Raw genomic sequence first — 115,343 nt, 5'->3', positions numbered from 1 at the left:
TAAAATATCTTACAATTTCAAATTCTCCTTTGAGGTTGTAAACTTGAACAACACCAGTGAAGTTTTCGGATGTCAATTCCATATATTTTTTATGTAAGGCATCTCCATATGAATCCATTTGTACTATCCAATAATTAGGTGATTTATCATCGTCCAGAGTGGCAACCAATGAATAGGCAACGCTAGAGATTCTATCATGTACGATTTCTACTCCTTTTTGCCGAATAGTAAACTCGTACCATGATTTATCATCAACTTCATATTCTTGAAAATCGGACCAACTAACTTCTAGACTTTCTTTAATTATATTACTCGCTGGATTAAAATTTTTCAAAGTGAATTCATTCTCTAGAATATCTAAAGTGGTTGGTTCAGAATTCAAGTTCTCATACTCGATGGTTTCTATACGATTTGATTCGCATTGTACGAGAAAAGCGATTGTTAATAACGAAAATAAAAAAGTGGAAAATTTCATTTTATCAAATTTGTAAGTAAATATATGCAATTAAAAAATATTCACTTACAAACTATAATAGTCATTTTAATAATACCGAGAATAGAATCTAATAGACGCTATCAAAGGAGGGATAGCGTTAACCAGTTATAAAAATAGGTTGGTGCCACGCATTAAACACAATCAAAATACCTGAGGGCTTGAAGCTGCCATTGGATTCAAATATTACCAATTTCATAGCTTCAACCATTAACCTGCATGATGAGGTTTCTGTCATCGAAAAAGGGCAAAAGATAGCTTCTTGGGAAATCTCTGCCCGAAAACGAAAGCTTCGGTTTTAATTTTCAACAGGTCCATGAAGAACTTTTCCAAGATCATGGAAAAAAAAGTTCTTCTGATCGTTCATGGCAACAAAAAGTCCATTGGAAAAAGTTTCATTCAATGGAACGGTCACAACCTCACAGCCATCAGTTTCCAAAGTGGTCAGGTTCACTGCTTTTATAAATGAATTGTCCTTTCTGGAAAAAATATTGAACTGTCCTTTTTGCTGATCTGAAACAATGATAAATCCTTCTCCGTTGGGAAAGTTGGCGATAGCGATTCCCTCGATATCCTCCAAAAAGTGCTCTCCCCCAAAACAGGAAATCTCCTTATCCCCCTTTTCGGGTTCCGCATGGTATTTTCTAATACAAACCCCTTCATCCGAGTAATAAATCAATCCCTTTTCATCATCCACTGCAATGGCCTCGATTTCTTTTTGCCCGCTAAATGCTCCAAATTTTCGAACCAGCTGGGAACTTACCCCAGTGCTATCCGATTTCAACTTATACTGGTACAAATAGCTCCCATCTGGACCTGTTTTTCTGCCAACTACGGCATACACCGATGAATCTTTAGGAGATTTGTATAGACTTATTCCCATCGGCAGCTTTTGTTCCATGTTGGTTTCATCTTCAAAAACCGGAAAACCTCCGCCATCCAGTGGTTTCATATTGGGAACGGAGAATACTCGAATCTGCTGTTTCTCCCGCTCGGTAAAAACCAAAATATCGACAGACAAAGAATCATTCAATTGAAATCCGTATTCCACATCGACATTATTTGGTCTTTTAATGTTTAGAATGGATTTATCCTTGATAATTTTCCCTTCTAAATCAAAGGCGTAGATACCTCCGTTGGTTTCCTTGTCCGTTCCAAAAACAATACTTTTTGATACATCGTTAGGGTTAACCCAAATGGCGGGGTCGTCCGTATCATTTATTGTGGTTTCCGTTACAACGTCGGGTTGTATAGGAGGCAAGGTACTTCTACCATTACAAGAGATGAATCCAATAGCGGATAAAAGCAATATGGTTTTGGTATTTATCATTCTATATCGTTTTACGACAAAAGCTGCCCGAAGGCAGCTTTAAAGACTGTAGGTTAATGGTTCTTATTTTTTGAACAAATCGTATTTCAATCCAAAAGTCAACCTTTTTTCATAAAACTCAACCTGTTGTGTGCGATTTGAAACCCCTTGGTAGTAGCGCAGAGGTTGATTGGTGATATTGTTCAAATCTGCATAAAGACGTAGGTTTTTGTTGATAGTGAAAGAGGCATTCAAATCCACAAAAAACTGTTTGTCATAATATCTGTCCTCAAAGGCATTGCCGCCCAATTCATCAATATAAGCATCGGAGAAATTGGTCGACAATCTCAAACTGAATTTTTTATCGGCATAGCCCAAGGAACCATTGAACATATTTGGAGCTGTTCCAGGTAAATCTACATCTTCCCTGGTTTCGTCACCATTGCGAATACCATCCGTTGAAGACGTAAGCAAAGTATAATTCAGGTAAATGCTGAAGTTTTTCGCAAAACCGGGCAAGAAATCCAGTTGTCTTTGGAACGCCACTTCTGCTCCAAAAATAGAGGCATTATCACCGTTTAGAGGTTGGAATAAATCAAATCCTGTTGTTGCGTCTTCAGACAATGAAGTATAGATAAAGTCTTGGATGTCTTTGTAAAAGATTCCTCCTGAAATAATCCCAACGGATTCAAAATAATGCTCGGCAACAAAATCAAAATTCATGGAAGTTGTAGGGTCGAGCTCGGCATTCCCTGTTTCCACTTCTTCATCCTCATTGATCACATTTCTGAAAGGAACCAAATCCACATAGTTCGGTCTTGCGATGGTATTTGTCCAAGCAAAACGTATAACCGTATTGTTTGAAGGATCGTATTTAAAATGAATGCCAGGTAACACATTGGTATAAGAGCTTTCGTCACGAATCTGGTTGAAACTTGCAAAATCTCCATCATCATCAAAGATGACCTCATTTCCAAGACTGTTGATCTTTGTGTTTTCGACTCTTATCCCTGCGAGCACGGACAATTTTTCAGATAATTTTTGATTGGCCATAACATAGCCTGCATAGACTTTTTCGTCCACGTCAAAGTTCCCTGCCAAAAACTCATCTTCAACGGCACTTGTGTCAAAACTTGCAGCATTTGAGAAGTCAAGTGTTCCCAAAAAAGCAGGATCTACAAATTGACCCGCTGCATATTGACTTCCCGCCAAGAAATCGCTTTTCGTATAATCCCTGGTCTGTATATCTGCCAATGTCTCAAAGCCAGTAATAGGTTCTGATTCAAAAAAGTTGTTGTCCCTAACCTTGTTCTTTGATTTTAATCTACCTCCAAATTTTATGGTTCCTTCTCCCGCGCCAAAAATATCAGCGGGTAATTGGAAGTTCATAAACGCATTGAAATCTTCTTCTTCTGTAAACTGATTTTCTTCCGTAAACTCCTTGAATTCAAAATTGGACAATGTCGCATCAGAGGCATTGGTTGGTCTAAATGAAGGATAACGTGGATTTCCCAAATCTGCACTTATTCCAATGGCATCACCAATTTCATATTCGGCATAGCGCTCGTTTGGTCGCTCTTCGGAGGCTTTGGCATAAGAAGCCATCCAATCCACTTTAAGATTTCCGAATAAATGATTTCCACCCAAAGTATAGTTTTGCATACGCTGGTCCTCCAGTCTCGTATTTTTTATACGGCCTCCGGGAATCCCTCCTTTGGTCTGTCTGCGAATTTCCCCCTCGTAACCAACAACGCTCTCCGTGCCATTGGCAAATACAGGCTCAATGCTTCTGAACCTTAAGCGAAATCTGTTCTCACGATCATCTCTCCAATTGTACATGGTTTTTAGGAAGACGGTATTATTTGCATCAAATGAATAATCAATATTGGCAGAAAAGCTTCTTCGGATTCGTTGAACCAGATACGTTCTAATGTCAGATTCCTCAACAAAAGGATTTACCTCGATATCCTCGTCGGTCAATGGACTTTCCGCTTCGTTGACCCATTCGGCCTCCACATTATCTGATCCAAAATCCACATTATTGTAAGAGGCTGCCAACATCCAGCCAAATTTGCCATCCTTGGTTCGATCTCCCAATAAAAATCCAAAGTTGTAAATAGGCTCGTCATTGATAAAACTCACTCCCGAACCCAAGGTGGTGGAGAGACGAAAACTTTGTGGTGATGACCGAGTGATAAGATTTACAGATCCACCAAGCGCATCTCCATCCATATCAGGTGTAATGGCCTTGTTCACCTCTATGGTCTGAATCATGTCGGAAGGAATCAAATCCATCTGAATGTTTCTATTGTCTCCCTCGGCTGATGGAATTCGACTGCCATTCAATGTAACAGAATTCAATTGTGGGGCAAGACCACGCACAATTACGTTTCTAGCTTCTCCCTGATCCACCTGCATGGTAATACCAGGAATCCGTTTTACCGCATCTCCAATATTCGCATCAGGAAATTTCCCAATCTGGTCCGTGGAAACAACATTGGTAATGTTTTGATTTGTTTTTTGGGTGTTAAGGGCTTTTGCCTGACCACTGAGTCCATAAGCGGAAACCTGTACTTCCTGTAGTTCTACATTGGTCGGATTCATAGTCAGATTGACCACTGAAGTCCCATTGGTAGTAACCTCGACACTTTGTTCAATTGTGGCATACCCTAGATAGGATATCTTAAGTGTATGACTTCCTTCAGGAATGTTAAGTAGTGTAAATTTTCCATCGAAATCTGTAATTGCTCCTTTGGACAATTCAGAAATCATAACATTCGCTCCAGGAACATAGATTCCATTTTCATCGGATATGGTTCCTTGAACATTCCCGGTCTGCGCAAAAAAGGATAATGGCGCAATAAATAAGATTAAAAGCTGTAAATATTTTTTCATTTCTTAAGTGGTTGTTATTGTACCACAAAGAAATTATTACGGCCATGAAAATGGGTTAGCTCATTTTTAAGATAAAATCATATTAAGCGTAATTTTCAAAGCAATTAAAAATAGCTTAACGCTGAGCTAACAAAAAACCCCCACTTTTCAGTGAGGGTTCTTATATTGAAGAAATATTTTTTTCTTAAGCTTGAAAAGGCTCAATGGAAACAAATGATTTTCCTCCTGCTTTCTTTTCAAACTTTACAATACCATCAACTTTGGCATGCAATGTATGGTCTTTTCCTGCGTAAACGTTTTCTCCAGGATTGTGCTTTGTGCCACGCTGTCTAACAATGATGTTTCCAGCAACAGCAGCTTGTCCACCAAAAATCTTAACGCCAAGGCGTTTCGATTCTGATTCTCTACCGTTTTTTGAACTACCTACACCTTTCTTATGTGCCATGATATCTAAATTTTAGTTCGTTTTATTTTTGTAAAGCTTCAATAAGCTCAGCTTTCTTCATTGAAGAAATCCCTGAGATTCCTTTAGCTTTTGCCATTTCTTTCAATTCAGCTACAGTCTTTCCGCTCAAATCTTCAGCTGCTGCCTTTTTTGGAGCCGCTTTCTTTGGAGCTTCTTTTTTCGCTGGCGCTGCCTTTTTAGCTTCAGTTGCTGGTTTCTCAGCTTTGGCTTTTGGTTTTGCAGGAGCTGCTTTTTTGGCTCCTTTGGCTACAATACCTTCAACAACGATCTCAGTCAAATGTTGTCTATGACCATTTTTAACCCTGTAACCTTTACGTCTTTTCTTTTTGAAGACGATTACCTTATCTCCTTTAAGGTGTTTTACAACTTTGGCTTCAACAGCCGCACCTTCTATGACTGGGGCGCCAACAGTTACGTTACCACCGTCATCCAAAAGAAGAACCTTGTCAAAAGTGACTTTTTTACCTTCTTCCGTCTGCAAACGATGAACGTACACCTTCTGGTCTTTCGCAACTTTAAATTGCTGCCCTGCCATCTCTACAATTGCGTACATAATGCGTTAATTAGATTTAATATATTTCGCTTTATCAAAATTAGCGGGTGCAAATATACTGCTAATTCCTTAATGTACAAGCACAATCAACGCATTTAAAGGTATTATTTTTTTAGATTGTTCGAGGTCTTGAAGAGTTGCATAAAAGACAGTGTCAAAACCAAGGTTGTGGCAAACCCCATAATGGCAACTGTAAAGAAGACGATCCCCTGAAAATTACTGTAGTTCTTGGCCCAAACCTCCGAAAGTTCATCCAAGAAGCCCGAATCGAGTTCCGTGGAATAAAAAGCGAAGAATATGGTAAATAAAAGGGTGGCCACAAATCCTGTGGTAATGCCTGCCATGAACCCTTTACCATAATCAAATTCCTTTCCCATCCGCAACTTGGTGTATTTAATGGTCTCATAAATTCCAAAACCGGTAATGACACCATTGAACAAACTATAAAAAACATTGGTATGCTTTCCCATCAGTGCAAGAATCAAAAAATAAGCCATAAGAATAGCACTGGTAACAATACCAAAACGGATAGGTAGAGACAAGTTTTTCATTTCGCTAAAATTTTGGATGATTGTTTAATTTACTGAATGTTGACGAATTATGCTACAAATTCTTGTTAAAGACTTACCGTATGATGTGCAGATCTTCTAAATTTTCACGTATATTTCGTGTAACATCATTCAAAAAATGTATACTAATCCTATTTATTAAATCATTACAAAACATATGATCATGAAAAGATTTCTACTATCAGTGCTTTTCATAATGGCAACAGGCTGTTTTATCCATGCCCAAGAAGTTGCCTTTGAAGAGTACAAACTGGACAACGGTCTCCATGTTATTTTGCATCAGGACAATGGTGCCCCTGTTGTTACCACTGCCGTGATGTACCATGTGGGTTCAAAGGACGAAGACCCACAAAAGACAGGTTTTGCCCACTTTTTTGAACATCTTTTGTTCGAGGGCACCAAAAATATTGAGCGCGGTGAATGGGATAAAATTGTGGCCTCCAATGGTGGTAGCGGAAACGCAAATACTTTTTTGGACAGAACGTATTACTATGAAACATTCCCATCGAACAGTTTGGAGGTCGGACTTTGGTTGGAATCGGAGCGATTGCTACATCCCATCATTGGTCAAGTCGGGGTCAACACCCAAAAGGAAGTCGTTCAAGAAGAACGAAGACTTCGGGTGGATAATTCTCCATACGGTGCTTTCTTTGAGGTGCTTTTGAAAAATCTTTATAAAAAACATCCATATAGATGGGGTGTTATTGGCTCTTTGGACCATTTGGCGAGTGCCACGCTTGACGATTTTAAGCACTTCAACAAAACCTATTACGTTCCAAACAATGCAGTTTTGGTTGTTGCCGGGGATATTGATGTCCCTAAAACAAAAAAGATGATCTCAGATTATTTTGGACCAATTCATCGTGGGGCCGAAATACAAAGAAACCAAGTGGTCGAGGATCCGATTGTTAACACGGTACAAGCCAAATATTACGATCCCAATATCCAAATTCCCGCCATTTTATTGGCCTATCGAACGCCAGGGCAAGCTGAAAGAGATGCGTATGTAATCGATATGATCTCTACATACCTCAGTGACGGAGAAAGTTCCAAATTGTACAAAAAACTGGTCGACGAGAAAAAAATAGCGCTTCAGATATTTTCAGTACCGATCAGTGCGGAAGATTATAGTTCCTACGTTGTTGGAGGCCTTCCTGTTGGAGAAAATTCAATTCAGGATATTAAAAATGAAATCGATGCTGAAATTTTGAAAATACAGACCGATCTCATCTCCGAAAAGGATTACCAAAAGCTTCAAAACAAGTTTGAGAACAACTATGTGAATGCCAATAGCAGTATTGCAGGAATCGCAAATTCCCTTGCTGACAATTATATGTTACGGGGTGATACCAACCTCATCAATACCCAAATCGACATATATCGCTCTATAACGCGAGAGGAGATAAGGGAAGTGGCCAAAAAATACTTGAAGGTGAACCAAAGAGTGGAGTTAGAATATTTACCAGAACAAAAAGAAGCTAATTAAGATGAAAAAGTATATTGTTTTTTCCGTACTGTCGCTTTTTATGGCAGTCTCGCAAGCACAAATAGATAGAAGCAAACAACCCAAATCGGGTCCAGCCCCAGAAATCAATCTTCAAGAGCCTCAACGATTTGAGCTAAACAATGGACTCAAGGTTATGGTAGTTGAGAACCATAAATTGCCTAGGGTTTCCATGACACTCACCATTGATAATCCGCCAATTTTGCAGGGCGATAAAGCCGGGGTTTCAGACTTGACATCAACCTTATTGGGTAAGGGGTCAAAATCCATTTCGAAAGATGACTTTAACGAAGAGGTCGATTTTTTGGGAGCAAACATTAGTTTTTCCGACCAAAGTGCTTCAGCCAGTTGTCTTTCCAAATATTTCCCTAGAATTCTGGAGTTAATGGCAGATGCTGCCCTAAATCCAAATTTTACCCAAGAAGAATTTGATAAGGAAAAGGATCGAATAATCACTGGTATCAAATCACAGGAAAAAGATGTTTCTGCCATAGCAACCCGTGTTCAATTGGCCTTGGCTTACGGAAAAAATCACCCTTTTGGAGAAATTACTTCCGAAGAAACTGTAAATAATGTAACCCTTGCGGATGTTGAGAAACATTACCGGGATTACTTTGTACCGGCGAATGCTTATTTGGTGATTATTGGTGATGTGGATTTCGAAAGTGCCCAGGAATTGGTGACGACACATTTCACTCCTTGGTCCAAAGCGGTTCCTCCTTCTTTTAGTTATTCCCAACCAACCGATGCGCAGTATGCGCAAATCAACTTTGTTGATGTTCCCAATGCGGTGCAATCGGAAGTGGTAGTTCAGAACATCACCCATCTTAAAATGAAAGATGAAGATTATTTGGACGCACTTTTGGCCAATCGAATATTGGGCGGTGGTTCACAGGCTCGCTTGTTCAAAAACTTGAGGGAAGACAAAGGTTACACCTATGGGGCTTATTCAGGAATTCGCGACAACAAATACAGCCCTATGCGCTTCAGTGCCTCGGCTCAAGTCCGAAACATGGTTACTGACAGTTCTGTGGTTGAAATTTTGAGTGAGATAGACAAAATGATTTCTGAACCAGTGACGGAGGAAGAGTTGACCAATGCTAAGGCCAAATACGCTGGAAACTTTGTTATGGCCCTTGAAAATCCGTCGACTATAGCCAATTATGCGCTTAATATTGAAACCGAAGGACTTTCTAAGGACTTCTATAAAACGTACTTGGAACGCATTGAAGCGGTAACCGCAGAAGATGTCCAAAAGGCGGCACAAAAATACTTTTCCACCAAAAATGCCAGAATTGTGGTAACAGGAAAAGGAAGTGAAGTATTGGAAAATCTGGAAAAAGTCAATTTTAATGATAAAAAAGTTCCTGTGCTGTTTTATGACAAGCATGCCGGCAAAACAGAAAAGCCAAATTATGATGCTGCAATACCGGATGGAATAACAGTAGCATCCATTCTGCAGAAATATATCGCAGCAGTTGGGGGTCAAGAAAAATTGGAAGGAGTAGAATCCTATGCCATGACCGCTGAGGCTGAAATGCAGGGAATGAAGCTTGAACTTGAGTTGAAAAAAACCACCAAGGATCAATTTATGCAAGATGTAAAGGTGATGGGGAATTCCATGCAAAAGCAGGTTTTGGATGGCGACAAAGGTTATATGATTGCCCAAGGACAGCGCAAAGACCTTTCTGAAGAGGAAATTGAGCGCATTAAGGAGGAATCTGCCGCTTTCCCAGAACTTAATTATCTAGCCGCCGGAAACATCACTTTGGAAGGTGTTGAAGCAGTTGGGGATAAAAAGGCTTATAAGCTAAAAATTACCGATAAGAAGTCTGCATTTTATGATACTGAAACTGGATTAAAGCTTCAGGAAGTAAGTGTTGAGGAGGTGCAGGGCCAGCAAATGAACAATACTGTTGCCCTCGATGACTATCAAGAAGTATCGGGCATCAAATTTCCGTTTAAACTCACCCAGACCATGGGACCGCAGAGCTTTGAATTTTTGGTCAAGGAAATCAAGGTCAACGAAGGAGTGGGTCCTGCAGATTTTGAATAAAATATTATCAAAATAAACTTATGTAAAGGCTTTTCGTAAGGAAAGCCTTTTTATTTTTGCAGTCGAAATCAGGAGTTTTTTGAAACGATTTGCTGCATACGGTTTTGTCTTCCTCTACCTTCTGGCCATGGTTAGGCCCGTTATACCTCTTGCAGAATACATCATATATGAGGATTATATTGCAGAATTTCTCTGTATCAACAAAGAAAATATAGAACTGCAGTGTAAAGGAAAATGCTATTTAATGCAGCGTCTTTCCGAACAAAATGAACAAAAAAAACAAAACCTTCCCAAAATTGCTTTGGAAGAATATCCCATAGGTTTTGTTGAATTGATGGATAACTTCACAGAGGAACAATCGCAAATTGAATCCAACCATGATTTCAATTATTGCAACTCCTATTCCTTTCTATTTTTCACTTCCAGCTTTCATCCACCGAATACCCTTATTTAATCTCCGCACACCTATTTTTTTGAGGTGACCTTCGCAATTGAAAGGTTACCCTAACCTTTAAATAATTAAACCCGATGAAAATATATATATCGGCCATTCTTTGTTTGGCCACTCTTGCACTATGTGCACAAGAAACCAATGACAATACATCAAAATGGTCTGCTGGAAGACCTGATGGACACGCTCCAATTTCCGTAATGGGCGATCATATGCATGGTAAGGGCGAATGGATGTTCTCTTACAGGTACATGTATATGAATATGGAAGATTTAAAACAAGGAAACGATGACGCTGCTTTTGAGGATGCCTTGGCAAATTATATGGTCACTCCCACTTCCATGCCCATGAATATGCATATGTTGGGAGCTATGTTCGCGCCGAGCGACAAGGTTACCCTTATGGTAATGTTCAATTATCTTTCCATGGAAATGGACCATCTTACGCGAATGGGAGGAAATTTCACCACGGAATCAAGCGGGCTGGGAGATATTAAATTATCTATGCTGTACAGATTCTTTAATAAAAATCAACAAAGTCTTCATGGACAAATCGGATTTTCCATTCCCACAGGAAGTGTAACCGAAAGTGATGTAACACCGGCCTCCGCTCCCAATGAAACCGAACTACCCTATCCGATGCAGGTCGGAAGTGGCTCTTTTGATCCCATTTTGGCACTTACCTACCTAGGGCAAAGTGAGTCCGTTTCCTGGGGAAGTCAAATTCGAGGGGTTTTTCGTTTTGGAGAAAACGATAGAGACTTTCGGTACGGAAATCGGTATAGTCTGAACAATTGGTTTGCCATAAAGGCTGCAGATTGGATCAGTTTTTCAGCAAGGCTTGAAGGACTTGTTGTTGGAGAACTTGAAGGGGCCGACCCCAACCTTAATCCGATGATGGTCATTACCGCTGACACGAATAATTCAGGAGGCACTTTTCTCAATGGAGGTGTTGGATTCAATATCTATGCCTCAAAAGGAGCTTTGAAAAACTTAAGATTTGGATTTGAGTTTGCTTCGCCTTTACTGCAGGATCTGAATGGAATTCAGCTAAAGAGCAAGGAAACCATTACATTAGGAACACAGTATTCATTTTAATCATAATCCCGGGCGACTACTTTGTTGCCCGGGATAAAATCAGCTTGTTATGACCAAAAGACAATGGATCCAACGCAATCGAAAATGGCATCGTTATTTGGGTGTCCTCTTAGGTATCCAATTTTTATTATGGACAGTTGGAGGGCTCTACTTTAGCTGGACCAATATTGATGAAATTCGAGGTGATCATTTAAAAAATGTAAAATCGATTCCTATGCCGTCACAAGATTTGGTGTCTCCATCCTCATTTATAAAATCCGAGGCCATTTCGAAAGATAGCATTGTTTCGATAGAGCTGATAAACGTATTAAATCAACCTACCTATCGTATAATCCATACATCAAAAACTGGTAATAATTCCTTATTATTTGATGCTATAACTGGCTTAAAAAGACCACCCTTATCCGAAAAAGAAGCCATGCTGGTCGCAATGGATGGATTGAACGTTACCGCCGTGATTACTGAGGTGGAATATCTTCAAAAAGCAGGCAATCATCATGAATATCGAGGTCGTCCGCTACCTGCCTACGCTATTACTTTTGCCCAACCTGCAAATACAACCATTTATGTTTCTGAAAATTATGGCAACATCCAAACTTTCAGAAGTAACCAATGGCGCGCTTTTGATTTTCTTTGGATGCTGCACACCATGGATTATGAGGGCAGGGACAACTTCAATAACCTATTACTAAGGGCTTTTGCACTTTTTGGGTTGTTTACCATTCTTTCAGGTTTTAGTTTGTATATTTTTACATCAAGAATTTTCAGCAAAAAACTATCAAAATGAAAAAAATACTATCAATAATAGTCACTCTTGTTTTATTTCTTTCTTACTCCTGCAAGGAAAAAAAGAAGATAGAAGAAGGTCCTTCTCAAATGGAACAAGTTATGGCCATCCATGACGAGGTAATGCCCAAAATGGGAAAACTAGGAAGGCTTGTGGGCGAATTGAAGCCTAAAGTGGACACCACCGAGGTGGGCCAAAAGTATTCCAGTGCCATGAAAGATCTTCAAGATGCCAATAACGCTATGATGGATTGGATGAAAAACTTTGGTGATCGCTTTGATCCCGAAGAGATATTGGATGGAAAAGCATTAACGGAGCAAAAGCAATTATGGTTGGACGAGGAAGAGGTCAAAGTCAAAGAGCTTCAACAACAGATCAACTCAAGCATTGCAAAAGCAGAAGCGCTTTTAGGTAAGGAGTAGCAGAGTTATTTCCAACGCAAGGTTTCCATAATCCTACGGATGTCATTTTGAAGATAGGCCGCCGCAGGTAATATGGAATCAAAATTTGGTTTGGCGTAAAAGTACAGCGAACCGGTCACAAAGTGGTTCGTGCTATCCGTAACGTAAAACTGGGATTGTGAAGCTGCATTTCCACTGACTTCGTAGAACATTCCGTAGACATTTTCATCCGTATTGATATATTCTTTGGGCGAAATTCCGTCTGCCTTAACAACATGCTCATAGGTCAATTTTTGTGCGTCTATTAGCAGTTCCCGGATATTGCCATCCACTTTTTTATAAGTGATAAAAACGGAGCCCTTCATCATTGGATAGTCCAAAACCAAGGAGCAATCCTTGTTTTCCTTTACTTTCGACAGTGTATTGATTTGAAACGAATAGGCACAATCCTCATTGATTTCCGAGTACTTGGCCTCAGGATAATCAAGCCTCAACATGGCGTTGGGCTTTGGCAATACTTCATCTTTACAGCCTGTAAGAAGAAGGGGGAAGATCAAGAATACAGCAAACTTATGCTTCATGGGGTAAAGTGACTTTTATGCGTTTTAGCCTTTTCTTATCAAGGCTTTCCACTACAAATTGATAGTTTTTGAACAATATTTTTTCACCACGTTTGGGAAAACTCCCCGAAATCTCCAGTACAAAACCGGCAATGGTCTCGGACTCGCCTTTTTGGTTTTCAAATTCTTCCTCATCCTCAATCTTTACCACCCTATAAAAATCCTTCAACGTGGTTTTTCCATCAAAAACATAATTATAGTCGTCCAATTTGGAAAAAATAAGGTCTTCATCATCAAATTCATCACTGATATCACCCACTATCTCCTCAATGATATCCTCCAAGGTCACAATTCCTGAAGTTCCTCCATATTCATCCACAACTACCGCCAAATGGTTCTTTTTGTCCTGAAACTCCAAAAGCAGGTCATCCAATTTTTTGTTCTCCGGAACAAAGTACGGTTCCCGAATCAGAGACATCCAATTAAAACTCTTTCGGTCGATATAGGGAAGCAAATCCTTTACATATAAAACGCCCAGTACATTGTCCATATTCTCAGAAAAAACCGGAATACGGGAGTACCCATTTTTCTTAATATCCTCCAATACCTCAGGAAACTTCATTTCTTCGTCTAGCGCAAAGATGTCGATACGCGGACGCATAACTTGTTTGGTGTCCGTATTACCGAACGAGACAATTCCCTCTAAGATCTTTTGTTCCTCTTTGGTGGTATCGCCTTCAGAGGCCAGTTCCAATGCCTGAGATAGGTGATCTACGCTCAAATTGGATTTTTGCCTTCCCAATTTCTCTTGAAGGTATCCAGTTGCTTTGCTCATGGGCGAACTAAAAGGAGTGAACACAAAGCTCAACAACTTTAGCGGAATGGACATGAAATGAGAGAATTGAACCTTGTTTCGATTGGCATAAATCTTTGGAAGGATTTCCCCGAACATTAGAATTAGGAAGGTAGCCACAATTACTTCCAAAAGAAACCTGACGGAAACAACTCCGAACAAGGTTTGGTCAACCTCATAAAAAATAGTGTTACCAATGGAACTGAACAATAAAACTATTCCAATATTGATGGCATTGTTGGCAATAAGTATGGTCGCCAGCAGTTTTTTAGGCTTGTTGAGCAATTGAACGATCAGCCTTCCCCTGGGGGAGTCTTTTTCCTCGATTTCGTTCAAATCGGTTTGGGAAAGTCCAAACAAGGCTACCTCAGCTCCGGAAATTAACGCGGAACAAACCAAAAGAAGTAAAAGTACAATCACTTTTATCGTGAATATACCGCTGAAAGTGGTCAGGAAAAATGCCAAACAATAGGGCTCGGGATCCAAATTCGTATGGTTTAAACTTACTTTTTAGAACGGAAGGTCATCATCCTGTTCCACTTCTTCAACCGATTCGGGACCGGAAGGTTGTGCAGGTTCTGTCTGAGGTCTTGCTTCGGGAACTTGTTGCGTATTGGCCATGCTTTCCGCCTTAGTGGATAGGAAGGTAAAATCCTGGACGTGCACCTCCGTTGTATAGCGGGTATTTCCATCTTCACCTTGCCACTGTCTGTTCTTCAAACGACCCTCCACATAGACTTTATCGCCTTTGCTCAAATATTTTTCACAGATTTCAGCGGCTTTATTCCGTACCACAATATTGTGCCAATCCGTATTCGTGACTTTCTCTCCGGTTTGCCTATTGGTATAGGTTTCGTTGGTGGCCAAAGGAAAACGCCCTACGCACCCTCCTCCTTCAAAATAGTGCACCTTTACCTCATCCCCTAAATGCCCGATAAGCATTACTTTATTTAATGTTCCGCTCATAATTCTTTAATTAATCAAAAGTACTAAATTTTCAACGTCTTGATGAAGTCCGCGATCAAAACTGGGACCGGAAACGATTCGATATTTTTCCAAGGAATACCATTTTCAATGGGCTGTTCTGTGTTCAACACCCAGAATTTGGTATAAAGGTGTTGATGCGACAGTTTATGCACTATCGGGTCTTGGTTATGAAGTTTGATGGTTGTAGAGGTTGGGTATCCATTTATTCCTTTTAAAGCATCTTTTAAAGCTTTCCCATCAAGTATTTTTTCTGATTCCATCAAAGGAAATTGGTATAGGTTTTGCCAAATGCCCTTCCCGGTTCTTTGCTCAAGTAAGGTTTTCCCATCCCCATCCATATAAATCAAATAATTAAAGTATCTATTTTTGATTTTGGTCTTGTTGATTTTTATGGGAAGATCGGCCACTTTATTTTCTTTGAGCGCAACACAACTTTCATTTAAGGGACAATGCAGACAATACGGCTTTTTAGGGGAGCATTGGATAGCCCCAAACTCCATGATTCCCTGGTTGTAATCACGAATGTTCTTCGTATTCATAACCTCCCGGGCCAGTGCCTTAAAATATTTGATGCCTTCAGTACTATTTATCGGTAAGCCGACACCGAAATATCGGGCCAATACCCGATAGACATTTCCATCCACCACCGGTTCCGGCAAATCGAAGCAAATGGAAGCGATGGCACTTGCGGTGTAATCCCCTACTCCTTTGAGGTTCCGAAGTTCCTTGTAAGAGTCAGGAAATTTTCCATTGTACTGCTCAACAACCATTTTTGCCGTAGCATGCAGATTTCTTGCTCTTGAGTAGTATCCCAAACCCTGCCATAACTTTAACACTTGCTCTTCCGAAGCATTTGCCAACCCATAAACCGTGGGGAATGCGTCTAGAAATTTATGGTAGTAAGGCATTCCCTGGGCCACTCTGGTCTGTTGCAGCATAATTTCGGAAAGCCATATTTTATAAGGGTCTTTGGTTGCTCTCCATGGCAACTCACGCTTGTTTTGGCCATACCATTTTAGAATATGCTGGGAAAAAGTCATGCAGGAAAATACTAAGGGCCAAATGTATCAGTTTATATACTTAAAATTAAAGGCTTTAAACAAAAGATTAATTTAAATTTTTATATTTGCAAGCCTAAAAAAATAAGAAAATAATAATACGAAATGACGAAAGCAGATATTGTAACTAGAATCTCAGAAAAACTAGGGATAGAAAAAGGAGACGTACAAGCGACAGTAGAATCTTTTATGGAGGAGGTAAAATCGTCCTTGGAGAATGGAGATAATGTTTATTTAAGAGGTTTTGGAAGCTTTATCATAAAGACCAGAGCGGAAAAAACAGGTAGAAACATTTCAAAAAATACTACCATCAAAATTCCAGCCCACAATATTCCTGCCTTCAAACCTGCGAAGGTTTTTGTTGAAGGTGTAAAAAGCAACGTTCAAGTAAAATAAAATATAACTAACACTAAAGGAAGAGCCATATGCCGAGTGGTAAAAAAAGAAAAAGACATAAGGTAGCTACCCACAAGCGTAAAAAACGCAGGAGAGCTAACCGACACAAGAAAAAGTAGTTGTTACAACTACTTTTTCATTTTAAGCACATACGTTCTTTGACATATAGAGATTCAGGTAAAGAATTTCAATCGGTTTTACAAAAACCGATTCTACATATTGTTTAATCATTTATCCCACACATTTTAATGGGATAAATTAAAATCGATTCAGGTGAATAGAGAATTAATCGTTAGATCTAGCACTGACGCAGTCGATTTTGCCTTACTAAAGGATGGAAAACTCATTGAATTGCACAAAGATGAGGACGACAACAACTTTTCCGTCGGTGACATATTCTTGGCTAAGATTAGAAAGCCTGTCACTGGCCTAAATGCGGCATTCGTTAATGTAGGTTATGAAAAAGATGCATTCCTGCACTACCATGACCTAGGCCCACAATTGTCCTCCATGTTGAAATTCATCAAGAAAGTAAGAACGGGAAAGCTAAAAGACTATTCCCTTAAAGATTTTCCATTTGAAAAAGATATAGACAAAAATGGCAGTATTAACGACGTTATTAAGGCCAATCAGTCATTATTGGTACAAATTGTAAAAGAACCCATCTCCACCAAAGGGCCGAGAATCAGCTCCGAGCTTTCCATAGCCGGACGTTATTTGGTCATGGTTCCATTCTCTGACCGCGTTTCCGTATCACAAAAAATAGGAAGCAAGGAAGAAAAGGATAGGCTAATACGACTTGTAAAGAGTATTAAGCCCAAAGGATTTGGCGTAATTATACGTACCGTTGCAGAAGGCAAAAAAGTTGCAGAACTTGACAAAGATCTTCAGAATTTGCACTCCAAATGGATTGCAATGTGCAAGAAATTGCAAAGAGCACCTCATCCATCCAAAGTATTGATAGAGCTCAATAGGGCTTCATCTATCTTACGTGATGTTTTCAACGATTCCTTCACGGGAATACATGTTGATGATGAGACGCTTTACAATCAAATCAAGGATTATTTGCATGAAATCGCACCCCAGAAAGAATCCATCGTAAAACACTATGGAGGTGCTGCCCCAATTTTTGAAAAATTCGGAATTGAGCGTCAGATCAAAACCTCATTTGGCCGTACTGCTTCCATGAGCAAAGGTGCTTACCTTGTTATCGAGCATACCGAAGCGCTTCACGTAATCGACGTGAACAGTGGTAACCGTTCGAACAAGGCAAAGAACCAGGAAGATACCGCTCTGGAAGTAAATCTTTTGGCCGCTACCGAAATCGCGCGACAATTGCGGTTACGTGATATGGGTGGAATCATAGTTATAGATTTTATCGACATGACCAAAGGTGATCACAGAAGAAAATTATATGATCATCTTAGGGAAGAAATGAAGGACGATCGTGCCAAACACAAAATTTTACCCCCAAGTAAATTCGGGTTGGTACAAATTACACGGCAAAGGGTACGTCCCGAGATGAATATCAAAACCAGTGAGGAAGACCCGAACGGCAACGGTGCCGAAGTAGAGGCCCCCATAGTTTTGATCGATAAAATCAACGTGGATTTGGAGCGAATAATGAAGAGCAATATAAAGGACAAGGATATTATTTTGAATATACATCCTTTTATTGCGGCATACCTTACACAAGGATTTCCTTCGCCACGCTTCAAGTGGTTCTTGGAGTACAAGAAATGGATAAAAATCCAACCTAGGGATGCCTACACATACCTTGAATATCGTTTTAAAAATAAAGACGGTAGAACAATTAGGTAACAAAAAGCGACTTCAGCGATGGGGTCGCTTTTTTGTTTTATGGATTTCGGAACAATATGGTATTTTTGATTAACACCATCCATCTTGTGATCATGAAAGCCATTTATTCTTTTCTTTCCGTCCTTTTACTGTTTAGCTGCTCCACAAAAACGCAAAACTCCATTGCTGAATTATTGGTTGATTCACCTTCGATTTCAGGGAAATCCGATTATTTGGAGTCTCCATTTGTAACCGCTGGCAACCGGGTGTATATGGTGGGCCATCAAGATGGTAGTTTCCCAGATCTAGGGTGGCACATAAAGGGTGAAATGGGTGGTATCTGGAACCATCCCATAAAGCTGATGGATGGGTTTGATACCCATTTGATCATTGATGGGGATACATTGCAACTGAATAAGGGCTCAGAATTCGTGAACTTTCCCATGGCCAATAAGCACAGCTTTTCATGGTCTTCCCAAAACATTACGGTTGAAAGATGGCAGTTTGTCCCTGATGACAAACAGGGTATCCTAATTCAATTTATTATCAATAACGATACTGAAGGTGATAAAGACATGGCTTTCAAATTTACTGGACACACTGATCTGAGGCCCACATGGCTTGGCGAACGCACCGAAATGTTCGATGGACCGGATTCAGGATCTTATGAAAATGGTAAATGGATCGTAAAAGATAACTCCAACTCCTGGTACAATATCTTCGGATCTGACCAAAAGCCCGCATCGCATGAATCCCTTCAAAAGGAAAAGGACAAGAATAGCCAATCAAATACTTTGGAATATGCTATAACCGTTCCGTCAAAGTCAAAGGAGGTTTTAAGTTTTGTTATTGCGGGGTCGTATACCTCACAAGAAGATGCCCTAAGTACCTATGACGCCATTCAGCATAATTATCTGGCAATGGCCCAACAAAAAAAGGAACGGTATGAGATGCTCGCAAAGCAGTCCAAGTTGACCATTCCTGACAAAGACCTAGAACAGGCGTTTGAATGGCTAAAATACAATTGCGATTGGTTGGTACGAACAGTTCCAGAAATCGGAACAGGAATAGGCGCAGGTATTCCCGATTACCCATGGTGGTTTGGTGTTGACAGTGAGTATGCCCTAAAAGGATATATGGCCATTGGTCAAAAGGCTATCGTAAATCAGACCATACAGCTGTTGGACAGTGTTTCTATGGCCGTAAATGGAAACGGTAAGATTCTCCATGAAATGTCAACAAACGGCAGCGTTTTTAATGAAGGAAATATTAATGAGACACCTCAATTTGCTTCGTTGATATGGGAAATCTACAAATGGAACGGGGACAAAGAGTTCTTGGAAAAGTATTTCCCAACTGTGGAAAAGGGTCTGACATGGTTGCTGGAGGAGAACGATGGCAACAAAAATCTTTTCCCCGATGGATTTGGCATGATGGAAATCCATGGACTGGACAGTGAAATGATAGATGTCGCGGCTTATACACAAAGAGCCTTTGAAGACGCTGGCAAGATGGCCATGGAGCTCGAAAAACCGGATTTGGCCAATCAATATGAAGCCTTGGCGGGTTTTCTAAAGGAAAAAATAAATACAGAATTGTGGTCGGAAGAATTCAATTCGTATGCCGACTTTTTGGGCACCGATGAACAAGCCATACATCTCATTGAAGATGCCGTTGTCCGAGCAGATACATTGAACAAACCCTGGGCCATCGAAGAGCTTGAAGCCACCAAACAGCAAATCTTGAAAAATCCATCAGAAGTACTAAGACCTTTTGTCCTGCATCACAACTGGGTAGTCAACACTCCTATGGAGATGGGTATTGCAGATTCTTCCAACGCCATATCAGCATTGAATACCGCCAAAAAATTTACAAACCCGTTTGGGGTGTTTGTCACCGGAATAGACCGGGATGATTCCGCTGGCAAGGATTTTGGTTCTTTTAAGGGCAGTAAGGTCTTTTCATATACCGGAGCTGTAATGACGCTGCCCACAGGTGTTCAAGCCATTGCTGAAAACAATTATGGCAGACCTGACGAGGCTTTGGATTATCTACAGCGTATGACACGTACTTTCAGCTATGCTTTTCCTGGGAGCATCTATGAAGTTTCGCCGGATTATGGGATGATGACACAGGCTTGGAATATTTACAGCTATGCCGTTCCTATTGTTCAGCAATTTTTCGGAATACAGCCCATGGCCCAGCAAAAAACAGTGATCATTAAACCACAAATGCCAAGCAGTTGGGAAGAGGGGGCCTCGTTGGAAAACGTAAAAATAGCTGACAATACAATCTCTATCATTTATAACAAGGAACAAATTGCGGTTGAGCAAACAAATTCCGATTGGACCATCCAACTTGAACTTCCCGAAGGTGCTTATGAAGCAATCGAAGGTGAGGTCGAAACCACTTCCAAAGGAGCCAAATCAATTTTTGTAACAACTGACGCAAAAATTGTCGTCAAGAAAAAATAATTGGATAATCTGAATGCAAAGGCAGTCTTCACCCCACAATTACACCTCGGTTCAAGAGGCCCGACAAAAAATGGAGCGCTATTGCGCCTATCAGGACAGATGCCATAAAGAAGTATTGGGAAAATTAAAGGAGATGCGCATGATTCCTGAGGCTATTGACCAAATCATTGCCCATCTTATCCAGGAAAACTATTTAAATGAAGAGCGCTTTGCCAAAAGTTTTGCAAGAGGTAAGTTTTCGATAAAAAAATGGGGGAAAACCCGAATTGTGAACGAGTTGAAGCAACGTCAAATCTCATCATTCAATATAAAGAGTGCGTTAAAGGAGATTGAAGAAGAGGATTATCTGCAAACCCTAAATGAGCTTGCCATTAAACGATTGGCCCAAATCAAGGAATCCAACGTTCAAAAGAGAAAGAAAAAACTGGCTGATTATCTACTCTACCGCGGGTGGGAGAGTCATTTGGTCTATGAAAAACTGAAGGAATTGATTTAAGCGATTACTGTTTCCCAAACAACAAACGATTGGTTCGGGCGATAGCTCTTTCATTTTTCCAATCGATCCATTTTTGGCCTTTCAATTTGCGCATGAGATTATCAAAATGACGCATAAAGAAGATATTGTAGACCGCCATTCCAAAGTTTTTAGGTTTACGAGGAATTGCCCTTAAACTCATCGAAAATCCTGGAGTAACATACTTCATATGATGCCAATAGCCTTCAGGGATATAAAGTACATTTCCGTGTTCCAATTGCGCAACATGTCCCTGGGCATGTTTCAAAGCTGGCCATTTTTGCAAATCCGGGTCAGCGAAATCTATATCCTCCCTGGTAATCAAGGAATGAGGAATTTTGTACAGGAACTTGGTTTCGGATTGGGAAAAAAGGATGCATTGTTTCTTTCCTTCAAAATGAAAATGAAAGATGTTGGCCAAATCAATATCATAGTGCATAAATGTATGGGAATCACTCCCCCCAAAAAAGAGCATGGGCAATCCTTTCATCAAACGAAGTCCGAAATCGGGATATTTAAAATCCTTTTGGAGCTTGGGCACTTCTTTTAAAACGTTCCAGAGAAAAATGCGATACTTGGTAGGTTCTTTTTTCAGTAAATCGATATAGTCCCTCATCTTCATTTTCGCATGGGGCTCATTGAATCCCTCATCATGCTTAACGGGCCTGTCATCATACAGCGGAACCGTTTTATCTCCAGCAATTTCCTTAATATAATCAAGATTCCATTTGGAGTATGCTGGCCAATCCTCAATATAGTGTTCAATGACCACTGGTTTTTGAGGTTTGAAGTATTTGCGAATGAACTCTTTCTTTGAAAGTGTCTTTTCCCTTGGGATTTGTTCAAGATTCAGCTGCAAAATCTCAATGATTTGAACCAACTAAATTAATAAAAGGTTTTTAAACAGGATTTGTAGGCCTATTCTTTAGATACCAGTTTTGATTTTTGTTTGGCTGCTTCGTTTCTCTCAATTTTATGTTCTGGGCGGGACCATTTTGGCTTTTCACCCAAAGATTGAAACTCTGAGTCGTTGGCTTCCACGGTTTTAGGTTGGGAGATTTTTGTAAATGGTTTTTGAGGGTTCAGGCCAAGAAGCTTGAACATCTCCATATCCTCGTTGACATCCGGATTTGGTGTTGTCAACAATTTATCTCCTGCAAAAATGGAATTGGCGCCTGCAAAAAAGCACATGGCTTGACCTTCACGACTCATTTCGGTTCGTCCAGCGGATAACCTCACCTGCGTTTCAGGCATTACAATTCGTGTGGTTGCTACCATCCTAATCATTTCCCAGATGGAAACAGGTTCCATATCTTCCATCGGAGTACCTTCCACAGCCACAAGAGCATTGATAGGTACCGATTCTGGTTGTGGATTAAGCGATGCGAGTGCTACCAACATTCCAGCACGATCTTCCAAAGCCTCTCCCATACCAATGATTCCACCACTGCAAACGGTAACATTGCTCTTACGAACATTGTCAATGGTCTCCAAGCGATCTTCAAAAGCGCGGGTGGAGATTACATCCTTGTAATAATCCTCAGAAGTGTCCAAATTATGGTTATAGGCATAAAGACCCGCTTCTGCCAGCCTTTTGGCCTGGTTTTCTGTCAACATTCCCAAGGTACAGCAGACTTCCATATCCAACTTATTGATGGTGCGCACCATCTCCAATACCTGGTCAAACTCCGGTCCATCCTTTACATTTCGCCATGCAGCTCCCATACACACTCTTGAGCTTCCAGAGGCTTTGGCACGCAATGCCTGGGCTTTTACTTGTTGTACGGTCATTAAATCGTTCCCATCAATTTCGGTATGATATCTGGCTGCCTGTGGACAGTATCCGCAGTCTTCGGGGCAACCTCCTGTTTTAATGGAGAGCAGTGTTGAGACCTGTACCGTATTCGGGTCGTGATGTTGTCTGTGTATTGTGGCTGCATCATACAACAACTCCATCAAGGGTTTGTTATAGATCTCCAATATCTCCTCTTTGGTCCAGTTGTGTCGTACTGTAATCATGAGTCAAATGTAAATCAAATTCAAAAATAGACCTAATTCCTATAACACTGCAATTATATGTGGTTAAAAAGAACAAGGCCATGATATTTGTCATGGCCTTGCACAAGGAATTCAAGCGGGTTATTCAGCTTTTTTGTCTCCTTTTGAATCGGTACTCCCCCTTTTGTCCTTTGATGGGGGCGTTATTTCCTTTCCTTTCAGGTATTCTGGTAATTGCATTCCTGCCATATTAAACATTTCTTGCAATGGAGGAACTGACTTGTACATTCCAGAGATGAAGTTGGCTGTGGAATTTTTACCGTCTTCTGACTTTGCACCGGAATCCCAAACAGTGACCTTATCAATCTTGATATTTTTAATAGCCTCGGCTTGTTTTTCAACCAATTCTGGAAGTTTGTCAGCAATCAATAATAAAACGGCATCCTTAGGATTGTTGCCCGCAGCTTTTACAATCTGATCAAGACCTTCGGCCTGTTTTGTGAGTACCTCAAAGATCCCTTTTGCCTCAGCTTCTGCCTTGAACAAAATTGCATCCGCCTCACCTTTGGCTTTTCTACGAATCATTTCCGCTTCGGCCTCGGCATCTATTTCTACTTTTTGCTTATCAATCTCAGCGGGTACTACAATATCCGCGAGTTGAGAGCTTCTTTCTCTTTCAGCCCTAGCAATTTCAGCATCTTTTTCCGCTGCGTATGATTCCTCCAAAGCCTTTGCGGCCTGCACTTTCTCTGAAGCTATCGCCGTACGTTCTGCTTCTGCTTCTCTTTGTCTTCTCAAGGAATCTGAATTGGCAATGTCGATTTTGGCCACGTTCTCCCCATCTACTGCCTTAGCGTTTGCGGCGGCTACCTGGGTTCGCTCATCTTGCAAAGCATTCGCCTCACCAATGGAACCATCCCTATTCTTCTCTGCTACAGATTTTCGGGCGGCATTTATAGCATGTGCAGCAGCCTCTTTACCCAAAGCTTCAATATAACCGGATTCGTCAACAATATCCGTGATGTTCACGTTGATCAATTTTAGTCCGACTTTCTTCAGTTCGGATTCAACGCTCTGCGAAATATTGGACAGAAACTTGTCCCTATCTGAGTTAATTTCCTCAATATCCATGGAAGCAACCACCAAACGCAACTGACCGAAAATAATTTCCTTGGCCAAATCCTGAACTTCTTGCATCCCCAATCCCAAAAGACGTTCAGCAGCATTTTGCATGACACCCGGTTCCGTTGAGATACCTATGGTAAATCTTGAGGGAACATTGACCCTAATGTTTTGTCTACTTAAGGCATTGGTCAGGTCCACCTCTATCGAGATCGGTGTCAAATCTAAAAACTCATAATCTTGGATCACGGGCCAGATAAAAGCTGCCCCGCCATGAATACATTTGGCCGAGTTTCCAGAGCCTACTTTTCCATATACCACCAATATCCGGTCAGAGGGACATCGTTTGTATCTCCGGATAAAGGAAATGATGATAATGAAAAAGAACAGTATGGCAAAGCCAATCGTCAAGAGCGAAGCTCCTCCGCCCAGTTGTAAGGGAAATAAAAGCATATGGTTATTTATTTAGGAGTTTAACAATCAATATTCCGTTGTCGGTTACTTCATTGACCTTTACCACGTTGCCTTGTTTAAGGTCAACATCCTCATCCGTCAATGCTTCCAACTCTCGAAGTGTCCCCTGCACATTGATACTCACCTTTCCGATACTAGATCTGTTCGCACCAATGGTGAGGTAAACCTCTCCGATTTGATTTAAGGCATTTTTTAATTCCAAGGTTCCACTACTCTGCATCTTGCTCAGATAATAGAATAGTGAGGCCATGGCAAACATCATAAGCAAACCACACACTACGGACACCAAAATGGTTACCCCAGTAGAAAGTCCATTATCTATACATGAAATCCCTGACCATCCGAAAATGGTAAAAAAGCCCATGAGGTTTTTAAACGAGAGAAATTGAAATCCTATTCCACCATCCCCATCAATATCGGCATCTACGTCCCCACTAACATCTTCGACATCTCCCCCAACGAATGTTAGAACAACCAGAATCAAAAGCACGATGGAACCTGCTATAGCAGTAATCCAGTAAACTTTTTCGAACAATGTAAGCGCAGTGAACCATTCTTCCATAATCAACAGTTTTTAGGTTATTATTTAGATGAAAAAGGTAAGACTTTATATGAAATATATGTCTTATTTGGAAAGTAAAATTGAGACCGCGTTACCGCCAAAACCTACAGCGTTGACCATTATCTTCCGAATTGAAGCTGTTTCAACATTTTGTTTCAAAAATGGAGTTTGAACGTAGGTTTGATGTTGTAACATAAGCAGTGCCATTTCTACGCTAAGGATTCCTGATGCTCCGAAGGTGTGACCTACTTTCCATTTATTCGTTGTTAAAAATGGAGATTTGTTACAAAATATTTTTTCTATGGCCGAAACTTCCGATAAATCTCCCTTGACCGTACCTGGTGAATGCAAGACAATAACATCCACTTCATCAGGGCTCATGGTCCCTAAAGCCATTTTCATGGAATCCTGGAAACATTGGGCATCTGAAGAGATTGAAATGTTATGTTCCAAGGGTTCCGTAGCATAACCGATTCCTTGAATCAATCCCAAAGCATTAGGTCTTTCGCCTTTTTCCAGACATGCCATACCAGCTCCTTCGCCAAGGACCATGGTGTTTTGTTTCTTCTTTAGATCGAGTGCCTTACATGGGTATTCCCCTGACTGTTTAGAATAAATTTTTAACGCTTGCATCTGTGCAATGGTAAAGGGCGTTAAGGGTGATTCACTACCTCCAACCAAAAATTTGTTGGTCATTCCACCTTGAATCCAAGCTACTCCATTGAGCATCGCGTGCAGCGCGGTAGAACATGTTATGGAGTGCGATATTTCAGGACCCTTGGTTTTCAAATCATGGGCCACCCATGAAGAGATATTTCCCAAAGTAGTGGTCGGAGACGACAATGTCGAAGATTTTCCACTCTTCAAGTATGCTGCATGATATCGTTCAAAGAGCGATGTAGCTCCTCTTGATGAACCGATGTTAACCCCAAAATTATCAGAACCATCCCAACCCGCTTCTTCAATTGCCTTTCGAGCTGAGTGTATTGCATAGAGCACAGTCTCGTCCAAATCTTTGTACTTGGAATCTGATTTTCTTAGTTTTTGCAAAGAGGATTTAATGTCATCAGACAACTGAGAGCCCCATACTTGCTGTCCACCAATATCGATTTTGGAAAAGGCATGATCAACATCCATATAAGAGTCCCATACTTCTTTGGAGGTACTCCCCAATGCCGAAATAGTGGATAAGGCCGTTATGGAAATGGGTTCTTTGAGCATTTTTAACTAAACAATTTCAATTGCCCCTTCAATGGTTTTATAAATCTGTTGTAGCTGCTCATCTTCAATCACATAGGGAGGGATGGTATAAATTGTATTGCCCAGGGGGCGAAGGTTTACCCCGTTGTCCATAAAATGCTTATAAAGACGGTCTCGCAATTTGCCATAACGGTCCATTTTGGTTTCTATATCCACCGCCAGTATAACTCCCATGGAACGTGCATCCTTTACTTTGGGGTTATTCTTGATTTTTAAGACAAATTCTTTATGTTTTTTGGCAATGTACTCCCTCCTGTCCAAAATGCTGTCTGAAGACAACAATTCAAGCCCTGCCAGTACGGCCGCGCATCCTAAAGGATGGGCGCTAAATGTATGGGCATGAAAAAAGCCTTTAGCCAATTCCTCACTATAAAAAGCATCAAAAACCTCTTGGGAACAACTGGTAATGCTTAACGGGAACATTCCTGCTGTGAGCGCCTTGCTTAAGCACATAATATCAGGTTGTTTCTCCAGTTGATCCGAGGCAAAATTACCGCCAGTTTTACCAAACCCGGTCATAATCTCATCGGCGATACAAAGTATGCCAACCTCCTGACACTTTTTAATAATGCTATCGAGCCCTTTTGCCGAATGGAATTTCATTCCGGCTGCTCCTTGGACTAATGGCTCAAAAATAAATGCCGCACATTTGTTATTCGTCAAAATTGTATCCAACTGGGCCAATACCTGTTCAATATTTTGTTCGTTGGGCGGTGGGATTCGTTCTACTTTCATTAAAAAATCTTCAAAAGGCCCATTGTAGACCGAAAGCCCAGAAGCACTCATCGCCCCAAACGTATCACCATGGAAACCTTCATCAAAAGCTATAATCGTATCCCTTTTATCACCTTTATTAAAGTGATATTGAAGCGTCATTTTTATAGCAGCCTCAACCGCAGTGGAGCCATTATCATTGAAAAATATTTTAGCCTGATTGTCGGGTAAAATTTTCATTAACTCCTCGGAAACCCTTACTGCCGGTTCATGGGTGAATCCACTGAACATGACAAAATCCAATTGCTTCATCTGTTCAGTCATTGCAGCAACAATATCTTCATTGCAATGTCCGTACATGGCCGTATACCATGATGCAATGCCATCGATATAGGTGTTACCTTCCTCATCCAAAAGCAAAGCTCCCTTGGCCCTCACAATGCCCTTGGGCAGATCTGCGGTTTTGTGCTGGGTTAATGGGTGCCAAAGATGCTTTTTATCCCTGTGCGATAATTTTTCCAATGCAACTGGATTAGTCAAACGCTTCAATTTATCTATCTTGCAAAGATGCTAATAAAACACAAAAAACCACTTCCCAACCGTGCTTAAAAAAGCAATTCAATATTTAACGCCAAATTATGCCACCTTAAACTGGAAAACGGTTTTTTTAGTCCTGTTTTTGATAGCTTTCTTCATACGGTTCCCATTCTTTTTTCGGGATTATGTGGACCGCGATGAAAGTACCTTCATCATCATGGCGCAATCCTGGGTTGATGGCCATTTGCCCTACACCCAACTTTGGGACTTGAAACCCCCAATTACCTTTTTGTTCTTTGCGCTGATTATTAAGGCATTTGGTAAAAGTTTTATAGCCATCAGATTGTTTGGTGTTGTTTTGGTGGCCTTAACCGCTTTGTTCACTTATGGTATTGGAAGAAGCATTACCACCAAAAAAGTAAGTTTTTGGTGCGCAGTTTTCTGTGTCTTCCTATTGAGTTTATTTGGAAGCCTACAAGGTGTTATGTCAGAGCATATCTGTACACTGTTCTTTGCCGTTGGGATATACCTTTTGCTACGCAAAGAAAGTTGGGGTTGGTATTTTGTCATTGGGGTTCTCTTTGGGTTATCAGTAATGTCTAAACTAAACATGGCCTATCCCTTATTGGCCTTGGTGATTTTTTTGGTTTGGAACAAATTGGCAAAAAAACAGTTTTGGCACAACTTTCAACGGCTAATGGTAATGGGAACTGGATTTACAACTCTTGTTCTTTTGACCGCAGTTCCCTATTACCTGCAAGGAGAGCTCCTTACCTGGTGGGAGTCCATTTTTGAAGCTCCTCTTGCTTATGCCGGGTCAAAGCAGCATTCACTTCTTAAAACACTTCCCTTTGTTGTCATTGTTGCTGGATTGCTGTATGCAGGATTCAGGTCAAAAGTTGTGGATTTCAAGTCAAGGCCCATTCAACTGCTTACGGCCGTCATTATTGGTATTTTACTTTCGTTCATGCAAACTGGAAAGGTAAATGGACATTATCTGATACAGTTATATCCTTTTATCTTAATTCCCATTGGAATTGCAACCAGCAAACTTCCGCCTATTCAAAAAAAGTATTCAGTTATTATTCCATTCCTTCTCGTTCTTCTTCCTATGGAAACCTATTTGGAATATGCCAATGTAATCTCAAACAAAATGAACAAAGGTTCCTTATTTAATGGAGAGGGCATCGATGTTCCCAATTACATTATTGAAAATAATCTTGAAACGAGGGATATCTTTTTTACCGAGTATCATATCGGATATTGGGTTCTGGGAGAACACCCTCCCACCAAAGCAGCTACCCATCCCAGTAGCATTACCCGAGAGGAGCTTTTTCCCTTCATGAAAAACCCACGGGAAACTGGAATGCAAGAGTTAAGGTATATTATGGAAATAGTTCGACCAAAAACCGTTGTGGCCCGAAAGGGGAAAAGAATATTTGACAAGAAGTTGACCGATTTCAATGATTATATCGATTCCTATCTAATCAACCACTACACCTTGGTCAAAACCATTGACCGGGGCTTGATTTATCAACGGTTAGAATGATTCAAGTGCAGCTTTGAATCGAGTCGCATATTTTTTAATGACTGTTTTGTCAAAGCTCTCTTCCTCATCAATTCTGCCTAAAAAAGTAATTCCTGTTTTTTTGAGTATGATGCTCTCTGTTGTTGGATGCTCATCTCCACTGAAGATAATTCCAATCTGTAGATTTCTTTCTTGAAGTTTTTCGATGGTCAGCAAGGAATGGTTAATACTCCCCAAATAGTGTCTGGACACTACAATGACTTTATCATCGGGTTGAATTATATCAAAAATAGTGTCTTTGTCGTTTAGCGGCACCAACAACCCGCCTGCACCTTCAACAACCAAGTGGTTTTCGGTCTGGGGAGGAATAATTTTATCCAATTCGATGGTTATTCCATCAATCTCCGCCGCCGCATGGGGACTCATGGGAGTGTTCAGTGCATAGCTGTTCTTATGGATAACGGTCTTCCCATTCGAAATCAAATTTTGGATTTTATGGCTATCAGAATTATCCAAATCACCTGCCTGGACCGGTTTCCAATAATCTGCATCGAGCGCTTCCACAACAATGGCGGATGCGACCGTTTTACCAACCTCTGTGGATATTCCTGTGACAAATATTTTCATTGGTGTGGCCTTGTAATAAAATTACATTGCGTACAACGGTACTTTTTAGGTTCAAAAAAGGGGAAAAGTTTATAGAATATGGTATTTCTTAAATAATGTGTTTCAGATTTGCGTTGTCCGCAGTTAGGACACTTAATAAGCACCCCATTTTCATCCACTGCATAATTGCGTACCTCATTGAAAATAGTCTGCGCTCTTTCCCTGTCAGAACTGTACACCTGCAATTTTATACCTCCCAACGCATTGCTGGCAAAAGGTTCTACGCTAACCGTATTTGCATCCTTTAAAACAACTTCTATGCCTTCAGCTTCCAGCCTTCCTTTAATGATCTGAACATCCGCCAAAAATTCAAAACTCCCCAAGGTCACCAAATCTTTACTCATTGTAATCACTTAACATTTGAAGTACGTTCCTAATTTCTTCTTTTGTATTGTACGAATGTAAACAAAATCGCAATCGTTCTTCCCCTTCTTTTACCGTTGGAGATAGTATGGGCCTGACATCAAAACCTTTTCCCTTGAGTTGTTTGGATAATGCTTTTACTTTTTGATTTCCCGGCACTACCAAACAATGGATTGCTGAATCACTATCAATAAAATTTTCCTCAAGTCCCAATGATTGAATCTGTTCTTTAAAGTATTCGATATTGTTCAGGAGTTTTGTGTGTTCCGCTTTTCCGTGATCTTGCAAATATCGATATGCAGTCAAAATTGATGCTATGCTATGGGGTGAAAGTGCAGTGGAGTAAATCAAGCTTCTGGCAAAATTGATAAGGTAAGTTTTTACCTCCCCACTGCATAAAACAGCTGCTCCGTGATTGCCGATTGCCTTACCAAAAGTGATGATTCGGGCAAATACTTTGTTTTCAAGTCCCAATTCACAAATCAAATCTTTTCTATCACCATAAATTCCCGTAGCATGCGCTTCATCAACAATCAGATGACAGTCGTTTTCGGCACAAAGGTTGGCCAATGCTTCCAAATTGGGAGAATCCCCGTCCATAGAAAAAACGGATTCGGTGATGATGTAGATTTCCGACTCGTCACTAAGGTCTTTTTGGCTCCGCTCAATAACTTTCGATAAATCATTTAAATCATTGTGGGCGAACTTATAGCTTTTGGCATTGCTCATTTGAATACCATCACGAATACTGGCATGAACCAATTCATCATAAAATATTATATCCCCACGTCGGGGCACTGAGGAGAAAAAACCAATATTGGCATCGTAACCTGAGTTGAAGACAAGGGCAGCTTCTGCATTATGGTAGTCCGATAGAAAATCCTCCAGTTCTTTATACAACACATGGTTTCCGGTAAGCAATCTTGATCCCGACGATCCATAGGGATTCAAGCTGTGCGCGTCCAAAAGTTTTGCAATGGCATCTGCCAAACTCGGATTTTTGGTCAACCCCAAATAATCGTTGGAAGAAAAATCTACAAGGGATTGCAGTTCGGTAAGTGCCCTCAAGGCATCGTCCTGTCTCCTTTTTTCCAGTTTTCGCTCGAGCTTCTTGGGAAGTTTGGCCATACGACAAATTTAGTATTTACTATCCTTAAACATTATATTCGTCCTTAATAAACCATTGAAAAATGAAAACCCCATTTACTTTTTTTACCCTGATTTTCACCTGGGTAGTTTTAGGTCAAACCAACACGTACAGGATTTCGTTTGAAAATGCCGTACATCACGAAGCTGTCATAGAAGCTAACTTTCCCAATTTGAGCATGGACACCATAGCTTTCCGAATGAGCAGAACATCACCTGGAAGATATGCCCTGCACGAATTTGCAAAAAATGTATACGGATTTAAAGCCACGGATAGCCAAGGAAAGGGCTTAAAAGTGTATAGGCCAAATCCATACGAATGGGAAGTATCAGGCCATGATGGCATGGTCAAAATAAGCTATATTCTTTTTGCCAATCGCGGAGATGGAACCTACTCCCAGATTGATGAGACCCACGCCCATTTGAATATTCCCGCTACATTCATGTATGTACCAGAGTTGGGGAATCGTAAAATTGAGGTTGATTTTGATGTCCGGGAAGATTTGAATTGGAAAGTGGCTACCCAATTACCGCTGGTATCCGGAACCACACATACAGCACCAAACCTGTATTATTTTATGGACAGTCCAACAGAAATTAGCAATTTTACTCTGAAATCTTTTGAGTTGGATGGGCAAACCATACAACTGGCCCTACACCATAACGGGACGGAAGAAGAAGCAGATGAATATTTTGAAAGGGTGAAAAAGACTGTTTTGGAGCAAAAAGAAGTTTATGGAGAACTTCCTAAGTTTGATTATGGCACCTACACCTTTTTGGCATGTTATATTCCGAATGCTTCTGGCGATGGTATGGAACATCGCAATTCTACAATTTTAACAACAACTCGAAGTTTGGCAGATGGAGGAATGACACGCAACATTGGAACCGTTTCCCACGAGTTTTTCCATGCTTGGAATGTTGAACGCATCCGACCAAAAAGTTTGGAGCCCTTCGATTTTGAAGCTGCCGACATGAGTGGTGCCCTATGGTTTGCCGAGGGGTTTACCAGCTACTACACCAACTTAATTCTATGTCGAGCAGGACTTATTTCTCCAAAAGAATATATTGAAGGACTTACAGGCACCTTCAACTACGTTTGGACTTCTCCAGCTCGTAGATTCTTTAATCCTATTGAAATGAGTTATCAAGCTCCCTTTGTGGATGCCGCAACAACCGTGGATCCCGTAAACCGAGAAAATACGTTCATCTCGTATTATTCCTATGGCAGTGTTTTGGGGTTGGCGTTAGATCTCTCGCTAAGACAAAAAGGACTCAATCTTGATGATTACATGAAATTGGTCTGGCAGCGTCAAGGAAAAAAGGAAATCCCATATACCATTGAAAATTTACATATGCTACTGAACGAATATGCCGGTAAATCCTTCGGAGATAATTTTTTCAATGCATTCATTTACCAAAGTGGCATGCCTGATTACGCTTCGCTTTTCGAATCTGTTGGAGTACAGTTAGCTCAAAATGGTGCTAATCCATATTTCGGTGCTTACGTGTCTCCTAATGAGGACAATACTTCAGTAATCATAGGTGCAAATCCAAAAATAGGAAGTCCCGCCTATAAAGCTGGATTAACAAAAGGGGACGCTATTGCAACTGTTAATGACATTCCATTAGTCGGTGGACAGACATTTACAGATTACTTAAAGCAATTTACATTGGGTGACTCCCTGAAGGTTAACTTTTCCCGATTTGGAAGTCCAAAGACAACCGACATGATTTTAGAGCCCAGTCCGAATTATGCCATAATTCTGATGGAAGATACGACGCTACAACCTTCGGTTGACATGTTAAAAAAGCGGAACAAGTGGCTCAAGAGCGAATAGATGATACATTTTACGCAGGCTACAACCATTGATCATCTTGAGCAGATTCTTGAGCTGCAGCAACAAAATCTTCCCAAGAATCTTACCGCGAAGGAAAAGGAACGGGAGGGTTTTTTAACTGTGGAACATTCCCTGTCGATTCTAAAGGAAATGAATGATGAATGCGGGCACATCATCGCGTTGGACGAAGAAAAAGTAGTCGCCTATGCCCTTTGCATGCATCCCAAATTTGCGGAAAGCATTGAGGTGCTGAAGCCCATGTTCCATGAAATCAACAAAGTTGTCAAGAATAATGGCAATTACATGGTTATGGGACAGATTTGCGTGGCTAAAACGCACCGGGGCAAAGGTCTGTTCCGAAGGCTTTACAAAACCATGAAGGAAAAGTTACCCCGTGGTTTTGATTCCATCATAACTGAGGTTGATGCCAAAAACCAAAGGTCAGTCAATGCCCATAAAGCTGTTGGGTTCTCTGAATTAAAAAAGTACAGTTCGGATGGGAAGGATTGGCTTCTAATTACCCTAAAATAAAAAAGCCGGTCACTTCGACTACGCTCAGTGACCGGCTTTGTAAATCATTATTGGCTTTTCTAATCTGCCAATACAATAACTTTATTATCCTTCATTTCAATGGTGCCGCTCGAAATGGACAAAACTGTTTCTCCATTTGGTCCTTTGGAGAATTTGTTTTGAAAATCCTCCTCAATGGTGATATCACCCTGCACTTTTACATCCCCTTCTTGTAGCAAAGAAACTATAGGTGCGTGGTTCTGCAACATTTGAAATTCGCCATTAATGCCAGGAACGGTAACCGAGGTTACTTCTCCTGCAAACAAAGTGGCTTCTGGTGATACAATTTCTAAATACATATTTTTAAAAATTTCAATCTTCAAATTCCAACTTACCTTTTTTGGTTTTTGGTGCTTGAAATTTGTAGTTTATCGAGTAACGCTCGATTACGCCTCAGCCAACATTTTCTCTCCAGCCTCAATAGCATCTTGAATGCTTCCCTTAAGGTTGAAGGCTGATTCTGGCAGGTGATCTAGTTCACCGTCCATGATCATGTTGAATCCTTTGATGGTATCCTTAATATCAACCAATACCCCAGGGATACCGGTAAACTGCTCAGCAACATGGAAAGGTTGCGACAAGAAACGCTGAACCCTTCTTGCTCTACCTACAGCCAATTTATCCTCTTCTGAAAGTTCTTCCATACCAAGGATGGCAATAATATCTTGAAGTTCTTTATAGCGTTGCAACAACTCTTTTACCCGTTGTGCACATTCGTAATGATCTTTTCCTAAGATTTCAGGAGTCAAAATCCTTGAAGTAGAATCCAAAGGATCCACAGCAGGATAAATACCCAACTCAGCAATCTTACGTGAAAGTACCGTTGTTGCATCCAAGTGGGCAAATGTTGTAGCAGGGGCAGGATCCGTTAAGTCATCCGCAGGAACGTAAACCGCCTGCACCGATGTAATGGAACCTCTCTTTGTAGATGTAATTCTTTCCTGCATCGCACCCATCTCCGTTGCCAAAGTAGGTTGGTAACCTACCGCTGAAGGCATACGTCCAAGAAGTGCGGATACCTCAGAACCAGCTTGTGTAAAACGGAAGATGTTATCCACGAAGAAAAGTACATCCTTTCCTTGCCCGTCTCCAGCTCCATCACGGAAATATTCTGCAATGGTCAATCCAGAAAGGGCCACCCTTGCACGAGCACCAGGAGGTTCGTTCATCTGTCCGAAAACGAAAGTCGCTTTCGATTCTTTCATTGCTTTTTTATCTACTTTGGACAAATCCCATCCACCTTCTTCCATAGAGTGCAAGAAATCGTCTCCGTATTTGATAATACCGGACTCCAACATCTCACGAAGCAAATCGTTTCCTTCACGCGTTCTTTCACCAACACCAGCAAATACAGAAAGACCACCGTGTCCTTTTGCAATGTTGTTGATCAATTCCTGAATCAATACGGTTTTACCAACACCTGCACCTCCAAACAATCCAATTTTACCACCTTTTGCGTATGGTTCGATCAAATCGATAACCTTGATTCCAGTAAACAATACTTCAGTAGAAGTTGAAAGGTCTTCAAATTTTGGGGCCTCTCTATGGATTGGCAATCCATTATCTCCAGTTTTTGGCAAATCTTCCAAACCATCGATAGCGTCTCCAATTACGTTGAAAAGTCGTCCGTAAACATCTTCCCCGATTGGCATTTGAATTGCATTTCCTGTGGCAATGGCCTCAACTCCCCTACTCAAACCATCGGTTGAATCCATTGAAATGGTTCTTACCGTATTCTCTCCAATATGTGATTGAACTTCCAAAACCAATTTGGATCCATCGGCTTTGTTGATTTCAAGGGAATCATAAATTTTTGGGATTTCAGTTCCCGACTCAAATTCAACATCGATGACCGGGCCAATAATCTGTGCAACCTTACCTGTAACTTTAGACATTACTGTGTTTATTTTTAATTGTATACGTGAGGAAAAAACTGCTTTTTTTCCGGCTGCAAAGATATACTATTCCATTTGTAATAAGAAACTTAAAATTTGTTTTTTTAGCAACAAAAAAAGCACCGAAAATTTCGGCGCTTTTTGAATATCTGATTACTTCCTTTTTATGGATTAATTGTCCAAGAAACATAATAAATGGACCCAATATTACCGGTACCAACAGCAGTAAAGTACTCATCACCCAAAATATTGGAACCACCAGCCTTGAACACTGACTTTATACTTGGAACGGTATAATTGATTTGTGCGTCCAAAACGGTATAGGCAGGCACATCGCCATCGGCAAATGAAGCTTCCCAGAAATAACTATCGCTCCATCTGTAGTTTACATTGAAGCCAAAGTTTTTGAAAAGCTCGGTGTTTCCAAAAGAAGCCTTCACCTTATGCTTTGGCGTATTGAAGTTTGTTCTAAAGTCAGGGAACCTTGCTTCGTCAAAATCCAACTCTGCATAGGTATAGTTAACACCCAAATCGAAATCACCAATTTTGGTGTCCACACCAATGGTACCTCCGTAAGAATTAATGTCCGTTGTTGAATTGGTATAGGTTTGATAGGGCTGTCTATCCCCGTTTTGAAGTGCAAGTAATGAAAGTCCTCCATCTCCTGCGGTTCCATAAAATGGCACCAATACGGTTACGTTCGCTATGAAATCTTTGTAGCTATTGTAGTATCCACTTAAATCAATAGTGAATTTCCCAATCTGACCTCTATACCCAGCTTCCAAGGCCGTGATTTCTTCAGGTTTGATTATTGAGGTATTGACAGCTTCAGGAGCTCCACTAAGAACTGAGCTCAAGGAATAAGCATTTTCATAAGCAGCTCTACCAACTATTTCCACTGTAGATTGACCAATTACTCCCTGGCCACTTTGACTGACATTAAAGGTTCTAACATCCCTATCCAAATTGGCAGGAGCAGAACCAACCAAAATAGCGGAACCTGCATTCAATCCAATAAATAAATCTTGGGTAGTTGGATTTCTAAAACCTTGCTGAGCAGATATCCTTAAATTATGATTTCTGTTTTCCCCGGCTGTGTACCCGAATGAAACCCTTGGGGAAACAAAACCATCAAAGAACTCGTTTTTATCATAACGGGCGGAACCCGTGAACTTTAATCGATCATCCAAAAACTTCTTTTGAAGCTGGACATAAGCGCCGTATTCATCGTACTTGATTGGGCCATCAAGATCTGTAAAGATTGTTCCCCCCGAATTCAACTCGTATTGTCTGTACGATCCTCCAATCTGTAAATCAGCCCAATCATCAATCAAATGTGCCAAATTGTAATTTCCATTAATATGACGGAATTTGGTATTGTCAATAAACTTTGAGCCAGTAGTTAGGTCACCATCATTGGTCACCGTATTGAATGCGCTTTGGAAAGCTGGAGTTCCGGGAATCAATCGTCCTGTATCAGCTGCTTGTCTTGCCGCTGCATGGGCTGCAACAGAAGCTTGCTCTCTTGTTAATCCTCCTTGCTGAATACCCCCTAAGAATGTAGGAATATAGGTTGCAGCATAATCAGTAAACCACGGTACATCATCTTTCCACGCTCTATTTATGTTAATGGCGGTAAATCGAGTATCGTAAGAATCCCCGGCATTCTCAGTGGTAATATAACCTCTTAGGAAAAAGTTCTTATTTCTAAACTCAATTTTGTGTTGTTGAAGGATGAAATTCTTTACCGAATACCTGTTTGCTCCTTGATAAATGGTATTTCCTCGTCCTACCCTTCCATTATATATGATTTCGAAGTCATCAGCGAAAGGTCTGTAAAAAATTGAAAAATCTGTCTTTACACTTTCTGCATCGTAATCCAACAAATCACTTTCCGCATAGCCCGTTCTTGAAACCTGGGCACTTCCTACAGTACCGGCAGGAAGTCCAGCGGCGGCATCAAAATTCAGCAAAGTCGAAACCTCGTCACCATATATGTTCAACCCATTATAGTTAGGGTCTGTTCTATCGGCTCCAAGATTGGAAAAGTCCGTGGTATTTACCGCATGCCAATCCTCACCTTTTAAATAGGACAGATTTGCCTTTATTGCAAGTTTATCACTAAAGGCGTGGGCAACCCTAATTCCTAAGTCGTAATAATTGTTATCTCCAGCTGCGTCTTGGGAAGTTATCCCAGTTTTTCCATAGGCACTGATACCCTGAAAGTCAAAGGGGCTTTTACTGTTCATAAACAAAATCCCGTTGAAAGCGCCCGCACCATATAATGCCGATGAAGCTCCAGGTAGAATCTCAATACTTTGAACTTCCAATTCTGACATACCCACCAAGTTTCCTAAAACGAAGTTCAGACCGGGTGCGGAGTTGTCCATTCCATCAACCAATTGCAAAAATCTATTGTTCGCAAAGGTGGCAAAACCCCTAGTGTTGATTGACTGAAAGGTCAAACTATTTGTATTGATATCAACTCCTTTAAGGTTTTGTAGTCCGCCATAGAATGATTCAGCGGTTGTATTTTTTATTTCCCTTAACCCGAATCTCTCAACAGAAACGGGAGATTCAAAGATCCGTTCTGGTGTTCTAGAAGCTGAGATAACTATTTCATCCAACAGTGTTGATGCTTCAGAAAGGGTTATGGAAAGCGTTTGATTATTGGAAGTCACATTGGTCAGGAAATCGGAAAATCCTATAGCCGTAACTCGTAGTTGAAAGGGTGGTTGTTCAGAAGTATTAAAGGTAAAGTTTCCATCAAAATCAGTAGTGGTTCCTTCTGCCTTTCCTACCAAGACCACATTGGCCCCTGGTATTGGTTCGTTATTTTCGTCAACTACTTTTCCCTGTACTGTGGTCTGTGCATAAGAGATAACACCAAACAGCATGAGGGAAATTATCATTAATCTTCTCATCAGTTTTGAATTTGAGTTAATTAGTTTAAAGATCTGCTAAGTATTGGAGTCGGAAGATACATTTTTTTTCATTTGGTTACCACAAAATTGAAAAAAATTATGCATGCATAGTAATTTTTTGGTAAAAAAACCATCGTTTCGCTATGGTTTTAACAAAAAAAGCATCGAAATCGATGCTTTTTCCATATTTTATTGATTATACCAAGTCACTCCACGGTAACCGATTTTGCCAGGTTACGAGGTTGATCAACATTACAACCACGCATCACTGCGATGTGATATGACAACAATTGTAAAGGGATTGTCGTCAATAATGGAGATAGACTTTCTGATGTTTCAGGAACTTCGATAACATGATCTGCAAGCTCTTTTACGGTAACATCCCCTTCGGTAACAATTGCTATGATTTTACCACTCCTAGATTTTATCTCTTGGATATTGCTCACGACCTTTTCATAATGTCCCTTTTTGGTAGCAATAACAATCACAGGCATTTGTTCATCAATCAGGGCAATCGGTCCATGTTTCATTTCGGCAGCTGGGTAACCTTCCGCATGAATGTAACTGATTTCCTTAAGTTTCAATGCACCCTCCAGGGCAACCGGAAAATTATATCCCCGACCTAAATAAAGACAATTTGAAGAATCCTTATAGATATTTGAAATATCTTCTACAACCTGATTGGACTCCAACATTTTTTCAACTTTGGAAGGAACACTTTCCAGCTCTGTCAAATACTCATGATATTTAGACTCCGAGAGCATTCCTTTTTCATGGGCCAATTTCAAGGCAATAAGCGTCAGGACAGTAATCTGTGTTGTAAATGCCTTTGTTGAGGCTACTCCAATCTCGGGCCCAGCGTGTGTATAGGCCCCGGCATGAGTTTCTCTTGCAATGGAAGATCCGACCACATTGCACACTCCAAACACAAAAGCTCCTTTTTCTTTGGCCAATTTAATAGCCGCCAAAGTATCCGCTGTTTCACCAGACTGTGATATGGCTATCAAAACATCATTTTCGGTGATAACCGGATTTCGATATCTGAATTCGGAAGCATACTCCACTTCCACTGGTATCCGCGCCAAATCCTCAAAAATGTACTCTGCAACGAGGCCGGCGTGCCAAGAAGTACCACAAGCCACGATAATGATTCTGTTCGCATTCAGGAATTTCTCCAAGTTTTGGTCAATTCCAGCCATCTTGATAATTCCCTGATCTGCCAACAATCGACCTCGGTAGGTATCTAAAATTGCCCTTGGTTGTTCGTAAATTTCCTTGAGCATGAAGTGATCATACCCTCCTTTTTCAATTTCCTCAAGGTTCAATTGAAGCTCAAGAATATTGGGATATGCTATGGCGTCGTCCTTAATCTTGCGAAGTTTGATTTCCTTACCAATGCGCACTATGGCCATTTCCTCATCTTCAAGATACACCGCATTATTGGTGAACTCGATAAATGGTGAGGCATCTGACGCTATAAAATACTCATTTTCTCCGATTCCAATAGCTAAGGGACTACCCAATTTGGCAACAACAATCTCATCGGGCTTGTTCTTGTCAAAAACAGCAATCGCATAAGCTCCCACAACTTGGTTCAGAGCTATTTGAACAGCTTGCCCCAGTTTTACACCTTCCTTCTTTTTTACTTCTTCAATAAGATTCACCAGGACCTCTGTATCAGTATCTGATTCGAAGGTATATCCCCGTTCTATAAGCGCCTTTTTTATGGCCTCATAGTTTTCGATGATTCCATTATGGATAATCACCAAATCTCCTGAGTTGGAGTAATGCGGATGGGAATTGGTATCGTTTGGAACTCCATGGGTGGCCCAACGGGTATGACCAAGTCCTAATTTCCCTTTGATGTCAATTGTGGCTTCCGATTTCTTCTTTAAATCCTCTACCTTGCCCTTGGTCTTGGAAAGATGGGTCTGCTCACCGTCGAACAATACAATACCTGCACTGTCGTAGCCCCGGTATTCAAGACGTTGTAATCCTTTTATAATGATCGGATAAGCATCCCTGTGACCAATATATCCAACGATTCCACACATAAGAATAGTTTTAAGTAGTTATAATAGTTTGAGTTATGTGCAAATTTAGTATTACAATTGGGATATTTAGTATCACAATCGGTTCTAAAGCAAAAAAACTCTATAAATGGGGGTTAAAAAGGGGTTTATCAGTTCGCTTGGGTATAGTAAATTTCCAATTTCAACTTTTTATCCTCATTCCCTGAGATAACGTTGCTTCCAAAAAGTACTGTTCCCAAGGGATTTATGTTCGCCATAACCGGAACATCCAAAACAGGTTCCTGTGATCCCACGGCCTCTGTTACAGTACCCAGACCGATATTGGATGTCAAAGTAAGGGCCAATTTTGCATTGGTCGAATCCCTAACAATGATATTATTGATATGTTCAGTAATTCTGATGGTATACTTGACACCTTGGTTGTTTTCTTTTTCCAGAATGCCATCATAATCCAAAAACAGCCCTAAGGGTTCATTGGTCACGCTATTCTCGTTTGCTGGATTGAATATGAGTTGATTGGTCTCACCATTGTAAAGGTATAGTCGAGGTGGCTCAACCACCGTTCCTCCATTCAATGTTAGTTCTTCTTGATCTACATAAAAAACCAAATTGGCCTCATTAATTATCCAATTGTTGGATCGTATCTCATCTATAATATCTGCTCCACCGTTCTCAGCCTCATCAAACAATCTTACTTCTGCAATGGTTCCTGCTCCCCCCTTCATGTATATTCTAGAAGCATTTTCGCCATTATCCAGCGCATTGACAACGATATCTGGAAACGGTTCGTCTACAAAAGTGTTCACAGCATTACCCGTGATAAATCCATTTGTGTTTACCAAAAGGTTAAGCACAAAATCCCGCTCTACAGTCTCAACTGCCTCATCCGTGACATTATAATCCTGGAATTCATATGTAATTGTTATGTTCGCCTGGGTCAGATCCAATAGAAACATCAATTCTTCTATATCAGATTGGCCTGAAATCCGTATCCCCCTTAGAAAGTCCTGAAAATTTGCTTGGCTCAATAACTCCGACTGTCCTTCTTTGTCAAGAATATTTGTTTGAAAGAAATCGTTGTCCAGAGCAACACGTATGCCAGGATTTAGCCGGGTTCTAACTGTTGTAGATTCGTCAACATCATCGGTATCAGGGTCATCCTCGTTAAAGAACAACATTTCCTCATCACTTACGGTAATAGGTCCTTCAAAAAGCACCTCTCCTTCAAAGGGAGCAAAATCGTGGTTCGAGAAATACTCTTGTGCTTCCTGAAAATTAGTGTTGGGATCCAAATTCCTTAAGAAAAAGTTATTTCTGGTAACTCTAAGATTAAAATCTTCACCTCTATCCCCATAAATACTGTCCAAATCAAATCTTTTTGGAAAAGTATTCGCCACAAAGTTATCCCCTGTACCATCTTCATTGGGATCAAATGGGTTAGATCCTACGATTCGCTCACTATTGTCAGAAACGCCATCACCATCTGTGTCCGAATTAGGATCTTCGGGGTCAGCGTCAAAAATATCCTCAACGCCATCCCCATCAGTGTCTCGCAAAGAAGTAGGCGGTAGTTGAAACGGTATATAGAGATAAACTTCTTTGACCGTTTCATTTTCTGGAATAGTGGAGTCCAAATCATCGTTGTCGGCATTATCCTCCGTCTCCTGTGAAGAATCACCAAAATTAGGATCTGTTGTTGATAATGAAACTTGCGAAACTATACTTGCATTCCTTGTTCCATAAAACGGATCATTAAAAGTTCCCAATTGGTAAAGCGGCAACCGATTTGTCTGCACGGCCTCTATACCTTTGTTAAAGGCAAATACATCATACGATTGCTTTCCAGTGGTAAAAGGTTCGCCACCTATAACTCCTTCCCCAATAGTGTCCAGTTCCTCCTCACAAGAAGTAACGATCAGAAATAAAGTTCCAACTAAAGCTGAAACTTTTAAAATCCTAGAAAATTTCATGCAATTTATTTTAAAACTTCTGTTGTATAGAAATTTGTGTACGCTTCTTCTGCCTCCTGAAGAGAGACATAAGGCAATACTGGTTTGGAAAGATTCGCAATATGATTTTTTAAGTCCTCCGACACCTCTTCCGAGGCTAAAATAATGGCATCGGAATAATCGGCGGCAACTTTTAACAAATTATTATAGTCAGGTGTTGAAAGGGAAGAAATACTTTCCTTATCAATGCCATCAAAAGCAATTTTATCTATCATGTCCCCATCCAACTCTCCAGCATAACCTTTGTCATATATAGAAGTAACTATTTTACTATCTGCAAACAGTGGCTCATCGGCATAATATTTGCGCAAATACAGTGGTAGCAATGAAGCCATCCATCCATGGACGTGTATGATATCTGGTGACCAGTTTAGCTTCTTTACTGTTTCAACCACTCCCTTGGCAAAAAATATCGCTCTCTCGTCATTATCCGCAAACAGGTTCCCATCAGCATCTTCGAAAGTAGCCTTCCTTTTAAAGTATTCCTCGTTGTCGATAAAATAAACCTGAATACGCTCCCTTGGAATTGATGCTACTTTAATGATCAACGGCATATCCATGTCATTGATGACCAAGTTCATCCCAGATAAACGAATTACCTCATGCAATTGATGCCTTCTTTCATTAATATTGCCATAACGAGGCATAAAAATTCGAATTTGGCCACCATTGCTATTGACCATTCTCGGCGCTTCGTATGACATTAAGGAAACTTGATTCTCTGGTAGATAGGGCACTAATTCTGAAGATACAAACAATATCTTTTTACCATTCATAAACACTTTCTTTTGCTTATCTGAAAAACGTAGCTGCAAAAGTACAAAAATTATGCCGATTAGCAGTATTTATAGTATTTTTGCACGCTTTTGAACTACTCTATGCAAGTATTTGATCAAAAAAGAAAGTTAAATCCATTCTTGACTGCCCACAGGGCTGAAAACCGGACCATTGGGCTTGTCCCGACCATGGGTGCCTTACATCAAGGACACTTGTCCTTGGTCAGAACAGCGCTTTCCCAAGATGAAGTGGTGGTCGTGAGCATATTTGTCAATCCTACCCAGTTCGACAAAAAGGATGATTTGGAAAAGTATCCTCGAAGCCTTGATAAGGATTTGGCACTCTTACAGCAAGTTTCTGAGCGCATTGTGGTGTTCGCCCCTTCGGCCGATGAAATCTATGACGGAAAAGTAAAATCCGAATCCTATGAATTTGACGGATTGGACGAGGTAATGGAGGGCAAATACAGAGAAGGACATTTTGATGGTGTAGGAACAATCGTGGAGCTTTTGCTCTCTGCTGTTTCCCCTGACAGAGCATACTTTGGTGAGAAAGATTTTCAACAGCTTCAAATCATTAAGAAAATGGTGCAGACAAAGGGTTTACCCTATGAAATTGTTCCCTGTCCCATTGAACGCGAACCTCATGGTTTGGCCATGAGTTCACGTAATGAACGCCTGTCAAAAACGACAAGAAATGAAGCTGGTTTTATAAATAAAACCCTCGAAACTGCCAAAACAAAATTTGGCACGGAAAGTGCTAATCATATTGCGGATTGGGTTAGGTCCCAATTCAAAAAAAATGAGCAGTTGAAGTTGGAGTATTTTGAAATTGCAGATGAGGATACTTTGGCACCAATTACAAAAAGACAGACAAATAAAAAATATAGAGCTTTTATAGCCGTTTATGCCGAAGGCGTAAGGCTTATAGATAATCTAAGATTGAATTAACTAATTTTGCACCATGCAAGTAGAAGTTGTAAAATCCAAAGTCCATAGAGTGAAGGTCACAGGCGCCGACCTCAATTATATTGGCAGTATCACCATCGATGAGGATTTGATGGATGCAGCGAACATAATTCGAGGAGAAAAGGTACAGATCGTCAACAATAACAACGGAGAGCGTTTGGAAACTTACGCAATTCCGGGTCCAAGGGGCTCAGGCGAACTAACACTAAATGGAGCCGCGGCCCGAAAAGTTGCCGTTGGCGATGTGCTCATTCTCATAACCTATGCATGGATGGAAATTGAAGAAGCAAAATCATTCAATCCAGCATTGGTATTCCCTAACGAGGAAACCAATCTTTTGAACTAGTTTTGAGCAGTTCTCTCAAAAAATTCCTGAAAATTTCAATCCCTATCCTTATTGGATTGGGGCTTGTTTTTTATTCCTATAACTCAACCACTCCAGAAGATAGGGTCAGAATTGTGGAGGCCATCAAAAATGCAGACCCTATTTGGGTTCTCTTATCCATATTCTTGGGAATATTGAGTCACATTTCAAGGGCCATACGTTGGAACTATCTTTTGCGCCCCATGGGTTATAAGCCTAAACTGATCAATAATGTGCTAATTATACTTACCAGTTATTTTGCGAACACCCTTGTCTTACGATCAGGGGAATTTTTAAGGGCCACAGCACTGACCACCTACGAAGAGGTCCCTTTCGAAAAAGGTTTTGGTACTATCGTTACAGAAAGGATTATCGACGTCATCATGCTTTTGCTGATCATAGCCGCTGCCCTTCTGGTTCAAACCGATGTGATATTGGGCATTTTGGAAGAAAATGGAATTGGCCTGGTCGGATCGTTGATATTGCTTTTAGTAGGAGTTCTTGGGCTTTTTATTTCAATTCGAATTATCAAAAAATCATCCTCAAAACTGGCCATAAAAATTAAAACCTTCTTGAATGGCCTTTTAGATGGGGTTCTTAGCATCTTCAAAATGAAACGAAGGGGCGCTTTTATCTTTCACACCTTTTTTATCTGGGCATGCTATGTTGGTATGTTTTGGGTGATCAAGTTCACGGTACCTGAAACCACTGAACTTCCTTTAGGAGCGTTTTTGGTAGCATTTGTGGCAGGAGCTTTTGCCATGGCAACAACCAATGGTGGTTTGGGATTCTTCCCAATAGCGGTGGCAGCTACTTTAATGGTATACGGTGTAAGTGAAAATTCCGGCAAAGCCTATGGTTGGATTATGTGGACAGCACAGACACTAATGGTGGTGGTTGCCGGGACAATATCCTTTATCATCTTGCCGTTATTGAATAGAAATCGGTAAACCCCTGCCAAGAAAAACTTTATCAAATGAGACAATGTCTATTTATTTTAATAGGCCTGCTGTGCTTTAATCTGGGTGCTCAAGTAAAAAAAGAAATTTTCGAGTCCTTCAAACTTCAAGAAAGAAGGGATGTTTCCTATTATTTCCCTGAGGACTATTCCGAAGATAAAAAATACCCGCTTTTAGTGGTTTTGGATGCAGAATATCTTTTCGATATTGTCGTGGCCAACGCCAAATTTTATAGTCGTCATCATAGAATGCCAGAAGCCATCATCGTTGGTGTTGACCAAGCCGAAAACGATTTACGCTGGGAAGATTGTGATTTTGAACAGACGACCGGCCTTCCAACTGAAAAAGGCGCACAGTTCTATGAGTTCTTGGGTACTGAGCTTATTCCCTATTTGGAGACCCAATACAACGTAGCTCCCTTCAAGATGTTCATCGGCTATGATATTACAGCAAACTTTGGGAACTACTTTTTGTTCAAGGATAAGTCTTTGTTCAATTCATACTTGTCCATTTCCCCAGTCTTGGCCACAGAAATGGAAAGTAGGGTTCCTTCCAGATTGTCCGATTTAGATCAAGAAATTTTTTACAACGTTGTGCTCGAAAAAGAGCCCACAGAGGATAGGCAGCGTATTCTTCAAATGAGCAATGCCATAAAATCCATTTCCAAAGAATCGCTTCATTACTTCTTTGATGAATATAATGACGCCGACCATGTTTCTATTGCAGCATATGGGGTAAGCAAAGCCTTTGACAATGTATTCAAGATTTTTCGCCCTATTACTCCAAAAGAATACAAGACCGAAATCCTTGCCTCGGATGAGCCCGTATTCAAATATTTACAAGATCGTTACGATATGATCGAGAAACTCCTTGGATTTAGAAAGCCCGTGGAGCTCAACGATATTATGGCAATTTACGCCGCTTGTTTAAAAAAAGATGATTTTGAGTCCTTAAAACCATTGTCGGAAGTATGTAAAAAGCAGTTTCCTGAAACCATGATGGGCTTTTATTTTGAAGGCGAATACTATGAGCAACTCGGTGAACCCAAAAAAGCATTCAAGACTTTCGAAAAGGCCTTCCAAATGGAAGAAATTGACTTTTTGACCAAGGATATGGCCCTGGAAAAGATTGATGCCCTAAAAGCTGACTTTGGCTATTAGATTATCGGATTGTTAGATTACAAATTCTTGGTTGGGATTATTCAATAATAGAACACTCCAAAAATCCAAACATCCAAACATCTAATTCTATATCTTTAGGCCCTTCATTTTAACCGAATGGCCAAGACCAAAACTGCTTTCTTCTGTCAAAATTGTGGTGCCCAATATCCCAAATGGGTCGGACAATGTTCTTCTTGCAAGCAATGGAACACCATTGTGGAGGAAGTGGTTCAAAAAGAGGAAAAGAGAAGCTGGAAAACGAGCTCAAATTCGACCAAAAAGGCATCCGCTCCGTTAAAAATTTCGGAGATTACCCATGAAAAAGAACTTCGGTTAGATACAAGGGACCAAGAGTTCAATAGAGTTTTGGGAGGCGGTTTGGTTCCAGGTTCCCTAACGCTTTTAGGAGGCGAACCGGGAATTGGAAAAAGCACCTTGCTCTTACAGATTGCCTTAAAACTATCCTACAAAACATTATACGTTTCTGGAGAGGAAAGTCAGAAACAGATAAAGATGCGGGCGGACCGTATTTATCCCAATAGTGAAACCTGCTATATCCTTACAGAAACCAAGACCCAAAATATCTTTCAGCAAATAGCTGCCCTGGAACCCGATATTTTGGTTATTGATTCCATTCAAACATTGCATACCGATTATATTGAATCGGCCGCTGGGAGTATTTCACAAATTCGGGAATGCACCGCAGAGCTCATCAAATTTGCCAAGGAGAGTCATACCCCGGTCATTTTGGTCGGACATATTACCAAGGACGGAACCATTGCCGGGCCAAAGATCTTGGAACATATGGTTGATACTGTTTTGCAGTTTGAGGGTGATCGCAATTATGTATATAGAATTCTTCGCTCTTTAAAAAATCGCTTTGGTTCCACGGCGGAATTGGGTATTTATGAAATGCAAGGAAGTGGCCTTCGTGAGGTTAATAATCCTTCCGAGGTGTTGATTTCCAAAAATGAAGAAGACTTGAGCGGAACGGCCATCGCAGCTACTATTGAAGGTATGCGACCGTTGTTGATAGAAATACAGGCTTTGGTAAGTACCGCGGTGTATGGAACACCTCAACGTTCGGCAACCGGTTTCAATGCGAAACGATTGAACATGCTTTTGGCTGTGTTGGAGAAAAGGGCCGGGTTTAAGCTAGGTGCCAAGGATGTTTTTTTGAATATTACCGGTGGAATCTCAGTGGACGACCCAGCTATTGATTTGGCCGTTGTGGCAGCAATTCTCTCGAGCAACGCCGATGTCCCCATTGAAAAAGGGGTGTGTTTTGCCGCAGAAATAGGACTTGCGGGAGAGATAAGACCTGTTCAACGTGTGGATCAACGAATTTTGGAAGCCGAAAAATTAGGCTTTACCGTAATATATGTATCCAAAAACAACAAGGTCGGATTAAAGAACACTGCTATCCAAGTGAATTTGGTCTCCAAGATTGAAGATGTGGTAAGCGCTCTATTTTAGACTGTATCCCCTCTTGATTCCCTTGCTTTATCTTTTTATATTTAGAAAAACATCTCCATGAAAAACTTCAAACTCTCCGTTTTTCTAATTTCTCTATTGCTTTTATCCTGCAAGGAAACTTCAAAAGAGTCTTCAATCACTAAAAATCATACCACCTGGCAGCATTATCTTGGTGACCCTGGAAGGTCTCATTACTCAACGCTTAATCAAATTGACACTTTGAACATCAACAAGCTCAAACTGGCCTGGACCTATAAAAGTGGTGGGATTGAAGAAGGTAGAACCACACAGATCCAGACCAACCCTTTGATCATAAATGATGTGCTGTATGGCGTCAATGCGGCCATCGAACTCTTTGCGTTGAATGCAAAAACCGGGGAAGAAATCTGGAAATTCGAAGCCCCTTTAGCAGATGTTTCTGGGCTTGGGGTAAATCGTGGATTGAGTTTTTGGGAATCCGACTCCTATGGAAAAAGTAGATTGTTCTTTTCTTCGGGACCCAATTTATATGCTGTTGATATTGAAACGGGCACCGCAATTACCTCATTCGGAGACAATGGCAGTATTGATCTGCGGGATGGCTTGGGAAGAGATCCAAAGAAATTATCGGTAGTAGCAAATACTCCGGGTGCTATTTATAAGAATTTGCTCATCATGGGCACACGAGTGGGTGAAGGCCCTGGGTCATCTCCAGGACATATTAGAGCTTACAATGTGATTACCGGCGCTATCGAATGGATCTTCCATACCATTCCACAACCTGGTGAATTCGGATACAATACTTGGCCCAAAGAAGCCTACAAAACCGTGGGGGGTTCCAATAGTTGGGCAGGAATTGCGTTGGACCCAAAAAATGGAATAGCTTATATCCCTACGGGATCTGCTGCTTTCGATTGGTATGGTGGAGACCGAGAAGGAGAAAACCTTTTTGCAAACAGCCTATTGGCCTTGGACGCTGAAACAGGAGAACGTGTTTGGCACTTTCAAATGGTCCATCACGATATGTGGGACAGAGATTTGCCTGCTCCTCCAAATCTTTTTGAAATGGAACGAGATGGCGAACAGATTCCAGCTGTTGCCCAAGTAACCAAAAGTGGACATGTTTTTATTTTCAATCGTCTTACGGGTGAGCCGCTTTTTCCGATTGAAGAAAAAGAATATCCCGCTTCAAAACTGGATGGTGAGATAGCGCACAAAACACAACCTCTTCCTTTAAAACCTGAACCTTTTGCGCGTCAGATTTTAAGAAAAGAAGATTTGTATGACCCCAATAGACCCGCTTTTGTGGATGACTTCGTGGACAAAGATCAAAACATTGATCCTCCGACAGTGTTGGACAAGTTCGAACAAATCACCTCCAACGGACAATTCATTCCGATAGATACCACCGGTGTTATTTTGTACCCCGGAGCTGACGGCGGGGCCGAATGGGGAGGTGCCGCTCTGGACCCGACCAATGGTGTAATGTATGTGAATTCAAATGAAATGGCTTGGATAGTACGCATGTCCAAAGTAGGTGGAAAAGAAGGAGAAACATCCCATCGAGGCGCAACTTCAACCCAGATTCATTGTGCTAGATGCCATGGGGGTGAATTGCAAGGATTGGGGGCGATTCCAAATCTTCAAAATCTCAAAGAAAAGTTTTCATCCGATTCCATTTCGAGCATTATCAAAACTGGAAAAGGAGCTATGCCTGCGATGCCCAATCTGTCTGATGAAGAAATTGCGGGCATCGCAAACTATCTTTTGGGTATTGAAGAAGAAACTGATCATCGGGTGGAAAAAACAGATGTGGAAGTTCCATATGCCGTGGGAGGATTTGGCCGTTTTAAAGACAATCGAGGTTTTCCGGTGGTGAAACCACCATGGGGCACCCTAAACGCTATCGATTTGAATTCAGGAGAATATTTATGGACCATCCCTTTAGGGCACGAAGAGGAACTGAATGACCCTGAAATCCAAGTTTCAGGAACGGAGAATTATGGTGGCCCTGTTATCACTGCTGGCGGAGTTCTTTTTATAGCAGCAACAAAGGATGAAAAAATCCGTGCTTTCCATATGAAATCCGGTAAAATGTTATGGGAAGACAATCTCCCCGCCGGGGGTTATGCCACTCCGGCTACATATGAAGTTGATGGCAAGCAATATTTGGTCATCGCCTGCGGAGGTGGTAAAATGGGAACCTCGTCAGGTGATGAATATCGAGCCTATGCTTTAGAGTGAACTTAGGGAGCTGGATTGGGAATGGAATTATGGATATCCTCAATCCCCTTGATAACCTCATCGGAAAGCTCTACATCAATACTATCGATATTCTCCTTTAACTGCTCCATACTTGTGGCGCCGATAATATTACTGGTCAAAAATGGTCTGGTATTTATAAAAGCCAATGCCATTTGAGCTAAACTTAGTCCATGATCTGCTGCCAGTTCACTGTATCTTTTAGTAGCCTCCGTTGCTGTTTCACCACTATAACGGTCATAATGCGGAAATAAGGTCAATCGTGCCTTTCTTGGTGCAACAGCATCCAAATATTTACCGCTCAAAACTCCAAATGCCAATGGAGAATATGCCAAAAGACCAATATCTTCCCGCATGGAAATTTCGGAAAGTCCGACCTCAAACAAACGGTTTAGCAAGCTATAAGGATTTTGAATGGTGAGCATTCTTGGCAAACTTTGATGCACCTTGCTTTCCTCTAGATAACGCATCGTTCCCCAAGGAGTTTCGTTGGATAGGCCAACATGTCTAATTTTTCCCTCGGCAATCAAATCCCGAAGCGTTTCCAAAACTTGATGGATGTTATCTTCCCACGGATCTATGGAATGTGCGTTAAATCCTCTTTGGCCAAAAAAGTTGGTGTTACGTTCAGGCCAATGCAATTGGTATAAATCGATATAATCGGTCTGTAAACGCTTTAAGCTTCCCTCTACAGCACTTATTATGGAATCTTTGCTAAACCCGGTTGTCCGAATATATTTGGTAAAATCAGCTCTTCCGGCAATTTTGGTGGCCAGCACCACCTTATCGCGATTCCCGGTTTTCTTGAACCAGTTTCCGATAACCTCTTCCGTTACGGCATAGATCTCCTTTTTGGGTGGAATGGGATACAACTCTGCAGTATCAAAAAAATTGACTCCTTGATCCAGTGCATAATCCATCTGCTCATGTCCCTCTTCTTCGCTGTTCTGTCTTCCCCATGTCATGGTCCCCAAACAGATCTTGCTGACTTTAATATCGGTGTGTGGTAGTCTGGTATATTTCATCTAGCAATACTTTTTAGACTGGCAAAAATACTCAATCCATATTTTCGCTCTTTAAAGGATTTGTTATTTTTCTATCTCTAGAAGAACAGGACAATGATCACTGTGCTTAGCATCAGAAAGAATCACAGAACGTTTCAATCTACTCTCCAAAGAATCATTGACCATCCCATAATCCAACCGCCATCCCTTATTATTGGCCCTAGCATTTGCCCTGTAGCTCCACCATGTATAATTATGGGGCTCTTTATTGAAGTGTCTAAAGCTGTCTATGAATCCACTTTTGATGAAATTGCCGATCCATTCCCGCTCAACGGGTAAAAATCCCGACACGTTTTTGTTTCGGACAGGGTCATGGATGTCAATAGCCTCATGACAAATGTTATAATCTCCACAAACAATGAGATTGGGTCTTTCTTTTCGAAGCTTATCGGCGTATTTCTGAAAATCGGCCATGTAGGTGAGCTTATGTTCCAAACGATCCAAATTGGTTCCGGAGGGTAGGTACATGCTCATTATCGATATATCACCATAATCGGCCCGAATATTTCGGCCTTCAAAATCCATATAGTCGATTCCGGTTCCATATTCGATATGGTCTGGCTTCTCCTTACAGAGCAAAGCGACCCCACTATATCCCTTTTTTTGTGCACTGAACCAGTAGTGATGGTTATAGCCTGCAGCTTCGAAAAGGGATACATCCACCTGTTCCTTCATCGCTTTGGTTTCCTGGATACAGACCACATCTGGATCCACGCTTTGCAGCCACTCGATAAAGCCTTTGTTCAAAGCCGCCCTGATTCCATTTACGTTATACGATACTATCTTCATGCTAGAATTTTCACTAAATGTAGGTATAGTATTTGGCTCTTTAAAATTGATTTTTGTGATGCCCATATCGACATAAAAGATTGTTAATATGTTTCTAAGCAATAAGAATTATGGGTTTAAAGGTTAAATTTAACCTTAAGTTTTTCTGAATGACCGCCTTACTTTTAATCGACATCCAACTTGGCCTCGAAGAAACCGACTTTTATGGCAGCGAGCGCAACAATCCAAATGCCGAAATGAATGCCGGTAAAATCTTGGAAAATTTTCGAAAAAGAAACCTCCCCATTTTCCATATCAAACATAACTCCACCAATCCAAAATCGCCCTTACATCCGGATAAAAAAGGGAACGAGTTCCACCCTTCGGTAAGCCCCATTCCAGGGGAACCCGTCTTTCAAAAAAATGTAAACAGCGCTTTTATCGGAACCAACTTGGAAGAACAACTTAAAAGTCAAGACATCACCAAACTTGTTGTTGCCGGACTGACCACTGAGCATTGCGTATCAACATCGGTTAGAATGGCGGCCAATCTGGGATTCGATGTGATATTGGTTTCAGATGCCACAGCAGCCTTTGATAAGGTTGGATATGATGGCCAAAAACTTAGCGCCCATCTTATCCATAACGCCGCACTGGCCAATTTAAAAGATGAATTTGCAACAATAAAAAACACCGAAACCGTACTAAACATACTTGCTAATTGAGTTATGAACCAAACCATCCATATTAATAAGAATCTTCTGCGGCTAGCAGCCCTATTTTATGTTTTTTGTCTGACCATCCCAACTGTAGGCCAAGCCCAAGAAAAACCACTACGAATTGGAGTGGCTGGTCTTACCCATACCCATGTTCATTGGATTTTGGGCCGAGAGGACATTGGAGATATTGAACTTGTTGGTATCGCTGAACCCAATCGCGAACTCGCTCAACGCTATGCCAATCAGCACGGTTTTTCCATGGATTTGGTGTACGACACCCTGGAAGAAATGATCTATGCAACAAAACCTGAGGCCATTACCGCATTCGGGACTATTTATGATCATTTGCAAATAGTAGAGACCTGTGCCCCACTGGGTATTCATGTGATGGTCGAAAAGCCTTTGGCCGTAAGCTTGGACCATGCCGAACAAATGGCCGCATTGGCCAAAAAACACAATATCCATTTGTTGACCAACTACGAGACTACTTGGTATCCTACAAACCATATGGCCAAACGGTTCCTTAACCATGGTAAAATTGGTAGACTTCGAAAGATAGTTGTACGTGATGGACACAAAGGGCCTGTGAAAATAGGCGTTAACAAGGAGTTTTTGGATTGGTTACAAGACCCCAAGGACAATGGTGGGGGAGCAATTACAGATTTCGGTTGTTACGGTGCCAATCTGACCACATGGCTTATGAGTGGACAGCGCCCAAATACGGTTACAGCGATAACCCAACAGTTTCAGCCTGAAAACAATCCCAAAGTGGATGACGAAGCCACTATTCTGCTTACTTACGATAACACCCAAGCCATTATCCAAGCATCATGGAATTGGCCCATCGGACGTAAGGATATGGAATTGTATGGATTGATAGGTGCACTTTATGCCGATAACAGAAATGAGCTTCGTCTTCGGATTGCTGAAGGCTATGATGGCTATCACGAAGAAAAATTTACCTTGAAGGAAAGACCCTCCCCTTACGACGACCCTTTTGCCATGCTGGCGGCCGTCGTAAAGAATCAAATTCGATTGCGACCATATAGTCTATCCTCTTTGGAAAACAACTTGGTGGTGATGGAAATTTTGGATGCCGCCCGAGAAAGTGCCGAACACGGAAAAACAATCAAACTGAACAACTAAAATCATCAATCTCAACTACACTGAACCTATGGCATACAGGAAAGTCCCCATCACACTTATTTTATTGTTTTTTACGGTTTCTTTCTACGCCCAGGAAGTTCAAAAGGATTCTGTGAACCAGTTGGACGAAATCATACTGGTAGAAGATATCGCCATTCGGAATGCAACAGGAATCACCCCCTATTCCATCATTGGGGAGCAGACCTTTGAGAAATTCAACCCGATTGACATTCCATCCGCAATCAATCAGATTCCCGGGGTGTACCTACTCTCTGGAGCATTAAACACAAATCGAATCACCATAAGGGGAGTTGGTGCTCGTACGCCTTTCGGCACCGATAAGCTTCGGATGTACTTTAATGGCATTCCTGTTACCAATGGAACAGGATCTTCAACCATCGAGGCCTTCGATTTGGAGAATTTGGGAAGTATCGAGGTCATCAAGGGACCTAAGGGTACCGCCTTTGGCACCAATTTGGGCGGGGCAATTCTACTGGACACCAAAAGTCCTGAAGAAAACGAGACCAAACTATCCAGTTCCTTCACTTTGGGATCTTATCAAATGTTGAAAGAGAACCTATCGTTCAGGCATGCTGAGAACAATTTCAATCTGACGTTCACTTACAATCATTTTGAAACAGATGGCTATCGGCAAAACAACCGCTTTGATCGCGATGGTTTTTTGTTGAATACCAATTTTAACCTTAGCGAGAAAAGTGAATTGGGCCTGTTGGTCAATTATATTGATTACACTGCCCAGATTCCGAGTTCATTGAACCAAACCGATTTTGACGAGGACCCAACTAGAGCGGCAAGCAATTGGCTGGCAGCCCAAGGTTTTGAGGCCAACAAATATGTGCTTACGGGATTGTACCACACCTACGAATTCAACCATACCTTCAGAAACACCACCAGTATTTTCTATACCTATTTGGACCATTACGAACCCCGTCCCTTTAATATTTTGGACGAATTTACCAACGGGTTTGGTGTTCGAACTCAGTTCAAGGGTTCTACCGGGTCATCAGAATACACTTTTGGAGGTGAGTTGTACAAGGATGAATACCATTGGGGTACCTTCCAAAATCTTTTCCGCGATAACAATGGTAATGGCAGCTTGCAAGGAGATCGCTTAAGCGACAATAGTGAGTTCCGAAGACAATTGAACCTCTTTGGCACCTTCACCCATACCTTTACCAAGGGATTTTCAGCTCAAGTAGGGCTCAACCTCAACAAGACCAATTATAATTTTCAGGACTTGTTCAATCAAGGCGATGCCAATACTTCAGCAAATAGAAATTTTGACGCCATTCTACTTCCCAGTTTTGGATTGCAATATCTTTTTGTTGGTGGAAAGCTGTTTGCCAATGTGAGTCGTGGATTTTCCAACCCAAGTTTGGAAGAAACTTTGACCCCAGATGGTGTAATCAATCCTGATATCGCACAAGAAACGGGAACCAACTATGAACTTGGAGGGGTTCTTACCCTTTTGAAGGAGCACCTGTTTTTGGATTGGTCCCTATACCACATGGACATCAACAATCTTTTGGTGGCACAACGTGTGGGCGAGGATCAATTTATTGGAAGAAATGCAGGGGAGACCCGTCATCAGGGTTTTGAACTCAGTGCACGATCTGTTTTCCCGCTTTGTAAGAGTTTAAATGTGTATCCCTATTTGAACTATACATTGAGTGACCATAGTTTTGTGGATTTTGTGGACGAGGACGATGATTTTTCGGGTAATCCACTGACCGGAGTGCCAAAGCATCGAATCAGTTCGGGTATTGATCTAAGGCACACCAATGGATTGCAATTGAACTTAACTCATCAATTTGTGGATGAAATACCATTGACCGATGCCAATACCTTGAACAGTGATTCCTTTAATGTGTTCAATGCGAAATTGGCTTATCAAACCCAATTATCCAACCATTTTTCTTTAGGATTTAACGCCGGGGTGAACAATCTTTTTGATACCCGATACGCCCAAAGTGTGTTGATCAACGCAGTAGGTTTCGGTGGAGCCCTGCCCCGATATTTTTATCCCGGAAATGACAGAAACTTTTATGGTGGAGTGAGGCTGGGCTATCTTTTCTAAATTTGATGGAATCCAAGATGTTTCCGCAAACATGCTTAATGAATCACTTCATTCCATAGAAACCTTAAAAAAGGAAGACTACTTTTTGAAACGTGGCAAATTGTGCGTTAAAATCGGCCAGGTAAAAAAAGGAGTGCTGAGAGGTTTTGTTTATGATAATGATGGCAACGAAATCACCACCCATTTTTATCAAGAGGGTGATATGGTGGTAGGCAGCTTTCTTCCAAATACCAAGATGGACATGTCCATTCAAGCCATGGAAGATTGCGAGCTATCCATTGCCAATTACGCAGAAGTGATGTCATATGTAAACAAGGATCGCGAAATAACGGAGGTGATTACGCGTGAATTCCAAAAACTGAACAATCAGCTTCAATCCAGATTGGTTTCCCTTTTAAACCTGACCTCTTTGGAAAAGTACAAACGCTTTTTAAAGGATTATCCCGGTTTGCTGAATCGAATTCCCCATTATTACATTGCCAATTATTTGGGGATAACCCCAACACAGCTGAGTAGGGCCAGAAAACAGTTTTCTCAACAAATGTAAACGGGAAAGATTGGCTTTGTCCATTGCTTTGTATTCTAATTAAAAAGTAATTATGAATACTGAATTATCGGACAATCAATTTGAAGCAGAATTCCGCAACTGCAACATTTCTCCTGCCCTTTTTGACCACGAAGCGCATTTACGCTTGGCATGGATCCATATCCATAAATACGGTCTTGAAATCGCTATTGAAAATATTTGTCAGCAGCTTACGGCTTATGTTGCCCATATTGGTGCTGCGGACAAATACAACACCACTTTGACCATTGCTTCCATTAAAATGGTCAATCATTTTATGAACAAATCGGCTTCGGACAATTTTCAGGATTTTGTGATTGAGTTCCCTCAGTTAACATCTAATTTCAGAGGACTCATTGGGGCTCACTATACCAGGGACATCTTCACTTTGGAAGAAGCTAAGAAATCTTATTTGGAGCCAGACTTACTGTCATCTGACTGATTCCATTCAATAAAGAACTGCTATCGATATTGACCCAGTACTTCTTTAAAGCGCTTTACCGTGATTTTGACCGAATCGGATTGACTTTCTAGGTCCAGCGGAGTTTTTTCCAGTGGATCTGTTTCAATATTGAACAAATCCCCATTTTCATACAGTTTCCATGTTTTATTGTGAATGTATCTCTTCGGTTCGAATTTTCCCCAATTCGGATCATAATGACAAAACACCCAATCCCTGGGAACATATTCTTCGCCAATCAACTGTGGATAAAAACTGTTACCATCAGATAAATCTTGTTTAAATTCTTGATGGGTGGCGGCTTCCAAAATGCTTGGCAGAAAATCTGTGAAATCCACCAAATTGTTGTTGATGCTTCCCGCTTTTATCCTTCCTTTCCAATTGGCTATAAAAGGTACATGTGTTCCGGCATCGGTTGTGTAGCCCTTGTTTCCTTTTAAGGCTGAACCATTGATTACCGATACCACATCCCGGTCCGTTCCATTATCTCCAATAAATAATATCAATGTATTTTCCCGAATCCCCAGCTTATCCGTTTCAGCAACAATGCGTCCCACCAATTTGTCCATGTACGTTACCATTTCACCAAAATATGTGGTGTCATTGACCTTTGAAGTAGCGTCAAAATCTCCGAACTTAGCATTATCCGGTGTTGGAACAAAAGGGTCATGGGTAAGTACCATGGGATAATACACAAAAAAGGGATTGTCTTTATGGGTTCCCATATAGGTATTGATGTGATCCACAAAGATGTCCGGGCCAAACCTGTCATCAAATTTCTGTGTTCCCTTTCCCTTGATGCTAAGTAATGGATCCTTATATCTAGAACCGCGCTCGTCTATTTGCCAAAGGCAATAATCATCAAAACCAGCTTTTTCCGGTAGGGTTCCAACTTTTCCATCTGCCAATTCCTGTTGATGCGGATTCCCCAACAATTGCCACTTGCCAGCAACCATCGTCTTATAGCCCGCTTCCTGCATGTAGTGCCCAAAAGTTTTCTCCTTGGGATCCAACAAACCAAATCCGATATAGTTTCTGAAATTATACTTTCCTGTCATCAACTGTACCCTTGACGGTGTGCAAAGTGGTGTGGAATAGCAATGTTCAAAGCGCATTCCCTCATTGGCCAATCTATCCAAATGCGGTGTTTTATAACTATCACTTCCGTAAACTCCCAAGGTTTCGTAACCGAGATCATCGGCCATGATCAGAATGATATTGGGCCTCCGCTCAACTTTTTGGGGGGAGGTGTTCGGCTTGCATCCCAAAATAAGTACGATACTAAATATTGGCAGCCATCTTTTCATTCTATTTGACTTCATTAGAATTTTATTTTTTACTATAATCAATTCCAAGATCATTTGTTCTTACTTCCTTCAGCTTCTGTTTTAGCTTTTCTTGAAATTGCTTTACTTCTTCGGCATATTCTGGAAGCATTGCCAAGTTAGTGTACTGTCCTGGGTCTTTTTCCATATCGAACAACTCAACACCCAAGGAAGCGTCCTCTTCATATTGAATATATGCCCTATCATCTGTGCGTAGCAAAAAAGTTTTACCTCCTTGCGTAACCGAAAAGGCCATATCCCGGACTTCGTGATTTGGATTGTCCAATGTCTTGACCAAGCTTTTGCCCTGGATATGTTGTGAATACGGGAGTCCGGCCAATTCGGCCACAGTGGGATATAAATCCAACAGTTCCACAAAGGAATTGCATACCGCTGGTTCTTTCCCCGGAACCTTTATGATCAGCGGAACTTTTGCCGATTCTTCCTTGACGCTCACCTTCATCCAAAATTCATGTTCCCCCAAATGAAACCCATGGTCCGAGGTAAAAATTACTATGGTATTCTCATCCAATCCTTCTTCCTTCAAAGTGTTCAGCACCTTGCCCACCTGGGCATCCATATAAGATACGGAAGCATAGTAGGCCGCAATGGCCTTCTTTTTCTGAACAGAGTCCATTTTGGCATTCTTGCTGGTCACATAATTGATTCCCTTCTCAGGAATATCATCCCAATCCCCTTCAAAATTGTAGGGCAACTCAATATCTTCATGTGGATAGGGTTCAAAATAATCCCTCGGGGCTACAAAAGGAACATGTGGGCGAACAAAACCAACTGCAAGAAAAAAGGGCTGGTCTTTGTGTTTTCTTATCAATTCTGAAGCCTTTTCAGCTGTTTTTCCGTCGGAATGAACCATATCATCTCCATCCGCTTTTACGATGGTCATGACATTTCCTCCACGAATCGGTTTTGTTCCATCAGGATTCCCTTGCACCAACTCGCCATCACCTTTGGCTGTCCATTCCGGTCCTTGACTATTGAAACGTTCTGTCCATGATGCCTCATCATCCTTGCCATTTGAACCTTTTTCAATATCTATGGGTACACCCATGTGATAAATCTTGCTTACCCTTGCCGTATAATACCCATTGTTCTTGAACAGCTGGGACCAGGTGACCCTCTCATCCCCTATATTTTCCCTCCCACTGATATAACCAAAGGTTTGGGTGGCGTTGGGGTAATATCCGCTCATGAAAGACGCCCTCGAAGGGCCGCACACCGGATATTGGCAATAGGCCCTTGCATATCTTGTGCCTTGGGCTGCAAGGCCATCAATGTTTGGGGTTTGCGAAACTTTATTGCCATAGGAGGAAACTGCCGTAGTGGTCAAATCATCAGCGATGATAAAAAGTACATTGGGTCTCTTTGGTTCTTCAACCGTTGTCTTGCATGAAAGTACTATTAGACACAGTAGTGCCACCATGCACCTCCAAGTTATCTTTTGATTGGTCATTTTGGTATACATCCATCTAAATGAAAACACTATTACTCCCCTTTTGAAAGCAGTCCATTTTCAATTAGGGGAATCCTGAATCTTTCCACTTCTGAATCCGTATGTTCTTTCGAGAAAATTTCGGATGCCTTTGCAATAATCTCAGGGTTTTCATCAGCAACGTTATTCAATTCGGCAGGGTCCTGAGCAAGGTTGTAAAGTTCAACAGTAGGTTCCGCCTTGGGGTTCTTTAGATTTTGTCGCACAAATTTCCAATCTCCCATCCGAATAGCGACCTGACCACCATATTCGGGGAATTCCCAATACAGAAAATCATGCTCTGCCTGACCTTCTTCGCCTAGCAATGTCGGTGAAAAACTGATGCCATCCGTTTCCTGGGGATTTTCTAAATCGATAAGGTCAAATAGCGTTGCCATAACATCGTAATGGGCGGAAATATGATCCGTTTTACTTCCTGGTCTGATATGGTTCGGCCAAGAAGCGATCATCGGCACTCGAATCCCTCCTTCATACACAAAACCTTTCCCTCTTCCTCGTTCTTCCCCAAAAACTCCGGAACTATTAAAGAACTCTCCATCTGTCCCTCCTGTAAAAGTCACTCCATTATCCGATGTGAACATGATGATCGTATTTTCATAAAGGCCATTTTCTTTTAGATAATTGACCAATTTGCCCACATTCTCATCCAAATAAGAAATCATAGCGGCATAGCCTGCCCGAGGGTTTTGATGCGGAAAATACCCTGCATTTCCAAGATATGGTTCTTCCTCCCCGAACTTTTCCTTGTAATAGTCCACCCATTTCTGGGGCGCTTGGATTGCATTATGCGGAATGGGTGATGCCCAGTATAAAAAGAAGGGCTTCTCTTTGTTTTCGGCTATGAATCCCATCATTTCATCAAACATCAAATCTGGGGCGTAGTCGTTCAAATTAAAGTTCTTATAACTCGCTGGATCATTTGGATCTGCGCCTTCGGATAGTTTTGTATGCGGTGGGATGGTATCGTTATTGAGATACACCCTGTTTTCATTTTTATACAAATGAACTGGATAATAGGTATGTGCTTGCCGTTGGCAATTATATCCGTAGAAAAAATCAAAACCTTTTTTTGTGGGAATGGACTCGGTATGAGGCGCTCCAAGACCCCATTTGCCCACCATTCCAGTGGTGTACCCTTCTTTTTGCAACAATTGTGGGAACAAAACCGTATTGGACGGTATCGGGTGTTGTCCTTCCAGTGTGGAATCGAGGATCATTTCTCGATAATCCCAAACATTTCCACGTTCTCGCCATTCGTGATTTCCCCTGATGTAAGAATGTCCCGCATGCCTGCCTGTCATCAACATATATCGCGCAGGAGCACAAACGGGTGCACCTGTATAATGTTGGGTAAATAACATTCCGTTTTGGGCCAGGGCATCAATATTTGGAGTTTCAATTTTTTGCTGACCATAGACTCCCAATTCACCGAAACCCAAATCATCGGCCAAGATGTAGATAATGTTTGGCTTACTTTTTACCGGTTCCTCTGTCTTTTTCTTACTTTGACAGCCTACAAATGTTATCGTAAACACAATCAGATAAAAACAATGCAATCTTTTGATGGGTACTCTCATGGTCTCAGTTATTTTGGTTGTTATTTGGTTTATATAATGGGTTCTTCTTGATTGGGACCGGAGCGCCAAAACTCGCTCTCCATTGCTTTAGATCTTCCCATAATTCTTCTTTTTTATCTGGAAAGCTGGCGGATACATCATTGCTTTCGGAAATATCCTCTTTAATATTGAACAATTGAAGTCTTCCATCTTCAAAATCCTCAATAAGTTTCCAATCTCCCTTTCGGATGGCTCCAGATGGCACTGCCCTCCATCCCCTGGTCAGGGCTTTTTTTTGTTTTATCCCTTTATATCCTTCCAAATAGGCTGGAAAATGCCAATAAACAGCTTCCCTGTCCAAGCTGCCTTTTTGAAAAAACAAAGGCGTCAAATCTTCACCATCCACCGTATAATCTTGTGGATTCCCTCCAGCCAAGGACAGCAAGGTAGGGTAAAAATCCATTCCAATTACCACCTCATCGGATTTGGAACTTGACTGAATGTGTTCTGGCCACCACGCAATCATAGGCTCGCGAATACCTCCCTCGTACAACATTCCTTTGGAACCTTTAAGGGGAGCGTGATTTGTTATACCTCCATGTCCGCCATTATCGGAAAAAAACAGCACCAAGGTATTTTCATCCAAATCCAGCTCTTTTAGTTTTTGGAGCACCCTGCCCAAGCTTTGATCCATGCTTTCGACCATACCAGCGTAAGCCGGGTTATCTTGTCCTTGATAAGGTTTCTTCTCCTTGTATTTTGACTCCAAATCCGGTTTGGACTGAATTGGCGTATGAACGGCAAAGTGGGAGAGGTAAATGAAAAAGGGGTTGTCCTTGTTGTCCTCAATAAAATGCAATGCCTCATCCGTTAGACGGTCGGTTAAATATTCCCCATCATTTCCATCCGCTAAATCAGGATTTTTATATGGACTAAAATAGGATTTTGGGTGTCCCAGTTCGTTTCCAGCAATGTTTATATCAAATCCTTGGGCTTCCGGTCGAGTTTCCATGCTATTGCCAAGGTGCCATTTTCCGATATGCGCATTGGTGTACCCGAATGTCTTCAACGCCTCTGCAATGGTGACAATGTCCCCGGCCAAAGCTGTTTTGTTGGGATGCGGCACCAATTTCCTGTTTTCCGGGTTTCCCCGATCCGGTCGGCCCACGGTGTAGATTCCGTGTCGTGGCGCATATTGGCCGCTTAAAAGGGACGCTCTGGACGGGGCGCAATTCGGTGCATTTGCATATGCATTGGTAAACACCGTGCCCTCCTTTGCCATTTGATCGATATGAGGGGTTTCATAGTATTTGCTTCCGATGTATCCCACATCGTTCCATCCTAAATCATCAACAAAAAAAATAATGAAATTGGGTTTCTTTTCCTGCCCACATGAAGTCAACAAACCAAACAGACATGCTATCCTGAGTACGGTTTTAAGCATTGAGGTTGGTTTTTTGGTTCATTGCATCTTACAATTTGACCCCTAAATTAGAGAATGCTATTTTTTTAGGGCACTGAATAAATCAAATTGTTCACAAGGTAAAAAAGCCTAACTATTTCTGGAAAGACTTTTTGTTATGCCTCTCACTTGGGAGCCAACGACTATGCTCGGGATAAACTTCTCGCAACAAAAGGGTAAAAAAAACGAATTGGAACCTCCAGAAATTACTCGGGAATCATTGGCAGACTAAAAGGTTTTACAAACAACAGGGATTTAAAGTTCAATGAGCTCAACCTTGAATTCTTAAAGCGGTTTGAAAGCCACCATTTATCAAAGCCAGGAAATTCCATTAATGGAATTGCATCTTATATGAGAACAATAAAGGCAATTTATAACAAGGGTATCAAGGAAGGCATAGTTGATGAATCCCTATATCCTTTTAAATACTGCACCATTAAAACCAAACCCACAGAAAAAAGAGCAATTAAAATTGAGAGTATAAAGAAAATACTCGAAATGAAAACGGAGATAGGTTCCAAGCATTTTCACTATCGAAATTACTTTGTCCTCTCCTACCTCATGTTGGGCATGTCCTTTATTGACATGGCTTTTTTAAGAAGAGATAATATTATCGATGGCCGTGTCAAATTTCAAAGACGGAAAACAGGAAAACGCTATGATATAGTTATTACAAGTCAGATTAAACCCATAATTCAACACTATATGGATTATCTCAATCCATCTGGTTTTTATTACCCATAATCTATAGAGACACACTAGAGTTACAGTACAAAGATGCTCAATGGGAACTAAGAAGGTATAATATTGGGCTGAAAGAAATAGCTAAAAAGTGTGGTATTGAAGAACGTTTGACCTCCTACGTATCGAGACATAGTTTTGCAACACATGCTATGTTCAAAAAAGTTCCTTTAGAGGCAATTTCCGCTATGATGGGTCACAATAAATTAAGTACTACACAAATTTACCTTAAGTCCTTACCAAACAACATACTTGATTCCTATCAGCTAGAATTGAACTCCTTATGATTTGATTATAAACCTTTCTTCTGAATATCGACCAGTACGTACAAAAAATAATATCTAATTTTTTAAAGTGCCATGAACCGTTGCTTTTATTATCCCCTTAGCATGTAGGATAATAGGGAACCTATTATTGTTTTGCTAGGCTAAAGTTTTGATCGATATATAATAAAGGGAATTTAAACCGTTATATTCGATTAATATCCGTTTCTTTACTAAACTTTGCAGACTATCACGAAAATTGAGCCAGTCTTGAAATATACAAGAGAGCCCTCTCCATTACAGTTTCCCATTACCGCATAGGGCCTAGTCTAAGCTATTTTTTGAAAGTTTCAACATTCATGACCAAATGCCGTAAAGGCTAGAGTTGTACTGCTTTTGCTCTACTTTTTGCCAGCAAAGTGCTTTTAAGTGTTCATAGTTCCCGTCTATGAATAAGGGTTTTATAATCGAATAAAAAAAGATATGCTTATAATTAAAATTGTTCCCGGAGAAAATATTGAAAGGGCCCTGAAAAGGTACAAACGAAAGTTCAGGAGCACCCAGCATTTGAAACTAATCAAAGACAATCAAGAGTTTAAAAAAAAATCCAAGCTACGGAGGGATAAAGTGGCCAAGGCAATCTATAAAGAGAAGTTTTTAAGGTCAATAGAGGATTGATTCTATGGACAAGGACCTTAACCTTGCCGTGTTGATAGACGGCGACAACATTCCCTCAAGATATGTCAAAGAGATGTTGGAAGAGATTGCAAAATACGGCAATCCAAGCATCAAAAGAATCTATGGAGATTGGACAAAACCCAGCTTGGCAAAGTGGAAAGATGTTCTGCTGAAGTATGCTATCACACCTATACAGCAGTATGGATATACGACTGGTAAAAATGCCACCGATAGTGCCATGATAATTGATGCGATGGACATTCTCTACTCGGGGAAGGTAAATGGATTTACACTTGTTTCCAGCGATAGTGATTTTACAAGACTGGCAATACGCCTAAGAGAAGCAGGGATGACAGTTTTTGGCATTGGGGAGAGAAAAACCCCAAATCCATTTATTGTTGCCTGTGATAAGTTCATATACCTTGAAATCTTGCAAAAAACTGAAGTTGGGGCTTCCCCAGTATCTTCAAAAAATGAAAAGAACAAGGTCGATAGAATTACACCAAAAGTCGTGGACCTAATACTAGCCACTATTGCAGATGTTGAGGATGAAGAGGGATGGGCATATTTGGGAGAAGTAGGCGCACTTTTATTAAAGAAACAACCCAATTTTGATGCAAGGAACTATGGCTTTCGAAAACTTACTCCCTTGGTCAAATCAATTGGCGAGATTGAAATTGGACAAAGGAACAATCCCAAAGGCAATGGAACCCTAATTTATGTCCGAAGCTCGTTATGATTAAACACGAAATACTATGAGGCCACTTTCAATAGCAAAACAAGTTACCAATAGGGAAGGTGAATCGCTTAAAAGATATCTGGTTGAAGTTGGTCGTATCCCCATGATTACGGAAGATGAAGAAGTCAAATTGGCAATTCTAATAAGAAATGGAGACAATTTGGCCCTTGAAAAATTGGTTAATTCCAATTTGAGGTTTGTTATATCAGTGGCCAAGCAATATCAAGGCCGGGGTTTGAAATTACTCGATTTAATAAACGAAGGAAATCTTGGACTGGTAAGGGCTGCAAAGCGATTCGATGAGACCCGCGGATTTAAATTCATATCCTATGCCGTCTGGTGGATACGCCAAGGGATACTTCAGGCATTGACAGAAACTACAAGATTGGTGAGATTGCCATTGAACAAGATAAGCGTGATCAACAAGATAACCAAAGCTTCCTCCAATTTTGAACAGACCCATGAACGACTCCCATATGCTGAAGAAATCTCGGAAATGATTGATGTTTCCCTTGCCGAGGTTCAACTGTGTATGAAACATTCCATGTGGCCCATGTCAATGGATGAAACATTAAATACCGAGAGTAACGACCTAACACTCTACGATAGGTTAGGTTCCGGCAGTTCCAATAGCCCTGAAACTGGTCTTATTGAAAATTCATTAAGGACAGAATTGGAGGGATTGCTCGATGTCCTTTCAGATCGTGAGACCTACGTAATCAAGAAGTATTACGGTATTGGAACCAACAATGCAATTGGAATGGACCAAATTGCCTACCAGTTAGGCATTACTACGGAACGGATAAGACAGATAAAAACAAGGGCATTGTTGCGTTTGAGGGAGTCCTCCAAGTGCGATTTCCTTAAAGAATACTTGGACTAGGTTCTGTTTTTGAATAGTTGCCTTAGCAACAAAAACGAACCTCGTTTTTAATCCTGAAATATCTTGTTAAATGAGATTCAAGGGTTAAAAAATGATTTTGTCTTCTTACATCAAAACACCATTTATTGACTACCTTTAAAAGGCAATTTTTATTATTGTCACCGTCTTCAAGGGACTTCAAAATTCTATAATCAAAGTAGAAAACCAGATTTTACCTGTCGGGGATTTAAAATATAAAAATCCAACGCTTTTTATGTACACAAGCTAAGTCCACCTTAATTTTTACTTGACGATTAAACTGGGAATATGAGATTATATATTAAATACATGGTTAGTCAACGCTGCAAGATGCTGGTAAGGGAGGAATTAATAAAGTTAAACTTGGAGCACACAATATTGGATCTTGGAATGGTGGAAATCATGGAAGATGTTCCAGAGGATAAACTAATTCTGTTTGGACATAACCTTCTCAAATCTGGATTGGAGTTGTTGGACGACACCAAGAGCATCTTAATTGAGCGGATAAAGACTGCCATCGTAGAAATGATTCATTATACCGATGAAATTCCAAAAACCAATTATTCTGGCTATTTAAGTGAAAAATTAGGATACGACTACACCTATTTGTCGAATACATTTTCTGAAGTGCAGGGAATCACCATACAGCATTATATCATCAAACATAAAATTGAAAAGGTAAAAGAACTGTTGCTATACAATGAGCTCAACCTGGCCGAAATTGCGCATAAACTTCACTACAGCAGCCCGTCCCATTTGTCCAATCAATTTAAGAAGATTACTGGCCTCACACCATCCTTCTTCAAAAAAATGAAAAAAAAAAGATTGCAAAACTTGGAGAACCTGTGATATATGTAAGGTTTACGAATATTTATATAGCAAAGTTCCCGTTGTTCCGTCGCATCTTTATTTACCGTTATAATTTTAATCAAGTGGTATTCAAAACATACGGAGTAAATGGACTCATTTGAAAAGAGCAATTCAGTTTATACGATTATCATGAAATTGATGGAAATCTTTAGGCCAGTATTTGATAAGAGAAGTCCACAAACTGTTGTAGAAAATAAATGGGAAAAAGCCTAAAACCCAATTTGGTCAAAATCAAAAATAGTTAGGGTAATGGCCAACACATAGCCCACACCATATACGAGAAAGAAAATTCGATTTTGTTTATATGTGCTTTTAAATTATTTGGAAGCTCAAAAAAGAGCAGGAACCAAAAAATACTGCTCTTTTTTACTTATATACCAGTTGGTGGTAATAAGAGCTTCCCACAACTACTGCTTTTGCATTACTATTTCCAATCAGTTGATGACCAACAAAAAATTAAAGCAATGAGAAAATGTGCGCTGTTGTTTATACTGCTAGTGGTTGTGCTGCTATTGGCCGTTTCATTAGAATAATCAAAATCTAATACAAAATATCTACCATGTCAAAAGAAAAAGAAGGAAAAAAGAAATCGGGAAAAACAGCGCCCTCAAGTACCCGAAAAGAAAAGAGAGCTGCCAAAAAGGCAAAACGGGATGCCAAAAACAGGACTGAGTAGATGAACATTAACCGCGGACTTGACCATGGAGAGAGGGGAATTTGAAGAATGCGAGAAGTTTAATCTGGCTGATGTATTGCAATACAGTTCCAATGCCATAGTGGTAAAAAATATAGAAGTCAATACCAATTGTGTTATACAGTCCTTGGTATTTGATTATGGCAAAGTACAATCATATGAGAAATCTCCCTTTTTGAGATTTATCCATATCATCGAAGGTAAAGCTGAAGTTGTTATCAATGATAACTCGACCTTCTTGCATAAGGGAGATTCCATACTCATACCAGGACACTATACAAGCTCAATTGAAGCGAATCATAAGTTCAAGATGATCTGCGCCACCATAAAAAATGAATAACTCATCTATGCTAAAGATAAAAATCACCTTATAGAAAAGAATAAAATGGAGAATAGATTCAAAATAGGAGATGTCGTCTGTGCCAAAGTGAGGCCATCGGTTACCCTTATTGTACGTCTTTACGCACGCAAGGTTTATTACTGTACCATTCAAAATGATCCTCTGGCAAATGAACTGGTTTATTTTGATAGGGAATTGAGATTTTGCGATGCAATCCCATTAATTCAGAAAACTTAAGACAAAGAAATATGAAAGCGTATACATTGGTTTATTGCGAGAATGAATTTGGGAGTGTAGATGGTAAAGTAGCCAATGGACTTGTTCGGCAATCGGAAAAGTACACTATTGTAGGAATCATAGATAGTTCCAACAAGGGACAAGATGCGGGTGAACATCTTGATGGTGTAAGCAATGGAATCCCCATCTTCGAAAATATTGAGCATGCTTTGGAAGAATTGAGTACCATTCCTGAGTATTTTATCTATGGTATCGCCCCGCTCGATTCATTTTTGAACAACGAACAAAAGGAAATCATTTTTACCGCCATGAAAAGCGGTATGAACATCATTAATGGGCTTCCAGAATTTTTTAACGATGACATCCAATATACGAATGTGGCGCTTAAATATGGTGTCACCATACAAGACGTACGGAAGCCTCCAGCACGTGAAAATCTCCATAATTTTACAGGACGAATCCAAGATGTAAAGATTCCGATAATCGCGATAATGGGTACCGATTGTGCGGTTGGCAAAAGAACTACGGCATTACTATTGGTGGAGGCATTACGGAATGAAGGTCTGAACGCTGTCTTTGTGACCACAGGTCAAACGGGCATACTACAAGGATCCAAATACGGAGTGGCCATAGATGTGTTAACATCAGGGTTTGCCACCGGGGAAGTTGAAAACGCCATCCTAAATGCCTACGAACAAGAACATCCGGATATCATCGTTGTTGAAGGCCAGGGAGCTCTAAGTCATCCTGCATTTACCTCTTCAAGTGCCATTCTACGTGGGGCAATGCCAGATGCTATTGTCATACAACATCCTCCAAAACGAAAAAGTTATTGTGACTATCCCAAAATTCCAATGCTGGACTTGGTAGACGAGATTGAAATGATAGAGATATTCTCCAAATCATCGGTCATAGCAATTACCATTAACCATGAAAACATGACCCCTGTTGAATTGCATCATGCAATAGGTCAATATGAATCAGAATTTAATCTGCCTGTTACAGATGTACTAATGTATGGATGCGATAAATTGGTAAAGGAATTGATCAAAACATTTCCAGAGTTAAAAAGAGAGTCGGTGTTAGTTTGAACCTTCCCCGGATAGATATTGATCTAGGAAAGATTGCCCACAATGTACAACAGCTGAAAATACTCTATGGCTCTAAGGGCATTAACATAATAGGGGTCACCAAAGTAATTGGAGGGGATCCAATAATTGCCGACATATTGGTCAAAAACGGTGTTGAAATTCTTGCTGACTCCAGAATTTCAAATATTATAAAAATGCGTAAAGCAGGTATACGGGCACAGTACCTATTACTCAGAACACCTGCGCTCAGCCAAGTGGAAGAGGTGGTGATTCATTCGCATATGAGTCTAAATTCTGAATTGGCAGTTCTAAAAAAACTTTCGGAATATGCCTTAAGAAACCATATGATACATAAGGTTATCCTGATGGTGGAACTTGGGGACTTGCGAGAAGGAATCATGCCCTCGGATATGAATGCATATGTAAAAGAAGTACTGAACTTGGATGGACTGGCCTTGATAGGTATTGGAACAAATCTGGCATGCTTTGGTGGAATAAGCCCCGATGCGGGCAAAATGAACGAGTTGTCTTCGATAGCAATCCGGCTGGAAGAAAAATTCAAAATCTCGCTGACTATAGTGTCCGGTGGAAACTCAGCGAATTATAACTGGTTTACGTCTTCAAAAAATATGAGCAGAATAAATAGCTTACGATTGGGGGAATCTATTTTTTTAGGAAGAGAAGCACTTTGTAGAAAACCTATACAGGGACTTTTTACCGATATTTTCACATTAGTGACCGAGGTCATCGAAGCAAAACGAAAACCATCACAACCCTATGGAGAAGTATATCAAAATACGAATGGTGATATTCCTAGGTTCAAGAATAATGGCTTGATGGATAGGGCGGTTCTTGCGATTGGAATGCAAGATGTCATGGTTTCAGGAATCACTCCAAAACAAAAAATAACCGTACTGGGTGCTAGCAGTGACCATATGTTGATAGACAATACCAAAACAAAATTAAGAGTTGGGGATACCGTAGCGTTCGACCTGAATTATAGTGCATTGTTAAGAGTGTTTAATACCCCCTACATTGCAAAAAATACGATCAATCAATATGAATGTGAAAGCATACTGTAAGGCGGTCGAGACAAAAGACCTTCAGCATAAACTTTTAGCCCCCACCATTTGGATTCGAGAAAATCATTCCCCACTAGTGAGTTTGATGGACACTAATTTTAATTTGATTTTTGAGCCTTCAATTTCCAAGGATTATAAGTACTTGATCAGGGAAGATATTCTAACAAAAATAGGCCGGATCAGCAAACAATTGGATAGGCAAAATAAAGTTTTGATCATTCGTTCTGCATGGAGATCTTTTGAACACCAAAAACTTTTATGGGATTCCAAATTTGCCTATTACAAGAAAAAACATCCCGAAAAATCGGATATAGAAATTAAGGAAACCGTAAGCTATTTTATCGCTCCCCCAACAAAGTCCATGCATGCTACAGGTGGAGCAGTAGATGCTTTGATCTATGATAAACTTGAAGGCGGTGTGATGGATTTTGGAACTAACAATGGTTTGGAAATCGACCTTTCAAAAAAATGTTATCCCTACCATCCGGATATTAGTGCTAAAGCGAAAAAAAATAGGGCCTTGTTGATTGGTCTATTTGAAAACGAAGATTTTGTATGTAATCTGAAGGAATATTGGCATTTTGATTACGGCAATGTGGTTTGGGCCATTGAAAAAGAAAAGGAGTATGCCATTTATGGTTCTGTAACTTAGATGTGTGAACTGAATGAAAAGTATGGGTTTAATTTCCCTGTTAGAGTCAAAAGACGCTTGGTAGATAACAATTAACATATACCATGAAACAAAAAAGAGGGCTTTCGCCCTCTTTAACATTCATGATTCTTAAGAAAACCGCATTAGCATGGGTGCGGTATGTTTTCGGCGATTTTTCCAGCTCTCATGACGGGTCATGGGCTTAACAATGCTTAGATTGTTTTCGGGAGATACTATCTTTGTCTGCTTCATAATTCCTTCTCTTTTACTTGCTTGTGATAGGTGTAATACACACCTTTATCTACACATCTTATAAGACGCAAAGATAGTCTAAGTGTTACATCAATATGGTAAGTTTAACACGACGCTAAGACAGATAGAATGGGTGATACGAGCTATTCGGACATCTAGATTTTGACTCAGCTCACCTACTGGCGGCATCCTTTAAAAGCCAACAAATCCTATATTGCTGTTATACACTCTTAAAACGTCTGGGAGAAGCTTAATGCACACTTTAGATTAAGAATAGTCTTTCGCTGGAGACTATAGTTCCCATACTTTCCTTTTCCTAGAATCACTTTTTTTCGTAGCTATAAACTTTAAAATTAACATAACCTAGGCCAAAGGCATCTTATCCCTGCCTGGTGATATGTGATTTATGTAAGATTGGCTTGAATTAGTATAACATGCTCAGGCATTGGAAATCCTATCTTTATGATTAAACCGAATTACTATGGATAATGATCCTATTGGTGAGCTGAAAAGCATATTGAAAAAAGGGCGAGGAAGAAATCTAATCATTATTACCACATTGGTGGTATTACTGTTTGCATTTAAACCATGGGTTCAAATCGGTGCAGGTGAGCGAGGGGTCGTCCAAAATTTTGGTGCTGTACAGGACAACGTGTTGAATGAAGGAATCCACTTCAAAATACCAATAGTGCAAACCGTCATCTTAATGGACGTAAAAATTCAAAAGGCGATGACCGATGCCGCTTCTTCATCTTCTGACTTGCAAGATGTGGATTTATCCGTGGCCCTTAATTATCACATCATACCCGATAAAGCAAATTTGGTTTATCAGACCATTGGTGTGGAATTCAAGGAACGTATCATTGACCCTGCGATTCAAGAGGTAATGAAAGCGGTGTCTGCCAGATATACCGCTGAAGAATTGATTACCAAAAGGCCAGCTGTCAGCACCGAAATGCAAGAAGCCCTTACTTCGCGATTGCTCTCATCGAATATATCGGTCGATGCTTTTTCGATTATCTCATTTAGCTTTTCCCAAACCTTTACCGATGCTATTGAGGCAAAACAAACTGCAGAACAAAACGCCTTGAAGGCAAAAAGGGACCTGGACAGGATAAAGGTAGAAGCGGAACAAACCATCGCTGCCGCAACAGCGGAAGCAGAGGCGCTACGGTTACAAAAAATGAATATTTCACCCGACCTTATCGAACTCAGGAAAATAGAAGCGAACCTGAAGGCCATAGAAAAATGTAACGGCATCCTACCGGAGGTAACCGGTGCGGGCGCGATACCTTTTATTGGCGTGGGAGATGCTTCTAAGAACAAATAATGTGGGAATATCCTGGAATTTAAATACAGAATCCATAATTGTCGTATTATTCTTCGTTCACTTGATATTGGGCGCTATCCGAGGGCTCTACAGATATCGAATGATTGAAAAACATCAATACAATTACTATGCCGACCCTCCCATGAATCTTTTGGGCAAATTGGCACATAATTGGTTGGCGGGTACTTTTAGTTCAACCACTTTTATCCTTTCGGCCTCTATTACCGTAGTGCTTTTTTTGTTTTTTTAAAGATGCAATGAAACGAAAAAAGTCATTCTCAAAGCATATTCCCAAATGGACCACAAGTTTTAGGCATTTGCTCCAAAACACTTGTTGTTTAAAACCGGAAGATCTTTTTCTTCTGATTCGTCGGTAAGATTGAAAGATTTGTCAATTTTGGAATATTTGGTAAAAAAGCAGGGCATTGATCTCTGATAAGTACTGAATCTCAGAGTAGATGCCGTAATTTTTAAACTTTTACCTTTTTAGGTGCTGGCCTGGCAAAAGTCCTTGCAGGCGTATTGCCGTTGATGTTTCCTCGCTACCATCTTCCCAAACTCGATTATTCTCGATAAACGAGATGATGAAATTTTCCCCAATGTGTTTATCCTAATGTAGCGGGTATTTTTCAAGTATAACCATCAGAATCTCATCGAAGACAACGATTTTTTCCCTACACAGTTCCGTTTTACAACAAAATGAATATCCATCCTCCGTGCACCCAAGAAAAATCCCTTCTACCTTTTTTATTTGACTTGTTCCTTGGGAAGGGAAGATGACCAATATGGTTAGAAATATAAAAAATAGCGTTCGCATAGTAATTTTTATGCCTTGATTCGAAAGTTCAATTGTTGAGATTTAAGTTCAAGTAACTTTCTGTCTTTAAGATACCTGGTCTATTTTGGACTACTTGTCTTTAACAAAAGAAGTTTGATTTGGGCACTGTCAAAGATGATAACAAACAAGATGTAAAATGCCATCTTAAAAGATGGCATTTAACTGATACGGAAATAAGAGATTTATTTGACCAATTCAACATTGACCGCGTTCATTCCCTTTTGGCCTTTTTCCACTTCAAATTTCACATTGTCGTCCTCGCGAATTTCATCGATTAGGCCACTCTGGTGCACAAAGACATCTTCATCGGAATCCGCAGGTTTAATAAAACCAAACCCTTTTGCACTATTAAAAAATTTTACCGTTCCTTCTTTCATTACTTTATATTTATTGTTTATTATTTTATTCAATATTTGTTTTATAATATTCATTGTTTTCTTGTTTTAAATATTGCGTCCTTATTTTATGGAAACGGACTGCATTTTCCCCAACTTGCGCAAAACACCAATGTGGTCCAAAATGGCACCAGCAAATGTTCTTTTTGTATTATAGGGCATCCCATGTTCCCTAGCTGTTTCAGCAACGATATTTGATAGTTTTTTATAGTGTACGTGACAGATATTGGGCAACAGGTGATGTTCTATTTGATAGTTCAACCCCCCTATCAACCAGGAAAATAATTTGCTTTTGGGTGCAAAATTGGTAGTAGTGGCCAATTGATGTGCAAACCAATCGCCTTCGATTACTCCATCATCATCTGGTAGTGGAAATTCTGTACTGGGCATAATGTGTGCCACCTGGAATATAATGCTTATCAGAAGTCCTGTAACAAAGTGCATGCAAAGGAAACCCAAGATAATTATCCATGGGGGCAATGGCACCATGAACAAAGGTATGATCAAGGCATAGGAGTAATATAATAACTTCCAGCCTATGATTTTTACAAGTTCGTTTCTGAACTCATTCTTTTTATTCAAGAATCCCATTTTTCTATAGCGTCCGAGTCTTATAAAGTCTTTGGCGGTTACCCAAGAAACTGTGGACAGTCCATAAAAGAACCATACATATAGGTATTGAAACCTATGAAGTCCATTTTTTTTTGCATGCGGTGAAAAACGAAGGAAAAAAGGTGCGTTTATATCATCATCTGCTCCATCTATATTTGTATAGGTATGATGCAATACGTTATGTTGAATTTTCCATACCGTCGCATTTGCACCTATTAGGTTCATGGTGTAACCTAGATATTTATTCACTTTTTGATTTTTGGAATACGAACCATGAATGGCATCGTGCATAATACCCATACCGATTCCGGCCATTCCAATTCCACTGGTTATATATAAAGCAAAAAGTAGCCATGGAGATCCAACTACCCCAATATTTATTAGAATTAGGGGAGCGAAGAACACGGCCAGCATTAGAATGGTTTTACCGATCATACTCTTGTTGGCATGTTTGCTGATATTGTTCGCTTTGAAATACTGGTTGACCCTGCTTCTCAGTGTTTTTGAAAAAGTAGAGTTTGTATTTTCTGAGAATTTTGGATTTTTGATACTGTTGATTTTCGTTTTAGATCCTAATCCACAAACTTGGTTTAAGGATTATGGAAGCCTGAACAAGGTTTAGCCACAATTGGAATGCATCATTTCAAATACAAGTGAATGTCCAAACCCGTGGCGCCAACGTATGTTAGGCTTTAAAATTTTTTTGCACTATTGCGGAAAAATAGAGAGAGCTGGAAAAGAATATTGAATCTGCGAAGACAAGATTAATCGGAGCTTTCCGAATTTTAACTGGGTAAAGATACCTGTAATTTGGCCAATATTGCCCAATTATATGTTAAATACTGATATTCAGTGTTTTACGATATAGAATATAGATAACAAACCAAAAGCTATAGTTGGATGAATATGTGTTTTATCAATATTTCTTTATTGATCTACTAAAAGGGTCATTTTTTAAAGACACTTTTGCTATTGGCAGGAACTTTTGATTAGCAAGTCCCATTTCTGGTCTTTTTTAGTAGTCTCGTTAATTCACCTTATATGGGACAGTTCGATGCCCATATTCAGTTACTTATGGTATTTTGATTTTAATTAATGCTAAACTGTTTTATACTTTATGTCCAATATTCTCATTTTCTTTAAACTACAAGAATCAATGAAATTTGGGGTGTTTTGATTAAACATGGTTGATACGAAAAGTACTTGGTGTTTACATTTTTTGTCCTGCCAGCAGGACGAGGAATGTAAAGCAAGAGGGTAACACGCTAACGCGATGTTATGTTTTTTAATTAATTGATTTTCAATTAATTATGAGAATTTTAAATTTAATCAAAAAAAGTTTTTGCTGTAAAAACCTTGGCAGACCCAGTAAACATTGAAATTTTTTACTGTAAAAAATATTATTTGCCTCGGTTTGATGGCGTTTGGGAAACTTTTTTACCCAAATTAAATTTCAAATTGTTTAGCGCTGTTTGACAGTTTCACTTTTAGATTGAAAATAAAGATGTTAAGAGGTATGGTAGGTGCGCCCTATTTCAATTTTACTTAACGTTTATCTTTCCCAACACTATAAAATCAAAACAGGATCCATGCGCAAAGTTTTAGGGTAAGTATTTGGGACAAATAGCAAGTTATTCTAGAATATTTTAAACTGAAATGTTAAAGTTTGACTCCAAATAAAATTTTTCCCAATCCGCGTGCAAATTGCGTGCAAACAAAAAAGGCTCTAGAGTATGAATTTCTCTAAGGCCTTACTATTGCTGCTCCCCCTCACTTCGGCAAGCTCAGTGCATCGCTTGGGCTTACCTCGACTGCGCTCGGGATAAACTTCTCGCAACAAAAGGGTAAAATAAAAAAGAGCCACACTTTCGTGCAGCTCTTTTTTATTTTGCTCCCCCTCTTGGGCTCGAACCAAGGACCCTCTGATTAACAGTCTCAAAACATTGATTTTCATTAAGTTACATTTATTTTCTTTTGTGTTCAATATCAATATTTTACAGATTTTGGCTTTGTTTTTGGTTACATAAATTCTACATTTAATAGCCTATTTGTTGTACCCATGTTGTACCCAAATATCGAATGACATTCAAAATTTATATCAATATGGCATCGATAAAAATAGTTTTAAGAAAGAAAAAATTGGCTGATGGGAGTTATCCTATTTTCCTTCGGGTCACAAAAGAACGTCAATCTAAATTTTACAAAACTCCTTTCAGTTCTAAAATGGATGAGTGGGTAGTCTCAACTGGGAGCTTCAACAAGCGAAAAGAAAACCATATTCAAAATAATCGGTTGTTATTGAAATTTAAGCAAAGGGCGTTTAAAGTCATTACAGAATTGGAAATTGATAATCCTGATTATTCAATTTATGATTTTGACCGAAAGTATAGAGTTACATACAATCCGTTAAAACAAGATGTTTTTGCCTTTTGGAATGAAATTATTCATGAGCAAAAACGAGCTGGACGAATTGGCAATGCCAAGGTTAACTATGATGCTCAAACTTCTGTAAAAATCTTCAATAAATTTCAAAGGCTAACATTCAAAGAAATTAACCCGAATTTCTTGAATAAATATGAGGTTTTTTTAAGATCTAGAGGCGGTACCGATGGTGGAATTGGTGTTAAGATGAGAGCTATAAGGGCAATTTATAACATGGCCATTCAAAGAGGTATTACAAAAGAGAGTTACTATCCCTTCAGAGCTTATAAGCTTTCTAAGTTAAAAGGAAAAGCTGCCAAAAGAGCCTTGGATTTTAGTGAGGTCCTGTCCATTGTAAACCTCGACATTACCAATCACCCTTATCTAATCGATACAAAGAACTATTTCGTTTTTAGCTTTTACGCCAGAGGGATGAATTTTAAGGATATGATGGAATTGGAATGGGAAAACATCCATTCGGGCTACATTTATTACACTCGCTCAAAGACCAAAGGAAACTTCAGTGTCAAAATCGTCCCTCCCGTAAAAGACATTTTAGATTATTATAAGCTATATGGTCAAGGGAATAAATATGTGTTTCCCATCCTTTTAAAAGAAGATCTTGACCCTGTTCAAATAGCCAACAGAAAGCATAAAGTTTTGGGCATTTATAATAAACAATTAAAAGAACTGGCAGAATTATGTGGCATTAAAAAAAATATCAGCAGTTATGTTGCACGACACAGTTTTGCCAATTGCTTAAAACAAAAAGGGGTGGCCACGGATATTATAAGTGAATCGTTGGGTCATCAAAATTTGGCAATTACACAAGCTTACCTAAAAGAGTTGGACAATTCGATATTGGAGAATGCGGTTGAGCTTCTCTTGTAATCAAGAGAATTACTTCAAAACAAATTGTCCAAAGTTAACCGGAAGGATAACATCAATACTGGAATTATAGATTTCCCTAAATTGTGCTGGAGGTTTGGTCTTAGGATTTATTTGACCAACCAAGAACTTTAAGAAAGTTACTTCCTGAATTTTGCAACTATTTAGTTCTAAACGCATTAAAATTAATTTCTATTTTTAAATTAATACATTTAGGATATCAAAATCAGTTAATCATAGTTAAATGGAGCCTTATTTAAACTAGACTTTATACTAGTAGCCAAAATATAAGAAAGGTCAATTGGCACAGCATTACCTAACTGTTGCATTGATTTCCCCCAACTACAATTGAAAATATAATTATCTGGAAAAGTTTGTAATCTAGAGCTTTCCCTTACTGTGAAATATCTGACCGTATGATTATAATATCTAATCATGTTTTCACCTCCTGGCACCCCATGTGAACCAGCTTTCAAAGTTTTTGCAGGTTCGTCAAGAGGACTACCTGTGTGGCCTTTGTATGACCTTGCTCCCCTTTTTAGGACATGGTTATGTATATCTGAAAGCTCATTAGATGAATCAGGTTTTGGTAAATCAAAAATGGCATCCCTTAACGTAACCCAAGGTTTCAAATCATTAACTTTTTTGAATTTGTTTAAAAGGGCTTTTAAAGACTCTTTAGGAATATGTTCTTTATTTGGCACTTTATGTTTATCCCAATATTCGCCATTTATTTTACTTTTAATCAGTGAGTAAAAACTATGAGTTTCAGTTGGAAAGCTCCATTCGACTCCCAAATCACATCTAAACCCCACAATAAAGACTCTTTCCCTTTTTTGAGGTATTCCGTAGTCAGAGGCATTGATAGTTTTAACTAATAAATTATATTTCAAATCATTATAAATACCGGATGAATGATGTTTTTGAAGTCTTTCAAAATGGTTAACCCAATTTTCATTTACATCTTTCGTATAACCTGGATATGAAAGTTGCAACTTTAAGTACTCAAAATAGTTTTGAAACCTTTTGCTAGTTAAACCCCTTACATTTTCAATCAAAAATGACTTCGGTTTAACTTCATACAACGATCTTACAAATTCTGGAAAACCATTTCTGGAATCATTTTCTCCTAAATACTTTCCTCCACTTGAAAATGGTTGGCATGGTGGACCTGCAATTAACAAAGCAACTTTGTTTTCAAATGGCCTTAAATCAACATTTTCTACTTTTTCGTTTAGATAATCCCAATTTTTAAACTCTTTGAAGTTGTTTTCTTTATTGAATAGAAAAGTTTCATAACAAGCTTTGTCTTTTTCAATAGCGACTTCCTGTTTGAATCCAGCTTTAGACACCCCGAGGCCTAATCCCCCTACCCCAGCAAATATCTCGATGTAGTTTAAGTCCTCTTTAGGCATTCTAAACCAAATTTTTTGTTTCGTGATAAAGTGTATTGCGAGGTTTCAAAATTGTTACATAAGATTTTCCAAAACCTACTGGTTGATGTTCAATCGAATACCCAATAGGCAAGGGAAATACAAGTTGCACTTCTCGGTATTCTTCCCAAAAAAGAAACATCCCAACTACCTGCATTTTAGAGCAAACTGGGGAAATGGTAAAATCATAGTCTTCAAAAAGATACTGATAATACTCTTTTAGAATTTTCACACTTTCAAAAGGATTAAGCGTTGAGACTTCTTCTATTGCTGACTTTCTAGTTCCTTCGAACTTGTTGTGAAGCTGCTTTGCTAAATCAAGTCTCCATGTCAGACTGTTATTACCCGGTTTTCCATGAAGCAATAATAGTAAAGATGGGTTAATACTTTCAATGACACCAGCTGATCTGTGTACTTCGTAACCACAAAATATTGCCAAACAGGATCGACCTTCTTCAGACCTATGCCCTGAAAATGATTCGAGCATTAAGACTTCGGACATCTCCAATGCCATTGATTTTGGTAAGAACTCAATATTTCCATTGCTTTCCTTTAAAAGTCTATCGTATTCCTTTTTTTCAGGGTGATATGATTTAGCTTCCGTATAAATAACGTTCAAAAAGTTATTTGGATAAAATGTTCTTAAGGCATTCAAGGCGGCACAAATACCGTAAGTTGGCAACCCCGATATGTCTATCCATATGTTGTTTATTCTTGTCGGTAAGGAATACAATTTCCTAGTTAAATCCTTTTCAACTTTTTGTAATCCATTTTCCGCAATTTGAACATTTAGGACATTACTCTTTTGAAATAATTTTTCTATTCTAGCTTTATATTTTTTATGTATTTCAGAATTATTTTCAATACCATTTCTGTATCCAATTAATAGGCAATAAGCGTCTTTCCTCACTCTTATTTCTGATATAAAACGAAAAGCTCGATCCTCAAAACCAGCTGCAACTACCAATAAGTCACAATCTAAGTCTTCATGAGAATATTTAAACTCTTCGGGTTCTTTATTGTTATTCGTCATATTTAGTGAACAAATTATTTTCTGATTTATATTCAGATAACTCAGTTGACCTCAATTTTCGGGTTCCATCTCTTAGAAAGATTTTAGGGTTTAGTAAAAGTTCCTCAAACTTTTGCCTTGAAAGCCTTAAATGTTGATCTCTTCTATATCCTATTCCAAAAGCTGGACAGAAAATCCTATTGAGAATATATATTGGTTTTTTTACCCTATCGTCTCTTGCAATATCAAACCGTGTTTCATCAAAAACACCATATCTGATTAGTTCTTTTAAGATAGAGTTGGAAACTTCAGTCAATTCAGATGTCTCATTTCGTTCAATGGCCAAATATTGATCTTTTCGGTATTTATGATTCTCTGCTCTTAAATAAATCCTGTAGACGGAGCCTATTATAGTTGTAATATCAAAAATTCTTCTACCTAGGCTTATCTTTGTGCCATTTGATTCGAACACTCCAGATATTTGTGCCAATGATCGCAATCGTTTTTCTGAAACAGACCTTATACCTCTATCTTGATTACGAGTTGAGATTTTTGAAGGCGCCGATTCATTATTAATTTCGCCGTTTGCAAAAATCTCCGAAATCAATTCTAGTAAATTTCTTGGATTTCCATTTGCAATCTTCCAGATCATTGACCAACCTGAATAATAGGCATTTTTCCTTCCTTTTGCCAAATAATCTACTAAAACTTCCAAAGTCATATTTTCTTCGCCCAAGTATTCATTTATATCTTCACTCCGATAATTAAAATACTTTAATCGTTTGCGCACTATTTCTTCAAAATACCCATCCAATTTTTGAGGTTTTAAACCATAAGTTTTGGAACCTGTATAAAACATGCTGCTCAGATCATATTCTATGAAATCTTGCCCATTTTCTAAATGTTTTAGTTTAGTTGTAATTAACTCATAGGAATACTTTTCTGTCGATAATTGAATGCAAAAGACAGAGTTTGAAGAGATAATAAAATCATTTATAATCCTTTGCGCTTCTTTGGGCAAGTTAGGGTTTCCTGCGTCATCAAATAAAAGATGAAATTTTGTGGCTGATAGTTCTCCAAATAATTCTTGAATGATTTGGAAGAATTTAATAAGATGTAATTCAGAAGCTAGCTCAATTCCGGTAAGACGATTAATATCCTTGAACAGGTTGTCTAATTGTTTCATCTCCGTTCTAATCATTATGGAAACCAAGTTTCTAATTTCTGAAACAATGTTCTCTTCTAAAGCAATAATCTCAGTAAAGAATTCTAAAAACTTCTTGAGTTTATCGTAATTCTGAGGTTCATTAATTTTCCTGCTTTCAATTCCTTCTATTAAAGCCTCTAAAGTCCTTCTAATAATTTTAATAATTATAACATGTTTTACTCTGTTATATCCCGAGTCATCATAGTTAATCATATCTGATGACAAAACTCTAAATTCCCCTTGTCTACAAGGGAAATAAATGCCAAAGGTATTTCTGAAGTCGACTTGTGGTTCTTCCACCCTTGGAAAAAAAGCAATAGCCGCTAAGTGTGTGGATTTTCCTGAGCCTCTATTTCCTGTAATGAGCGTATTACGAAAGTCCTTTATCCCATTCATTAACTCATTAAATGGGTGAAATAGTCTCAAAGCCACAGATTGATCTGTTATCTCTTCATATCGTTGCAATTTGAATGAACCCGGTGGTAGGAACTTCTTTTCTAGAAAAAGTTTTTTGGATTTTAAATAATTTTGATAATCCACATTATAAGAATAAAGTGAAATAATTTCTTTGAATGAAGTGACAGTCTCAGAAAGTACTTTTGAAACAATCGAAAAAATCTCTTCTCCAAGATATTTTCTAACTGACATTTTCGACAGGTATTTTTGTTGAGTACTTAGGAATGACCAAACATGTCTCCTAAAATTTGTCAAATCATCGTTACGGCAAACTCTAGCCGATTTGCTCCCATTCACTCCAAATGAAACATCGATTACATAAAAGGAAAGTACATCGAGATTTCGTTTTACAATAATATTTTCATCATGTAAATCACCATGATAGGCATTTAAGCTCTCTAAAAACTCCAAAACTCCTCCAACTTGTCTTATGAAGGAAGAAATTGCAAATGCATTTAAGGGTATTCTCTCATCATGTAAAAATTCTCTTAATGTGACCCCAGATACAAATGGAAAAACCACACATTCTATTGGTACAGGGTTTTTAAAAACATCTCGCATTTCAATTCTAAAAAAGTCAATAGGTTGAACTAGATTAGGAATCTTCTCACTATTAGAGATAAGTTTCAATGCCTCTGTCACATTTTCAGAAGCTCCTGGCCGAATAAATTTTAAGACAACACTATGGCCAAGAAAACTATGCTCCGCTTTGAACGTACACGAGTTTTTACCTATGTTTATTTTTTCAATTATTGTGTATTTTCCATCTATTTTCTCTTTTTTATTTAAAAGAATATCAAAGTCTATTGTAACACGTCCTATAAATAAGGCCCCAGAATTAGTTAAACCCTTAGTTTTAATATTTATGAAATTGTTGTCTATGAAGGGACCATAGATTTTTGCCTTAGGATTGACATTTAATGATTCCCAATTAACTGATAATTCATTAAGACGTTCTGAAAAATCTTTAGAAGATATAATGTCAAAAAGTCCTTGACTTTGCATGATACTTTCATTAAGATTTTTAATTTCTAAAGAAGACATAACTATTACGAAACCATTTTTACAAATTGTACCATTTCAACTTTCTTCATAATAAATCCCAAAAGATTGCAATCATCCAGATCATTCGGATATTCATAGGTGTTAAATTCTGCACCATGAAACTCTGCTAGTCTACAAGCCTGTACCGTGAACCCATCTTCATAATCAGAGTTTATGAAAAGAGTTGATTTCTTAGCAAACTCTGGTTTAAGGGCTATAAGCGTAGCTTCGGATACCGTTCCATTTGATTCAATCAAGTTAATGATTAATTCGTATTGATTCATAATCAATATTTCTTGCATCAGCATATTATTGAAAGGTTCAGGAAGACTGTTATCAGTAACGTCTTCTGCATACCTTACAAAGTGTCCAAGGCTTTCAAGCTCTTTTCTAATTTGCACTCTTTTATCTTGAAGTTTTCTTGTTTTTTCATCGCTAGATAATTCAACTATCTGTGGGCCGAACACTAAAATTGTAATTTTTGTGTCCTTAAGACCATCAGAAACAAGTTCTTTAACTGATTTCATATGTAATGTGACTTGGATTTGATCCTGCATTTACTAATTCATATTGAACACAGTTCAAACACCATATTTTAAATTCTAAATCGTTTATACTTTTTAATCGTTTTCTGAAATATATCAGTGATGTGATATCCTTCAACTTCTTTGATTAGTTTTTCTAACAAAACAAGACAAATCCTTATTTCTCATATTTTGAAACATCTATTATTAAAAAATCACCAATTTGATTGCCAATAATTATCTTTCGCCCATCCTTACTAAAGGAGGCGTATTCTGGATCAGATTTAAATTTCCATGGTAATACATCATTAAAGCTGACATCTCTTTGTAAATGATTTATTGATAAAGTAAGTGTATCGCTTTCACTGTCGAAATCGACTGCAATGTTATAAGCATCTGTTGAACCAAAATTAATCTGTCGTGCACCTAATTTTCCTTCTATGCCTTCCACATATCCATTGAAATTAACCACGTATGATCCGTCCAATCCTGTCAGTACTACCATATTGTTTTCATTACCTACAAATTGAATTTTATCAATTTGAGTTACTGTCCAAAAAGGGTCTACGGGAGAGTTAATAAATTCACCTTCGAAAAGTGTTTTATTTATCGCATGATTTGGGTCATTTAAAGGAATAACTAATAACTGTTCTGGGATGATTTCGCTATCCGAGTAGGATTCAGGTTCACCATATATCAAAATCAATCTATTCTTAGAAGTCGCCAATCCATGAATTTCAATATTAGAAAAATATGAGTCTATATCCGAAAAATTTGCAAATGGCACCTCAATTTGTTTTGAAGCTTCTTTATTTATAGTCAAGTCTACCTTAGAAATTTTTCCAATACTATCTCTAACCTCTTTACAAGTCATCCAGGCTGTTGAGTGGTCAGTTGCTATCCAACCTACAACCTCACATTTGCTATTTGTTTTTAGAGTTTCAATAGACACGTCCAAGGCATACTTAACGCGAAAAATTTTTCCTTTTTTAGTGATTGCAATGAGTTCCTTTAAATTATGGCTTACATTAAGATCAGCAATACCCTCAATGGGTTCTGGTAGTGTCCATTCTTTCCAAATGGTTGAATTAATATCATATATCATTAATCTATGTGTAGTAGCAACGGCAACTATTTTACCATTCGGGGAAATTGCCGTTTCCACAACTTTTTCTCTTTTCCAGAAGTCCTTGTGCTGATACAATTCTAAATACATATTTTGTGCCGATTCCTTCTCCTCCGCATCAATTTGCCAAATAGATTGCTCATCCGCTAAAAGAATAAATTTAGAATCGACAGTGTATTCAATATCAAATACAGGCTCAACCTGCATTTCTCCTAACGAAAGTCCGGTGTTTAGGTCAAATAGGAATATTCGTCCTTCATATGTTCCGGCAATTGCAGTACGACCATCTGGAGATTTAATAACTACATTGTCTACTAGTCGTCGCGAGTATTCATCAATGCCGTCATCAGGATGGAATTCGTACAAATTTTCATCTGAAGTTTGTAATTCAAACAGCCCTTTGCGAATGGCCATACGCGACGATGGGGTTGGGTCCAAAATCATCTCTTCAATCTCTCGCTTTCTAATGATTTCTGTGGAACCATCCATTAGTGAATATCGCTCATTATTATCTCCTCCTTTAAAAATGATATGTCCAGTTTCCTCAAACTCAAAAACATCATATTTAGACATGGAATATATATAAGACCCTATATCTGATCCAATGTTTTTGCTTATCAATTTGTCGCTGGTAGCAATATCGTATACCTCAAATGCGGACCAATCCAAAATAGTTTCTATGTCTGGATCTCCTCCAGGACTTTGATAATCATAAACAACTAATACCTGTTCCTTATTTTTAGATATCTTGATGAAGGAAGCAGCGCCGTTTATAGGTATTATTGGCGATGCATCAATTTGGCTAAAATCTCTTCTCATTTGAGCATGAAGTACAATAAGTGGATCCAGTTTTAACTCTTTAAGTTCACGAATCGCGCGATCAAACAAAATCTCTGCGTCATCTACCATCTTGGCTTGTAAACTTTCATTGCCTTGTCTAAAAACTTCAAATGCGCGCACAGTACTTAGCTCATATTGTCTAGTAACTAATTCATCATTAACTTTTGCCAAATTAGTTTGTGCGCTATGCAAATCCGATTGTGCGATTTGAAGATTTACACTTGCCGCTTTCAACGAGTCTTCTGTTTTGGAGAGTTCTACAGCCTTCGTTTCTAATTCCTGACGTGAACCGCTAAGTTCAGTTTTAGCATTATTTAATTCTTTATTTGCAGTCTCCATTTCATCCTGCGTGGCTTTAATTTTGAATGAAAAATAAGAGGAAAGGCCCATTAGAATTAGGGATAGAATAAAAACGAATATTGAAATTCTTCTTATTCTCTTTGATTTTTTAGTGAAATCTAATGACTTCTCAATTCTTTCTAGCACCTTTATAGAAGGTTGGCCGAGTTCTAAATTTTTAAAGTCTTCAGGACACATCGGCAAACCCTCGATTAGGTTGAACCATTTTACTTTTTCTATACTTCCATCAAATGAAATTGGAATTAGTGGTTTGTTCTTATTATGATTTAAAAAAAATGCTATTTCCTGTGCCACTGATTCCGATAATCCCGCTCCATTACTTCCAATAATTACCATGGAATTACTCATCTTAACAGAATTTCGAATTTTCAATGGAAGCTTTTTTCCGGGAGTAGTACTTTCCAATTGATCTAGATAACATTCATAGCCTTTGTCAATAAAGTATTTAGAAATATTGTATGAATAGTCTAAACCATCCTTTCGTGAATATGAAATAAAGATATCATGTCCGAATATCCACTTGTACAGTGATAATTTTGTAACATATTTAAATATGTTTTTCCCCAATTTTAATATTTAATAGTAAATATTTATTGTTTAGAATCTATTCCTTTTTTCAGTACCTAGATTTTACCATGTTTAAACCAATAAGCCATTAATTTCAAAAGAGGGAATATCTCTTTGAACATCATCTCCAAAATTCCTGATTTGGACCTCCTCCAGTCTTAAAATGGTAGGTTTAGTGTTCTCATGTCTATCAATTGCGTCTTGAAATTTTAACCTTGTAAGTTCTTCAATCAATGAAACTGGAACCTGATAGTTTTCATCTTCCTTAAATTCAAGGAATGGCTTTAAGGATGACGCTCTTTCTTCTATTTCAAAGTCTCTAAACCCGATTTCATCGATTAACTCATCCCTCTTTAGAGGATTAATTTGTCCCATCAAAAAACCAGCATAATAAAGATTATTATCTTCCTTTAAATAATAAATTATCTTCCAAAATAGTATGGGAATTTTGAATATTGAGCCATCATAAAGTTTTACTTTGAATTCTGGGTCACTTTTGTCTAAAACAGGGCCGGTAAAAACAGTCACTCTTGCTGGTTTTGGAACTCTGCCCTTAATTATTATTGCGTTCTCTAAATGCTTCCAGGGGCCATTGTTTAATGAGTCGTGCTGTGGTGATGCGTTTGGATAATAGAATGTACTTTCGGCGGCTTCTTGAGCTTTACCTTCATTTCCGTTGATATCCCACTGAACATCTTCTCTTTTGGTCATATGACCTTTTTCTATAGTCGCCGACTTTATAGTGTTGAATTGCTTGTAATCATTGGTGGTCAATTGTTCTTCCTTATTTATTCTGCGATCCCCTTTAAAATTTCCTTTTCTCTCTGCTTTTTTAAACTTTACACGATAAATATTACTAGCACTTAATATAGGAACCCTCCTGCTCTTACTTTGAATGACGCTGTAATAGATGTATTCTAGAATATCTAAACTTGTTTCATTATTTTTTGCAACATCATTACGATAAGCTGAATAATCTGGCATTCCAACCCTGAACCTTTCTCCCAAGAAATCATTGTCATATCCTTTCATAATTCTTGTTTATATCCTTCCCTCATTAACCAATCTCCAGTAGTGATGCCCTAATGGTGTTAATTTGCATGATTTTGAATTCATTGCAGCGAAATACATATATTGCTCATCAACTGGAACCACCAGTCCCACACTTTGCAGTTTTTGAAGATCCTTAAAAACAGATACGTTTTCCTTCTCTGAATATGGTGTTTTGATGGTAATCTTGCTGTTAGGATTGTTAGTGTCCTCATAGGAAGGATTCAGTTCATAATTGCTCAATGGTTCGGGGAAATATTCAGTTATTTTTCGTAACGTGCCGAGAGGAACTTGGGACACAATCGTTCTAAGTTTGACAAACTCTGTAACATTTGTTTTAAACACAGGTCTTTGCTCATGTGCGCTTAAGGCCTGATCTATATAAGCGTAGAGTCCACCAGGAGAGATGTGTCCTCTAATATCTGCTGCTCCACCTTTCAATCCTTCAATTAATAAATTTGTGAAAACTCCTCGGCCATTAATTTCCTTCGAAGGCTCATCTTTTCGAGATGAAGTGAGAATCGTTGTTCCAGAACTAATTGCAGTAACACTAGTATTCTGTGCGGGATCCGCGAACTTTCCGGATTTACAACAATCTAGAATGATAATCTTGTTACTTATTGGGGAATTATTGACGAAGTTTAAAATGTTATCCATAGAAATTCCCTCATCGTAACGTTGATGATCTGGCGTTACAATAAAGCCCCCTAGTTCATTGACATAACCGTGACCCGCAAAATAGAGAAGTCCCATGTCTGCATTCCTGCTAAAAAAATTAGAAATCTTTGTCAACAAATCTCCTTTTGACTTAGGGTTTAAAACCATGTCAATTTCAAAATTTGTAGAGTTATCCTTATCTCCGTTCACTTTTAAGAGTTTTGAGATACCTGTAGCATCATTTACTGCTCCTTTGAGTGGATGTGAAGGGTAATCGTTTATTCCAATTATTAATGCCTTTTTCATACTTAGAAATATTATAACTATGCAATTGAACCCAGCTTATGTAAATAATACATTTTAGTATTAGATGTTTTATTTGGTTCTAAATGTCTCCCGTTATTTGATTAGTTATTTAGTGCTTCAATTAACCACAAAGGCTTCTCATTGAATAATTTCCAATCCGCTTCTAAATGTTTGTACAAGTTGTCAATTTCACTATTATCCTTTATCGGTATACCTTTATCTTCTTTAAGTTTTAAGATGTAATCCATAAGTTCGTAACAAATGGTAAACTGACCTGCAGCAATTAAGGTTTCCATTCTGTTTTTAGCAATATCCGTTTTGTCCCACCATAATGTTGTTGGTGTTTCAGAAGCTGTTAAACAAACATTTTCAAGATTTTTGCTAGGCTCTGGCTTTATCTCTTTGTTATAATCCATCCCATTACTGTATTGAGCCATTTGACCATTTAATTTGTATACAGTCGCCGTTATACGCTTGTTATTCAATTCATCTTTCGAATAGAATAAGTCATAATTCAATCGCCGCATTTGTTTTAAAAAAACATCATTAATCATAGTCATTGCTGAAGTCAGTCGATCTGTCAGCATACGTTGAACCAAACTAATATCCAGTTTCTGAAATAATAAGATATCATCTAATAAGAGTTCTGGAATGTTTTTTTTGAAGAGTGTTTTTAACCTGGATAATATTGAAACTTTGATTACAGAAGCCACTAAACCAAATACTGTTAAAAGTATACCGAACCCCATAGTTACACTTCCTAGAATATAAAGACTCGTAAATGGGTTTGGACCAAAGATTAACATATCATTCAAAAGTATTACGAGTAGGCCAAGTAGCAGCATAATCCAATACAATGGCTTTATGGTAAAGTATTTCAGTATTTTATTCACAATAAGTTTTACAGTGGATCCTTTTCCAACCTTACTATCATCTTGTTCCCATGGTAGCATTTTATAACTTCCGACGTCATTCACAATAATTAAGTTCAATTCACCTTTCATACGATTATTTATTAGCATCATACTTCCAATGCCTTGATTGTCGGCTATACCCCCGTCCATAATCCCTACTCCATCTATAAAATCGTCTAATTGCTTTAGGTTTTTATAGGTGGGGTCTTTATGATTCTTAAAATAATCGTCAGGAAAAATTAGAGGTTCAAATCCAACAGGAAAACAAGATGATGAAGCTATGACATCACCTAGTTGTACTTTGTCTCGAATTGCATTAATTTCCTTTTGATTGTTTTTAAAAAGAGGGTTATTGCCAAAATATCCGGTATTTTGAAACCGATAGGTTAAACCAAAAGAAAAATCAGTAGCATTAAAACATACGTGTTCCAGTTGTTTAATTTCTCTAGCATTAAAGTTTTCAAATGAGCCCTGAAACAAAGACATTTCCGCATACGTCAAAGCAAATGCATTAATTAGAGATCGCTTCTTGTGAGGATTTTTTTTCCAAATACCGTCATCTCCCAGTTTGGCTAATGCAGATTCCAAAAGTGCATCATTTTTTGGTGTGAAAGTATTGTAGAATTCTTTAAAAAAGGATTTGAACTCATAATCCACAGATTGGACTGCATTTGCAAAACCCACTCCTGTCAGTGTTCCGCCGCTAACTGTACTTAATGCTTTTACAGATTCTAATAAAGTCTTGTCTTTGTAAAAGACATTATCCAAATAAGATAATACCCCTAATGCAAAAAAAGTTGCCCTATAACCGCCTCCACTAAAACAAAGACCTATGTTTTCAAAAGGTTCAAAATTTTGCGACATAAAAGTTTGTAGTATTTACTGTTCAATTCCATTAGTGTTTTAAATAGAAAAAATCACCCAATACTGGGTATTTTCAGTTAATTATCAGGGGGAAGGCAGAAGACAGTAAGTCAATAATTTGGAGTTCTCCAATATAGAAATTGACTGGCAGAATCCATTGTATAAAAACCTTAGAAATTCTGGGGTTTTTCTACAATTTTAGAAATCCCAATATCTTACCTCTAACCTTTGCGCATGGATCCTGTTTCAATTTTATAGCGTGCAGACTGTTAAGCGTGTAGTAAAATTGAAATAGGGCGCAACCTACTTTTGCTTTTGGTTTTTTGTCTGTACCGACCACCATTTTTCATAATCACGCTTAGCCTCTGGATATGCTTCAAAAAATGGGAGAATGGTCTGGATGGTCTCGCTCCTTCCCTTTAGATAGGCTTCTTTTTGATAGTCATTAACATTACTTATCTGAAGTAAGGCAAAACTCAAAACGGTTAAAGTGCATATTACGGTAGCATAAAAAAGACCCAATAACCATTTAGGGGTTATCTTCAATCTGTCCACCTTTTGTGCCAGCTGATTTGTGGCTATTCGCTGGCCTCTAAAGTGGTTATCTTGAATTTGTTTCAATCTTGAGATTTCCTCCCGTGTTCTTGATATACTCAACTGGGTTTTTGAATTGTTCAGTTCTCGGTCCAATTCCTCCAATTTCTTGATAGAATTTTTAAATCCTTCCAATTCCTCTGCCAATACTGCTGTGATCTCATCTAATTTTGCCATTGTTCCTATGTTTTAAAATCCTATATCTATTCCTCTTTTTAGGGTCTTCTTTATAGTATGTTTTGCTATTTTCAAGGCAAGGTTGGTGCTGAGTTCGGTCAACTTTCCAAATAATAAGATTGCCTCACCATGGTTTAGAGTGATACTTTGGGTTGTATTCTTCGAAAGCTCCAATGCCAATTTGCCCCCTGACATGGAACGGTGTACTTCGCTTCCTTTTAGATTATATCCATTGTACTCAAATCGGAAGCCCTGAAGTTTGTTCTGTTTGTTGATACTAGGGATGACTTTTACTTCTTCCAACTTCATCTGATGGATGTATTGGTCAAAATTTCGGGGTCTTTGTTCTTGCAGCACTTTTTGGTGGATGTTCTTTATTTGTTGGCGAATTTGTTTTAGCTCGTTTATTTTTTCTTGTTGTACATCCCTCACCGTGGTCAGTCCCATTTCTTTGGCTACCTGTGCTGCGGCTTGTTGGCTCCGTTTTCCGATATAGCTGTCATTGTAGGCTTTGCCATCAAATGAAATGCGATTCACATAGAGGTGTATATGTATATGCTGTTTGTCTCGATGGACAAAGGCTATGGCCTGTCTGTTTTCCAGTTTAATTTTTTGGATGAACTTTTGGGTCAGTTTGCTGAGTTGTTCTTTGTTGAGATGTTTGCCGTCCTCTATTGTTGGGCTCAGCACGAAACTTAGGGTGTTGTTCCCGCATCTACAGTTTTGGTCTTGAATAATCTTGAACTCTTGAGCAATTTCTATTGGTGTTTCTCCTATCAGATGCTCCTTATAGATAACTTCCGCTTCTTTTTCTTGGTTCCATCCGTAGGATATGGAAGCTGTTGTATACGATATGGATTTCCCCTTGCCAATCATTTCTTGAAATTGTACAAATGGTTTTTTATTTCTTTTGCCAATAGGGTCACTTCATCGGCCAGTTTTGGGTTTCTTTTTTTGAACATATTACCAATACGGATAAAATTGTTCTGATAACCGACCAACATTTTGTACATGGCAATCTGGTCTTCCGTGAGCCGTTCAATAATCCTATCATCAAAGGCAGCTCTTCGACAATATTCACTAAGAGAGAGCCCTGCTTTTCTTGCCTTGACTTTCAGCAGTTTCTGTTCATAGGTAGTACATCTGAACCGAACGGTTTTGCTCTTCATTTTTCCTCCTTTGCGACCATGGGGAGCAAAGCAAGATTGTTTTTGTGGCTACAAAAACACATCTTGAATTGCTTACTCAAACGGGTCAATAATTAGTTTTCTTTTTATTCTTAAATAGCTGCTTATTGAACTCTTGTTCCAGATATTCATCGGAGAGATTAGGCTTTCCCATAAGCCAAGCATCGATTACATCTTTATCAAAAAATTTCTGTCTAATATGCTTGTTGTTACCTGTTGGAATCAGTTTTAGTTGGGTGAGCTTGTAAATTTTACTTTTGGAAAGTCCTGTATATTTTGCAAGATCATCTACGTTCATAACCTTTTTGGTAGTGCCCAATAAATATTTGATATCTTCTAATAGCCTTGTAATTCTATTTTCTTCTTCCATGACCTTTGATTTTTATTGAAATCAAAGTAACCAACCATATGTAGGTAGATGAAAATGGAAGAAATTTTAACTCACAGAAGCGGTTGAAATTGAGGAATTACAAAGGATATTTCTGTATAATTGAGAATGCAGAAATAAATTCTTGGAGATTTTAAAGCCAAAAACAAATGTTGGACCTATGTTGTACCCATAAAAAGAAAAAAGCCTCACGATTACTCGAAAGGCTTGTGTTTACTGGGCTCCCCCTCTTGGGCTCGAACCAAGGACCCTCTGATTAACAGTCAGATGCTCTAACCAACTGAGCTAAGGAGGAATATTTTTATCCTAAGCGGGTGCAAATATAGTAGTTTCTTTACAACGTCCCAAAGAAAAAAAGTGGTTTTCTATTTAAAAAGCCATTTATACAAATCGTTGCCATTGGCAAACAACAAAAGTCCAATCAATAGGAAGAAACCGACCATTTGTGCATACTCCAAAAATTTGTCGCTGGGTTTTCTACCCGTGAACATTTCGTAGAGCAAGAACATTACATGGCCCCCATCCAAAGCTGGAATGGGCAAAATATTCATAAAGGCCAAAATAATGGAAATCAAGGCGGTGGTAGACCAAAACTTTGTCCAGTCCCAAGTGGGTGGAAACATGCCCCCTATGGCGGCAAAGCCTCCAACACCTTTATAAGCACCTGTGGACGGATTAAATATCTTTTTAAGCTGTTTGGCATAACTCGTCAACGTTTCCACTCCTTCGTTTATTCCTGCTGGAATGGCCTCCGCAAAAGTATATTTCTGCGTTTTCATTTTAAAAAGCCCTCTGCTTTCCAAATCCTCCAAAGTAAATCCTCCAATCTCTATCCCGAGCTTCGCTTCATCATTTACCTTTGCCACCAAATTTGCCGTGCTACCATCTTCCCGCTTTACCTTTATGTTGATCTGTTGTCCCTTGTTTGTCTCCAAAAGGGTCATCACTTGATCTCTAAAAACAGCTTCAGAACCATTTATGGTCAAAAACTCATCATTGGCCTTAAATCCGACATTTGCATTATGTGATCCTTCGGATACTTGGTTGACCACAAAAGGTGCGCGCAAGCTTAAAAACCTAACCTTCTCTTCATCTTCCAACAAGGTTGAAATAAAATCTACCGGAATTTCTTTTTCGATTTGTCTTCCATCCCGTTCTATGGTAATACTATTTCCATTGATGATTTCAATAAAGACTTTGCTGAATTTCTCTATTTTATTGCCATCAATCGCAATGATTTTATCTCCGGTCTGGATTCCAATTTTATCCCCAATTTCTTTTTCGGTCACCCATACCCCATCGCGTAGGCTATCCATTTGAATATACTGGTCTCCATAAGAATATGCCATACCGATATAAATGATCACCGCTAAAACAAAATTCACGGTAACCCCTCCTAGCATAATAATCAAGCGTTGCCAAGCTGGTTTGCTTCGGAACTCCCAAGGTTTTGGTTCTTCCTTCATTTGCTCGGTATCCATACTCTCATCGATCATTCCGGCTATCTTTACATAGCCTCCCAAGGGTAACCAACCGATTCCGTATACCGTTTCGCCTATTTTCTTTTTGAAAAGCGAATATTTCACATCAAAAAAGAGATAGAATTTTTCAACCCTTGTCTTAAATATCTTGGCAGGGATAAAATGTCCAAGTTCATGTAGTACAATCAACAAGGACAAACTAAGAAAGAATTGTATGATCTGTATTATAATGGGGCTCATTAGCTATAATCTGTTAAAACGCACAAAAGTAAACTTTTAGCCACTCATAAAAAAACAGCCTCTTTATCACATCTAGGATTTAAGAAAGATTTAGCACCAAAAAGTCATTTTTATCATGGTGAATCCGGTGTCCGTCTGTAATTTTGCAACCGGTGTTATCTTTTTTCTCAAAATATAAGTTCTTCGGAATTGTGTTGCTTGGACTATCTATAGTGATTATCTATCTGTTCTACAACGCCCTTCAACCCAAAAAAATGCTTCCCGTGTTCCAACCTTCCATGGTGGACCAATCATTGGTGGACAGCACCTTGCATTACAAAAGAAAGTACCACACCATTGCAGATTTCGATCTTGTAAATCAGAATGGGGAAAAGATTACGCAAGAAAATTATCAGGATAAAATCTACGTGGCGGATTTCTTCTTTACCACCTGCCCTACCATATGTCCTATAATGACAAAAAACATGGCGCAAATCCAAAATTCAATTTTGGAAGACCAAGATGTGCTCTTACTTTCCCATTCGGTTACCCCGGTAATCGATTCGGTACCGCAGTTGAAAAAATATGCGCTTGAAAAGGGCGTCAACGATAGTAAATGGAATTTGGTCACTGGCGATAAAAAACAGATTTATGAGCTGGCGAGAAAATCATACTTGGCGGTGAAAAATGATGGAGATGGCGGCCCCTATGATATGATCCACACCGAAAATTTTATTCTTGTTGACAAGGAACGTAGAATTCGAGGGTTTTATGATGGAACCAACAAAGAGGAAATAACCAAGTTACTTTCCGACTTGGAAATCCTAAAATCCAGTTACGAGGAATAACCCCACCTTTCAATGATATTTTGCAAAGGATATGTATTCTTTTTTACCTATTTTTGCTCTTACTTAAAATCAATCTAAATAAGATTTGTGATTACAGTTGCGGAATTGGAATATGGGCAGAAAGGGGTGATAAGAGAATTTTCAGATGATGTTCTTCCCATTAAACTACTGGAACTAGGATTTTTGCCTGGAAATATTGTTGAACTTGTTCAAGTAGCTCCTTTAAATGATCCCATCTATATCAATGTAAACGGTTGTCACATTGCCATACGACGGTCCCTTGCCAAGCAAATTGAAATTGATATCCAAGAAGATTCCACAACCTTATGAGCAAGACCATCAATGTTGCCTTGATCGGCAATCCCAACACGGGTAAAACTTCAGTTTTCAATGCGCTCACCGGCTTAAAGCAAAAGGTAGGTAACTATCCCGGCATTACCGTGGAGAAAAAGCAAGGAGTGTGCAAGCTTTCCCAGGATGTCAGGGCCCATATTCTCGATCTTCCGGGCACCTATAGTTTGAACACGACTTCCTTGGATGAAAGTGTTGTGGTGGAAGTCTTGCTCAACAAAAATGACAAGGACTACCCAGACGTGGCCGTTGTAGTAACCGATGTGGAAAACCTGAAACGGAACTTGCTTCTTTTTACCCAAATAAAAGATCTTGGAATTCCGACCATTTTGGTCATCAATATGGCTGACCGTATGTCGAGAAAGGGCATTTCTTTGGATATAGCGGAGTTGGAAAAAAAGCTCGATACCAAGATTGCATTGGTCAGCACCCGAAAAAAGAATGGTATTGGTCGCATAAAAGAACTTATCGCGGATTACGCGTCTTTGTCCACCAATCCGAATGTGGATACTTCAAGGATTTCACCGGAGTATTTTTCCCGCTTGCAAAAAGCTTTTCCGAACGAGGATCTGTACAAACTTTGGTTGGTCATTACCCAGGACGTCAATTTCACACATATTGAAAAGAAGCGCATAGAAGATGCGACCTCCTTTTCAACAAAATCCAAAACAGAGCTCAAAAAATTACAGCATAAAGAAACTGTTCTGCGCTATCAGTTCATCAATAACACCTTAAAAGACACCTATAAAGTAGACTTTCAGGCGGCCAAGGGTCTGAGAGCTTCCTTAGACAGGATTTTGACCCATAAGGTATTTGGGTATGTCATATTCTTTGGGATACTACTTTTGATTTTCCAAGCAATCTTTGATTGGAGTACCTACCCCATGGATTTTATCGATGAGCAATTTGCCATGGCAAGTGAATGGTTGAAAAATACCTTGCCTCCAGGTGTTTTTACCGACTTATTGGCCGAAGGTATCTTGGCAGGCATTGGTGGGATAGTAATTTTCATTCCACAAATCGCTTTCTTGTTCCTTTTCATTTCGTTATTGGAAGAATCGGGATATATGAGTAGGGTAGTTTTTTTAATGGATAGATTGATGCGCCCGTTTGGACTAAGCGGGAAGAGTGTGGTACCATTGATTTCTGGAACTGCTTGTGCCATTCCGGCCGTCATGGCCACCCGAACCATAGAAAGCTGGAAAGAGCGATTGATTACCATATTGGTCACCCCCTTTACCACCTGCTCCGCAAGACTTCCGGTCTATCTCATTTTGATTGCACTGGTAATCCCGGACGGCAGATTCTTGGGGTTGAGCTTTCAGGCCCTAACCTTAATGCTGCTTTATCTCATCGGATTTGGAATGGCCCTTTTTGCAGCCATGGTCTTGAACAAAATCCTGAAAATTAGAAGTCGTTCCCTATTTATGGCTGAAATGCCGACCTACCGATTGCCCTTGCTTAGAAATGTGGCCTATACGGTTTTGGAAAAAACCAAAAGCTTTGTATTTGGGGCCGGAAAAATCATTTTGGCCATCTCAATCGTTCTGTGGTTTTTGGGTTCGAATGGTATTTCAGAGGATTTTAAGAATGCTGAGAGCATCGTCAACAATCGTATAGCGGAACAAGGGTTGACCCCGTACAGCAAAAATTACATTCAAAATAATCTTGATGCCTACGCTGAGGAAACAAAACAAGATTCCATTCGGATAATGACCCCAATATTAAAGGAAAGGGCCAAAGCTCAAGAAATTGCCAGTTACAAACTAGAGCATTCCTATATCGGCTACGCCGGTAAGGCCATTGAACCTGTTGTTAAACCTTTGGGTTACGACTGGAAAATTGGGATTGCGGTACTGACCTCCTTTGCAGCCCGTGAAGTCTTTGTTGGGACATTGGCAACCATTTATAGTGTCGGCAGTGATGAGGAGGAGACTATAAAAAATAGAATGGCCGCCGAATTGGATTCTTCTGGGAAAAAGCCACTCTTCAATTTGGCCTCAGGTATTTCCTTGATGTTATTTTATGCTTTTGCCATGCAATGCATGAGCACATTGGCCATTGTAAAACGCGAAACCAACACCTGGAAATGGCCCTTGCTTCAACTCCTGTTTATGAGTGTTTTTGCGTATCTTGTAGCATTGACCGCTTTTCAAATCCTTAAGTAATGGAGATTCTTCAGCAAATTCTTGTCTATATCACCCTGGCCTTGGCCATAGGGTATTTAGTTTGGAAGTTTGTTCTCCCCAAATCCTTGGTCAAGGGAAAAAAGAGTGCATCCAAAGCCTGCGGACAAGATGGATGCGGCTGTGACTGACCATATTTAGTATCTTAATCTTTATATTTCCCCTCAATGGAAGAAAAAATAGAATTTTTTTACTTCCGCTGTAACCTTTTTGTATTTCCTGACTATATAAAGTAACACACCAACTAAAAACATCTTTTGAAAGAGCTTTCAGATGAAATAATAATGCAGAAAGTTGCCGATGGCAATCTTGATTTGCTCAAGGTTCTATTCAATAGATACCATAAACACGTGTACAACTATTTATATAAAATGAGCGGAGATCAAATGTTGAGCGAGGATCTGACACAGGATGTTTTTTACAAGTTGATCAAGTATAGAAACTCTTACCGAAATGGGTCATTTGTTTCATGGTTGTTCACCATTGCCAGAAACAATTTAAAAAGTCATTTCAGAAGGGATGCCAAGAACCATGAGGACATCAGCGTACTTGATTATACATCGGTGGAACAAATGGGAGACAAACAGGAAGATTATTCCCATTTACAAAATGCGCTGAACAAACTGAATGCAGAAGATAGGGAGATGGTCATTTTGAATAGGTTTCAGGAAATACGATATGAGGAACTGGCCGAAATTATGGACAGTACCCCAGGAGCAGTAAAAACAAGGGTTTGCCGCATCTTGAAAAAACTAAAAGGATATTATTTAGAAAGTATATAATCATGAAGAAAGAACATGTTTCAGATTTACTTCCAGAATATTTGGACAATGTTTTGCCAAAGGCAAAGGTCATTGAGGTAGAAGAGCATTTGTCGGACTGTGCTGTGTGTCAAAAAGAATTGGAAGAACTTCAAACACTTTTCAAAGCCTTTGCCAATGAACCAACGGTTGTTCCTTCGGACAAGCTTCGTTCAAAATTTGAAGAAGCTTTGGAAATTGAAAAAGCAGGCACAACCAAGGTGGTTTCACTTTCCGCGGAACGTAGAAAATCCTCATGGGCTTCGAACATGCTCAAAGTTGCCGCCAGTATCGCACTATTGGTAGGTTCATTCCAAATGGGCAGTGTTTTTCAGCAAAGAAAAGGGAATGAAGATTTGGCATTTGCGAAGAACGAGAGCCTACAATTAAAACAAACGGCCATGCTTTCCCTAATGGAAAACCAATCGGCCAGTAAGCGTATCCAGGGGGTGAACTATATAGAGGAATTTCCAAATCCGGATGAAGCCATCGTAAAGGCGCTCACCAATAGGTTGCTACAAGATGAGAATGACAATGTAAGATTGAATGCCTTTGAAGCGCTTTCAAAGTTTACGTCCTCGGAAACGGTGAAGACCGCTTTTATAGAAGCTCTTGGAACGGAGAAAAATCCGAGTATCCAAATTGCCATCATTCAGGCCTTGGTGCAGATCCAGGAGAAGAAAGCTATTGGTCCCATGCAAAAATTGCTCGAAAGGGAGGACACCCAGCCCTTTATCAAAAATGAAATCAAACAAGGATTACCAAAAATTATATAAACATCAAAAAACGAAAATCATGAAAAAAGTAACAATTCTTTTAATCGCACTTGTCTTTTGTGCAGTCACTACAGCCCAAAAGGACTATACCAAATCTTTAAATGGTATTGAATGGGTGAAAATTGAATCCAAATCGGACATTACCCTAAAAACCTACAATGCTAATGAGCTCTTGATCAAAGGGAGTAGAAGCACCAAAGTCTCCGAAAAAGCCAAGGGTCTAAAACTGGTTGGCGAAGGTGGCCCAGACAACACCGATGTAGGGTTTTATGTAGTGCAAGATGGAAACACGCTGATCGTAAAAAGTCTGAGAAAAGCGGAAGGTGCCGAAATATACCTGCCCAAAACCCAAAATGTATCCGTAAAAAGTACTTGGTCCGGAGATATCGATATTGATGGTTTTTCGGGGGAAATTGAAGCTGATGCCCAACTTAATGGTAGTGTACAGATAACCAATGTCAATGGCCCTGTGACCGCAAATGCGCTTAACGGAGAGATTACCGTAGAGTTTGGAACTGTAAAACAAGATTCCCCTATTTCCATCTACACAACAAACGGCGCAGTGGATGTCACTCTTCCTGGAGCTACTCCCGCGGACTTGACCATGGGTTCCACAAACGGGGACATTTACACCAATTTTGATATCAAAAGAGAGGAAAAAGACGGATTAAAGTCCATCTCCGGAAAAAAAGTTAGAAGTATCATTAATGGCGGGGGTGTGGACATTTCCCTGAAATCAACCAACGGAAATATTTATCTAAGAAAACAATAAGCAAATCAACACCTGTGCTGAGCATTGTCGAAGCATCAAAAAACGAACAGTCATGAAAAATTTAGTAACCCTCCTAGTATTAGGACTCATCTGCGCATCATTGCATGCCCAAAAAGTTATTGAGAAGAACATAAACTACAACAATCAAATTATAGATGTGGAAGTAAAATTTGCATCAGATATCGAGGTGAAGACCTGGGATAAATCGACGGTCTATTTTAAAGCCGATATCAATACCGATGAAGGGAAGTATCTAGAATTGTACAAACTCAATGTAAAGGAAGGTAATGGTCTTATCAGTATTGCATCCGAAACGGATGATATTTTCAAGGCTTTTCATGACGAGTGGGACAAAAAACGCTCAAAAGATGGCCGGAAACATTATTATACAAGCAATATGTACGAATTTAATTATGTTCTTTACGTGCCCAAAGACTCTAATTTTTCGGTAAGCAGTATCAATGGTGACTTAAAATCGGACATAATAGAAGGGGATTTTAGTGCGGATTTGATCAATGGTAATATCGATATCAAAAAATACGATGGCAACCTTGATCTAAAAACCATAAACGGAGAGATTGATTTGGTCGTGACCAATTCACGACTGACTGCGGAAACCATCCATGGAAACATCTACGCAGATGAAAACTTGAAACTAAAGGTAACCGACCGTCATGTTGGCCAAAAAGTGGAAGGAAGTTTTAACGGTGCCTCCAACCGACTTCGATTAAACACGATTAACGGCAACATGTACCTAAGGTTATAGACCATGCCAAAAACCTATCTTCTTTTACTCGGCTTTGTCTTTATGACATGCTCCTGTAAAAAGGAAAATCACCTCAGCCAAATTCAAGAGTCTTTTCATGCAGATTCTTTGAGTTTGGTGGGGATGATTCAAGATCGCGAGAAGGCCATGATTACTAAAAACATTGATTTGGTAATGCCCCAGTTTTCTGAGGATGCCACATGGATAAACTCCCAAGGCTACTTTTTTGAAGGAAAAAAAGAACTCGAAAAATTCCATATCATGTTCGCCGAAAACGATTCTTTGGACTACTATTATAAAATTGGTGATCCCAAAATACGTTTTTTGGACTCCAAAAATGCCCTCGCTTATTATTCATGGAAAATGTTCTGGATCAAAAAAGAAAATCCAGCGGATACCACTTTCAAGGAGATTGGATTAATGACCTTAAACGCACAAAAACAGAACATGGAATGGAAATGGGTCGCTGTTACCAATCAGCATACGCCTTGGTTTTATGATAAAATAGAGCCCGTTTTTGTTGAATAGTGCTTTACAACATGGTTGCTATAAACGAGTACAGGAGCAATGCCCATCCTATCACCAACAATAACCCTCCTATGGGAGTTATGGGGCCAAGAAAACGAAGTTTTTTGCCGCTGGCGGCACTCATGCACAATCCATAAATACTGAAAGAAAAAAGCAGGGTGCCAAAAACAAAGCAGTTGACAATGTACTTTTCAAGGGGTTGGTCAAATCCAAAATTGTAGGCCAATATCAACAGGACAATAGCATGGTACATTTGATATCTGACTCCGGTTTCAAAACTTTGCAATTGATCCGGGGTCAATTTCTTTTTTAAGGCATGGGCGCCAAAAGCGCCAAACACAACAGCCAGCAGACCATAAAGGCCTCCCATAAATTGGGCCAACAATATTGTTTCCATGATTGTGCTAGTAAATTGAGCGGTTAGAGCTCAATGTCGATTTCATAGTCTGAAGTTACACTAAAAACGCATTCCCTGTATTTGGGCGGACCAAAGGTTTTCATTTTTCCCTTTGAAAAGGCAACTTTTTCGGTGGGAATACCCAACCAATTTGTATCCAATTCATCGTTGGCGTTTTCATCATGGAAAACAGCCAGGGCATAGTCTCCGGAAGGCATATCTTCAATTTTCAAGGCAACAACTCCCTCGTGTGCTTCAGCAGAACCCGTTTTTACAACTTTGTCAAACTTTAAAAAAGCCTCGTCCGAATCATAAACGGCAACATTTATTTTCCCTTCTTGCGATGGAACATTGTGTACTTTAACCGAAATGGTATTTTGTGAAAACAGCAATATGGGGAAAAGGAAAGTGCAAAGCGCAAGTGTTCTCATGGTAAAACAGGGACAAGATTATTTTTCTTAAACATATACGAGATCAAAACTAGTTTGGGTTTTGGAGTTTTGCCAATAATTCCTCATTTAAAAGCTGAAATACGTTTTGCGTTTCCAAGCTATCCTTAAAATTAAGAAACACTTTAAGAGAATCTCCATGCACCAATCGAATTTTTTGTTGCCTTAGGTCATCGACAAAAACATATACCTTGGTTTCCGTTAGAGAGTCTTTAAAAACTCCTTTTTCCTTGGCTTCCCAAGAAAAGCCATTGGACCTTTCCATTTCGGGGATTTTATCGACAAACTCGATACTATCAATTTCTGAAATTGGGATTTTCTGGTAGTAAATTCCAGATAGGATCTTTAGTTCCCCTTCTTCAATCTTGTGCCAATTTTTGTAATGGATTACAAAAGCAAAAACACAAACGATCAGCGTAAGAACAATAAGCAGATTCCAAAACCAGTGTCTTTTTTTCATCTTAGACGACATATCATGTCCTAAAAGGATAACGTAATATCCCTGTTAAAATTTTCTAGCCCTAAAATCAGGCTAGGCTTTCATCAACTAAAGTAGATGTTCAAAAATAACATGCTATCCATATAAATATGGGCCAAAATGAGAATATTCAGTTTTTTTCTGAGTAGAACATAGCTTGTCGCCAAGGCCATCCCCATAAAAAGTGTTTGGACCACTCCGATGGCGCCCCATTTGTAATGGGCAAGTCCGAACAAAATGGAGCTGAATAGAATTGCGATGACATTCCTTGCTTTTGTACCATTGAATAGCCACGCCAATCTATTGATTAGAAATCCACGGTAAATAAATTCCTCCCCAAAAGAGGAGATAATGTAAACCCCAATCAAGGATAAGACAAAGATTCCGGGATTGTTCTTCAAATACTCGTAACCGGAAACATCGATTTGAGCATCTACCGGAAAAAACAATGTTCCCACCTTATGTCCCAATCCAAACAAGATCAAGGTAATTACTAAAACCAAAATCGACCATAAAAAGGTCTTCAGTAGTCCCTTTGCATTTCCGAAACGAAGGGAAATTCCAAAATCCTTCCAGTTTTCACCTCTTAGCCATAATCCAATTGAAATCAATACGATCATAATGGCATTGGCCAACCATACCACTCCCTGCTCGGCAAACTGATTTCCTTTTACCCAAGGAGATACCACTGCCATAAAGAGCAGAGCTAAGCCAAAAACCAAAAGTATTTCTGCAATAATGGCAATTTTATTTTGATGCAATAACCTTCCAAGTTTGTTTTTGTAGTTGTTTTCCATGATCCAAAGAATTTGATTTGAACCAAAGCTATTGAGAAGGAATTGCCTTATGGTTTTACTTCAGGAAACCGAACCCTTTTTATGTTTTGACCATGTTTTGTTGTTTTCGAAAATCGGAAGGAGTAAGTCCAGTTTTCTTTTTGAAAATAGTATTGAAGGAAGACTTGGAAGAGAACCCAACATCGTACATGACTTCTTGAACGGTAAGATTTGTGCTTGAATCGCTCAGCAATTTTTTTGCTTCCTCTATCCGGTAAGAATTCACAAAATCGAAGAAATGTTGGTTGAACGTTTGGTTGATGGTTTGTGAGATTTCCTTGGAGGACAAATCCATAAGCCTTGCCAGATCGCCGATATTCAAATCGGGATTCGCGTATAGCTTTTCCTGATGCATTTGTCGCGTAAGTTCTTCGGCATATGCCTTACGGTTTTCCTCGTCAAGATTGGACCCTGCATATTTTTCGGTCAACGTATCCGAAGGTTGCAAAAATAGTTGCGGCTTTTTCAATGCTTTGAACAAGGTGCCATTGATAAAAACAAACAGGATGACCACGAAGAGAAAAAGTGTTATGTACAGGTATTTCGCCAGCGGTGAAAACGGAACAATGGATTGAACCATACCCAATATCCAGATCACCCCAATGGAATTAAGGATAAAATCAAACCATTTTACATCAACCTTTGTGGCGTTGGAATAACGTTCCTTTAATGACTTTTTATACTTTTCCAGAACACGCTTCGACAGCCAAAAATAAATCAAGGGATGGGCGTAGAGCAGCATAGCTATCAGCAACACTGCACTAGAACTTCCATCGGTCACCGCTGTTTGGGCGGCTTCATAACTTGGCACACCCCACGTATACACCAAAAACAATCCCAATAGACAGATTACAAATGGAAGTAAATGTACAATCTGCTTTATTCCGAATTTAAAATCTTGTTGAATGTTGGATTTTACGTACCAAAAAATCAATGGCCCAAAAAGCAAAAGGAGTGCATCATCCAATAGAAAAAAGAGGGGCAAAACCTTTACATTATCGGTCAATTGCAAGAGCATATCGCCAATATTGATTCCTAAGGCCAAAAAGAAAAAGCCCAGAAACAAATTACTGGCTGTCTTCCTTCTTTGATTGGTCAATAAGAAAACAGCAATAAAAAACAATTGGAACGTAACAACCAGCAACAGTGCAATGTTCCAATTCAGTTCCATCAATCTTCCTTCTTATACTTGTCGAACCATGCTATGGTATGGGCAATTTTAGTGATCAGATTACTGGGTTTACTTGCAATTCCGTGGCTTGCCCCAGGAATTTCGACCATAACCGTCTCAATCTTGCGCAGCTTAAGGGCATGATAAAGTTGTTTCGCTTCGCTTGGAGGGGTTCGTAAATCATTCATCCCGACCATCACCATAGTCGGGGTCTGGATGTTCCCCACCAACGAAATGGGCGAAAATTTCCAGTAACCTTCAAAATTCTCCCAGGGTTGTCCGGGATAGCGATGATTGAAATAATAAAAATAATTGTCGGCCACCAAGGTTTTACTGATCCAGTTCATGACAGGTTTTGCAACTACCGCAGCTTCAAACCTATTGTTCTTTCCAATCATCCACGCCGACATAATTCCGCCAGCACTTCCCCCGGTAACAAACAATTGGTCTTCATGGGCAATTCCTTTTTCAATACAATAATCCACCCCGTCCATAACGTCATTATAATCCTCTCCAGGGTAGTTGTTATATAGCAAATTCGCAAATTCTTCCCCATAACTGGTGCTTCCCCGAGGGTTTGGATAAAAAACGATATACCCAGCGGCGGCGTACAATTGCATCTCGGTTGAAAATCGGTCACCATAATTTAAAATAGGACCTCCATGATTTTCCACCATAAAAGGATATTTTTTGGAAGCATCATAATTTGGAGGATAAACCACCCATCCTTGGATATCGCGCCCGTCCACGGATGATTTGTACCAAACTTCCTCCACTTTTCCCAATTCTCGATAATTAAGCAAAGCTCCATTCAGATTGGTAATCCTTATTGGGTTTTTTGATTTTGGTTTAACGATGGCCAATTCGGACGGATAGCTCGGACGCGATTCCGTATATGCAATAGTCCCATTTTTGGAAACACTGAACGATCCACTTGCATAGGGCCTGCCCAAAGTGGTGCCTCCTTGATTGTCTATTAATTTGGAAACAGCACCGGAAAGAGAAACCTGTCCGACCTTTCCATTGCCCTTATCATCATATTGGATATAAACCCCATCACTTTTTGCATTCCATTGAATATCGGAAATGGTTCGGTCCAACCCTCCAGAGATGACCTTTTTATTGTTCCCATCAATGTTCATGATGTGCACTTTTCTAGTTTGAAAAGCTTGCACCTTATCTTCATATCCCAAATAGGCAATATACCTGCCATTAGGAGATACCCTAGGGCTGTAATCCGGCCCATTCCTATCGGTCAAGGCTTTTATTTCACCGTTTTCCACATTGACCGAATATATTTCGCTATTGCGGAAACGATACTCCCAATCTTCCACCCTATTGGCTGAAAAGTAGATTTTGCTGCCATCGATGCCCCAAGAAAGTGTACCTCTATGATGCCAATCCCCAGATGTGATCTGCCGTGGCGCTCCGCCATCTGCCGGAATGGTAAAAATATGGTTGAAACCAGGTTTTATATAACCTCTACCATCGGCCTCATGATAAACCCTATCCGTTATCCGTGGAGCTTCGGCCCATTTTGCGCCTTTTGGCTTTTTCGGCATCTTGGCAATAACTGGAGGTGCTTTAGGCACGTTCATGGAAAAGGCCAGTTTCCGTCCATCCGGAGACCAAGTCAACGAACTTGGGCTAAAAGGCAACTGCGTCAGTTTCGCGACCTTTCCAGATTCCACCCAATACATATAGATTTCCGAACCTTCATCCGTGCTGCTCGAAAATGCAATCCGATTTCCCGAAGGCGACCATACAGGACTGCTCTCACTGGACTCCCGTAAAGTTAATTTTTGGTGTTGGCTCCCATCGGTTTTGATCATCCATAAATTTCCAACGGAACGATCTTTCATGATATCAAAGCCCATTCTTCTGTACACCACCCATTCTCCGTTTGGAGAAATTTGGGGGTCGGAAACGTACTGTAGGCCAAATACATCGAGGTAGGAAAAATTTTGTTTTTGTGCCATTGAAAATTGCAGGGCACTGGCTGCAAGAACGAAAAGAAGAAGTCTCCGCATAGTTTTGAAATTTGTAGTTTTAAAGGTAAGCAAAAGGAAGCTCCTTAAAAACAAAATTGCAAATGCAACTCAACATTTCCATCATTCAGCTTATTACCATTTGTGCCGTTGCCAACGGGTTTGTTTTTGCATTTCTATTGTTGGAAAAAAAGGAAAATCGCTTTGCCAACCGATTTCTTTCACTTGGGTTGATTTGTATGTGCCTGACCTTTACTCCGTATATGCTGGATCCTGCCATTTGGAACAAGTACAGGTGGCTGGCTTGGATGCCTTTTTCGCTTTCGTATTGGATCGGCCCTGCTTTCTATTTTTATGTACGTACCCTGACCAATCCCGGTTTTCGGTTTACAAAAAGGCATCTTTGGCATTTTTCCCCAATCATTCTTAACTACATCCATAGCATCTATCATCTTATTTTTCCAGGCCATTATCTGCCTTGGCACCGGTTTCACTTTGTGGCGGAACTTCTTGAGTCCGCAGCTATCGTTTCCATTTTAATATATATGGTCCTCTCTTTTAAATGGGTCAAAAGATATCAGGAACAACTTTTTGACAACGTTTCCAACATCACCAAAATTGATCTTCAATGGATACGAAAAACCATAGTGGTCATTATCGTATCCTTTGTTATGATATTTATTTTTCTTTGCGTGAGCAGTGGTATAAGCGGGATGGTTTTCTTTCATCAATGGGATGAGTATAGGGCAGCCATTCTACTGCTGTATGCCTGTATGTTGTATTGGTTGAGCATACATGGATATAGACAAGCGCAGACCATTAAAATCTCCAAACCGAAGGACTTGCCTGGCAATCTTCCAAATGAAGAATCAAAAGCGATTGTTGACAAATTGAACGATGCCATGCTTGGCGAAAAACTTTTTAGGAATCCTGAATTAAACCTGACCAGTTTGAGCAAAGCTGTCGGGATTGCCGAAAGATCCATTTCTGAAGCACTAAACGGTCATCTGAACAAGAACTTTTATCAGTTTGTAAATGAATATCGAATTAAAGATGTTCAAGAAAAGTTGATGGATCCCGAAAACGCCCATTTAAAAATCCTCAGTCTTGCATTTGACGCCGGATTTAACTCCAAAGCTACCTTCAACCGTTTATTTAAAGGCTATACCGGTTTGACTCCCAAGGAATTTAAAATCCAAAATTTAGGTTAAAAAACACTTTTTGAGACGTACAATCGTGCATTGAGACTTTTGTGAGATGGCTTCATTCCTACATTCAAGGAAAAATCACATCATGCAAAAAACAATCTTAATTCTCTTGTTCATTACATTTTCATTGTCTTCATTTTCGCAATCCATAAAGGATTTGGATTTTTTAATCGGCACATGGAAAGTTGTCGAAACCATTTTACCAGGTACGGAGAAAGCGTATCAAGAAATCGGAACCAGGACCTGTTCGTATTACCTCAACGGAAGTTTTATTAAATGCGAATCCGAAACAGTGATTCAAAAAAATGGAAGGAAGAGATATTACTCCTATGTAATCAACTACGATGAAAAGGAAAAATGTTTTAGGGCCACCAACTTTGCCCATGATTTTCCGCTGCACGGGCAATTCAAATGGTTTTTGGACAAGGAAAACCAGCGGATTATTGCCATAACACCCAAAAATGTAATTGAGGATCGCTTTTTTAGGGCAACCATATCTTATGCGGAGCCGAACAAACTGGTCTGGAACGGATGGGCCAGTGTTTTTAAAAAGGATAAGGAATGGGTACAGATTTTTAATGATGTAGCTACCAAATCAAAATAGTTCACATGGAAAGGACAAAACTGCTTTGGGCAATTTTGCTCGTTTTGGGTGCCTGCCAACAACCTCCTGAAAATGAAAATCGGGAAGCGTTCACCAATTTTCTGGACTACGGCGAACACCCAGTCGGCTTTAGGACACTTTTTGTATCCGACCTCTCTAGGGAAAATGTTCCCTACGCCGATTGGAGTGGAAAACTCTACCCCACAAAGGAAGAATCCCCTGGAAGGAATTTGCCGTTGCACATTTGGTATCCTGCGGAAGAGAATTCACAAGAACCCTTGTCTTACGAGCACTTTGCACGTTTGAACGTTGTTGGTACGAAAAAGCAGTTCCAAGAACAGGATGATTCATTCTTCAAACAAATCTTTTCCTATCAGGTTCGTGAATTGGGAGGAGATAAAAGTTTTGGTCCTGCCCAAATGGATACGTTGCTGGCCTTGAAAACAAGATCATCACTTCATCCAAAAGCACTTCAAAAACAATTTCCTTTGGTCATTTTTCCAAATGGATCCAGTCCTGCGTTTCAAAGTATCCTTTGCGAGTTGCTGGCTAGCCATGGTTATGTAGTAGCTGGAGTCTCATTAAAAGGTCAATTTTCCCATCCCATAGATGCTTCGGTTCGGGGGTTGGAGGTTGCCGTGGATGATCTGGAATTTGCACTCCAAGAACTTTTGAAACTTCCGAATGTGGACAAAAATCAAATTGCTTTGCTGGGTAACGCCATTGAATCCTCCTTCTGCGCAGCCCTCGCATCTCGGAATGAAAAGATAAAGGCATTGGTCAGTTTGGAAGGTGGATTTCTGAGTCAGTTTGAGCAAAATATTTTGAGCGAGACCAGTTTCTATCAACCGCAACATATGGCTATTCCCATCATGGCGATATATGCTCCCCATCCCAGCATTTCTCCGCACTATATTTACGATTTAGGTTATAGCGAACAGTATTTTGCACATTTCCCTGGCATGACCGAGTTTCATGTCTTAAACTTTGGGGTGTTTGAAGAAATAGTCCCCAACATCATAGGCGAGCCAAAAGGAGATACCAAAAAAGGGTTTCAAGTTACCTCTGATCTTGTATTGGCCTTTTTAGATGCCAAAACGAAATATCAGGGAGACCAGTTGGATGAATACTACAGTGGTGGAATTCCACAACAGTTTGAAAAGACGGTCGATACACTTTTTAGATTAGACGGATTGCATCCCCCACCCAATATGGCCATACTAAAGAACCTTTTTATCGCCAAAGGGATATCTGCAATTGATAGCGTCTATCAATCCCATGTTTCCGAAGGAAATCCACAGCCATTTTCAAACACCTTTTATAACGATTTTAAAAACTGGTTGGCCTGGAAAAAAGACCCTGACTATAAAAACCGGATGCGTTTGTATGAAATGGCCGTGGAGAGCCATCCAGAATCGACCTTAAATCATTACCGCTTGGGTTATTATTTGGAAAAGAACAATTTTATTGAAAAGTCCCAATCCCATTATAGAAAAGCCCAAAAGTTATTGGAGCAAGACGACTCGTTAAGTCCTTCATTAAAAAAAGATTTAAAGGAAGCATTGGACGAAGCCATCAAGTAGCTGTACTTTCCTAAGTCTGTTTAGTAAAGAATTATCGCATGGAACTTGCTATATTTATGCGAAACACTGAACTAAAGAAATGGACTTTAGGGATAAAAAAGTACTAGTTACTGGGGCCTCACGTGGGATTGGCAAAGCCACTGCTATTGCATTTGCTGAAAAAGGGGCGAAAATTGGCATCAATTTTCGCAGCAATCTGGCGGAAGCGGAAAAAACCCTAAGGGAGTTACCCGGTGATGGGCATCAACTCTTTCAAAAAGATATTGCCCAAAAAGAAAACTGCGAAGCACTCGTAGCGGATTTTGTTTCCACCTATGGTTCCTTGGACATTCTGGTGAACAATGCCGGAATTTCCATTTTCCACGACATTGATGAGGTGGATTTTGACCATTGGACCCATGCTTGGGAAAATACCTTTAAAACCAACTTGTTCGCAGCTGCAAATATGTGTTATTGTGCTGGGCAAGCGATGATGAAATCGGGTGGTGGCCATATTGTAAATGTATCATCAAGAGGAGCATTTCGGGGAGAACCGACCAAGCCTGCCTACGGGGCCAGCAAAGCTGCATTGAACGCCATGAGTCAATCCCTCGCCAAAAAATTGGCCCCGCATAACATTTATGTCGGAGTGGTTGCTCCGGGCTTTACCGAAACCGAAATGGCCGCGGTTACCCTAACACCCAAGGAACGTGAACATTTGTTGCGGGAATCTCCCTTTCAGCGCATGGCGCAACCAGAGGAAGTGGCCCATGCCATTTTGTTTTTGGCTTCCGATGGTGCCAAGTACTCCTCAGGAACCATAATTGATGTCAACGGAGCCTCCTATTTAAGAAGTTAGTATGAAGGCCTCCACCATTGCCCAACTTAAAAAAGAACTGCAACATCGTTCTTCAGATGAGCTTTTGGCACTATGTCTCCGTTTGGGTCGATTTAAGAAAGAGAACAAAGAGCTCCTCACCTACCTGTTGTTCGAAGCCGACCATGAAGCAGGGTACATTGAAAGTGTCAAAGCCGAGGTTGATGAATCGTTTTTGGAAATCAACACCAATAGTCTTTACTATGTCAAAAAGAGTGTCCGGAAAATTTTACGGAACATCAAAAAGTACATCCGTTATTCAGGCAACAAAGAGACCGAGGTGGAATTGCTGCTCTACTTCTGTCAAAAACTAATGGATTTTCGACCTTCAATCCGTAGAAACATTGCCTTATCCAATCTGTATGACCGGCAATTGACCTATATCCAGAAAAAAATTACAGCCCTGCACGAAGATTTGCAATACGACTATGGCCAGGCACTTGAGGATTTAAAAAAGTTCTAGGCAACCATCCTGCAAAAAGAATCGTCTTTCTTTTTACAAACCATATCAATCATTAAACATGGAAGTAAATAACAAAACGGCCCGCTTGGCCGGATTTTTCTATTTTTTAATAGCGATAACAGGAATATTCAGCCTGATGTACGTTCCCTCCCTGCTCATAGTTTGGGACAATCCTGCGGAAACCATTGCGAATATCAAGTCTTCAGAATCTTTATTTCGGATGGAGATTCTTAGCGAGTTACTTTGTTATCTATTTTTTATCCCCCTCCCTTTGATTCTCTATCATCTATTCAAAAACATCAACAAAAACCAGGCTGTACTCATGGCTATTTTGGCCATTGTCAGTGTTCCTATTTCATTCATAGCTGTAGTTCATAAACTTGATGTTCTATCCTTGATCCAGGATGCTGAATATCTGAACATCTACAGTTCGGAACAGATAGAGGCGCAAGTAATGCTTGCCTTCAAATCATATTTCAATGGAATCTTAGCCGTACAGGTATTCTGGAGTCTATGGCTATTTCCTTTTGGATATTTGGTCTTTAAATCAGGATTTCTTCCAAAAATTCTGGGAATTTTTCTAATGGTCGGAAGCGTTGGATACTTTTTGGATTTCATAGGACGTATTATTTGTTCAGACTATGGGAATCTTTGGATAGCTGACTATATTACCATTCCAGCCAGTATTGGTGAGCTTGGAACCTGTTTGTGGCTGCTAATTATGGGAATAAAAACGGTTGCTCCGGCCACAAAAGACTAAGGAGTGCAACCTCCGATTCTGCCATGGAGCATGGCTAGAACTTTAGGATGCTTTGTTTTGCAAAATCTGAGGCAGTAATTGGATCTCCATTAATAGTTCCGGTGTCCCAGTCTTGCGTTATTTTCCATTGTCCATGAATCTTTTTCAGAACGATGTGAAACTGACCATAGCTGTACTTGGTGGTTCCATTCTTATCGATAAACCCAATCCTGTAAAATCCGACCTCGTAGGAAGCAGTAACATTGGTATGTCGACTATCAAACCAAAAATCCAATGTGATTGAGATACCATCTGCTTTATTTTGCTTAAAACGTTTAAGGTTGTTTGCTTTAAAAGTATTTTCAATATCAATTCCTTGTGGAGTTACCCTAAGCACTTCATCTGCATAGGTAGCATTTAATGCTTCCCCGTCCAAGGTTTGAAAGGCTTTCTGAAAAGGTTTCCAAACTGTTTGATCTATCTCTTTTTGTAATTCGGCAACTGATTGCGCTTTAACATGTCCCAAAATGCCAAAAACCAGAATAATTGTCCATCGTATCATATTTCAAAGATAATATCGTACCCTATATAGTTTATCTTAATCCACCGAATCGATTTTACTTCTCTCTTTTTTGAACAATAAAAAAATCAATCCTGCAAAAGCAATCAGGGCGCAGGCATTCATGGTGATCGGAATGTTCCCGTAATTATCTTGATAATACCAACCACATAAAAGAGCTCCCAGGCCAATACCTGCCTCAAGAGCAATAAACATGGTGGCTATGCCTTTTCCCCGTTGATCTTCAGGACTCAAATCGACTGTCCACGCATTCAACGCGGGTGAAAGAATTCCGGCAGCAAGTCCATACAGTGCCGCTGCTACCATTAATCCATTTGTTGTTTGATAAAAAGCCATAAGCACCAAGGCACAGCACAACATAAAAAGTCCTGTTATGGTCACTATCTTGCGCCCCATCCTATCAGAAACTTTTCCTGCCAAAAAACGGATTGTCAATGAAGCAATGGTAAACACAATAAAGAAACTCCCCTTGTTGCGTATCCCTAAATAATCACTCCAATCAGGAATCAACGTTAGCACCATTCCAAATGCAAAATAGGACAGGAAAGTAATAACTGCGGGCGTCATCACTTCCAACGAAATGATATCCCTACTTGAGATTTTCAACATGGATAGCGCAAACTGTTTTTTATTGACCAAGGTTTCCCGAAGTCTATAGATCAAGACTATTGACAGTAACGCCATGGCAGAAGAGCTGTGAAATAGCACATCATAGGAATAATGTAGTTTGATGGTGCTCCCAATGGCCGGACCCAACGCAAGACCACAGGTAAAAAATACGCCTTGAATTCCAAAAGCTTCGCCCCAACGTTGGGCAGGAACAACGTCCGCGACGTAGGCTGCAATGGCAGTTGGGGTAAATCCTGTTGAAAATCCATGAACCAACCGTAAGAACAAAAATCCCGCTACGGTAGTCAAAACAGGATATAGAAACCCGCAGATTATACAAACCGATGCACCAAAAATCATGACAGGTTTACGCCCTATCTTATCGGTAAGTAATCCACTAAATGGTCGAGAAAAGCCTGCAGTCAATGTAAACAGGGCAATGATAAGACCAATGTATTTTGAACCGCCAAGTCCGGAAAGGTATCCCGGTAATTCAGGAATAAGCATGTTATAACTGCTTGAGAAGAGCAAGGAACTCAAGCACAGTAACCCAAACCGAAGATTGTAGATCGGGTGTGCTATTTTTACTTTGGTAGTGCTATCTTGTACATTCATAAAAGTACTCCAAAGAAATAGCCCGTTTTTGAACCTGAAAAGGACATTTGTCCCAATCCTCAAAAAATGATACGTGTCAATACTGAATTTCTGAATTATGTCACCCGATTGAAAAACTCTGGGGATTATCCCATGCTGGTGGAAGAAGAAGTTCCTGCCGGAGAAAAAATCATAGTGCAGAAAACCAAGGTCTTCGCCCTATACGTCATCAAAAGTGGCATGGTCAAATGCTATCATACCATAGACACCGGCACCTATTTTATACAAGAGTTTTTTGGTGAAGGTGAGCCTTTTGGTGAGATTGAAATCTTTACCGAGGCATATAGCTTTTGTACGGTTGAAGCCCTTACCCCTATGTCGTATTTCAAGATTTCCAAGACCGATTTGGAGGAACTCATCAAAAAAGATAAAACCTTCAACAATCTTATCCTGAAAATGATGGCTTCCAAAATTCGGTATACCGCGGTGCGCCATTCGTACAACCAATCACATTCTTTGGAACAGAACCTCAAACGATTGGTCAATGATTTTCCAGATTTGCTGCAAAAAATCTCAAAGACCGATATTGCCAATTACCTTGGTATTACGGTAAGAAGCTTGAATCGGGTTTTGAAAAATTAGATTTTGATTCTACCAAATAATTCTAATAAGGAATTGTTATTTCATTGTAATATATTTACTACGTTTTATAGAGTATATTACTAAATTATTAGCGCCATGCATTTAAATTATTCGTTTATCAAAAAGAAGAACACCGTTATTGGATTTATATTAATAACGATTTTCTTTCAATCTAACGCTCAGACACCAGGACCTTTTGAAATTGG

General features: G+C 39.6%; 111 protein-coding genes and 1 tRNA gene (2 of these 112 only partly in view). 55 read left to right on the top strand and 57 right to left on the bottom strand.

Translation table 11 applies throughout. The annotated features are described in order from the left end of the window. Nucleotides 1-475, bottom strand: partial view of a hypothetical protein gene (locus tag ACULLH_RS03525; RefSeq protein ID WP_454087342.1) — the 5' end (the start) only. 878 nt of this gene lie to the left of the window's left edge; only the first 475 of its 1,353 coding nucleotides appear in the window; its start codon is at nucleotides 473-475; its stop codon lies off the left edge, out of view. 179 nt (nucleotides 476-654) lie between these two features. On the opposite strand from ACULLH_RS03525, the gene ACULLH_RS03520 reads away from it, so the two are divergent. After that, the gene (locus ACULLH_RS03520; protein ID WP_454087341.1) at nucleotides 655-795 is read left to right on the top strand and encodes a hypothetical protein; all 141 of its coding nucleotides are present in this window, start codon (nucleotides 655-657) and stop codon (nucleotides 793-795) included. Here ACULLH_RS03520 and ACULLH_RS03515 read toward each other — a convergent pair. From ACULLH_RS03515 to ACULLH_RS03495, 5 genes are all read right to left on the bottom strand, one after another. Then, a complete protein-coding gene (locus tag ACULLH_RS03515; protein ID WP_454087340.1) occupies nucleotides 792-1,823 on the bottom strand; it encodes a phytase in 1,032 nt (343 codons plus the stop codon). The two genes, ACULLH_RS03520 and ACULLH_RS03515, sit on opposite strands and share 4 nt — an antisense overlap. A 63-nt stretch (nucleotides 1,824-1,886) precedes the next feature. Then, nucleotides 1,887-4,697, bottom strand: coding sequence for a TonB-dependent receptor (locus ACULLH_RS03510; RefSeq protein ID WP_454087339.1), 2,811 nt, complete (start codon nucleotides 4,695-4,697; stop codon nucleotides 1,887-1,889). A 184-nt stretch (nucleotides 4,698-4,881) separates the two neighbouring features. Continuing rightward, nucleotides 4,882-5,142 carry a 50S ribosomal protein L27 gene (gene rpmA / locus ACULLH_RS03505; RefSeq protein ID WP_207096296.1) on the bottom strand — a complete coding sequence of 87 codons (261 nt, stop codon included), beginning with the start codon at nucleotides 5,140-5,142 and terminating at the stop codon, nucleotides 4,882-4,884. A gap of 22 nt (nucleotides 5,143-5,164) precedes the next feature. Beyond that, nucleotides 5,165-5,716: a 50S ribosomal protein L21 gene (gene rplU / locus ACULLH_RS03500; protein ID WP_454087338.1), complete on the bottom strand. Its 552-nt coding sequence runs from the start codon at nucleotides 5,714-5,716 to the stop codon at nucleotides 5,165-5,167. Nucleotides 5,717-5,820: 104 nt separating this feature from the next. Next, a complete protein-coding gene (locus ACULLH_RS03495) occupies nucleotides 5,821-6,267 on the bottom strand; it encodes a DUF4199 domain-containing protein (RefSeq protein ID WP_454087337.1) in 447 nt (148 codons plus the stop codon). 181 nt (nucleotides 6,268-6,448) lie between these two features. Here ACULLH_RS03495 and ACULLH_RS03490 point away from each other — a divergent pair, with 181 nt between their 5' ends. The 6 genes from ACULLH_RS03490 to ACULLH_RS03465 all read left to right on the top strand — a co-directional run bounded on the left by ACULLH_RS03490 (nucleotide 6,449) and on the right by ACULLH_RS03465 (nucleotide 12,602). Next, nucleotides 6,449-7,771, top strand: a complete 1,323-nt coding sequence (locus ACULLH_RS03490; RefSeq protein WP_454087336.1) for a M16 family metallopeptidase — start codon at nucleotides 6,449-6,451, stop codon at nucleotides 7,769-7,771. Nucleotide 7,772: 1 nt separating this feature from the next. Then, entirely contained in the window at nucleotides 7,773-9,845 is a 2,073-nt protein-coding gene (locus tag ACULLH_RS03485) for a M16 family metallopeptidase (RefSeq protein WP_454087335.1), read from the top strand. 79 nt (nucleotides 9,846-9,924) lie between these two features. After that, nucleotides 9,925-10,299, top strand: coding sequence for a hypothetical protein (locus ACULLH_RS03480; RefSeq protein WP_454087334.1), 375 nt, complete (start codon nucleotides 9,925-9,927; stop codon nucleotides 10,297-10,299). 74 nt (nucleotides 10,300-10,373) lie between these two features. Next, nucleotides 10,374-11,393 (top strand): transporter, encoded by a 1,020-nt coding sequence (locus tag ACULLH_RS03475; protein WP_454087333.1) that lies wholly within the window; start codon nucleotides 10,374-10,376, stop codon nucleotides 11,391-11,393. Between the two features lie 49 nt (nucleotides 11,394-11,442). Beyond that, on the top strand, nucleotides 11,443-12,180 hold the full coding sequence (locus ACULLH_RS03470) for a PepSY domain-containing protein (protein ID WP_454087332.1): 738 nt from the start codon (nucleotides 11,443-11,445) through the stop codon (nucleotides 12,178-12,180). Next, nucleotides 12,177-12,602 (top strand): hypothetical protein, encoded by a 426-nt coding sequence (locus ACULLH_RS03465; protein ID WP_454087331.1) that lies wholly within the window; start codon nucleotides 12,177-12,179, stop codon nucleotides 12,600-12,602. The genes ACULLH_RS03470 and ACULLH_RS03465 overlap by 4 nt, the downstream gene beginning before the upstream one ends. Nucleotides 12,603-12,607: 5 nt before the next feature. On the opposite strand, the gene gldD is transcribed toward ACULLH_RS03465, so the two are convergent. The 4 genes from gldD to mutY are packed head-to-tail and all read right to left on the bottom strand — an operon-like array spanning nucleotide 12,608 to nucleotide 16,021. Further along, entirely contained in the window at nucleotides 12,608-13,162 is a 555-nt protein-coding gene (gene gldD / locus ACULLH_RS03460) for a gliding motility lipoprotein GldD (RefSeq protein ID WP_454087330.1), read from the bottom strand. Continuing rightward, nucleotides 13,152-14,480 carry a gliding motility-associated protein GldE gene (locus ACULLH_RS03455; RefSeq protein WP_454087329.1) on the bottom strand — a complete coding sequence of 443 codons (1,329 nt, stop codon included), beginning with the start codon at nucleotides 14,478-14,480 and terminating at the stop codon, nucleotides 13,152-13,154. Before ACULLH_RS03455 ends, gldD begins: the two co-directional genes overlap by 11 nt. A 24-nt stretch (nucleotides 14,481-14,504) precedes the next feature. Beyond that, a complete protein-coding gene (locus ACULLH_RS03450) occupies nucleotides 14,505-14,960 on the bottom strand; it encodes a single-stranded DNA-binding protein (protein ID WP_454087328.1) in 456 nt (151 codons plus the stop codon). A 23-nt stretch (nucleotides 14,961-14,983) separates the two neighbouring features. After that, complete coding sequence (gene mutY / locus ACULLH_RS03445) at nucleotides 14,984-16,021, bottom strand: A/G-specific adenine glycosylase (RefSeq protein ID WP_454087327.1); 1,038 nt, start codon at nucleotides 16,019-16,021, stop codon at nucleotides 14,984-14,986. Between the two features lie 123 nt (nucleotides 16,022-16,144). On the opposite strand from mutY, the gene ACULLH_RS03440 reads away from it, so the two are divergent. From ACULLH_RS03440 to ACULLH_RS03425, 4 genes are all read left to right on the top strand, one after another. Beyond that, nucleotides 16,145-16,435, top strand: a complete 291-nt coding sequence (locus ACULLH_RS03440) for an HU family DNA-binding protein (RefSeq protein ID WP_036380395.1) — start codon at nucleotides 16,145-16,147, stop codon at nucleotides 16,433-16,435. Nucleotides 16,436-16,708: 273 nt separating this feature from the next. Next, nucleotides 16,709-18,256 (top strand): Rne/Rng family ribonuclease, encoded by a 1,548-nt coding sequence (locus ACULLH_RS03435; protein WP_454087326.1) that lies wholly within the window; start codon nucleotides 16,709-16,711, stop codon nucleotides 18,254-18,256. A gap of 92 nt (nucleotides 18,257-18,348) precedes the next feature. After that, the gene (locus ACULLH_RS03430) at nucleotides 18,349-20,709 is read left to right on the top strand and encodes an alpha-L-rhamnosidase-related protein (protein WP_454087325.1); all 2,361 of its coding nucleotides are present in this window, start codon (nucleotides 18,349-18,351) and stop codon (nucleotides 20,707-20,709) included. Nucleotides 20,710-20,722: 13 nt separating this feature from the next. Next, on the top strand, nucleotides 20,723-21,205 hold the full coding sequence (locus tag ACULLH_RS03425) for a regulatory protein RecX (RefSeq protein WP_454087324.1): 483 nt from the start codon (nucleotides 20,723-20,725) through the stop codon (nucleotides 21,203-21,205). Between the two features lie 4 nt (nucleotides 21,206-21,209). Here ACULLH_RS03425 and ACULLH_RS03420 read toward each other — a convergent pair whose 3' ends face one another. The 6 genes from ACULLH_RS03420 to bioA all read right to left on the bottom strand — a co-directional run bounded on the left by ACULLH_RS03420 (nucleotide 21,210) and on the right by bioA (nucleotide 27,902). After that, nucleotides 21,210-22,082 carry a cupin-like domain-containing protein gene (locus tag ACULLH_RS03420; protein WP_454087323.1) on the bottom strand — a complete coding sequence of 291 codons (873 nt, stop codon included), beginning with the start codon at nucleotides 22,080-22,082 and terminating at the stop codon, nucleotides 21,210-21,212. A gap of 59 nt (nucleotides 22,083-22,141) precedes the next feature. After that, on the bottom strand, nucleotides 22,142-23,242 hold the full coding sequence (gene bioB, locus ACULLH_RS03415; protein WP_454087322.1) for a biotin synthase BioB: 1,101 nt from the start codon (nucleotides 23,240-23,242) through the stop codon (nucleotides 22,142-22,144). A 120-nt stretch (nucleotides 23,243-23,362) separates the two neighbouring features. Then, nucleotides 23,363-24,796 carry a flotillin family protein gene (locus ACULLH_RS03410; protein ID WP_454087321.1) on the bottom strand — a complete coding sequence of 478 codons (1,434 nt, stop codon included), beginning with the start codon at nucleotides 24,794-24,796 and terminating at the stop codon, nucleotides 23,363-23,365. 4 nt (nucleotides 24,797-24,800) lie between these two features. Next, complete coding sequence (locus tag ACULLH_RS03405; RefSeq protein ID WP_454087320.1) at nucleotides 24,801-25,379, bottom strand: hypothetical protein; 579 nt, start codon at nucleotides 25,377-25,379, stop codon at nucleotides 24,801-24,803. 63 nt (nucleotides 25,380-25,442) lie between these two features. After that, nucleotides 25,443-26,600 carry a beta-ketoacyl synthase N-terminal-like domain-containing protein gene (locus ACULLH_RS03400; RefSeq protein WP_454087319.1) on the bottom strand — a complete coding sequence of 386 codons (1,158 nt, stop codon included), beginning with the start codon at nucleotides 26,598-26,600 and terminating at the stop codon, nucleotides 25,443-25,445. Nucleotides 26,601-26,606: 6 nt separating this feature from the next. Further along, complete coding sequence (bioA, locus tag ACULLH_RS03395) at nucleotides 26,607-27,902, bottom strand: adenosylmethionine--8-amino-7-oxononanoate transaminase (RefSeq protein WP_454087318.1); 1,296 nt, start codon at nucleotides 27,900-27,902, stop codon at nucleotides 26,607-26,609. Nucleotides 27,903-27,954: 52 nt separating this feature from the next. Between bioA and ACULLH_RS03390 the strand changes: the two genes are divergently transcribed. Further along, nucleotides 27,955-29,439, top strand: coding sequence for an ArnT family glycosyltransferase (locus ACULLH_RS03390; protein WP_454087317.1), 1,485 nt, complete (start codon nucleotides 27,955-27,957; stop codon nucleotides 29,437-29,439). On the opposite strand, the gene bioD is transcribed toward ACULLH_RS03390, so the two are convergent. Genes bioD through ACULLH_RS03375 form a run of 3 tightly spaced genes read right to left on the bottom strand, consistent with a single transcriptional unit; the run spans nucleotide 29,431 to nucleotide 31,575 of the window. After that, nucleotides 29,431-30,045: a dethiobiotin synthase gene (gene bioD, locus ACULLH_RS03385; RefSeq protein WP_454087316.1), complete on the bottom strand. Its 615-nt coding sequence runs from the start codon at nucleotides 30,043-30,045 to the stop codon at nucleotides 29,431-29,433. The genes ACULLH_RS03390 and bioD overlap by 9 nt on opposite strands. Further along, a complete protein-coding gene (locus tag ACULLH_RS03380; RefSeq protein WP_454087315.1) occupies nucleotides 30,042-30,428 on the bottom strand; it encodes a putative signal transducing protein in 387 nt (128 codons plus the stop codon). The genes bioD and ACULLH_RS03380 overlap by 4 nt, the downstream gene beginning before the upstream one ends. Continuing rightward, nucleotides 30,421-31,575, bottom strand: coding sequence for an aminotransferase class I/II-fold pyridoxal phosphate-dependent enzyme (locus ACULLH_RS03375; protein ID WP_454087314.1), 1,155 nt, complete (start codon nucleotides 31,573-31,575; stop codon nucleotides 30,421-30,423). The genes ACULLH_RS03380 and ACULLH_RS03375 overlap by 8 nt, the downstream gene beginning before the upstream one ends. 62 nt (nucleotides 31,576-31,637) lie before the next feature. Here ACULLH_RS03375 and ACULLH_RS03370 point away from each other — a divergent pair, with 62 nt between their 5' ends. Further along, nucleotides 31,638-33,434: a M61 family metallopeptidase gene (locus ACULLH_RS03370; protein WP_454087313.1), complete on the top strand. Its 1,797-nt coding sequence runs from the start codon at nucleotides 31,638-31,640 to the stop codon at nucleotides 33,432-33,434. Further along, complete coding sequence (locus ACULLH_RS03365; protein ID WP_454087312.1) at nucleotides 33,435-33,965, top strand: N-acetyltransferase family protein; 531 nt, start codon at nucleotides 33,435-33,437, stop codon at nucleotides 33,963-33,965. 59 nt (nucleotides 33,966-34,024) lie between these two features. Here ACULLH_RS03365 and ACULLH_RS03360 read toward each other — a convergent pair whose 3' ends face one another. From ACULLH_RS03360 to ACULLH_RS03335, 6 genes are all read right to left on the bottom strand, one after another. Continuing rightward, nucleotides 34,025-34,303, bottom strand: coding sequence for a F0F1 ATP synthase subunit epsilon (locus tag ACULLH_RS03360; RefSeq protein ID WP_136466640.1), 279 nt, complete (start codon nucleotides 34,301-34,303; stop codon nucleotides 34,025-34,027). A gap of 87 nt (nucleotides 34,304-34,390) precedes the next feature. Further along, nucleotides 34,391-35,899 carry a F0F1 ATP synthase subunit beta gene (gene atpD, locus ACULLH_RS03355; RefSeq protein ID WP_454087311.1) on the bottom strand — a complete coding sequence of 503 codons (1,509 nt, stop codon included), beginning with the start codon at nucleotides 35,897-35,899 and terminating at the stop codon, nucleotides 34,391-34,393. A gap of 164 nt (nucleotides 35,900-36,063) precedes the next feature. Further along, nucleotides 36,064-38,823 (bottom strand): TonB-dependent receptor, encoded by a 2,760-nt coding sequence (locus ACULLH_RS03350; protein ID WP_454087310.1) that lies wholly within the window; start codon nucleotides 38,821-38,823, stop codon nucleotides 36,064-36,066. A 206-nt stretch (nucleotides 38,824-39,029) separates the two neighbouring features. Beyond that, the gene (glmS, locus tag ACULLH_RS03345; protein ID WP_454087309.1) at nucleotides 39,030-40,877 is read right to left on the bottom strand and encodes a glutamine--fructose-6-phosphate transaminase (isomerizing); all 1,848 of its coding nucleotides are present in this window, start codon (nucleotides 40,875-40,877) and stop codon (nucleotides 39,030-39,032) included. A 128-nt stretch (nucleotides 40,878-41,005) separates the two neighbouring features. After that, complete coding sequence (locus ACULLH_RS03340) at nucleotides 41,006-42,826, bottom strand: DUF4270 family protein (protein ID WP_454087308.1); 1,821 nt, start codon at nucleotides 42,824-42,826, stop codon at nucleotides 41,006-41,008. Between the two features lie 5 nt (nucleotides 42,827-42,831). Further along, nucleotides 42,832-43,641, bottom strand: a complete 810-nt coding sequence (locus ACULLH_RS03335) for a glycogen/starch synthase (RefSeq protein ID WP_454087307.1) — start codon at nucleotides 43,639-43,641, stop codon at nucleotides 42,832-42,834. A gap of 102 nt (nucleotides 43,642-43,743) precedes the next feature. Between ACULLH_RS03335 and panC the strand changes: the two genes are divergently transcribed. The 6 genes from panC (at nucleotide 43,744) to ACULLH_RS03305 (ending at nucleotide 50,792) form a co-directional block, all read left to right on the top strand. Beyond that, entirely contained in the window at nucleotides 43,744-44,592 is an 849-nt protein-coding gene (panC, locus tag ACULLH_RS03330) for a pantoate--beta-alanine ligase (protein ID WP_454087306.1), read from the top strand. A gap of 13 nt (nucleotides 44,593-44,605) precedes the next feature. After that, nucleotides 44,606-44,956 (top strand): aspartate 1-decarboxylase, encoded by a 351-nt coding sequence (gene panD / locus ACULLH_RS03325; protein WP_190810094.1) that lies wholly within the window; start codon nucleotides 44,606-44,608, stop codon nucleotides 44,954-44,956. A gap of 2 nt (nucleotides 44,957-44,958) precedes the next feature. After that, a complete protein-coding gene (locus ACULLH_RS03320) occupies nucleotides 44,959-45,924 on the top strand; it encodes a lysylphosphatidylglycerol synthase transmembrane domain-containing protein (RefSeq protein ID WP_454087305.1) in 966 nt (321 codons plus the stop codon). 26 nt (nucleotides 45,925-45,950) lie between these two features. After that, nucleotides 45,951-47,093 (top strand): alpha/beta hydrolase, encoded by a 1,143-nt coding sequence (locus ACULLH_RS03315; RefSeq protein ID WP_454087304.1) that lies wholly within the window; start codon nucleotides 45,951-45,953, stop codon nucleotides 47,091-47,093. Nucleotides 47,094-47,210: 117 nt separating this feature from the next. Beyond that, nucleotides 47,211-48,569, top strand: coding sequence for a DNA repair protein RadA (gene radA, locus ACULLH_RS03310; protein ID WP_454087303.1), 1,359 nt, complete (start codon nucleotides 47,211-47,213; stop codon nucleotides 48,567-48,569). Between the two features lie 57 nt (nucleotides 48,570-48,626). Then, nucleotides 48,627-50,792 carry an outer membrane protein assembly factor BamB family protein gene (locus tag ACULLH_RS03305; protein WP_454087302.1) on the top strand — a complete coding sequence of 722 codons (2,166 nt, stop codon included), beginning with the start codon at nucleotides 48,627-48,629 and terminating at the stop codon, nucleotides 50,790-50,792. Between the two features lie 2 nt (nucleotides 50,793-50,794). Here the strand turns inward: ACULLH_RS03305 and ACULLH_RS03300 are convergent, their stop codons facing one another. Together ACULLH_RS03300 and ACULLH_RS03295 are read right to left on the bottom strand one after the other, a co-directional pair. Continuing rightward, the gene (locus tag ACULLH_RS03300; protein WP_454087301.1) at nucleotides 50,795-51,835 is read right to left on the bottom strand and encodes an NADP(H)-dependent aldo-keto reductase; all 1,041 of its coding nucleotides are present in this window, start codon (nucleotides 51,833-51,835) and stop codon (nucleotides 50,795-50,797) included. A gap of 63 nt (nucleotides 51,836-51,898) precedes the next feature. Beyond that, nucleotides 51,899-52,663, bottom strand: coding sequence for an exodeoxyribonuclease III (locus ACULLH_RS03295; protein ID WP_454087300.1), 765 nt, complete (start codon nucleotides 52,661-52,663; stop codon nucleotides 51,899-51,901). Nucleotides 52,664-52,812: 149 nt separating this feature from the next. Here ACULLH_RS03295 and ACULLH_RS03290 point away from each other — a divergent pair, with 149 nt between their 5' ends. Genes ACULLH_RS03290 through ACULLH_RS03270 form a run of 5 tightly spaced genes read left to right on the top strand, consistent with a single transcriptional unit; the run spans nucleotide 52,813 to nucleotide 57,612 of the window. Then, on the top strand, nucleotides 52,813-53,367 hold the full coding sequence (locus ACULLH_RS03290) for a cysteine hydrolase family protein (protein ID WP_454087299.1): 555 nt from the start codon (nucleotides 52,813-52,815) through the stop codon (nucleotides 53,365-53,367). Nucleotides 53,368-53,370: 3 nt separating this feature from the next. Next, entirely contained in the window at nucleotides 53,371-54,507 is a 1,137-nt protein-coding gene (locus ACULLH_RS03285) for a Gfo/Idh/MocA family protein (protein ID WP_454087298.1), read from the top strand. A gap of 28 nt (nucleotides 54,508-54,535) precedes the next feature. Beyond that, nucleotides 54,536-56,605: a TonB-dependent receptor family protein gene (locus ACULLH_RS03280; protein ID WP_454087297.1), complete on the top strand. Its 2,070-nt coding sequence runs from the start codon at nucleotides 54,536-54,538 to the stop codon at nucleotides 56,603-56,605. Nucleotides 56,606-56,636: 31 nt separating this feature from the next. Beyond that, a complete protein-coding gene (locus ACULLH_RS03275) occupies nucleotides 56,637-57,152 on the top strand; it encodes a Crp/Fnr family transcriptional regulator (protein ID WP_454087296.1) in 516 nt (171 codons plus the stop codon). Between the two features lie 52 nt (nucleotides 57,153-57,204). Next, on the top strand, nucleotides 57,205-57,612 hold the full coding sequence (locus tag ACULLH_RS03270) for a hypothetical protein (RefSeq protein WP_454087295.1): 408 nt from the start codon (nucleotides 57,205-57,207) through the stop codon (nucleotides 57,610-57,612). Nucleotides 57,613-57,632: 20 nt separating this feature from the next. On the opposite strand, the gene ACULLH_RS03265 is transcribed toward ACULLH_RS03270, so the two are convergent. From ACULLH_RS03265 to ACULLH_RS03250, 4 genes are all read right to left on the bottom strand, one after another. Further along, complete coding sequence (locus tag ACULLH_RS03265) at nucleotides 57,633-58,952, bottom strand: sulfatase-like hydrolase/transferase (protein ID WP_454087294.1); 1,320 nt, start codon at nucleotides 58,950-58,952, stop codon at nucleotides 57,633-57,635. A gap of 7 nt (nucleotides 58,953-58,959) precedes the next feature. Then, a complete protein-coding gene (locus ACULLH_RS03260) occupies nucleotides 58,960-60,396 on the bottom strand; it encodes a sulfatase (RefSeq protein WP_454087293.1) in 1,437 nt (478 codons plus the stop codon). Nucleotides 60,397-60,458: 62 nt separating this feature from the next. Beyond that, nucleotides 60,459-62,042: an arylsulfatase gene (locus tag ACULLH_RS03255; RefSeq protein WP_454087292.1), complete on the bottom strand. Its 1,584-nt coding sequence runs from the start codon at nucleotides 62,040-62,042 to the stop codon at nucleotides 60,459-60,461. 4 nt (nucleotides 62,043-62,046) lie between these two features. Beyond that, nucleotides 62,047-63,465: a sulfatase gene (locus ACULLH_RS03250; protein ID WP_454087291.1), complete on the bottom strand. Its 1,419-nt coding sequence runs from the start codon at nucleotides 63,463-63,465 to the stop codon at nucleotides 62,047-62,049. A 207-nt stretch (nucleotides 63,466-63,672) separates the two neighbouring features. Between ACULLH_RS03250 and ACULLH_RS03245 the strand changes: the two genes are divergently transcribed. From ACULLH_RS03245 to ACULLH_RS03190, 12 genes are all read left to right on the top strand, one after another. Further along, the gene (locus tag ACULLH_RS03245) at nucleotides 63,673-64,227 is read left to right on the top strand and encodes a site-specific integrase (RefSeq protein WP_454087948.1); all 555 of its coding nucleotides are present in this window, start codon (nucleotides 63,673-63,675) and stop codon (nucleotides 64,225-64,227) included. Further along, nucleotides 64,206-64,511 carry a tyrosine-type recombinase/integrase gene (locus ACULLH_RS03240; protein ID WP_454087947.1) on the top strand — a complete coding sequence of 102 codons (306 nt, stop codon included), beginning with the start codon at nucleotides 64,206-64,208 and terminating at the stop codon, nucleotides 64,509-64,511. The genes ACULLH_RS03245 and ACULLH_RS03240 overlap by 22 nt, the downstream gene beginning before the upstream one ends. A gap of 459 nt (nucleotides 64,512-64,970) precedes the next feature. After that, nucleotides 64,971-65,165 carry a small ribosomal subunit protein bS21 gene (locus tag ACULLH_RS03235; protein WP_454087290.1) on the top strand — a complete coding sequence of 65 codons (195 nt, stop codon included), beginning with the start codon at nucleotides 64,971-64,973 and terminating at the stop codon, nucleotides 65,163-65,165. Nucleotides 65,166-65,169: 4 nt separating this feature from the next. After that, a complete protein-coding gene (locus ACULLH_RS03230; protein WP_454087289.1) occupies nucleotides 65,170-65,904 on the top strand; it encodes an NYN domain-containing protein in 735 nt (244 codons plus the stop codon). Nucleotides 65,905-65,920: 16 nt separating this feature from the next. Next, nucleotides 65,921-66,787 carry a sigma-70 family RNA polymerase sigma factor gene (locus ACULLH_RS03225; protein WP_454087288.1) on the top strand — a complete coding sequence of 289 codons (867 nt, stop codon included), beginning with the start codon at nucleotides 65,921-65,923 and terminating at the stop codon, nucleotides 66,785-66,787. Nucleotides 66,788-67,093: 306 nt separating this feature from the next. After that, nucleotides 67,094-67,654, top strand: coding sequence for a helix-turn-helix domain-containing protein (locus ACULLH_RS03220; protein ID WP_454087287.1), 561 nt, complete (start codon nucleotides 67,094-67,096; stop codon nucleotides 67,652-67,654). 722 nt (nucleotides 67,655-68,376) lie between these two features. After that, nucleotides 68,377-68,709 (top strand): cupin domain-containing protein, encoded by a 333-nt coding sequence (locus ACULLH_RS03215; RefSeq protein ID WP_454087286.1) that lies wholly within the window; start codon nucleotides 68,377-68,379, stop codon nucleotides 68,707-68,709. 248 nt (nucleotides 68,710-68,957) lie between these two features. After that, entirely contained in the window at nucleotides 68,958-70,037 is a 1,080-nt protein-coding gene (locus tag ACULLH_RS03210) for a DUF1611 domain-containing protein (RefSeq protein WP_454087285.1), read from the top strand. Beyond that, the gene (locus ACULLH_RS03205; protein ID WP_454087284.1) at nucleotides 70,034-71,119 is read left to right on the top strand and encodes an alanine/ornithine racemase family PLP-dependent enzyme; all 1,086 of its coding nucleotides are present in this window, start codon (nucleotides 70,034-70,036) and stop codon (nucleotides 71,117-71,119) included. The genes ACULLH_RS03210 and ACULLH_RS03205 overlap by 4 nt, the downstream gene beginning before the upstream one ends. Next, the gene (locus tag ACULLH_RS03200; protein ID WP_454087283.1) at nucleotides 71,103-71,771 is read left to right on the top strand and encodes a M15 family metallopeptidase; all 669 of its coding nucleotides are present in this window, start codon (nucleotides 71,103-71,105) and stop codon (nucleotides 71,769-71,771) included. Before ACULLH_RS03205 ends, ACULLH_RS03200 begins: the two co-directional genes overlap by 17 nt. 733 nt (nucleotides 71,772-72,504) lie before the next feature. Next, nucleotides 72,505-73,353: a prohibitin family protein gene (locus ACULLH_RS03195; protein WP_454087282.1), complete on the top strand. Its 849-nt coding sequence runs from the start codon at nucleotides 72,505-72,507 to the stop codon at nucleotides 73,351-73,353. Between the two features lies 1 nt (nucleotide 73,354). Further along, nucleotides 73,355-73,603, top strand: coding sequence for a hypothetical protein (locus tag ACULLH_RS03190; RefSeq protein WP_454087281.1), 249 nt, complete (start codon nucleotides 73,355-73,357; stop codon nucleotides 73,601-73,603). A 770-nt stretch (nucleotides 73,604-74,373) separates the two neighbouring features. Here the strand turns inward: ACULLH_RS03190 and ACULLH_RS03185 are convergent. The 3 genes from ACULLH_RS03185 to ACULLH_RS03175 all read right to left on the bottom strand — a co-directional run bounded on the left by ACULLH_RS03185 (nucleotide 74,374) and on the right by ACULLH_RS03175 (nucleotide 77,137). Continuing rightward, the gene (locus ACULLH_RS03185) at nucleotides 74,374-74,568 is read right to left on the bottom strand and encodes a cold-shock protein (RefSeq protein WP_454087946.1); all 195 of its coding nucleotides are present in this window, start codon (nucleotides 74,566-74,568) and stop codon (nucleotides 74,374-74,376) included. Nucleotides 74,569-74,649: 81 nt separating this feature from the next. Continuing rightward, nucleotides 74,650-75,633 carry a fatty acid desaturase family protein gene (locus ACULLH_RS03180; RefSeq protein ID WP_454087280.1) on the bottom strand — a complete coding sequence of 328 codons (984 nt, stop codon included), beginning with the start codon at nucleotides 75,631-75,633 and terminating at the stop codon, nucleotides 74,650-74,652. A 1,291-nt stretch (nucleotides 75,634-76,924) separates the two neighbouring features. Next, nucleotides 76,925-77,137, bottom strand: coding sequence for a hypothetical protein (locus ACULLH_RS03175; RefSeq protein ID WP_454087279.1), 213 nt, complete (start codon nucleotides 77,135-77,137; stop codon nucleotides 76,925-76,927). A 164-nt stretch (nucleotides 77,138-77,301) separates the two neighbouring features. Between ACULLH_RS03175 and ACULLH_RS03170 the strand changes: the two genes are divergently transcribed. Next, the gene (locus ACULLH_RS03170) at nucleotides 77,302-78,510 is read left to right on the top strand and encodes a site-specific integrase (RefSeq protein ID WP_454087278.1); all 1,209 of its coding nucleotides are present in this window, start codon (nucleotides 77,302-77,304) and stop codon (nucleotides 78,508-78,510) included. Nucleotides 78,511-78,519: 9 nt separating this feature from the next. On the opposite strand, the gene ACULLH_RS03165 is transcribed toward ACULLH_RS03170, so the two are convergent. From ACULLH_RS03165 to rseP, 15 genes are all read right to left on the bottom strand, one after another. Beyond that, the gene (locus tag ACULLH_RS03165) at nucleotides 78,520-78,687 is read right to left on the bottom strand and encodes a hypothetical protein (protein ID WP_454087277.1); all 168 of its coding nucleotides are present in this window, start codon (nucleotides 78,685-78,687) and stop codon (nucleotides 78,520-78,522) included. Between the two features lie 50 nt (nucleotides 78,688-78,737). Then, nucleotides 78,738-79,922 (bottom strand): DNA cytosine methyltransferase, encoded by a 1,185-nt coding sequence (locus ACULLH_RS03160; RefSeq protein WP_454087276.1) that lies wholly within the window; start codon nucleotides 79,920-79,922, stop codon nucleotides 78,738-78,740. 1 nt (nucleotide 79,923) lies between these two features. After that, complete coding sequence (locus tag ACULLH_RS03155; protein WP_454087275.1) at nucleotides 79,924-80,973, bottom strand: hypothetical protein; 1,050 nt, start codon at nucleotides 80,971-80,973, stop codon at nucleotides 79,924-79,926. Then, on the bottom strand, nucleotides 80,963-83,659 hold the full coding sequence (locus ACULLH_RS03150; RefSeq protein WP_454087274.1) for an ORC-CDC6 family AAA ATPase: 2,697 nt from the start codon (nucleotides 83,657-83,659) through the stop codon (nucleotides 80,963-80,965). The genes ACULLH_RS03155 and ACULLH_RS03150 overlap by 11 nt, the downstream gene beginning before the upstream one ends. Nucleotides 83,660-83,664: 5 nt before the next feature. Then, entirely contained in the window at nucleotides 83,665-84,186 is a 522-nt protein-coding gene (locus ACULLH_RS03145) for a hypothetical protein (RefSeq protein WP_454087273.1), read from the bottom strand. 175 nt (nucleotides 84,187-84,361) lie between these two features. Further along, entirely contained in the window at nucleotides 84,362-87,076 is a 2,715-nt protein-coding gene (locus ACULLH_RS03140) for a TIR domain-containing protein (protein ID WP_454087272.1), read from the bottom strand. A 72-nt stretch (nucleotides 87,077-87,148) separates the two neighbouring features. After that, the gene (locus ACULLH_RS03135; RefSeq protein WP_454087271.1) at nucleotides 87,149-88,108 is read right to left on the bottom strand and encodes a DNA/RNA non-specific endonuclease; all 960 of its coding nucleotides are present in this window, start codon (nucleotides 88,106-88,108) and stop codon (nucleotides 87,149-87,151) included. A gap of 9 nt (nucleotides 88,109-88,117) precedes the next feature. Then, nucleotides 88,118-89,089: a caspase family protein gene (locus ACULLH_RS03130; RefSeq protein ID WP_454087270.1), complete on the bottom strand. Its 972-nt coding sequence runs from the start codon at nucleotides 89,087-89,089 to the stop codon at nucleotides 88,118-88,120. Between the two features lie 101 nt (nucleotides 89,090-89,190). After that, nucleotides 89,191-90,867, bottom strand: coding sequence for a patatin-like phospholipase family protein (locus tag ACULLH_RS03125; protein WP_454087269.1), 1,677 nt, complete (start codon nucleotides 90,865-90,867; stop codon nucleotides 89,191-89,193). A gap of 303 nt (nucleotides 90,868-91,170) precedes the next feature. After that, nucleotides 91,171-91,638, bottom strand: coding sequence for a DUF6730 family protein (locus tag ACULLH_RS03120; protein WP_454087268.1), 468 nt, complete (start codon nucleotides 91,636-91,638; stop codon nucleotides 91,171-91,173). A gap of 12 nt (nucleotides 91,639-91,650) precedes the next feature. Beyond that, the gene (locus ACULLH_RS03115) at nucleotides 91,651-92,514 is read right to left on the bottom strand and encodes a relaxase/mobilization nuclease domain-containing protein (protein WP_454087267.1); all 864 of its coding nucleotides are present in this window, start codon (nucleotides 92,512-92,514) and stop codon (nucleotides 91,651-91,653) included. Further along, the gene (gene mbpA / locus ACULLH_RS03110) at nucleotides 92,511-92,807 is read right to left on the bottom strand and encodes a mobilization protein MbpA (RefSeq protein ID WP_454087266.1); all 297 of its coding nucleotides are present in this window, start codon (nucleotides 92,805-92,807) and stop codon (nucleotides 92,511-92,513) included. Before mbpA ends, ACULLH_RS03115 begins: the two co-directional genes overlap by 4 nt. 85 nt (nucleotides 92,808-92,892) lie before the next feature. After that, entirely contained in the window at nucleotides 92,893-93,195 is a 303-nt protein-coding gene (locus ACULLH_RS03105) for a helix-turn-helix transcriptional regulator (RefSeq protein WP_454087265.1), read from the bottom strand. A gap of 239 nt (nucleotides 93,196-93,434) precedes the next feature. Continuing rightward, nucleotides 93,435-93,508 (bottom strand) — tRNA-Asn (locus tag ACULLH_RS03100). Between the two features lie 70 nt (nucleotides 93,509-93,578). Then, nucleotides 93,579-94,934, bottom strand: a complete 1,356-nt coding sequence (gene rseP / locus ACULLH_RS03095) for an RIP metalloprotease RseP (protein ID WP_454087264.1) — start codon at nucleotides 94,932-94,934, stop codon at nucleotides 93,579-93,581. A gap of 152 nt (nucleotides 94,935-95,086) precedes the next feature. On the opposite strand from rseP, the gene ACULLH_RS03090 reads away from it, so the two are divergent. The 9 genes from ACULLH_RS03090 to ACULLH_RS03050 all read left to right on the top strand — a co-directional run bounded on the left by ACULLH_RS03090 (nucleotide 95,087) and on the right by ACULLH_RS03050 (nucleotide 101,940). After that, a complete protein-coding gene (locus ACULLH_RS03090; RefSeq protein WP_454087263.1) occupies nucleotides 95,087-95,761 on the top strand; it encodes an SCO family protein in 675 nt (224 codons plus the stop codon). Between the two features lie 87 nt (nucleotides 95,762-95,848). Continuing rightward, on the top strand, nucleotides 95,849-96,091 hold the full coding sequence (locus tag ACULLH_RS03085; RefSeq protein WP_454087262.1) for a FeoA family protein: 243 nt from the start codon (nucleotides 95,849-95,851) through the stop codon (nucleotides 96,089-96,091). Beyond that, entirely contained in the window at nucleotides 96,088-98,280 is a 2,193-nt protein-coding gene (gene feoB, locus ACULLH_RS03080; RefSeq protein WP_454087261.1) for a ferrous iron transport protein B, read from the top strand. Before ACULLH_RS03085 ends, feoB begins: the two co-directional genes overlap by 4 nt. Further along, nucleotides 98,280-98,429, top strand: a complete 150-nt coding sequence (locus ACULLH_RS03075) for a hypothetical protein (protein ID WP_454087260.1) — start codon at nucleotides 98,280-98,282, stop codon at nucleotides 98,427-98,429. The genes feoB and ACULLH_RS03075 overlap by 1 nt, the downstream gene beginning before the upstream one ends. 126 nt (nucleotides 98,430-98,555) lie before the next feature. Then, nucleotides 98,556-99,080 (top strand): RNA polymerase sigma factor, encoded by a 525-nt coding sequence (locus tag ACULLH_RS03070; RefSeq protein ID WP_454087259.1) that lies wholly within the window; start codon nucleotides 98,556-98,558, stop codon nucleotides 99,078-99,080. A gap of 2 nt (nucleotides 99,081-99,082) precedes the next feature. Beyond that, nucleotides 99,083-99,874 carry a HEAT repeat domain-containing protein gene (locus tag ACULLH_RS03065; RefSeq protein ID WP_454087258.1) on the top strand — a complete coding sequence of 264 codons (792 nt, stop codon included), beginning with the start codon at nucleotides 99,083-99,085 and terminating at the stop codon, nucleotides 99,872-99,874. A gap of 19 nt (nucleotides 99,875-99,893) precedes the next feature. Continuing rightward, on the top strand, nucleotides 99,894-100,646 hold the full coding sequence (locus tag ACULLH_RS03060) for a DUF4097 family beta strand repeat-containing protein (protein ID WP_454087257.1): 753 nt from the start codon (nucleotides 99,894-99,896) through the stop codon (nucleotides 100,644-100,646). Between the two features lie 52 nt (nucleotides 100,647-100,698). Then, entirely contained in the window at nucleotides 100,699-101,412 is a 714-nt protein-coding gene (locus tag ACULLH_RS03055) for a hypothetical protein (protein WP_454087256.1), read from the top strand. 3 nt (nucleotides 101,413-101,415) lie between these two features. Further along, nucleotides 101,416-101,940 carry a nuclear transport factor 2 family protein gene (locus ACULLH_RS03050; RefSeq protein WP_454087255.1) on the top strand — a complete coding sequence of 175 codons (525 nt, stop codon included), beginning with the start codon at nucleotides 101,416-101,418 and terminating at the stop codon, nucleotides 101,938-101,940. A 4-nt stretch (nucleotides 101,941-101,944) separates the two neighbouring features. Here ACULLH_RS03050 and ACULLH_RS03045 read toward each other — a convergent pair whose 3' ends face one another. From ACULLH_RS03045 to ACULLH_RS03020, 6 genes are all read right to left on the bottom strand, one after another. Next, nucleotides 101,945-102,337, bottom strand: coding sequence for a DUF423 domain-containing protein (locus tag ACULLH_RS03045; RefSeq protein ID WP_454087254.1), 393 nt, complete (start codon nucleotides 102,335-102,337; stop codon nucleotides 101,945-101,947). Nucleotides 102,338-102,360: 23 nt separating this feature from the next. Next, nucleotides 102,361-102,768 carry a DUF2141 domain-containing protein gene (locus ACULLH_RS03040; protein WP_454087253.1) on the bottom strand — a complete coding sequence of 136 codons (408 nt, stop codon included), beginning with the start codon at nucleotides 102,766-102,768 and terminating at the stop codon, nucleotides 102,361-102,363. A 49-nt stretch (nucleotides 102,769-102,817) separates the two neighbouring features. Beyond that, complete coding sequence (locus tag ACULLH_RS03035) at nucleotides 102,818-103,246, bottom strand: hypothetical protein (protein WP_454087252.1); 429 nt, start codon at nucleotides 103,244-103,246, stop codon at nucleotides 102,818-102,820. An 83-nt stretch (nucleotides 103,247-103,329) separates the two neighbouring features. After that, a complete protein-coding gene (locus ACULLH_RS03030; RefSeq protein WP_454087251.1) occupies nucleotides 103,330-104,061 on the bottom strand; it encodes a CPBP family intramembrane glutamic endopeptidase in 732 nt (243 codons plus the stop codon). Between the two features lie 79 nt (nucleotides 104,062-104,140). Then, a complete protein-coding gene (locus ACULLH_RS03025; protein WP_454087250.1) occupies nucleotides 104,141-105,271 on the bottom strand; it encodes a helix-turn-helix domain-containing protein in 1,131 nt (376 codons plus the stop codon). Continuing rightward, on the bottom strand, nucleotides 105,271-107,301 hold the full coding sequence (locus ACULLH_RS03020; RefSeq protein WP_454087249.1) for a S9 family peptidase: 2,031 nt from the start codon (nucleotides 107,299-107,301) through the stop codon (nucleotides 105,271-105,273). The genes ACULLH_RS03025 and ACULLH_RS03020 overlap by 1 nt, the downstream gene beginning before the upstream one ends. 62 nt (nucleotides 107,302-107,363) lie before the next feature. Here ACULLH_RS03020 and ACULLH_RS03015 point away from each other — a divergent pair, with 62 nt between their 5' ends. The 6 genes from ACULLH_RS03015 (at nucleotide 107,364) to ACULLH_RS02990 (ending at nucleotide 112,733) form a co-directional block, all read left to right on the top strand. Beyond that, on the top strand, nucleotides 107,364-108,470 hold the full coding sequence (locus tag ACULLH_RS03015) for a helix-turn-helix domain-containing protein (protein WP_454087248.1): 1,107 nt from the start codon (nucleotides 107,364-107,366) through the stop codon (nucleotides 108,468-108,470). A gap of 82 nt (nucleotides 108,471-108,552) precedes the next feature. Next, nucleotides 108,553-109,071 (top strand): hypothetical protein, encoded by a 519-nt coding sequence (locus ACULLH_RS03010; RefSeq protein ID WP_454087247.1) that lies wholly within the window; start codon nucleotides 108,553-108,555, stop codon nucleotides 109,069-109,071. A gap of 5 nt (nucleotides 109,072-109,076) precedes the next feature. Then, nucleotides 109,077-110,654: an acyl-CoA thioester hydrolase/BAAT C-terminal domain-containing protein gene (locus ACULLH_RS03005; protein WP_454087246.1), complete on the top strand. Its 1,578-nt coding sequence runs from the start codon at nucleotides 109,077-109,079 to the stop codon at nucleotides 110,652-110,654. Nucleotides 110,655-110,733: 79 nt separating this feature from the next. After that, nucleotides 110,734-111,492 (top strand): SDR family NAD(P)-dependent oxidoreductase, encoded by a 759-nt coding sequence (locus tag ACULLH_RS03000; RefSeq protein WP_454087245.1) that lies wholly within the window; start codon nucleotides 110,734-110,736, stop codon nucleotides 111,490-111,492. A 1-nt stretch (nucleotide 111,493) separates the two neighbouring features. Then, on the top strand, nucleotides 111,494-111,973 hold the full coding sequence (locus ACULLH_RS02995) for a hypothetical protein (protein ID WP_454087244.1): 480 nt from the start codon (nucleotides 111,494-111,496) through the stop codon (nucleotides 111,971-111,973). 58 nt (nucleotides 111,974-112,031) lie between these two features. Beyond that, nucleotides 112,032-112,733, top strand: coding sequence for a DUF4386 domain-containing protein (locus ACULLH_RS02990; RefSeq protein ID WP_454087243.1), 702 nt, complete (start codon nucleotides 112,032-112,034; stop codon nucleotides 112,731-112,733). Between the two features lie 34 nt (nucleotides 112,734-112,767). Here ACULLH_RS02990 and ACULLH_RS02985 read toward each other — a convergent pair whose 3' ends face one another. Both ACULLH_RS02985 and ACULLH_RS02980 read right to left on the bottom strand, forming a co-directional pair. Next, nucleotides 112,768-113,274: a YybH family protein gene (locus ACULLH_RS02985; protein WP_454087242.1), complete on the bottom strand. Its 507-nt coding sequence runs from the start codon at nucleotides 113,272-113,274 to the stop codon at nucleotides 112,768-112,770. 36 nt (nucleotides 113,275-113,310) lie between these two features. Then, on the bottom strand, nucleotides 113,311-114,516 hold the full coding sequence (locus tag ACULLH_RS02980; RefSeq protein WP_454087241.1) for an MFS transporter: 1,206 nt from the start codon (nucleotides 114,514-114,516) through the stop codon (nucleotides 113,311-113,313). Nucleotides 114,517-114,582: 66 nt separating this feature from the next. On the opposite strand from ACULLH_RS02980, the gene ACULLH_RS02975 reads away from it, so the two are divergent. Together ACULLH_RS02975 and ACULLH_RS02970 are read left to right on the top strand one after the other, a co-directional pair. After that, nucleotides 114,583-115,137, top strand: coding sequence for a Crp/Fnr family transcriptional regulator (locus ACULLH_RS02975; protein WP_454087240.1), 555 nt, complete (start codon nucleotides 114,583-114,585; stop codon nucleotides 115,135-115,137). Nucleotides 115,138-115,233: 96 nt separating this feature from the next. Further along, a protein-coding gene (locus tag ACULLH_RS02970; protein WP_454087239.1) for a hypothetical protein crosses the window boundary here: on the top strand, nucleotides 115,234-115,343 show its start. 811 nt of this gene lie beyond the right edge of the window; the window shows 110 of its 921 coding nt (coding positions 1-110); the start codon lies at nucleotides 115,234-115,236; the stop codon falls past the right edge of the window.

The sequence above is a fragment of the Flagellimonas sp. 2504JD4-2 genome (genome assembly GCF_053642935.1).
The sequence above is the reverse complement of the archived record's forward strand: the minus strand, read 5'-3'. Positions and strand labels throughout refer to the sequence as shown.

Bases quoted from the DNA above. Each gene is read 5' to 3' on its own strand.
- ACULLH_RS03515 (WP_454087340.1), bottom strand. From the start codon at position 1,823: ATGATAAATACCAAAACCATATTGCTTTTATCCGCTATTGGATTCATC.
- ACULLH_RS03510 (WP_454087339.1), bottom strand. From the start codon at position 4,697: ATGAAAAAATATTTACAGCTTTTAATCTTATTTATTGCGCCATTATCC.
- rpmA (WP_207096296.1), bottom strand. From the start codon at position 5,142: ATGGCACATAAGAAAGGTGTAGGTAGTTCAAAAAACGGTAGAGAATCA.
- rplU (WP_454087338.1), bottom strand. From the start codon at position 5,716: ATGTACGCAATTGTAGAGATGGCAGGGCAGCAATTTAAAGTTGCGAAA.
- ACULLH_RS03495 (WP_454087337.1), bottom strand. From the start codon at position 6,267: ATGAAAAACTTGTCTCTACCTATCCGTTTTGGTATTGTTACCAGTGCT.
- ACULLH_RS03490 (WP_454087336.1), top strand. From the start codon at position 6,449: ATGAAAAGATTTCTACTATCAGTGCTTTTCATAATGGCAACAGGCTGT.
- ACULLH_RS03485 (WP_454087335.1), top strand. From the start codon at position 7,773: ATGAAAAAGTATATTGTTTTTTCCGTACTGTCGCTTTTTATGGCAGTC.
- ACULLH_RS03475 (WP_454087333.1), top strand. From the start codon at position 10,374: ATGAAAATATATATATCGGCCATTCTTTGTTTGGCCACTCTTGCACTA.
- ACULLH_RS03470 (WP_454087332.1), top strand. From the start codon at position 11,443: ATGACCAAAAGACAATGGATCCAACGCAATCGAAAATGGCATCGTTAT.
- ACULLH_RS03465 (WP_454087331.1), top strand. From the start codon at position 12,177: ATGAAAAAAATACTATCAATAATAGTCACTCTTGTTTTATTTCTTTCT.
- gldD (WP_454087330.1), bottom strand. From the start codon at position 13,162: ATGAAGCATAAGTTTGCTGTATTCTTGATCTTCCCCCTTCTTCTTACA.
- ACULLH_RS03450 (WP_454087328.1), bottom strand. From the start codon at position 14,960: ATGAGCGGAACATTAAATAAAGTAATGCTTATCGGGCATTTAGGGGAT.
- mutY (WP_454087327.1), bottom strand. From the start codon at position 16,021: ATGACTTTTTCCCAGCATATTCTAAAATGGTATGGCCAAAACAAGCGT.
- ACULLH_RS03440 (WP_036380395.1), top strand. From the start codon at position 16,145: ATGACGAAAGCAGATATTGTAACTAGAATCTCAGAAAAACTAGGGATA.
- ACULLH_RS03430 (WP_454087325.1), top strand. From the start codon at position 18,349: ATGAAAGCCATTTATTCTTTTCTTTCCGTCCTTTTACTGTTTAGCTGC.
- ACULLH_RS03425 (WP_454087324.1), top strand. From the start codon at position 20,723: ATGCAAAGGCAGTCTTCACCCCACAATTACACCTCGGTTCAAGAGGCC.
- bioB (WP_454087322.1), bottom strand. From the start codon at position 23,242: ATGATTACAGTACGACACAACTGGACCAAAGAGGAGATATTGGAGATC.
- ACULLH_RS03410 (WP_454087321.1), bottom strand. From the start codon at position 24,796: ATGCTTTTATTTCCCTTACAACTGGGCGGAGGAGCTTCGCTCTTGACG.
- ACULLH_RS03405 (WP_454087320.1), bottom strand. From the start codon at position 25,379: ATGGAAGAATGGTTCACTGCGCTTACATTGTTCGAAAAAGTTTACTGG.
- ACULLH_RS03400 (WP_454087319.1), bottom strand. From the start codon at position 26,600: ATGCTCAAAGAACCCATTTCCATAACGGCCTTATCCACTATTTCGGCA.
- bioD (WP_454087316.1), bottom strand. From the start codon at position 30,045: ATGAAAATATTTGTCACAGGAATATCCACAGAGGTTGGTAAAACGGTC.
- ACULLH_RS03380 (WP_454087315.1), bottom strand. From the start codon at position 30,428: ATGAGTAAAGATTTGGTGACCTTGGGGAGTTTTGAATTTTTGGCGGAT.
- ACULLH_RS03375 (WP_454087314.1), bottom strand. From the start codon at position 31,575: ATGGCCAAACTTCCCAAGAAGCTCGAGCGAAAACTGGAAAAAAGGAGA.
- ACULLH_RS03370 (WP_454087313.1), top strand. From the start codon at position 31,638: ATGAAAACCCCATTTACTTTTTTTACCCTGATTTTCACCTGGGTAGTT.
- ACULLH_RS03365 (WP_454087312.1), top strand. From the start codon at position 33,435: ATGATACATTTTACGCAGGCTACAACCATTGATCATCTTGAGCAGATT.
- ACULLH_RS03360 (WP_136466640.1), bottom strand. From the start codon at position 34,303: ATGTATTTAGAAATTGTATCACCAGAAGCCACTTTGTTTGCAGGAGAA.
- atpD (WP_454087311.1), bottom strand. From the start codon at position 35,899: ATGTCTAAAGTTACAGGTAAGGTTGCACAGATTATTGGCCCGGTCATC.
- ACULLH_RS03350 (WP_454087310.1), bottom strand. From the start codon at position 38,823: ATGAGAAGATTAATGATAATTTCCCTCATGCTGTTTGGTGTTATCTCT.
- glmS (WP_454087309.1), bottom strand. From the start codon at position 40,877: ATGTGTGGAATCGTTGGATATATTGGTCACAGGGATGCTTATCCGATC.
- ACULLH_RS03340 (WP_454087308.1), bottom strand. From the start codon at position 42,826: ATGAAATTTTCTAGGATTTTAAAAGTTTCAGCTTTAGTTGGAACTTTA.
- ACULLH_RS03335 (WP_454087307.1), bottom strand. From the start codon at position 43,641: ATGAATGGTAAAAAGATATTGTTTGTATCTTCAGAATTAGTGCCCTAT.
- panC (WP_454087306.1), top strand. From the start codon at position 43,744: ATGCAAGTATTTGATCAAAAAAGAAAGTTAAATCCATTCTTGACTGCC.
- panD (WP_190810094.1), top strand. From the start codon at position 44,606: ATGCAAGTAGAAGTTGTAAAATCCAAAGTCCATAGAGTGAAGGTCACA.
- ACULLH_RS03315 (WP_454087304.1), top strand. From the start codon at position 45,951: ATGAGACAATGTCTATTTATTTTAATAGGCCTGCTGTGCTTTAATCTG.
- radA (WP_454087303.1), top strand. From the start codon at position 47,211: ATGGCCAAGACCAAAACTGCTTTCTTCTGTCAAAATTGTGGTGCCCAA.
- ACULLH_RS03305 (WP_454087302.1), top strand. From the start codon at position 48,627: ATGAAAAACTTCAAACTCTCCGTTTTTCTAATTTCTCTATTGCTTTTA.
- ACULLH_RS03300 (WP_454087301.1), bottom strand. From the start codon at position 51,835: ATGAAATATACCAGACTACCACACACCGATATTAAAGTCAGCAAGATC.
- ACULLH_RS03295 (WP_454087300.1), bottom strand. From the start codon at position 52,663: ATGAAGATAGTATCGTATAACGTAAATGGAATCAGGGCGGCTTTGAAC.
- ACULLH_RS03290 (WP_454087299.1), top strand. From the start codon at position 52,813: ATGACCGCCTTACTTTTAATCGACATCCAACTTGGCCTCGAAGAAACC.
- ACULLH_RS03285 (WP_454087298.1), top strand. From the start codon at position 53,371: ATGAACCAAACCATCCATATTAATAAGAATCTTCTGCGGCTAGCAGCC.
- ACULLH_RS03280 (WP_454087297.1), top strand. From the start codon at position 54,536: ATGGCATACAGGAAAGTCCCCATCACACTTATTTTATTGTTTTTTACG.
- ACULLH_RS03275 (WP_454087296.1), top strand. From the start codon at position 56,637: ATGCTTAATGAATCACTTCATTCCATAGAAACCTTAAAAAAGGAAGAC.
- ACULLH_RS03270 (WP_454087295.1), top strand. From the start codon at position 57,205: ATGAATACTGAATTATCGGACAATCAATTTGAAGCAGAATTCCGCAAC.
- ACULLH_RS03265 (WP_454087294.1), bottom strand. From the start codon at position 58,952: ATGAAGTCAAATAGAATGAAAAGATGGCTGCCAATATTTAGTATCGTA.
- ACULLH_RS03260 (WP_454087293.1), bottom strand. From the start codon at position 60,396: ATGGTGGCACTACTGTGTCTAATAGTACTTTCATGCAAGACAACGGTT.
- ACULLH_RS03255 (WP_454087292.1), bottom strand. From the start codon at position 62,042: ATGAGAGTACCCATCAAAAGATTGCATTGTTTTTATCTGATTGTGTTT.
- ACULLH_RS03250 (WP_454087291.1), bottom strand. From the start codon at position 63,465: ATGCTTAAAACCGTACTCAGGATAGCATGTCTGTTTGGTTTGTTGACT.
- ACULLH_RS03235 (WP_454087290.1), top strand. From the start codon at position 64,971: ATGCTTATAATTAAAATTGTTCCCGGAGAAAATATTGAAAGGGCCCTG.
- ACULLH_RS03230 (WP_454087289.1), top strand. From the start codon at position 65,170: ATGGACAAGGACCTTAACCTTGCCGTGTTGATAGACGGCGACAACATT.
- ACULLH_RS03225 (WP_454087288.1), top strand. From the start codon at position 65,921: ATGAGGCCACTTTCAATAGCAAAACAAGTTACCAATAGGGAAGGTGAA.
- ACULLH_RS03220 (WP_454087287.1), top strand. From the start codon at position 67,094: ATGAGATTATATATTAAATACATGGTTAGTCAACGCTGCAAGATGCTG.
- ACULLH_RS03215 (WP_454087286.1), top strand. From the start codon at position 68,377: ATGGAGAGAGGGGAATTTGAAGAATGCGAGAAGTTTAATCTGGCTGAT.
- ACULLH_RS03210 (WP_454087285.1), top strand. From the start codon at position 68,958: ATGAAAGCGTATACATTGGTTTATTGCGAGAATGAATTTGGGAGTGTA.
- ACULLH_RS03195 (WP_454087282.1), top strand. From the start codon at position 72,505: ATGGATAATGATCCTATTGGTGAGCTGAAAAGCATATTGAAAAAAGGG.
- ACULLH_RS03185 (WP_454087946.1), bottom strand. From the start codon at position 74,568: ATGAAAGAAGGAACGGTAAAATTTTTTAATAGTGCAAAAGGGTTTGGT.
- ACULLH_RS03180 (WP_454087280.1), bottom strand. From the start codon at position 75,633: ATGATCGGTAAAACCATTCTAATGCTGGCCGTGTTCTTCGCTCCCCTA.
- ACULLH_RS03170 (WP_454087278.1), top strand. From the start codon at position 77,302: ATGGCATCGATAAAAATAGTTTTAAGAAAGAAAAAATTGGCTGATGGG.
- ACULLH_RS03165 (WP_454087277.1), bottom strand. From the start codon at position 78,687: ATGCGTTTAGAACTAAATAGTTGCAAAATTCAGGAAGTAACTTTCTTA.
- ACULLH_RS03160 (WP_454087276.1), bottom strand. From the start codon at position 79,922: ATGCCTAAAGAGGACTTAAACTACATCGAGATATTTGCTGGGGTAGGG.
- ACULLH_RS03155 (WP_454087275.1), bottom strand. From the start codon at position 80,973: ATGACGAATAACAATAAAGAACCCGAAGAGTTTAAATATTCTCATGAA.
- ACULLH_RS03150 (WP_454087274.1), bottom strand. From the start codon at position 83,659: ATGTCTTCTTTAGAAATTAAAAATCTTAATGAAAGTATCATGCAAAGT.
- ACULLH_RS03145 (WP_454087273.1), bottom strand. From the start codon at position 84,186: ATGAAATCAGTTAAAGAACTTGTTTCTGATGGTCTTAAGGACACAAAA.
- ACULLH_RS03135 (WP_454087271.1), bottom strand. From the start codon at position 88,108: ATGAAAGGATATGACAATGATTTCTTGGGAGAAAGGTTCAGGGTTGGA.
- ACULLH_RS03130 (WP_454087270.1), bottom strand. From the start codon at position 89,089: ATGAAAAAGGCATTAATAATTGGAATAAACGATTACCCTTCACATCCA.
- ACULLH_RS03125 (WP_454087269.1), bottom strand. From the start codon at position 90,867: ATGTCGCAAAATTTTGAACCTTTTGAAAACATAGGTCTTTGTTTTAGT.
- ACULLH_RS03120 (WP_454087268.1), bottom strand. From the start codon at position 91,638: ATGGCAAAATTAGATGAGATCACAGCAGTATTGGCAGAGGAATTGGAA.
- ACULLH_RS03115 (WP_454087267.1), bottom strand. From the start codon at position 92,514: ATGATTGGCAAGGGGAAATCCATATCGTATACAACAGCTTCCATATCC.
- mbpA (WP_454087266.1), bottom strand. From the start codon at position 92,807: ATGAAGAGCAAAACCGTTCGGTTCAGATGTACTACCTATGAACAGAAA.
- ACULLH_RS03105 (WP_454087265.1), bottom strand. From the start codon at position 93,195: ATGGAAGAAGAAAATAGAATTACAAGGCTATTAGAAGATATCAAATAT.
- rseP (WP_454087264.1), bottom strand. From the start codon at position 94,934: ATGAGCCCCATTATAATACAGATCATACAATTCTTTCTTAGTTTGTCC.
- feoB (WP_454087261.1), top strand. From the start codon at position 96,088: ATGAGCAAGACCATCAATGTTGCCTTGATCGGCAATCCCAACACGGGT.
- ACULLH_RS03075 (WP_454087260.1), top strand. From the start codon at position 98,280: ATGGAGATTCTTCAGCAAATTCTTGTCTATATCACCCTGGCCTTGGCC.
- ACULLH_RS03065 (WP_454087258.1), top strand. From the start codon at position 99,083: ATGAAGAAAGAACATGTTTCAGATTTACTTCCAGAATATTTGGACAAT.
- ACULLH_RS03060 (WP_454087257.1), top strand. From the start codon at position 99,894: ATGAAAAAAGTAACAATTCTTTTAATCGCACTTGTCTTTTGTGCAGTC.
- ACULLH_RS03055 (WP_454087256.1), top strand. From the start codon at position 100,699: ATGAAAAATTTAGTAACCCTCCTAGTATTAGGACTCATCTGCGCATCA.
- ACULLH_RS03050 (WP_454087255.1), top strand. From the start codon at position 101,416: ATGCCAAAAACCTATCTTCTTTTACTCGGCTTTGTCTTTATGACATGC.
- ACULLH_RS03045 (WP_454087254.1), bottom strand. From the start codon at position 102,337: ATGGAAACAATATTGTTGGCCCAATTTATGGGAGGCCTTTATGGTCTG.
- ACULLH_RS03040 (WP_454087253.1), bottom strand. From the start codon at position 102,768: ATGAGAACACTTGCGCTTTGCACTTTCCTTTTCCCCATATTGCTGTTT.
- ACULLH_RS03035 (WP_454087252.1), bottom strand. From the start codon at position 103,246: ATGAAAAAAAGACACTGGTTTTGGAATCTGCTTATTGTTCTTACGCTG.
- ACULLH_RS03030 (WP_454087251.1), bottom strand. From the start codon at position 104,061: ATGGAAAACAACTACAAAAACAAACTTGGAAGGTTATTGCATCAAAAT.
- ACULLH_RS03025 (WP_454087250.1), bottom strand. From the start codon at position 105,271: ATGGAACTGAATTGGAACATTGCACTGTTGCTGGTTGTTACGTTCCAA.
- ACULLH_RS03020 (WP_454087249.1), bottom strand. From the start codon at position 107,301: ATGCGGAGACTTCTTCTTTTCGTTCTTGCAGCCAGTGCCCTGCAATTT.
- ACULLH_RS03015 (WP_454087248.1), top strand. From the start codon at position 107,364: ATGCAACTCAACATTTCCATCATTCAGCTTATTACCATTTGTGCCGTT.
- ACULLH_RS03010 (WP_454087247.1), top strand. From the start codon at position 108,553: ATGCAAAAAACAATCTTAATTCTCTTGTTCATTACATTTTCATTGTCT.
- ACULLH_RS03005 (WP_454087246.1), top strand. From the start codon at position 109,077: ATGGAAAGGACAAAACTGCTTTGGGCAATTTTGCTCGTTTTGGGTGCC.
- ACULLH_RS03000 (WP_454087245.1), top strand. From the start codon at position 110,734: ATGGACTTTAGGGATAAAAAAGTACTAGTTACTGGGGCCTCACGTGGG.
- ACULLH_RS02995 (WP_454087244.1), top strand. From the start codon at position 111,494: ATGAAGGCCTCCACCATTGCCCAACTTAAAAAAGAACTGCAACATCGT.
- ACULLH_RS02990 (WP_454087243.1), top strand. From the start codon at position 112,032: ATGGAAGTAAATAACAAAACGGCCCGCTTGGCCGGATTTTTCTATTTT.
- ACULLH_RS02985 (WP_454087242.1), bottom strand. From the start codon at position 113,274: ATGATACGATGGACAATTATTCTGGTTTTTGGCATTTTGGGACATGTT.
- ACULLH_RS02980 (WP_454087241.1), bottom strand. From the start codon at position 114,516: ATGAATGTACAAGATAGCACTACCAAAGTAAAAATAGCACACCCGATC.
- ACULLH_RS02975 (WP_454087240.1), top strand. From the start codon at position 114,583: ATGATACGTGTCAATACTGAATTTCTGAATTATGTCACCCGATTGAAA.